Below are 115,343 nucleotides of genomic sequence, written 5' to 3' on the forward strand. Positions count from 1 at the left end.
TTGGTGGTGGTAAGCCAAGATGAGCAATGTGGGTTTAGGATTCAAGATACGGGTAATCCAATTTCTCAGCAGGAAGTGTTGGGTTATAACTCCTTTAATCACAAGTACAGTGGTGAAGAGTGGAGTGCGTTAACCGACACAAGCTTACAGGGCTTACGTCGATACGTTGAATATGGTGGCGGTGAGTGTTTCTTTAGGAAGAAAGACAACAACGCTAACATCATTGACGCCTTTTGGTCGAATGCACCAGTGGAAGAGCTCGACATACCCATTGGAAGAAGATTAAATGCATCAACCAAAGAAGAAATAGTTGTCTCGGAAGAACAAGTTCCGCTTACTGAAGAAGAGCAATGGCTATCAAGAGTCTTTGAGATAGTGGATACTCACTATCACGATCCTGACTTTGGTACAGCACCGATGGCGAAAATGATTTATACATCGGAGCGAAGTTTGCAGCGTAAGTTTAAATCTCAAACAGGAAAGACATTTAAAGAGTATCTTAACGAAATTCGATTAGAGAAAGCCTGTCAGCGGCTAATCGGTGGCGAAAAAGTGTCGGATGTTGCTCATGAGACAGGCTTTAATGACCCTTCCTATTTCAGCCAGCGATTCAAACACCATTACGGTATCTCCCCCTCTAAATTTATTGAAGCTAATCAAGGTGTTTGATGGTGCATTTCCCCGGCTCTTAAAGTTGGGTTTTCTAATCATTTAGTCCCCAATACTAAAGCTACCTATTAGGGCATTATTTTTTGCCCTCAAATTACGTCCATTTCTATTCTCGCGTTTATCTACTCTCACTTAACGTTACAAAGGGCTTCTGTGTTTGCTGAATAAAAGGGGCATCTATACCCAAGTAACCTCAAGATGCTTATTCAGCGAGAATTAACTGGTTTTCAGGCAAGATACCGATATGAAGATCTAGTCGTTCTAAATCAAAAATCGGTAACGCAGGATGAAAGCCAGTTAAACTCGCCCTTGGGAGCTCATATACTGTCTCATTTCTTTGTCAAAGAATTTGGAAAGGACTCGTCATTCCACTGCATTCTTTTCCTTGAACTGAAACAGTATATGAAGCTCTGAATCCTGCATCTTGAGGTCATTTGGGTATATACGCTCATCATGCTTTGCAAGCGTTGTATTGGCTTCAAAGGGGGGAGCTCTGTTACCTATGTCTAGCCCAATCCCTATTCTTTGGTAGAGAAGTCGCTGAACCAAGCACTTTGAGGTTATTCGGGTATAACTAACTGAAATATAAATGAGATAAAGAATAGCTACTATAGGTAAAGCAAAAGTAAAGTCGCGAGAATGCAGTAATTTGATTGCTGATGTTTTTAGGGGAATTGAAAAAGGAAGAAAAAAAATATCGTGGTATAGCCGGGGGGACTATACCACGGGTGTCAATGACACCTTCGCTTGCTGCCGGAGTGATATAGCTAAGCTATATCACCTCTGGAATTCTTATCTAAGGCAGTGCCTTTCGATGGAGTAACTATAGCCTCGCTCCACTTAATTTCTTTATTGAATTAACGACACATTTACATAAGAAATCCGACAACCTATCTAGTTCTTTTTTAAGTGGCTGTAAATTAAGGATATTTATTTTTAGTCTCAGTAGTGAAATATTCATATAGGTTGTTGGGGTGCTTAACTATTAATCAAAGTTTTGGTTTTTTTAACGATATTGACGGAGTGTAAAGTGACGTTTTTGACGTTGTTTTATGGGTGGGAACAGTAAAAACGGTAACATTGATTGAGCGCAACACTTTGTTACATCGCTCAATTATAGTTACTTATAAAAATAATAATGTTTCTCATTCAGAATGATGTCGAGGTTACACTGATGAAGCTTTCCGATATGAATATTGGCGGCACTGCGACGATTGCAGGTCTGGGCGAATTGAGCCAAGAACTCAATAAAAAATTGATGGTTATGGGGATGTTGCCCGAAACCCATATAAAACTGGTTAGAAAAGCTCCGATGGGGGACCCACTTCAGGTAGAAGTTAGAGGGGTTGTTATTGCTATTAGAGATAGTCTCGCACGTCAAATTGAAGTGGAGTCCATCTAATGCAATATAACATCCTAACCGTTGGTAACCCCAATTGCGGAAAAACCACCTTATTCAATGCCCTTACTGGAGCGAAACAGCAGGTAGGCAACTGGGCGGGTGTTACGGTTGAGAAAAAGACTGGGCATTTTACGCATTCTGGCGACGACTTTTCGCTGACCGATCTGCCAGGAATCTATGCGCTAGATAGCGCTCATGACGCAAACAGCATAGACGAATCGATAGCTTCTAGAGCGGCTTTGACGCATCCTACGGATCTTATCATTAATGTTGTCGACGCAACCTGCCTCGAAAGAAGCTTGTACATGACATTGCAACTGCGAGAGCTGGGGAGACCCATGATCGTGGTGGTCAATAAAATGGATGCACTTACTCGCAAGCGACAAACATTAGATATAAAGGGGCTGGAAGAGGGACTTGGGTGCCCTGTTTATGCGCTTTCGTCTAACAACCGACAACAAGTTCAAAGCTTCAAAGAAGATTTACACAAAACCTTAGTGAAAGGGATTCCAGAAGAGCACTTTTCTTTAGAATACAGTCAGGATGTTGAGCAAGAAATCGCCGTTTTACTTCCTCTATGGTCATCGGAGCGTGGAGCACGAGCCAAAGCCATTCGCGCATTGGGCAATGACCCTCTGATCGTAAATAGCCTCACTGAAGAGCAACGTCAGAAATTAACGCACTCAGTGGACGCCATAAATTGTGACATCGACTTACAAGTGGCTAATGTTAAATACTCGTTTTTACATGACATTTGCAAACGTGTTAGGAAAGAGTCTGGAAAGGTAAGCCATAGCACGACCGAAACTATAGATAACCTCGTGCTCAATCGTTGGATTGGTATTCCATTCTTTTTCCTCATCATGTATTTAATGTTTATGTTCTCCATCAATATCGGCAGTGCATTTATCGATTTTTTTGATATCGGTGTTGGTACTGTTTTGGTTGACGGCGGCCATTATCTACTGGATGAACATCTTCCTGTTTGGTTAGTGACGTTATTGGCGGATGGCGTTGGTGGAGGCATTCAAACGGTTGCGACCTTTATTCCCGTAATCGCTTGCCTTTATCTTTTCCTATCTTTACTTGAAAGCTCTGGTTATATGGCGAGAGCAGCATTTGTACTTGATAAAGTCATGCAGAAAATTGGCTTACCAGGGAAAGCATTTGTTCCTTTAGTCCTAGGTTTTGGGTGTAACGTCCCATCTGTTATGGCAACAAGAACGCTCGACCAAGAAAGGGAGAGAAAACTTGCCGCAGCGATGGCGCCATTTATGTCTTGTGGCGCAAGGTTACCTGTTTACGCCTTGTTCGCAGCAGCATTTTTCCCAGAGTCTGGTCAAAACATTGTATTTGCATTGTATTTACTGGGAATACTTGCCGCTGTAGGAACCGGTCTTATCCTAAAGCGCACACTATATTCTGGCTCAAGTGAGCATTTTGTTATGGAAATGCCGAGTTATGAATTTCCTACCTTGCAGAATGTCGTTTTGAAAACATGGCAAAAGCTGAAACGTTTTGTTTTGGGCGCGGGCAAGACGATTGTCATCGTCGTCACCATTTTGAGTTTTTTCAACTCACTAGGAACAGATGGCACATTTGGAAATGAAGACAGTGAACAATCGGTATTGTCGAGTGCTGCTCAAATCGTTACGCCTATTTTTAAGCCTATTGGTGTAAGTGAAGAAAATTGGCCAGCTACTGTTGGGATCATCACAGGAATATTCGCTAAAGAGGCGGTAGTCGGGACATTAAACAACCTGTATTCGTCACCATCGGAAGAAGAACCAAGCGAGTTTGATCTATGGGCGAGTTTGAACGAGGCGGTAATGACGATCCCAGAAAACTTGTTAGGTCTTAGCTTTAGCGATCCGCTGGGTATTGAGGTCGGCGATCTTACCGATGCACAAGCCGTTGCCGAAGAGCAAGAAGTGGACAGCTCCATATTCGGTAACCTAAAAGAGTATTTCGTTACTGGAAATGCGGCTTTCGCCTATTTGATTTTCATTTTGCTGTATACCCCTTGCGTGGCGGCAATGGGTGCTTATGTTCGAGAATTTGGTCATAATTTTGCGCGCTTTATTGCTGCGTGGACCATGTTGCTTGCCTACGGAGGAGCAACGCTATTTTATCAGATCACGCATTTTTCCGATCACCCGGCGAGCAGTACGCTTTGGATTGCATTGGTCATTTCAATATTCGTATTCACTTACCTACTTTTAAAGCGTGCAGGGGATGAACAGCACACGAATACAGAGATGGTGAGCGTATGATTTTGACGGAGATAAGTGAATACATGTCCCAAAATGGCACGGTAAGTCAGTCGAAACTCGCTCGGCATTTTCACATGAGTGAAGACGGTGTTGATGCCATGCTGACGTTTTGGATGAAAAAAGGCAAAGTAACGAAGATATCTGCGAAAGGTGATCACACCGCTAGTTATTGTTGGATCTCTCGACCGGAACAAATTGCCATGAACGTAATTATCGGATAACAGGCATTAACATTAACAATTTTATTGTTTGCTAAAAGAAAGGGGCAATACCAATAACCAAGGTTTTTTCGGTATGCTCCTTTTCTTTTATTACGTTTTTTAATCAGGCACGATGTTTATTTTAACGTAGTGTTTATTCTGAAGCGGTAGAAAAAATGTCTGACTTTGAAAGATAGTTTTGTATCAGGCTAACCATGTCTAGCTGCGATTTCTCATCTCTAAACTCACCAGAAGTATTCCCCCATACTGGTTTTGGCCAAACAGCATCATGTTTGTATCGAGCAATGTGGTGAAGATGCAATTGTGGCACCATATTTCCAAGCGCACCGGTATTGAGTTTATCTGGGGTGAATAGCGCTTCAATCGCCTCGCAAACCAATTGAGATTCAACAAGGTATTGCTGCTGCTTAGGCATAGGTAAATGATGCAACTCGGTTAAATTATCGAATCTAGGAACAAGAATGACCCAAGGCACCGTGGCATCTTTATGTAAAAGGACGCGACATAATGGAAAGTCGCCAAGGTAACTGGTGTCTTTGTCTAGTTGAGGATGCAGTGAAAAAGCCATAGTTATCTGTCGTTTGTTTTGAATTGCCTTTGTTATATCATATCGCGCCTAATCCTAAGATAGATTTAATGGTCGAATGAGCAATAACATCGAAAAACAGTTATATGATCCTAAGTTTCAATGGTCGTTTTTGCATCCGAAATACTGGCCAACGTGGATAGGTATTGGATTTGCTTTATTGCTCGCTTTTGTACCACATCGCCCACGCGATAAATTTGCGGCTTGGTTGTCTCGTTTCTTTTCAAAACGCAATTCAGGTGCACTGCGCCGAGCTAAGAAAAATATAGAGCTCTGCTACCCTGAAAAATCAGCAGATGAAAGACAGCAATTGCTTGAGAAAATGTATGAAGTCGCAGCGCAGTTTTTTCTTGGGTACGCAGAATTGACGGTGCGGAGCAAAAAATACAATCAGAGCCGTGGCGAAGTGTTTGGAGGAGAGTATCTTTTCCCTAGATTAGAGAATGGTGAAAAGATAATCGCACTAGTCCCTCATTGCTGGGCAATTGACTACACTGGAATGTATTTCTCTTCTTATGGGCATGATGTGGTGATTATGATTCGACCGCAAAAAAACCCGATTGGCGACTGGCTTATGAATGTACAACGTATGCGCTACGGAGGTCGAATTGTGCCTCGTGATTCAGGCATAAAACCGTATTTACGTTCCATCAAAGAAGGCTACATGGCCTACTACTTACCCGATGAAGATCACGGTGCCGACAATTCCGTTTTTGTTCCTTTTTTTGGTACGGAAAAAGCAACATTGAAGGGGTTTGGTAAGCTGGCTAAACTGAGCCGCGCTAAGGTTGTGCCGATGATTCCAGCGTACAATGCTGAAAAAGGAAAGTTCGAGCTTTTCATTCTACCAGCGTTGGAAAACTTCCCAACGGGTGACGAAGAGCAAGATGCCAGAATGATGAACCATGCGTTAGAAGAACTTTTGCGTGACCGTCCTGAGCAATACATGTGGATTTTAAACTTACTCCGCACTCGTCCAGATGGAACGGAATTATATTAAATTCTTTGTAAGCTGATTCAGTTTTGATTCGGTTTATGGATACTGAAAAGCCTCGCGATTGCGAGGCTTTTCTTTTTATATTCGTAAGCTACTGGTTCGCTTACATACGCTCTAACGTTTCGATTCCCAGCAGCGATAAGCCTTGCTTGATGGTTTTCGCTGTTAGTGCAGCCAGTTTCAAGCGGCTTTGCTTCACAGCTTCATCTTCAGCCACAAGGATAGGGCACGCTTCATAGAAGCTAGAGAATTGACCCGCTAATTCAAATAAGTAGCTACACATGATGTGAGGCTGACCTTCGCGAGCAACAGACTGAACGGCTTCTTCAAACTGAAGCAACTTAGCAATCAATGCTTTTTCTTTTTCTTCGGTCACTTTGATTTCGCCCTGAAGCGAATCCATCGACACACCTGCTTTTGCGAATACAGACGCGACACGAGTGTAGGCGTATTGCATGTAAGGTGCGGTGTTGCCTTCAAATGCCAACATGTTGTCCCAATCAAACACGTAGTCTGTCGTGCGGTGCTTGGACAAGTCGGCGTATTTCACTGCTGCCATGGCAACTGTATTGGCGATCTTGGTTTTCTCTTCTGGGTCTAACCCTGGGTTTTTGGATTCGATGAGCTTTTCAGCGCGCTGTTCTGCTTCGTCCAGTAAATCGGTGAGTTTCACAGACCCGCCAGCACGAGTTTTGAACGGGCGTCCATCTTTACCCAGCATCATGCCGAATGCGTGGTGCTCTAGTGAGACGTTTTCAGGGATGTAACCCGCTTTACGAATAATCGTCCAAGCTTGCATAAGGTGCTGATGCTGACGCGAATCGATAAAGTAAAGTACGCGATCTGCGCCCAGTTTTTCGTAGCGGTATTTTGCACAGGCAATATCTGTGGTGGTGTATAGGAAGCCGCCATCGCGCTTTTGAACGATAACGCCCATAGGCTCGCCATCTTTATTTTTGTATTCTTCTAGGAATACAACTTGAGCGCCATCATCTTCTTGTGCCAACCCTTTTTCTTTAAGGTCAGCGACAATTTCTGGCAACATGTTGTTGTACATGCTTTCGCCCATCACATCGTTCAGTGATAACGATACATTCAAACGGTCGTAGTTGCGTTGGTTTTGAACCATAGTGATGTCGACAAGCTTTTTCCACATTTCTGCGCAGTACTCATTACCACTTTGCAGCTTAACAACGTAGTTACGTGCTTTTTCTGCGAAGGCTTCATCTTCATCGTATAGCTTTTTCGATTCGCGGTAGAAAGCTTCCAGATCGGAAAGTTCCATCGACACTTCGCCCGATTCCTTTTGAACACGCTCCAGGTTAGCGATAAGCATACCGAATTGCGTTCCCCAGTCACCGATGTGATTGGCGCGAACCACTTTGTGCCCGAGGAATTCAAGTGTACGAGTGACTGCATCGCCAATTACCGTTGAACGAATGTGGTGAACCGCCATTTCTTTTGCAACGTTTGGTGCAGAGTAATCGGTAACGATGGTTTTTTGTTCGTCTTTTGCTACACCCAATCGCTCATCAGCTAACGCTGCATCCGCTTGCTTTGCCAAAAACGCTTCGTTTAGGAAGATGTTGATGAAACCAGGACCTGCAATCTCGGTTTTGCTTGCGATACCGTCTAGGTCTAAAACATCCAACACTTTTTGCGCAAATTCTCTAGGGTTAGTGCCTAGCTTTTTAGCTACACCCATAACACCGTTTGCTTGGTAGTCACCAAACTGTGCCTTTGCAGATTGACGAACGGCAGCAGGGCTTCCTGCGGGTGCGCCAGCGGCTTCTAGAGCCTGAGATACTTTGTCGTTAATAAGTGCTTGGATATTCACACGAGCTTCCTTCAATTCTAAGAATTGTTTTGATGCATTCCCGCTGTATTTGAAGTGGGGGGAATGGATACTTGTTCTAGTTCACAAAATGGCGTTAATCATATCAACTTTCTTCATTGTCTAGTAGTCAGAAAAAAGCGATTTTTACTACTTTTCAGCTCGATCTTGCTAGTATGGCGAGAAAATCAGACTTTTAGTGAGAACACCATGTCGAAAGTGACGTCACACTCCGATCTTCTACCTGAAAATATGCTGCTTCAGCTGCCCGATTTTATGGCAAGAATTCAAACCCTTTCTGAGCTCATTGGAATAGACTTATCGGGTTATCAAGCAGATCATATTGCCTTAAGAGTCAACGATGTAGAGGCGGCAACATTCGCGCACAAAAAATGGTTGGAATGGGGAGACGAGATCTCCAGTGCTCAAATTAATGGTCGACCCATTATTGTATTGGAATTTACTCAACCACTTATGGCAAATGGTTGGTCTCTAGAGTGCTTAGAATTGCCATATCCAGCAGAAGGGAAAAGCTACCCGGTTGAATCATGGGAGCATGTGGAGTTTGTGATCCCATCTGAGGCAAAAACGGCAAATGATTATTTGGCTTTTTTAAACTCGACTTTTCCGAAATTCCAAGAAAAATCCGCTAACTTCGACGAACTGGGTATCAAAGTAAAAGTGTCCAGTCCGAAGGGAGAAGGTGAAAGGTTGCCAAACCCAACGGTAGCATTCAAATATCAGGGAGTTTGCATCAAGCTTCATCCTCACTCTTTGAAAGATGTTGTTGCGTCTGAACAAGGTCATTCCACTGCGTTCTTTTCCTTGAATTGAAACAGAAGATAGAGCTCTGAATCCTGCACCCTGAGGTAGCTTGAGTATAGTGCCTGTCGAAAATAAACGTATTCTGTTAGCAATAAAAAACGGTGAGAGAATGCTCACCGTTTGATTTTTTATTTCGTTTGCTTTTACGTAATTGAGTTTTCGGTCGTCTTACAAAATCACGGTCTTATTGCCATAAACGAACACGTGATCATTGACCACTTTGTTGATCGCTTTGCTAAGTACGTTTTTCTCGACGTCCCGACCTGCTTGTGCCATGTCAGAGGCACTGAAATTGTGATCAACAGGAATAACATCTTGCTTGATGATTGGTCCTTCATCTAAATCATTTGTCACGAAGTGAGCTGTAGCCCCAATGATCTTAACACCACGATCAAACGCTTGCTGATAAGGCTTTGCACCGATAAAGGCAGGCAAAAAGCTATGGTGGATATTGATGATTTTGTGGTGGTATTTTTGAACAAAATCTGGCGTAAGAACGCGCATATACTTGGCAAGGATTAGGTAATCGGCTTCGTAGCTATCAATCACTTCCAGCATCTTTTGCTCATGTTCTTCACGAGTTAAATCGACGTGAGAAACATGGTGGTAAGGAATGTCGAACTTTTCCGTCAAATTCTGCAGAGTGTCATAGTTACCAACAACCGCAGCAATATCGATATTTAAGCTGCCGTCGTAGTTTTTCATCAGAATGTCACCAATACAGTGCGCTTCTTTAGTAACCAGAATCACCACTTTCTTCCGATCTGGCCCGATAAGCCTTCTTTTTGCACCTTCAGGGAGCGCCTGATCCAAATCCAGCAATAGCGTTTCATCATTAAAGTAACCTTCGAGCTCCGTTCGCATGAAAAAATGACCGCTAGAATTATCAACATATTCATTGTTATGAATAATGTTGAGCTGATGCTTATAGCAAATATTAGTGATTTTAGATATCAGTCCGGGAGCGTCGTTGCAGTGTGTAAGTAGCGTTTTTCGTTCCATTATTTGGGTTACTTCCTGTAATATTTTTTTGAATTTCGAATATATACCCAAGTGACCTCAAGATGCTTGGTTCAGCGAGAATTAATTGGCTTTCAGGCAAGGCACCGGCTTGAAGATCTTGAAGTCTAAATCAAGAGTCGGTAACGCAGCATGAAAGCCAATTAAACTCGCCCTTGGGAGCCCATATTCTGTACCACTTCATCGTCAAAGAACTTGGAAAGGACCAGTCATTACGCTGCGTTCTTTTCCTTGAATTGGACCAGAATATGCTGCTCTGAATCCTGCATCTTGAGGCCACTTGGGTATACCATTTTGAGACGAGAGTGGGCTTTATAAAAAAGAATTCGCGGTGTGAGCCTCAATATGTTGTCTATAATTAATCTATTATGGAGGTGGTTTCAACAAAATAAGCACGTTCAGGAGTCTGCTGTGAAACTCGTTGAATTTTACTCCTGCATATCAGAGAGGTATTTGCTATGGATAAAGAGCTGTTGGCCCGTCGATTATATGTAGAACGAGTGACAACCCTTGTTGGCGATAATGATATAGATGAAGATCTTCTTAACCAACTCTGGGAAGAAAAAGCAACACCATCTGAAGCGGCACACGCTCTGCTTTCTGATGACACTTTCCAAGGTCCTGCTTGGTTGGAGCGATACTTACAGCGAAAGTGATAAGAGTTTAATAACTCAGTAACGTTACTTCTTGAAGGCGCAAATTTCATTTCGAGTTTGCGTCTTTGTTTTACTTGCTCATCTCCGACGAAAACTTCTCTTTCGGGAGTCGCATCTTGGGGTTGTTTGAGTATAATTCCTTCTTTGTTTTCATTCCTAGGTCAACAGACCTTAAGAGCCTATGATCGATAAAACCTTTTCCGCTAGTGGTGCGTTAGGCAAAGCCATTAAAGGGTTTCAGCCCCGACAAGCCCAGCTGGATATGGCTCGTGCCGTCGAAAAGTCGATCAAAGACCAATCTCAGCTAGTGGTAGAAGCTGGAACGGGTACGGGTAAAACCTTTGCCTATTTGGTACCTGCACTACTCAGTGGTAAGAAAACCATCATCAGCACGGGTTCAAAAAACCTTCAAGAACAGCTTTTTCATCGTGACTTACCATTAATGGTCGATGCCCTTGGTTATTATGGCAGTGTCGCATTGCTAAAAGGTCGATCCAATTACCTATGTTTGGATAGATTGAGTCGGCAAATGGTTGAAAGCCACAGTGTAGAAGCAGATTCAACGCTTCTGACCCAATTGGTGAAAGTACGCAGTTGGTCTTCCGAGACCAAAAGTGGTGACTTGGGAGAATGTGATGATATCGCAGAAGATAGCCCAATTATCCCCGACATTACATCGACGAACGATAATTGCTTAGGCAAAGAGTGCCCAAGTTATCAAGACTGTTTTGTGCTTAAAGCGCGAAAGAAAGCCATGGATTCCGATGTCGTTGTTGTGAACCACCATTTATTTCTCGCCGACCTCGCGATAAAAGAAACGGGTTTTGGTGAGTTAATTCCCGAAGCAGATGTGTTTGTATTTGATGAAGCGCACCAAATTCCAGACATTGCGAGCCAATACTTCGGTTCATCTATTTCCAGCCGTCAAATTCAGGAATTGTCTAAAGACATAGAGATAGGGTACCGAACCGAAGCCAAAGACATGCGCCAGTTGCAGAAAGTGGCCGATCGTCTGGTTCAGTCTGCGATGGAAATGAGGCTTGTTTTAGGGGACCCAGGTTTTCGCGGAAACTGGCGAGAAGCGATGAAGTCGCCATCAATAGAGCGTGAGATCACACGTTTGCTTGATGTGTTGGAACTCGCCATTGAGGTGCTAAAAGTTGCGTTAGGGCGAAGCGAACTGCTGGATGCGGCTTTTGAGCGAGCGAACGCAATCAAAGCACGAATCGATCGGGTATGCGAAGTCGATATTACTGGCTACTCGTATTGGTTTGAATGTACTCCTCGTCACTTTTCATTACACATTACCCCTTTGTCTGTCGCCGAGAAATTCCGTGAACAAGTGGAGATGAAGCAGGGGGCGTGGATATTCACTTCAGCCACATTAGCGGTACAAGATGACTTTAGCCACTTTACCCATCGCTTAGGTTTAGAGCCGCCACAGCAGTTCTCGCTCCCAAGTCCATTCGATTATCAACAACAAGCGCGGCTGTGTGTTCCCAGATACCTTCCGGAGCCAAACAGCCCCGGAATGTCTGAAAGCTTAGCGAGAATGCTGGGACCTGTAATAGAGAAGAACGGTGGACGATGCTTTTTTCTTTGTACCTCTCACAGTATGATGCGCGACTTAGCAGAACGATTTCGTGAGCAGCTGTCGATACCTGTACTGATGCAAGGTGAAACAACTAAGCAAAAATTACTGGCTGAATATTTAGAGCTGGGCAATGCCTTGCTGGTGGCAACAGGAGCTTTTTGGGAAGGGATCGACGTTAGAGGTGACGCATTGAGCTGTGTTATTATTGACAAACTTCCTTTTACTGCACCTGATGATCCCTTGCTCAAAGCACGTATTGAAGATTGTCGATTGAGTGGGGGAGAACCATTCAATCAGGTTCAAATACCCGATGCAGTGATTACCCTTAAACAGGGGGTCGGGCGTCTGATTCGAGATAAAAAAGACCAAGGTGCACTGATCATCTGTGACAACCGACTGGTCACACGTGATTATGGGGCAGTCTTCTTGCAAAGTTTGCCACCAATACCGAGAACACGGGATTTAGATGTCGTTAACCAATTTTTGAGCCAAGAGACATGTTCTGAATGAAAAGAAGTGTTTTGACTCAGGTTGGATAGGTTTCAACTAAAACCCCAAATAGATAAATGAATAACTGAGGCGTAAATGAGCGCGAAAATCCTAGCTTTAGACACCGCGACAGAAAACTGTTCTGTTGCATTGATTGTGGATGGAAAATTGTACGCACGAAGTGAAGTCGCCCCGCGAGACCACACTAAGAAAGTGCTACCAATGGTCGATGAAGTACTCAGAGAAGCCAATATTACTCTGCAAGATTTGGATGCGTTGGCATTTGGCCGTGGACCGGGAAGCTTCACCGGTGTTCGAATTGGCATCGGTATTGCACAGGGTTTAGCATTTGGTGCGGATTTGCCTATGATTGGTGTATCCACGATGGAAGCCATGGCGCAAGCGTGTTACCGCCTGTATGGTAAAAACCATGTTGCCAGTGCAATTGATGCCCGAATGAGCGAAGTTTACTGGGGGCGCTATGTGCGTCAAGAAAACGGCGAATGGTTGAAGCAAGAACCTGAATGTGTCGTACCTCCAGCGGTATTAGCGGAAAACTTACAGCGGGATGAAAACGTTTGGACTCAAGCCGGAACCGGTTGGGGTGCGTATTCTGAAGGGCTAGAGTCTTTGCCTCTAGATACAGAAGGCAGCGATGTGCTTTACCCAGACGCGCAAGACATGGTGGTATTAGCACAGTTCGAATTCGCAAAAGGCAATACAGTGGCGGTGGAAGATTCCAGCCCAGTATACCTAAGAGACAACGTTACTTGGAAGAAACTACCAGGTAAAGAATAAACGAGAGAGCCTCATAACCAAAAGGTTGTAAGGCTCTGGTCAACGGACCCTAAAAAGGACATCTATGGCTTCCATTAATGGATTACCTCCAGTTGTTGTCCCTAATACCAATAAGACGCAAAAGCAGTCTAAGGTAAAGAAAGAACAGGGAAAACAACCCGTCAGCCAACCGACTAAGGTGGCGAATGCCGTTGCTCAAACCATCAGGCATGTTGATGAGTCGGAGATACACCGCGCCCAGATAGAATATGACTTGCCTGAAGGACGTACTCGCAAGGCGATGGAAGAATACATGGGTGTCATGAATCAAGCGAAAAAGGAGGAACTTGCACAGCTTCTTGGAGTCGATATTTATATCTAATTTTCCTCAATACTACTCGCTTTTGCTTGGTCGTAGGTTCTTATCTTCGAATAGCTAATTGACGTTACTTGGGTGTAACAGTTTGATATAGTTGATATCAGTTCTCATTAACGGAGCATGTTATGTTGGTTCGCCGTTGTCTATTTATTCTTTCCGTATTTCTACTTTCTGCCTGCTCAAGCTTGCCCGAGCAACTTACCGCCCAATCTGAAGAGGTTATTACGGATTACCCAATTTTCGCAGCTCATGAAGGCACCGCCGATGTTCGCCTAGGCGGTATGATCGCCACAGTCACCAATCTAGCCGATAAATCTCGTGTTGAAATAGTCAACCTTCCTATCAACAAAACTGGAAAACCCGATATAAGTACTGACGCAAATGGCCGCTTTGTTGCTTACATCGATGGCTTTATCGACCCTGTGACTTATGCTGAAGGTCGGCTGGTTACTGTTGTTGGAAAATCTCAGCCTACCGAGCAAGGTAAGGTCGGGGAGTTTGACTATACATTCCCTGTTATGAATGCGTATGGCATGCATTTGTGGCGCGTTGAAGAATCTGTGATTGTCCACGACTTTGATTCTTATCTTTACCCTTGTTATAGCATCAACTGTCGGTCAAGCCGAATGGGCTCTAGCCGAGCTAAAGTGATTCAAGAAGTGAAATAATGAAATCTCATCAATATGTGTTAGGCAGTCATTCTACGATTGCCTCGCTAGAATTAGGTGAAGCAAAAACGGCCGCGAAGACGGTCGTTTTTGTTCATGGCTGGATGGATAACTCAGAAAGCTTTACCGGAGTGATGAAAGCACTAAACCGGATTGATCCAACGCTGCATTTAGTGGCGATTGATTTGCCTGGTCATGGATTGTCTACAGATAAAGGAGCGGACAATTTTTATCCGTTTCACGATTATATAGACGATCTTCATGGTGTTTTGCAGAATTTCTCAGCAAAAGAAACCATTTTGATTGGGCATTCTCTTGGTGCATTGATTACAAGTTGCTATAGTGCCGCGTTTCCTGAAAAGGTGACAGCTTTGGTTGAAATTGAGGGATACGGTCCGCTTTCTGAATCTTCTGAAAATTCAACACAACGGTTGCGTACCGGTGTATTAAGTCGGTATAGATATCGAGAAAAGAAACCGAAAGGTTTATCCGATCCGGAAGATGCTGTTCGCATTCGTTCAATTAATACTCAAGTAGCGCAAGCGCTTATTAGACCGATGACCTACCGAGCTTTAGAGCAAAAAAACGGGCAATGGTATTGGCGACATGATGAAAAGCTTAAATGCGATTCTTTGTACCGAATGAGCGAGCAGCAGCGAAACGACATTATCAATAATATTGAATGCCCGCATTTGATCATTTTGGGTGAAAGTGGTTTTGCGTCTTTGAAAGCCCCCTATTTACTAAAGAAGGGGGAAAAAGACGAGAAAGGATCGCAACCTTTTGAAAAATGGGTGTCTATCCCTGGAGGGCACCACTGTCATCTAGAGCATCCAGAAAAGGTCAGCGCGCTGATTATGGATTTGGTTAACAAAATTTAAACAAGTGTTTGATTATTTCGTGTCACAACACGAATGACTGTGCTGTAATAACTCGGCTACAACCATCAGCCAGTCGAATTTGAGGAGTTTATTTGTGGATAAAGTTTGGCTAACACGTTACCCAAGTGATGTACCAGAAACCATTGACCCAGACAACTACCCATCGCTAGTGGAAATGTTTGAGCAATCGGTACATAAGTTTGCCGACCAGCCTGCCTTCATGAACATGGGGTCAGTCATGACGTTCCGAAAGTTAGAGGAACGCAGTCGCGCATTCGCCGCTTATTTACAAAATGAACTTAAATTGAAGAAAGGCGATCGTGTAGCGATCATGATGCCTAACTTGCTGCAATACCCGATAGCCTTATTCGGTATTTTACGAGCGGGCTTAATTGCCGTGAATGTTAACCCGTTATATACCCCACGTGAACTTGAACATCAGCTAAATGATTCTGGCGCGAAAGCCATTGTGATTGTCTCTAACTTTGCGAATACGTTAGAACAAGTCGTTGATAACACGCCAATCAAACACGTTATTTTAACCAGCCTTGGGCAGATGCTTCCTCGCGCGAAGGGGACATTGGTCGATTTCGTGGTCAAATATGTGAAAGGCATGGTACCGAAGTACGATTTGCCCAATGCCATTTCATTCCGTAAAGCGATTCGAAAAGGCCGCCGAGAGCAATATGTGAAGCCATTTATGTCTGGTGATGATATTGCCTTTTTGCAATACACAGGTGGCACAACAGGCGTAGCAAAAGGCGCGGTACTGACTCATCGCAATATGCTCGCAAATGTCATGCAAGCGAAAGGGGCTTATGGTCCTGTGTTAAGTGAAGGTCGTGAGTTAGTTGTAACCGCACTGCCGCTTTACCATATCTTTGCGCTTACCGTGAACTGCCTACTGTTCATTGAGCTGGGTGGAAGAAACCTAATGATCACGAACCCACGTGATATTCCCGGTTTCGTAAAAGAACTTCAAAAATATCCGTTTACCGCGATTACGGGCGTGAATACGTTATTCAATGCTTTAGTGAACAATGAAGATTTTAAAGAGTTGGATTTCAGCCGTATGAGCATTGCCGTCGGTGGTGGAATGGCTGTTCAGCGTGCCGTGGCCGATAAATGGAAAGACATTACCGGTGGATTCCTGCTGGAAGGGTACGGCTTAACAGAATGTGCACCATTAGTTGCCGCAAACCCTCATGATTCAACGGAATATAACGGTGCGATCGGTTTACCTGTTCCTTCTACCGATGTTCGAATTATTGATGATGAAGGCAACGTATTGCCAAATGATCAGGTTGGCGAGCTTCAAGTTCGAGGCCCACAAGTTATGCAGGGCTACTGGCAGCGACCGGAAGCCACTAAAGAAGTGATCGACCATGAAGGCTGGCTATCGACAGGCGATATCGTCAAGTTTGATGAGGAAGGCTTCCTTCATATCGTCGATCGCAAGAAAGACATGATTCTGGTTTCTGGTTTTAACGTGTATCCAAATGAGATTGAAGATGTGGTCTCGTTACACGGAAAAGTACTGGAAGTTGCTGCTATTGGTGAACCACATGAAGTCTCTGGTGAAGTGGTGAAGATCTGCGTTGTTAAACGAGATCCGAGTTTAACGAAAGACGAATTGATCAGCCATTGTCGCGAACATCTTACAGGCTATAAAATCCCTAAGATTATCGAATTCAGGGACGATTTGCCCAAAACGAACGTGGGCAAAATCTTAAGACGTGCGCTTCGTGAAGAAAATAATAAGGCTGAGACTGCATAAATGCGCGGTTTTATGCTGTAAAACTGGTTGAAAGACCAGCATAACTTATCTCGGAATGTTAAAGTGTCGGCAACTGCCGGCATTTTTTATGCTTATTAATTTTTAACATCCTTACTGAAGTTAGCGTGAGCAATGACGCTAGGCTTACAAGGTAATTTGGGTGTCATCCTGAATATAAAACGAATAACAATTAAGAGATTTACGTGAACTATCAGATAGTAGATACAAAAGAAGCACTGGAAGCGGTTTGCCTGTCCGCCCGCGAAGTTGACACCGTTATGCTGGATACGGAATTTGTTAGAACTCGCACCTTCTACCCTCAGTTAGGTCTAATTCAACTCTTCGATGGTACGACACTGTCTTTGATTGATCCTACTGTTATTGACGAAATGGATGCATTCGAAGCGCTTTTAAAAGACACTTCGGTATTAAAAGTCCTGCATGCGTGTGGAGAAGATTTAGAAGTATTTGCTCATGTTTTTGGAGCAATACCAGTCCCAATGATGGACACTCAGATTATGGCTGCGTTTCTTGGACATGGCTTATCCACTGGCTTTGCAGCGTTAGTAAACGAATACTTGGGCGTGGAGCTAGACAAGAGCGAAGCGCGTACAGACTGGCTAGCAAGACCGCTTACTAGCAAGCAGTTGGAATACGCAGCAGCAGATGTACACTACCTTCTTCCTATGTTTGAAAAACTGGAAGCAGCAGTTCGGGAGGCTGGCTGGTGGGAAGCCGCTCAACAGGAATCGGACCTCATTGCTTCTAAGCGTGTGGTTACACACGTTCCAGAAAAGGCTTATCAAGACATCAAAGGCGCTTGGCAGCTTCGTCCTAATCAACTGGCTATTCTTAAAATCCTTGCCCAGTGGCGCTTAGAGGAAGCACTTAAGCGTGACATTGCGTTAAATTTTGTTTTCCGAGAGCAGAACTTGTGGGCAGCAGCGCGATTTGGCATCAAGAGCTTGAAGCGTATGGAGCAAGAGGGGTTTGATCACCGCGAAATTCGACGTCATGGCAACACAGTTATAGCGATGGTAAAAAAAGGCGAGCAGGTACCTGAAGATGAGTACCCTGATGTCGTTGAAAGGCTGATGGACAAACCAGAATACAAACAACTGTTCAAACAGCTTAAAGATGAAGTAAAGAAAGCGTCTCAGAAGAGTGGATTGGCGACGGAATTCCTTGCTTCCAAAAAACAGCTTAATCAACTGATCACTTGGGTATGGAAAAAGGATCGTAATCCTTCCAATATGCCAGATGTTATGACAAGTTGGCGCAAAGAGTTATTTGGTGAACAGCTGGATAAATTGCTCTAGAAGTATTCTATTTTTAATACCTAAGCGCCTTGAGGTTACTTGGGTGTAAAGCACTGAGGCTCAGTATTCACTGAGCCTTTTTCTTTTGTCTTCTCTTGCCTGTGGTCTTCCATTCTATTTTTACGTTTCGTTGTTTTGGCTGTTTAGCAAGGATTCAATTTTGGGTAGCAATGATTTGAGTTGAGCCAACGTATTGAGTAACGGAGGTTTCGCACCCAGCTTGGAATGGTTTTCAATTTCTTGAGTCAGTTTGTACAGCTCGTCTAGCCCTATTGTAGATGCAGAAGATTTCAATTTGTGGGCAATGTTCGCTACAACACTCATTTCAAACTCTTCGCTTTCGACGTCTGCTAAAGCTTGGTATTGGGGGAAGCTCAATTGCATAAAATCATTAACGCTCTGCTTGTAGGCATTCATATCACCGCCAAAGACGGTATCAACAACTTCTAGGTTCATCGCCACTCCAGATCTGGTGGCAGTGTCTGAGCTTGGCATCCAGTCGTGAAGCATCCGTTTGAGTTTTTCCAATTCAATAGGCTTTGGAAGGTAATCATCCATTCCGGCGGTTAAGCATTTCTTAGCTTCACCAATCATTGCATTAGCAGTTACAGCGATGATGGGAATTCTTCGCCCTTTTTCGATTTGTTTTTGGCGAATAGCAGAAGTGAGCTCGTACCCGTCACATTCTGGCATGTGGCAATCGGTTAGCACCAAATCAAAGTCATATTGTTCATAAATGGCTTGTGCCTGTAAGCCTTCGTCTGCAAGTTTGCATTCGTAGCCCAATGCTTTGAGCTGTTTTTTTATGACTTCTTGGTTTACCGGGTTATCTTCTGCTACCAAAATGAGCCCTTTTGATTCCCCACTGCTGAGTTCCTTGATCTCCAATTGTTCTTCGGTATGCGGCGCTATATCGAATGGGCTTTCCATACCTGTCACAACGCGCAATCCGTATCTTAGGTTTGAAAGCTTGAGAGGCTGTGCAGAGATAGAGAAAGTTCGCTCGCTAATTTGTGAAGAAATATTAGCCTGAGGCAATAATTCCAAATACTTAATGGAATCGTGTAATGCTTCTGGTTCCATCGCCACGAGATCTGCAAGGCTGTCCGTAATGATGATGCAATGAGGATCAGTGAGCTTGAGATTTGGGAACAGCTGACGATCCAGTTTTTTCCATGGGACACAAAGCGTTTTCAAGTAGCTTGGAAGATGGCTGTTTAGCCAGTCAGTCGATAAGTCGACGTACACCTGAGTTTCAGCGATATGTACTGGGTTTACGCGATTACTTGGATCTTGAGAGAATGGGAAAGTTAGGTGAATACTGAACGTCGTCCCAATACCAACGGTACTGTTTACAGAGATTTCTCCCCCCATGAGCTCTGTTAAATGTTTCGATATCGATAAGCCCAATCCTGTGCCGCCAAAGCGACGTGTTGTATCTGATTCAGCTTGTGTAAACGGAGTGAAAAGTGTGCTTATTTGGTCTTGATGGATTCCGATTCCATTATCTTTAATATCGAATTGAATGGTGATTTGGTTTACGTCAATAAAGTAGGCATGAACTTCGAGCGATACCTCTCCACGCCTTGAAAGCTTTGACGAGAACTTAATAGCGTTGCCAATAATGTTAAACAATATCTGACGCAATCGAACCGGATCACCCAGTACCTCTTCTGGCAGCTCAGGGTCAATGTAAAGTTGGAAAATAATACCCGCATTTTCTGCGCTTGGAGATAGAGTCGAAACCACGTTTTCCAATGTTTCTCGAAGAGGAAGTGTTGTTTGCTCTACATCGAGTTTACCTGCCTCGATCTTAGAAAAATCGAGAATATCGTTGATGATATTCAGCAGTGAAAATGAGGATTCACGAACGGTTTTAAGCATCCTTTGTTGTTCGCGGTTGACTCTGGTGGTATTGAGCAAGTCAATCATCCCTATAATGCCATTCATTGGGGTACGAATTTCGTGGCTCATCGTGGCCAAGAAGTTGGCTTTTGCCTTCGTTGCAGATTCGGCGTTGTCGCGCGCGATGATCACTTCCTGCTGATATTGATTTCTTTCTATCTGGTTTTGACGGAACGCTTCTAGCATTCGCGCCATTTCCCCAACTTCATCACTGCGATAGCGATAGGGCACTTTGATACTGGTATCGCCTTTTATAAGGCTTTTCATCTGCTGGTTGATGGTGAGAAGCGGTGCACTAATAGAGCGATAAATGTAGATGATCACCACGGCACAAAACACTAGAACAGCAAAGATAGAGCCAAATAAGAAATAGTTGTAATTGTTGGTTAGGTCATCGAGAACAGTGAGTCTTTCTGTCATTTGGCTATCTAGTCGAGCACTTAATAGACCAATAGTATCGGAGAGCTGCTTGTATTCTTGCCCCGTTACTTCTTCTGCAATTTTGAGGACACCTTGCTTATCATTATTATTGTAGCGTTCAAATACTTCAAAACCGCCATTGCGCATAACTCGTAGCTCTGCACGTAGTGTTTCAATGAGCTCATGAGAAGAAGGTTCGTTCAGTATATACTTGAGCCAAGTAAGTAAGAATTCAGCCCTTTGAATAGAAGATGAAAACTCTTCTTTTACACCTTGAGCACCTAAAACATAAACCTTCATTTGCATATTGAGATCGTTAATTAGCTCAAACAGTTCATCGCTTTGAAGAGACAGCTTAGATGCATGAGCATTCGATTCCAGTACTTGAACTTTTTCTGAAAGGTTGAGTAATGATTGCCCTGTTGAATCAACCATGGATGTTACTTGAGCTCTTGCCCAAATTTCGTCATTAGGGTCGTAAAAAGAAAAAATATCGAGCTTAACGCGATTCTCGAATTGGAAAAATAAGCTACTCAGTTCTTGCACTGTATTAATATCGACGGACTCGGACTTTTCAATCACATCTAGATAATGAAAGAACTGTTCTCGGTTTTGATCAAACGATTCAGAACGTGCGGCATCACCAAGAATGTAGTGCAGCATATCGGCATTCATATCTCCAATCACATCTAGCAAATTAATTGAAGCGAGCTCTCCTGGAATGTTCTGCCTGCTAATCGTTGCATTATTTTCCTGAACTTGAGAATAAAGCTGAAAACTAAGGATCGCCTTAGTGACAACTATCGCCGCAATTGCCACCATAGCAATCGTTATCTTGCCGGAGATCATCTGCCATTTGGTAATGAAATAGCCCATAATCGTTCACCACAATTATAAAATGTAACTTTTTGTAACATATTTTGTATGCTAAAGTAAGTCAAATATCAATACAAAATCATTGGAATTTGCCGGAGGCCGTAACCCGAAAATGACAGAGCAATCGTTTGAGCAACTGCATGTTCTGGTAATTGATGATGATCCCTTTATATTGAATATGCTTGAGAGAGCACTGAGCTCTATGGGGATTGTTCAAATTACCTTAACCACTAATTCTGTCGAAGGAGCAGAGGCTATCGCCTGCCAGCTCAATCCAGTCAATGTAGTTATTTCTGATTTGAACATGCCGTCTTTAGATGGTGTCGAGTTAATCCGTCATATGGAAGCACTACACCACAGTGCTTCGCTGATTTTGATCAGTGGTGAAGACGACCGAATTTTGCAAACCGCCGTTAAAATCGCTCAGGAAAGAGGAATCCCTGTACTCGGGGCATTGTCTAAACCTATCAATACTGAAGAGTTGAAACGCATGTTCAGTTCTTCCGGCTTGATGGGGGGCAATCAAGGATATCGAGTGAATCTGACGGCGATTGGCGCTGAGCTAAGGCAAGCCATAGTGAAAGGCGATATTGTTCCTCACTATCAGCCTCAGCTTTGTATTCAAAGTAGAAAAGTTGTCGGGGTGGAAGCGCTTGCTCGTTGGAATCATCCTGAAAGAGGCACCATCCCACCAAACGTATTTATCCCAATTGCCGAGAAATTAGGTTTAATAAATCACTTAACTGAGATGATTTTCAAACAGGGCATCGCCGATTTAGCTCGTTGGAAAGCGAATGGCTGGGACTTGATGTTGTCTGTAAATTTCTCTCATTACTGTCTATCGAATTTGGAGATTCCTAGACAAGTGAAAGAATTGGTGATGGAGCACGACATTCCTGCGCACCATATCGTTATCGAAATTACAGAATCATTACTCAGTAAAGATGCAACAACCAGCTTGGATATTCTGACTCGCTTCCGATTAAAGGGCTTTGGTTTGTCTATTGATGATTTTGGTACTGGGTTTTCCACGATGGAGCAATTACAGCGAGTTCCGTTTACTGAACTTAAATTGGATCGCTCTTTCGTTCATGAAGCTGAAAATAGCAAAGTAAGCAAAGCCATTATTGAAACCAGCTTATCGTTAGCAAAAAAATTGGAAATATCGACAGTGGCAGAAGGTGTTGAGACATTCCGAGAGCTGGAGTTTGTCATGAACAATGGTTGTGATTTGGTGCAAGGGTACTATGTATCCCCACCGATGAAAGTGGAAGATTTTGAGCAATGGTTGAGTGATAACCAAAGCTTTGATCACTTGTTCAAACCACCTGTTTCGGATTAGCTGATTGCTAGCAACAGACCCTAAGAATTTTTAGTAAAAAAACAGCGGCTGAGTTAGCCGCTGTTTTTTATTACTTATCTTCGTCGGGCAGCTTCACATTGAGTTCTAGCACTGACAAATCATCATCATTTTGTTCAAGCGTTACATTGACCATTTCAGGGTCGATGTCGACATATTTACTGATGACTTTTAGAATATCTTCTTTCAGTTGCGGTAAGTAGGTTGGGGCATCGGACCCTTCCTTACGACGCTCTGCAACAATTATCTGCAGGCGCTCTTTAGCAACATTGGCGGATGTTTTCTTTTGTGGTCGGAAAAACTCCAATAAAGACATAATTAGCCTCCAAATAGTCGTTTAAAGATGCCTTTCTTTTGCTCCGTTAAGAAGCGGAACGCTCTTTCATTACCCAGTAAGCGCTCAACTGCATCATCGTAGGCGAGACCAGCATCAGACTCGTCATCAAAAATCACTGGCACACCTTTATTCGATGCATTCAGAACCGCTTGGCTTTCTGGAATCACACCCAATAGAGAAATGTGCAGAATTTCTTCCACGTCTTCGACACTCAACATTTCGCCTAGTGTTACGCGTTCTGGGTTGTAGCGAGTTAACAGCAAGTGCTGTTTTACTGGCTCTAACCCTTCTTCTGCGCGTCGGCTCTTTGAGTCAAGTATTCCTAGAATTCGGTCAGAATCACGCACTGACGAAACTTCAGGGTTCGTCGTAACAATGGCTTCATCTGCAAAGTATAGTGCCATGAGCGCACCTTGCTCGATGCCCGCAGGTGAATCGCAAATGATGAAATCAAAGCCCATTTCATCCAACTCAGTCAAAATTCGCTGTACGCCTTCTTTTGTTAGCGCGTCTTTATCACGAGTTTGTGAAGCAGGAAGAATGAACAAATTTTCAGTGCGCTTGTCCTTAATCATAGCTTGATTAAGTGTGGCTTCACCGTTGATAACATTAACGAAATCGTAAACTACTCGGCGTTCACAACCCATAATCAGGTCGAGGTTACGTAAGCCAATATCAAAGTCGATGACGGCCGTTTTTTTACCTTTGAGAGCGAGCCCAGAGGCGATCGCTGCGCTAGAGGTGGTTTTACCAACGCCACCTTTACCTGATGTAACAACAATGATGCGTGCCATCAAATTTTCCTTTTTAAATCGTGAGGGTGTCGATTGTCAGTTGGTCTTCATGCATGCTGAGCATGATTTTTTTCTGCCAATACGTACTGTCAATTTGGTCACTGAGCCAATAATTCCCTGCAATGGAAATCAGCTCAGCCTGTAAATCGTGGCAAATGATCTTTGCTTCTTTTTGCCCGCTGGCTCCAGCGATGGCTCTGCCTCGCAAAGTGCCATGTATATGAATACTGCCATCGGCAATTACTTCGGCACCGGCACTAACATGGTTCAATATGACCAAGTCACCATCTTTCGCATAGATTTGCTGACCAGAGCGAATAGGAGTACGCACGATTTTAGTTGGTGCCATTTGGGCAGGGGCGGAGGTGGTCTTACTTGAAGACATAACGGCGAACCCTGCTTCTTTTGCTGAAGATTGTGCACGTTTGTCTTTGCAACCAGTCACGCCAACAGGGATCATTCCTGTTGAAAGTACCCCCGCTTTTAACTGCTGAAAATCGACATCACCGGACATTTGTTCGATGTTAAGCACTACTGGCGCATATTGGAAAAATGCAGGGGCTTGTTCGACTTTGTCGTGTAGAAAACGTACACTCTCGCTCACGTCAGTGCCTGACAGGTGAAGGACAGATAACGTAAAACTGCTACCTTTTAAATCCGTGGATGTTGTCATGATTAAATTTCAAACAATTTGGCTTGGGCTCAAACCCTAAAATGGTAGCATGTTATATTTCTACACAATCCTCATCAAGCAACTTATTGTCAAATAGACGCTTTACGTTCAAAATCTCTTAAACTTTACGAAAACTTCACTTTTTAGCGAAGAAAAATACGCAAGAATAGGTCTCATATGTTGTGTTCTATCTACAAAAGCCCTAAAAAAGAAGGGGCATACCTGTACATTCCTAAGAAAGATGATTTTTCTGAGGTTCCGCAGCCTTTAAAAGACATGTTTGGTAAACCTGTCTTTGTTATGGTCATCAAAATGGATGGTCGTAAATTGGCTCAAGTAGACGTAGAAAAAGTAAAAGAATCAATGGAAAGAGAAGGTTACTTCCTTCAGCTTCCACCACCACCAGAAAACTTACTAGAAAAATATAAAGAGCAGAAGGCGAAGCAAAAATAATAACGCTAGCCGCTCAGGGAGAAAGGCTTGAAAAAACTACTCGTTGCTTTGTTAGGTTTGGGCTTGAGCCATGCGGCATTTGCCCAGCCTGACTTTGATGAATATGTCACAGGGCTGAAAGCAGAAGCCTTAGAGAAAGGGATTTCTCAGTCAATTATTGATAAGGCATTTGAAAACGTCACTTATAAACCAAGAGCGGTAAAGGCAGACCGAAACCAACCGGAAAAAAGGCTGACTTTGGATGAATACATACCCAGAGCAGTACCGGACTGGAAGGTAAAGCAGGCTAAAGCCCTTTACAATAAGCACTATACCGAACTGAAACGAATAGGTGATGAGTACGGAGTTCAACCTAGATTTATTGTTGCACTCTGGGGTGTGGAAAGTAATTTCGGTAAGCTCACGGGTGGTTATAGCGTGATTGATGCGCTCACTACTCTGTCTTTTGATGGTCGCCGTGAAGCTTTTTTCCGAAAAGAAACCATGGCAGCGCTCACTATTCTCGATCAAGGGCACATTCTTCCTCATAAAATGAAAGGCTCTTGGGCTGGGGCAATGGGGCAGTGTCAATTTATGCCTAGCTCCTTCCTTGCGTATGCCGCCGACGGCAACAATGATGGGAAGAAAGATATCTGGAATACTAAGTCAGATGTGTTCGCTTCTACAGCCAACTATTTAAGCCAATCTGGATGGGACGACAAGTACACTTGGGGACGTCAGGTCTCGGTACCAGCAGGTTTTGATATGAACCTTGAGGGGCGTCAGAAAGCCAAAGCAAAAACATTGGCAGAGTGGAGCAAGTTGGGTGTGACTCGAATTAACGGTAAAGCGCTTCCTCAGCCTAAAGAAGATATCGATGCCTGGTTAATCATGCCCGATGACGAAAATGGCCGCGCTTATCTGATTTACAATAATTATCAGGTGTTGATGAAGTGGAATCGCTCATACTATTTCGGTATCGCGGTAAGTCATCTAGCCGATAAAATTGTGCAGTAATAGTTATTGAACCGCTAAGAAAAAGCGAAGCATTATTGCTTCGCTTTTTAGTAGGAATAATGGATTACAGATTCAACTCTTTGCTGAAAGCTGAAAACTGAATGTTAGCTGTTGTATTGTTCGCAGGCCAGCATTGTGTTTTCGATAAGGCTTGCAACGGTCATTGGACCAACACCACCAGGTACCGGTGTAATAAAGCTCGCGTTTTCCTTAGCCACATCGTATTCAACATCGCCAACCAATTTACCTGAATCTAAGCGGTTGATACCGACATCAACAACAATTGCCCCTTTCTTAATCCAAGCGCCAGGAACAAAGTTTGGCTTGCCCACGGCCACTACGACAACGTCGGCTTGGCGGACGTGACTTTCTAAATCTTTCGTGAAGCGGTGACATGTCGTTGTGGTGCAACCTGCAAGCAACAACTCAAGCGTCATAGGGCGACCAACAATGTTCGATGCACCCACAACAACGGCGTGCTTTCCACGTAACTCGATATTGTAGCGATCCAGTAAAGTAATGATGCCTTTCGGCGTGCATGAGCGAAGTTTAGGGATACGCTGAGACAAACGACCCACGTTATATGGGTGGAAGCCATCTACGTCTTTATTGGGGGTGATGTGCTCTAAAACCTTGGTGCTATCGATGCCTGCTGGAAGAGGGAGCTGTACAAGAATACCGTCGATTTCACCGTCTTGGTTTAATTCATCGACCAAAGCCAATAGTTCTTCTTCTGAAGTTGTGGCAGGAAGGTCAAAAGACTTAGAAACAAAGCCGACTTCTTCACATGCCTTACGCTTGCTGCCTACGTAAACTTGAGATGCTGGATCTTCGCCAACTAAAACCACGGCAAGGCCTGGTGCGCGTAGCCCTGCATCAGTACGTGCTTTTACACGTGCTGCAACTTCTGAACGAACAGTTTGAGAAATGAGTTTGCCATCAATATTTTGAGCAGACATGGTATTCCTTGAGGTTATGGGGCTTAATTTTTTGCGTATTGTCGCAAAAAAAGATGACAATATCTATTGCGCAAACGATTGCTAATGGGGCTTTCGGTGTGTTTTTCTCCATTCCGGCTTTTTTTTGGTCATTCGAATCAGAATGTTAGATAAATTCGTTGACCTTGTTCAATCATCTCGTATAATCCTTTTCCTGTAGCGCGCCCTTAGCTCAGCTGGATAGAGCACGTCCCTTCTAAGGATGTGGTCGAAGGTTCGAATCCTTCAGGGCGTGCCATTATTCAAAACCCTTGATAACGAAAGTTGTCAGGGGTTTTCTCGTTTTATATGTTGCTTATGAAAACCGTCAGCACGAGATAGGTACCTTTAGCTACGCTCCGTTAATACCCCAGATGTTACTCTTTGCTTAATTTTGTTGAATTAGGGAAGAGTTCATGACATTTCAATCAAATGCTCAAATCCACCAGTTTATATCTGGCGCTTATTTCCACGATACGTTTACAACTTACATTCAAAATCACAACCAATCCGCGATGGATGTGTACATCGAGTTGATGAGTAAATCTCCTCAATGGGTGAACGCGCTTATGGATCTGCGAAATCGAATCGTGGGTGTCTTCGGGTTGAAAAACTTGGGAAAGATGCGAGATCTCCAAAGTGATAAAAAGGCGGCTGACTATCGTGTGGGTGATCGAGTGGGTATCTTCACATTGCACTCTGTGAATCAACAAGAAGTGATTCTAGAAGACAACGACAAACACCTTAACGTAAAAGTCTCTTTCTATCTGGAAGAGCTGGGGGATAAAATCCAAGTCCACGCGACAACGGTTGTCCACGTTCATAACAGTCTTGGTCGTGTGTACATGCTGTTTGTTACGCCAGCGCATAAGATCATAGTGCCGTCATCACTGAAAACGCTTACTTCATAATGGTCGTTTGAATTTTGCACAAACTCCTGCGATTGAATCACAGTGAAGGCGAAACCGCCTAGTCACTAACGTTCTCTTTCACGCCTTCGACGTATTTTTCCATTTTAGCGACGAAGACAGCTTTGGTGAATGGCTTGGGTAAGTAATCATCCATACCAACATCAAAGCATTTTTGAATGTCGTCTTCTAACACGCTCGCTGTTAACGCAATGATGGGGATCGGGTTTAAACTATTTTGGCTTTCGTGAATTCGAATTTCTTTTGTTGCATCAAAGCCATCTTTTACTGGCATCATGCAGTCCATCAAAACCGTTGCAAATTGGTTTGGGTTTGCTTGGTAGGCGTCGACAGCTTCTTGCCCGTTGTTTGCTATAAAAACTCTTAATCCCATTCTCTCCAAATTGATCTGAGCAACTTTTTGGTTTACTGCATTATCTTCAACCAATAGGATTTCAGGCGAAACATTGGTATTGGTTTCCATTGAAAAATCATAGGCAGAAGCCGCATCGGGAGCATGCTGGCTCACACTCTCTTTCAACACGGTAAGAAGGCGCAATCCGAACAATGGATCTGTTAAATAGCCGTCAACTAAATGCTCAAAATTATAATGTTTTTGATGGTTACTTCGGACTAATACAACGGGTAATTCTGGATGCGTTAAGCGAATTTGCGACAGTAAAGTATGGGTTGGTTCTTCTTCTGCCTGATTACAGAGTACAACACTATTTTCGGGTATATCTGGTTCGCTATTGTCCATATCGTACGTTGAATATGAAATACCAAAATGTTTCAGCTCGTCGCAAATAGCCGTGTCTTCTTCGATATTAACGAGATAGACAGCAGGTAGGTTACTAATTGGCACTTGATGCCCCGACTCGATAGGGCAGGTGATTTCAAACTTAAACTCACTGCCTTTTCCTTTTTCGGAAACGAGCGTAAGTTTACCGCCCATCAGTTCGACAATCTTGTCACTGATGGCTAAGCCAAGACCTGTTCCCCCAAACTCTTTAGTGGTATCTGAGTTTTCTTGTTCAAAAGCCTGAAAGATTTTTTTCTGCTGGGAAACATCAATTCCTATACCAGTATCGATCACTTGGAACAGTAAAGTGATGCTTCCAGAATCCATTGTGCGACTGGACAAGATGAGAGAAACAGAGCCTTGTTTGGTGAATTTTATCGCGTTTGAAGCGAGATTCATCATTACCTGACGGAGTTTGTGTTCGTCTAATCTAACGTGCTCAGGAATGGATGTTGAAACATCGACGTTTAATTGAATACCCGACTGATACGATTTAGGGGCAATGAGAGCTGCGGTATCGTAAATGACTTCTCTTACATTCGACGTGTGCGGCGAAATTTGAAGCTTTCCAGATTCAATTTTAGATAAATCCAAAACGTCGTTGATGAGCATTAATAAAGTCTGCGATGAAGAGTCGATAGTTTTGAGGTAATCTTTTTGAATGGCGGAAAGGCGCGTACCTTTTAGGATTTCTGCCATACCGATAATGCCATTCAATGGGGTTCGAATTTCGTGAGACATATTCGCTAAAAACGAACTCTTGGCTCGGTTGGCTTTTTTTGCCTCTTTTACAGAGTATTTGAGCATATCCTCTATCTTTGAAGCGTTAAATATCAGTATCAGTAGCGAAATGACGCTGACAACTAGCATGGCGATGAACAAGAAGAAACGATAGGTTGCGATGCTTGCCTCTGAAGTGTTGATGGCTGTGTCAATACGTTCACTTAACTCGAAAAAGTTGGCTTCGATGGAATGAGCATTTTTACGAAGCTCACCATGTTGGCCAAGTGTTTCATCTAGACCTAACACACGAAGACTAAAGAGTAAGTCATGAATTTGCTCGGATATCTGTTCAAGCAAATTGATTGAATAGATATTTTCCTCGTCGGGTGATAAGTCATTCTTTAGCGCCATTAAGCTATTGATAATCGCTTTCTTTTCGGAAACGTCCTTTTTATAAAGACCTTTCAGGAGTTTGTTTTCGACTTGCAGTAGGAAGGTTTGGTTTGCGCCCATTTCAAGTACAAGGTGTTCCGTTTCTGCAATAAGTTGTTTTACGTTTTGAGGTGATTTGCCCAGCTCTAATCTGAGTTGAGCAAGATTGAGCAGTAATCTATCGACCAACCCAGAGGTTGGTTTGTAGATATGCATATAAGTAACAGAAAGCGAGTTGAACCCGTCTTTATATTGCCCTACGGAAGTGAGCGTTCTTTTAAGATCATCTCGAACATTAATATCGACTTCGGCGCTTAGGAGATAAATTTCATTGAGCGCTTGAGATAATTCTGCGATCTCGGATTCAAACTGCTCGGTGTATTGTTCAGATTTCCTTGCGAGAAAATCTTTTTCATGGCGGCGCAGTTGAAGCAATGAAGTATGTGCCTTGGTGATGTCGTGGCGGATTGTGCTCAAAATGTCTTGCTGTGTATTGAAGTATCCATTGGCAAACACCCACACTAGAAACAAGGCAAAAATCGTCACAATTGAAAATGCGATTTGACCTTTAATTGAATTCGAGAGCACTTTTATGATCATGAGTATGCAACAGAAGTGAAATTATCTACTTAACGTAGAAAGAGTTGAGCCTTTTTTAAAGGAAAACAAGGAAGTAATTGATTGAAGTGTGACCTTTACGTGACAATAAAAAGATGCCTTCAAAAAAGGCACCCTTTTGATACAAACATTGGAAGTGTCGTGTTTACATATTTGCCAACTCTTTTGCTCGCTGATCGAGGTTAGAAGCTGAATGTTCAACTTGCTCAATAGAGTTAGCCACCTTATTAGTGAGGTCGCTAATTTGCGTCAGGCTTTCATTTATCATGTTCGACACTTTTGATTGCTCGTCTGTTGATTGTGCAATCTCTGAGTTCAAACTGAATATGGTACCTGTCGTGTCTTTAATTTTAACGAAGACTTCACCAATTTTATCAATGCTTTCGTGAGCAGTACTCATTAAGGTTGCCGCTTGGTTAATGGTGCCACCCATCGAGTTCGTTTTCTCTTGTAGGCTCGCAATGATCTCTTCAATTTCATTGGTCGAGTCTTGTGTTCTTTGCGCTAACGAGCGAACTTCGTCTGCTACTACTGCAAACCCTCGACCTTGTTCACCCGCACGTGCAGCTTCAATTGCGGCATTGAGCGCCAACAAGTTGGTTTGTTCCGCGATGGATTTGATAACGTCTAGCACACCAGATACTTGAGCACTTTCTGAAATCAAGCCTTCCATTGCTTGCTGAGTATGACCAAATTCACTTTGCAATGTGGTCATTGAGTCCACGGCGAGCTGCATCGACGACTGACCTTCGCTTACGTTCTTGTCGTTTTGAGAAGCTTCATTTTCTGCTGTCACCGTCACTTCCGTTACTCGAGTCAAAGCGGTCGCCATTTCCTCTACCGCAACAAGTACTGAGTTCGTTTCTTGCGTTAAAGTATCGGAGTTCGTTCGGCTTTCAGATACCACTCCATGCGTTTCCGATGCAAGATCTTGCACATGCAAAGAAATACGCGAAGAGGTTTCTTTTGTTTTATGCAAAGACTCCAGCATGCTGTTAATCTGCTTCGCAATTTCACCGATTTCACCCGAACCCACATTTTCAATTCTATGGCTTAAGTTACCACTAGACTCAATGGCACTGAGTTGTTCACTCAACGCTGTGACCGGTTTAGTGACAACACGATTCACCATAATAAAGCCTATGACGGATACCACGAGCATCGCTGCCATCAACGCAAGTGTAATGGTCACAGCGCCTTGGAGCGCACCAAAGTCGTTTTGTAGATATCCCAATGTACGAGCTTCTAATTCAGAGAAGAAACCATCGATGGGCTTCATGATTTTCGCTTTTTCTACATGGTATGTCTTACTGTGAAGCAACTCTGCCGCCATGGATGTGTCGGGGTCACCTTTGACGGTGTACTGACCTGAATTTGGATCAAGGAAGATACCCTTAACCGCGTTCATTGCTTTTACTTCCAGATTCACTAAGGCATCAGAGTTGTTTTGTGCTTCTTTTAGCAGCGAAAATTCTTTATCGGAGAACCCAAGATCTCTCATCCGCTGTTGTATAGATACGGTAATACCATCAGGCTTGGGCTTTTCACCATAATTGATGACCAAATCCCAATATATCTGGTGGTATTTTTCAGGAAGAGGCTTTTCGCCATTACGAATAGCGAGTATGTCCATGTACATACTTTCATAGTCGGCGTTAGCCGTTAGTGCATAGGTTCGAGCAAGTCTTGTTAGATCATCCGAACTTTGTCTGAGCTCGTCAGCCACTTGATAAGAAGCATACCTCGTCTCGGAAGTCTGTTTTAGCTTTCCCGCAGAGCTTAGAATATTAAACCCTAACAAAAAAGTGACGACAGATATGACCGATATGGCGCCGAAAACGTAAGCCATAATTGCTCTGGTTTTCATATAATTTCCCTCTACCCAACACAATTGAAATAAGTGTAGTTCAAGAATGTTGATTACTAGAAATATCTAGGGGAATTTGTTTTTAAGCTCGAAACGAGATGCAGTAAGAAAGTGAGTAAGTATGAACTTACGAGAATATTGGTACTATTTGGCGATTTCTGACGATGAAGTGGTGGCGTTTTTATCGTTAGCTATAGGTGCGATAACCACTTGGTTTCGACCCAACAGTTTTGCTCGATATAAGGCTTCATCTGCCCGTTTCAATGTGTCTGCTACCGAGTCTTCTGGCTGAAATTGTGACACACCAAGGCTGATTGTTATTTCTAATGATTGGCTACTGCTGTATAGCACTGCCATACGGATTTTTTCTGCAATAACTTTGGCATCATCCAATGCAACGGGAAGAACAATCAAAAACTCTTCTCCACCATAGCGTCCAACACATGAGCCTTCGGGTAAAAAATCGGCTTCAAGGGTTCTCGCTAATTCGGAAAGGACGGCATCACCCATAAGGTGTCCGTAGGAGTCATTCAGTTTTTTGAAATGGTCGACATCACATAAGACCAAGCTCGCGTGTTCGGAGACCTCATTCACTTGCCTCGATTTTTCTAAAATCACGCGATGGTTAAAGAGGTTTGTTAGGCTGTCACGCTCTGCTAAGTGTCTCAATTTTTCTGCATAGCTATGGGCACGCATTGCTTCCATACGGTAACGGTATACATGACCCGACATCATTACCATCAGCAGAATCATAACCGCAAAGTAGGAGAATTGCTGGTCAAGAAAACGTGCATGATCAGAGGTATAGTGGATAACCCAATCAGGAAAATACGTTTCGATACTGAACAGTATTGAAGGGAGACACACTGCAAACATAATGAATGGCCACCGCAATAAAGACATCTCGCGCAATACACTTTGGGTATACAAGGCTGTGACTAAACAATATAACGCGGTAGGACCATATGAACCTGAGTTAGAAAACCAAGTTATTGGTATGATAAAAACCATTAAGCAAGTAGCAAATAAAATTGCAACGACTCGATAATGATCTTTGAACCGAGAGTAATACCACATGATTCCCATTAAACAGGCAGCAAAGTAAAGGATGATCGAAAAATGAATGGGTGTGATGTTAGCGACGGTATTAAATACACCTACGATGACTAAAAAGACCGAGGTGAGTAAAAGAAATACGTGGTGAACTCGTTTGAATACGTCTTCACTTTCGCCAGATATCCAACGTGTTACTTGGTTTAATTTTTTCAGCATATTATTCAACAGATTGACTTTCCTGAAATTAACCAATTCGTGTAATACCTACTTCAACGCAGTGGGTGAACTTAGCCTGCGGGCGGTGACACATCGAAACGAGAATGTGCTCAGATTCTAACAAATAATTTATAAAGACCTCAATATATTGAGCACTTTATCGCATAATCTATTAAACCTTCGCCATATAAATGAGATCTGTGTCATACAAATATCCCATCATAATTTTGAATTATAAATTTCTACATTTGCTTGAAATATTTGTAATTTTAACTGCCTATATAACATGATTAAAATCTAATCAACAGAGGAATGTGATTAAATAAAAGCGATAATTCATTCAACGCGGTTGTATTCTGAGCCCTAGAATAAATGGTTGGTTTGAGTATTTCGAATGAATTAGTTAAATGCTTTTTGTTGCTAGTAAATAAGAAATCAAAGCTAGATGCTTGAATTTTATTCACTTAATGTCATTCCCAATTACAAATTTTTGAGTGTATAAGTTCATATTATATTTATATAGGCTGATAACAACTTCAAACTTTGTTGATAAAAATACCAAAGCCTAATTTATCCAAGCTAAAATCATTTTATCTTTGAAAGTGTTGGATTATATCCAATGAGCCTAAGTTAACTCTCGCTGAACCAGCATCTTGAGTTTACTTGGGTATACATTACTTTCTCTCTTAGTAAGGCACTAACGTGTAAAAGGCAAAATATATGCAGGCAAAAACTCATATTCTGGTTGTGGATGACGACAGTGAAATCCGGGAGTTGCTGGAAGAGTATTTGTCTAAAGCTGGCTTTCAGGTATCCAGTGTGGAAGACGGAGAAGCCATGGCTGAATTTTTACAGCAGCAAGGGTATCCGGATTTAATCTTGTTGGACGTAATGCTCCCTGGTGACGATGGATTTACTCTGTGTCAGAAGGTTCGAAAGCAATCCAATGTGCCTATTATCATGTTGACCGCGGTGTCTGACGAAACGGATCAAATCATTGGTTTGGAAATTGGCGCGGATGACTATATTGCGAAGCCGTTCAGCCCTCGTCAATTAATGGCGAGAATTAAAGCGTTGTTAAGACGAATGCATGTTCAAGAAGGTGAGGCCAGCGCATTACCTTCATTATCTCGAAATATCGTGTTTGGTGATTGGCGGTTAGACACGCTCTCTCACCGTGCAATTCATTCGGATACCCATGAGACAATCGAATTCTCGGGCAGTGATTTTGCTTTGTTGATGCTGTTTTTGTCTCACCCCAATGAAATTTTGGATCGCGACACCATTTCTATTGCGACACGCGGAAGAGAGGCCCTCCCAATGGAGCGGGGTATTGACGTACAGCTAAGTCGATTGCGTCAACGCCTTGGTGACAAAGGGAATAAATACATCAAAACCATGCGTGGCAATGGCTATATGTTTACGGCAACAGTTACGTATGAGCGATGACGGCGATCGATAACAGGAATCACGTTTTATGAAGCTAAAATGGCCGAATTCCCTAGTTGCTCGAACTTTACTGTTAACGCTGTTGGCGGTTGTGGTTGCACAAGGGATTGCAACTTCTATTTGGTATTCGCAATCCAAGCAACGTGAATATGAAGGTATACGTTCAGCATCGGAAAGCATGGCGAACATGTTTGCTTCAACAGTCACGTTTTTTCAATCCCTTCCCAGAGAGTACCGCCATATCGTTTTAGATCAGATTCGGAATATGGGAGGGACTCGATTTTTCGTTTCGTTTAATGAAGAACTGTTGTCTATCGATCCGGTGGCGGAATCTCGTTTAAAGCGCATTTCTGTTGATGCCGTAGAACAAGTGCTCGATAACAAGCTTCGGAAAGTGCATCAAATAGACGTAGAGTTTTCACGCCCAGATACGTTGCGAATCTTAAAAAATGACATTCGCCTTAGCGATTTGCCTCGCTCTTGGGCACACCACACCTTAACGCTGGAGCCGCTCAACCCACCTATTCTGGTGGTGCAAATAGAGCTGGACACCAATCAGTGGCTTTATATCGCCGCACTGCTTCCCGCACCATACATCAGTTTGGATGACACGATCATAGGTAGCGATCAGGTGCTTTTTCTGGTTTTTTCAACCACATTGCTGCTGTTGCTAACCTATTTATTGGTTCGTCGTCAGGTTCGCCCGTTGAAAAGACTGGCAAAAGCAGCGAACGACATGAGTATCGACGTGGAGCAGTCTCCGCTGGTGGAAGAGGGGGCGAGTGAATTGGTAACGGCAACCCGAGCATTCAATCGCATGCAATCTAGGATAAACCGCTATATCACCGACAGAGAGCACCTGTTTTCTGCCATTTCACATGATTTAAAAACCCCCATCACACGCCTAAGAATCCGTGCCGAACTACTGGAAAACGATCAAAAGCGGTTTAAGTTTAACCGCGATCTTGATGAACTGGAGATGATGGTGAAGGGAGCGCTCCAGTGTGTACGAGAGACCGATCTACATGAGAATAACGCTCAAGTGGACCTAGCGGATATGTTGGCATCGATTGCGGAAAGTCATAATCAGGAAAGCACCAAAGTTTTCTTACCAGACACGCCTATTCTGCCCATTTGGGGCAAACCACTTGCCATGAAACGGGTACTCACCAATCTCATCGATAATGGGGTCAAATATGGGCATCGCGTACATGTCTATGTCTATGACCACGAGGATCGATTAGAACTCATCATTCTAGATGAAGGGCAGGGCATTCCTGAAAGCAAGCTGGATATGGTATTTGAGCCATATTATCGCCTTGCTAATGACAAAGATGGACACGGTCTAGGGCTAGGGATTAGCCGAAATATCCTCCATGCACATGGTGGAGATCTCATTATTTACAATTCTCTCAAAGGCGGTCTGGAGGCAAAAGTCCTTATCCCACATGACCCTGAGCTCTAATGTAACATCTTCGTTACATTGGGCTTACCCTTTGTTTCAATCTTCTGTTTTTTCCATGTTTAGACTTAGGGCAAATGAGGAAATGCTCGGTAGTATCCTTTTCCCCGTTTTTGCTTAATCCAAGGCTGCAAAGCCAAAATAACATGGACGATAACAATGAAAATGAATAAAACTCTGATTACCCTATCATTGCTAGCTGCGACATCTTACGCACAAGCTGGCGAAGTAGAAGTGCTTCATTGGTGGACCTCTGGTGGTGAAGCAAAATCCGCTGCTGTACTGAAAAGTAAGGTCGAGGAGCAAGGTCACTCTTGGAAAGACTTTGCTGTTGCTGGTGGCGGCGGTGAAAGTGCCATGACAGTCTTAAAGACTCGTGCGGTATCAGGTAATCCTCCTTCAGCCGCTCAAATCAAAGGACACGACATTCAAGAGTGGGGTGACCTTGGGTTTCTAACCAGCTTAGATGACGTGGCAAAAGCGGAAAAATGGGAAAGTAATCTTCCAGAAGTTGTAACAAAAGTCATGAAGCATGAAGGTCGCTTTGTTGCCGTCCCTGTTAACGTTCACCGAGTAAACTGGTTGTGGGCAAACCCAGAAGTATTAAAAGCGGCAGGTGTTTCTGTTCCTAAAACCTTGGATGAGTTTTTTGCTTCCGCAGAAAAAATCAAAGCTGCGGGCTACATTCCACTTGCTCACGGTGGTCAACCTTGGCAAGACGCGACAGTATTTGAAGCCGTAGCCCTTGATGTGCTTGGCAGCGCTGACTACAACAAAGCGTTTGTTGATCTAGACATGGACGTGCTGCAAAGCTCAAAAATGGTTGAGGTATTCGAGAAATTCCACAAGATTCGCGATTACATCGACAGCAACTCCCCAGGTCGAGATTGGAATGTAGCGACATCAATGGTCATTAATGGTGACGCAGCTATGCAAATCATGGGTGACTGGGCAAAAGGTGAATTTGCTGCGGCAGGTAAAATGCCAGGTAAAGATTACATTTGTGCGCCAGCACCGGGTACAGATGGTCAGTTTACGTTCAATATCGACAGTTTTGCCTTCTTTAAGCTGAAAAATGCAGACAATGAAAAAGCGCAAAAAGCACTGGCGAAAACCATTCTTACTAAAGACTTCCAAGAAGTATTTAACCTCAATAAAGGCTCCATCCCTGTTCGTTTGGATATGGACATGACCAAATTCGACTCCTGTGCTCTGGATTCAATGGCAACATTTAAGACCAGTGCAGACAGTGGCGATTTAGTGCCAAGTATGGCGCACGGCTTGTCTACAACCAGTTACGTTCAAGGTGCCATCTACGACGTAGTCACTAATTTCTTTAACGACCCATCAGCAAAAGCGGATGAAGCAGTTAAGAAGTTGGCAAAAGCCGTAAAAGCAGCCATCTAAGAACGGTTCAAAACCGGTAGTTTTTCGACCCACAGCTTCGAGATATCTACTGGTTTTGACATCGGGTTCACCCCGAAAAGAACACCCCCTGAGAGTCGTGCTCAAGATGAGTCCGCACTTTCCTCATGTACCGCCGCTTGCGGCGGTTCTGAGGGGCCCTCTAACAAGGATAAGTTATGGAGCATGTTTTGACAGTGCCTAAAACTAAATCGGCGCCGAAGCGCAGCTTTGCCGATAAATTACAAAACTGGCTGCCAAAAATTGTTCTGGCTCCGACTATGCTCGTCACTGTGGTGTGCATATACGGCTACATTTTTTGGACTGCAGCCTTATCTCTAACCAATTCCCGCTTTTTGCCTAGTTTCAATTTTGCTGGTTTTGCTCAATATGAAAAATTAATGGAGAACGACCGTTGGGTTACCTCGATCACTAATCTAGGTATCTTTGGTTTGCTCTTTATGTTTATCGCTATTGTCTTGGGTGTAGGGCTGGCTATTTTGCTTGACCAAAACATCCGTCAAGAAGGTGCGATACGTACTATTTATCTTTACCCGATGGCGTTGTCGTTCATTGTTACGGGTACCGCATGGAAATGGATTTTAAACCCAGGATTAGGCATCGAAAAGATGGTGCGAGACTGGGGCTTCACCGACTTTGAATTCAATTGGTTAGTAAACTCTGAAATGTCGATTTATACCTTGGTGATTGCAGCCGTATGGCAATCGTCTGGTTTTGTTATGGCGATGTTCTTAGCCGGTCTTCGTGGTATCGATTCGTCTATCATCAAAGCCGCGCAAATCGATGGCGCGAGCTTACCAAGCATTTATTTAAAGATCATTTTGCCATGCTTGAGACCTGTGTTTTTCAGCGCCGTAATCATTACATCCCACATTGCGATAAAGAGCTTCGATTTGGTCACGGCATTAACTGCGGGCGGACCGGGTTACTCGTCTGATTTACCAGCACTGTTTATGTACGCGCATTCATTTACCCGTGGTCAAATTGGCTTGGGTGCTGCCAGTGCAATGATGATGCTAGCGGGTATTTTGGCCATTCTAGTGCCTTATCTTTACTCTGAGTTAAGGGAGAAAAAGTCATGAGTAAGCCATTCAACTTAAGCCGAGCATTCTTATACGCTGCTTTGCTGTTTTTCTGCTTGGTGTACCTCATGCCACTGTTTGTCATGGTGATCACCTCGTTCAAAACCCTGCCAGACATCAAAGCAGGTAACCTGATGTCTTTGCCACAAGAGTGGGTGTTTGATGCCTGGGGTAAAGCTTGGTCCTCAGCGTGTACCGGCGTGGCATGTGAAGGGGTAAGAGGGTATTTCTGGAACTCGTTCCAAATGGTGATTCCAGCGGTTGCGATTTCTACATTACTCGGTGCCTTTAATGGGTATGTAGTGAGCAAATGGAAATTCAGAGGCTCAAACCTGTTTTTCAGCCTGATGCTATTTGGGTGTTTTATTCCATTTCAGGTCATCTTACTTCCGATGGCAGCAACATTAGGCAAGCTTGGCCTCGCCAATACAACGACGGGTCTCGTGATCGTTCACGTTATCTATGGTTTAGCGTTCACCACTCTATTCTTCCGAAACTTTTATATCGGTGTGCCGGATGAATTGGTCAAAGCAGCAAAGCTGGATGGCGCAGGTTTCTTCACCATCTTCTTCAAAATTCTGCTGCCTTTATCGCTCCCCATCATCATGGTGACCGTGATCTGGCAGTTCACTGCAATTTGGAATGATTTCTTATTTGGCGTTGTTTATTCCGGTTCGGATACTCAGCCCATTACCGTTGCCCTTAACAACTTGGTGAATACCAGTACAGGGGTGAAAGAATACAACGTAGATATGGCAGCTGCCATTATCGCCGCACTGCCGACACTGATTGTGTATGTATTGGCAGGTAAATACTTCGTACGTGGTCTCACCGCCGGATCAGTAAAAGGATAAACTCATGGCAACACTACAACTAAACAAGATCCGCAAGACCTATCGCAATGCGGAGCAAGAAACACTAAAAGGCATAAACATCAGTATCGACTCAGGCGAGTTTCTGATTTTGGTTGGTCCCTCTGGCTGTGGTAAATCCACTCTTATGAATACCATCGCTGGGCTGGAAGACATTACCTCCGGTGAAATTGTTATCGATGGTACGGATGTGGCGCAAGTGGAACCGAAAGATCGTGATATTGCGATGGTGTTTCAATCCTATGCGTTATACCCAAACATGACCGTGAGAGGGAATATCGCTTTTGGACTAAAAATCCGCAAAATGCCAACGGACGAAATCGAAGCTGAGGTAAATCGAGTGGCCGAAATGCTGCAAATTGATCACCTGCTTGATCGCAAACCTTCGCAGTTGTCCGGTGGTCAGCGCCAGCGTGTAGCCATGGGACGCGCCTTGGCTCGCAAGCCTAAGCTGTATTTGTTTGATGAACCATTGTCGAACCTAGATGCGAAGTTGCGCGTCGAAATGCGTACTCAAATTAAGCGCCTACATCAGCAACTAAACACCACCATTGTGTATGTGACCCACGATCAGATTGAAGCCATGACATTGGCGGATAGAATCGCCGTCATGAAGGATGGAGAGCTCCAGCAGCTAGGCACACCCAAAGAGATCTACAACAAACCCAACAACATGTTTGTTGCGGGTTTCATGGGGTCGCCTTCGATGAACTTTATCCGAGGTAAAGTGGACTTGAATGAAGTCGAGCATCCTGTACTTAAGGTCACCGATGGTGAAGGCAAAATTCATGGTATTCGCTTACCGGAATCACTGCGACCTCGTGATGGGCAAGAAGTCGTGATTGGCTTGCGACCAGAAAACATCACTGAACAGGTTGAGCTAGGAAGTGTGGCTAGCGAACTGCCTCTGAAGATAGAAGTACTTGAACCAACAGGTCCAGACACAATAGCCATGGTGAAAGTGAATAATCAAGAAGTGGCTTGCCGATTATCTCCCGAGTTTGATGTAAAAGTGGGAGAAGTAACGAATTTGTACTTTGACCTTTCTAAAGCTGTGTTCTTTGATGCGAAAACGGAGATTCGTATCGAACAATAGGTTTAAGTCTTACCTTACAAGGGTTTGAAGCCTTAGCGTTTAGGCTTCATTTTATCTGTGACAACCAAAAGGCCGAGGGACCTTTTGTTGTTTTTGCGCCTTAACTCTAGTTAAGGCGCTTTTTTTTACTGCCAAGTACCCAATGCCATCTCAGTGGTAAAACCGGGTCCAAATGCTGCCATGACACCTTGTTCCCCTGCTTTTCGATGTTCAAAACTTCTTCTGAGTACATCGATAACGGCAGCGCTTGAGGTATTGCCGGTTTCACGCAAGCATGCTCTAGAATGGTCGAGTGCGTCCGGTGTTAGACCTAACGTGCGCTCTACTTCATCTTGAATTCTCCGGCCTCCGGTATGGAAGAGGTAGAAGTCCAGATCTTTAGATCGCTTATCCTGACGAGACTGAACAAATTCATCAATGACGGGAGCAACGCGTTCAATCGAGTACATCACTTCCTTATCTAATGAGAATTTAAAACCCCTCGGCGTCATGTCGTAGCGAATAAACGCTTCACTTTGTTGTAGGAAGTGGCTGGCAGAGTGTGTGAGTTTCATTCCGCTGGTTTGATCGTCTCCACGCATAGCTACCGCTGCACATGCATCGCCAAACAGTGAGTTGGTCACAAAGTCTTGAATACGGTTTGCGTATTTATCAAAGCACAGCGATGAGGTTTCCAGCGTCACAATCAGGGCGTTGTTGTTCGGTGACTGCTGGCAGTGGTCAAATGCTCGATTCACTGCGGCAGCACCTGCTACGCATCCCATTTGAGCCATTGGCAACTGAATGGTTGAATTGTTGAGGTTAAGTGCATTGATTAAATGAGCTGTGAGCGAAGGCATCATAAAACCAGTGCATGAGGTCACAATGACCATGGTGATATCTTTGATCCGAAGATCCGCATTCTTAATTGCTTGAAGGGCGGCTTGTTCAGACATGAATCGAGCCTGTTCATCGTAAATTGCGCTTCGTTCATCAAAATCTTCCAGCGAGACGACTTTCTCGAGTGGGACAATAAGGTGGCGTTTATCAATACTTGAATTTCTGACCATATCAAACGCTTTTTCTGCGTGAGGTTGGTCGCTGTGCAGCGTGCGAAGGCATTCAATAATTTCGTCTTGAGTCACCACGTACTCGGGGAAATAGACGGAAGGCTTACTTAAAACACTCATGACGTTTCTCCTGTTGTTATTTTCTAAATGATCATTTAGGTATTCATAATTTATAAAAACAACAACGGTTGCATAATTATATGAATCCGGTTCCGCATCAAAATGAGAGTTATGGAACAAAACGTTAAGGAGTGCACCAATGTTTCACTTTCCACCCATCTGCTTCTTTTCAATGGGTGGATTTCCGCCCAAATAGATTTCGATTTTTCGGGCGCTCTTGGGGGCAGTTCACTCACAACCTTTATGGTTAAAGGGTTGTTAATAAAATGTATCAAGTTGGTCTGGGTTTTGCTCTTAGTCGAGTACATGGTCTTCAGTGATGACGACTAAGTGTTAAACAAGGAGAATAAAAATGTTAAAGCCTCTTACCCTACTTTCTGCTTCTATCTTGGTGCTTACCAGTTTCCAAGCGGCTGCTAACTGTGACCCTGGCGAGATTGTTATTAAATTCAGCCACGTGACCAATACAGATAAACACCCCAAAGGCATCGCTGCCTCTCTACTTGAGAAGCGTGTGAACGAAGAGATGAACGGCAAAGCCTGTATGCAGGTTTTCCCTAACTCAACGCTTTACGATGACAACAAAGTTCTGGAAGCGCTACTCAATGGTGATGTGCAATTAGCGGCACCATCGCTATCGAAGTTTGAAAAATTCACTAAGAAGTACCGTATTTTCGATTTGCCGTTTCTGTTTGAAGACGTGGACGCTGTCGACCGTTTCCAAAACTCAGAAGCGGGTGACAAGCTAAAAAATGCGATGAAACGTCGTGGATTGAAAGGGTTGTCGTTCTGGCACAACGGAATGAAGCAAATGTCTGCGAGCAAGCCGCTGATGTCTCCTAGCGATGCAGAGGGGCTGAAATTCCGTGTTCAAGCGTCGGACGTATTGGTCGCGCAATTTGAACAGTTAGGTGCAAACCCACAAAAAATGTCGTTCAAAGAAGTGTACGGTGGCCTTCAAACGAAAGTTATCGATGGGCAGGAAAACACGTGGTCGAACATTTACGGCAAGAAATTTTTCGAGGTACAAGATGGCATCACTGAAACCAATCATGGCATTTTGGACTACCTAGTAGTGACGTCGAATACATGGTGGAAGGAATTGCCGAAGGATGTTCGTGAAGAGTTTAACGCGATTCTTGTTGATGTTACCGCTGCACGTAATTCTGCTTCTAGCGAAGTAAATGAAATCAACAAGCAAAACATCATTGCTGCAGGTGGAGTGGTAAGAACGTTGACTCCAGAGCAGCGCCAAGAGTGGGTGACAGCTCTTCAACCTGTATGGAAGAAGTTCGAAAAAGACATCGGTGCAGATTTGATCGAAGCCGCTTTAGCTTCAAATAAATAATAAGAATAGCCCCTAGGCATGACAATTTCTGTCATGCCCATTTCCCTTACATTTTTCCTAATACAGCGGAGTATCTGTATGGAACAGTCCTTATTTACTCGAGTCGGTAAGGTAACGGATCAAATCGAAGAAACACTGATTGCCTTGTTTCTTGGGAGTATGACCCTACTTACCTTTGCTAATGTGGTGTTTCGTTATGTGTTTAACGACAACATCCTTTGGGCACTGGAACTGACCGTTTTTCTCTTTGCCTGGATGGTACTTGTCGGCGCTTCTTATGGCGTAAAAAAACATTTTCACATTGGTGTGGATGTCATTATTAACCTCGCACCGGAGCGGGGAAGAAAGATGTACGCATTAGCTGCTGTTGCGCTGTGCCTGCTTTTTTCCATTTTGTTATTTATTGGTTCTTGGAATTATTGGTTTCCGTTTGTGACTGAGCGCGCATGGTACGAGACCGACGATATTCCTATGCCGGAATTTCTACAATTCCTATCCGACTGGATGAATGAAGGTGAGCGCTACGAAAAAATGCCACGCTTTATCCCTTACGCTGCACTTCCAATTGGTATGGCGTTACTGACCTTTCGCTTTGCGCAATGCGCGTGGCAAATCGCGACAGGAAAAATCGATCGTCTTATTTCCAGCCATGAAGCGGAAGAAGATTTAGAAGCACTGAAATCTGAAAGCAAGGAGAGCTAAGCCATGGACATTTTATTGCTGTTTATTATGGTCATTGGCTTCATGTTAATTGGTGTGCCCATTGCGGTTTCCCTTGGTCTAGCCAGCGTCCTATTTCTGTTGCTTCACTCTGATGCGTCATTGGCTTCTGTTGCCCAAACTTTGTTTAATGCGTTTGCTGGCCATTACACATTATTGGCCATCCCGTTTTTTATACTCGCTTCTAGCTTTATGTCTACGGGGGGCGTTGCTCGTCGAATCATTCGTTTTGCGATTGCGATGGTGGGTTGGTTCCGTGGTGGTTTAGCAATGGCGTCGGTAGTCGCCTGTATGATGTTTGCGGCGTTATCGGGTTCATCTCCTGCAACGGTTGTGGCAATCGGTAGTATTGTTATTGCGGGTATGGTGAAGAACGGATATTCCAAAGAATTCGCTGCTGGTGTTATTTGTAATGCAGGCACATTGGGAATCCTCATCCCGCCATCCATCGTGATGGTTGTATACGCTGCCGCGACAGATGTTTCTGTTGGGCGTATGTTCTTGGGTGGTGTAATTCCAGGCTTGCTTGCTGGGGTGATGTTGATGATTGCCATCTACATTGCGGCAAGAGTCAAAAACCTACCAGCACAGCCCTTTGTGGGTTGGGGCGAAGCCTTTGCGGCTGCAAAAGATGCAAGCTGGGGCTTATTGCTGATCGTGATCATTCTTGGCGGGATTTACGGTGGGGTATTTACGCCAACAGAGGCGGCAGCCGTCGCGGCTGTGTATTCTTTCCTTATTGCAAACTTCATCTACAAAGATATGGGGCCGTTTGCGGATAAAGAAAACACCAAACCATTGTTGGTGAAAGTGTTCCAAACTTTTGTTCACAAAGACACAAAGAACACGTTATTTGATGCGGGTAAGCTGACGATTATGTTGCTGTTCATCATCGCTAATGCGCTGATCTTAAAGCATGTGCTTACAGAAGAACGCATTCCTCAGATGATCACCGAGTCAATGCTATCAGCGGGCTTAGGTCCAATCACCTTCCTTATTGTTGTAAACGTCTTACTGCTTATCGGTGGCCAGTTTATGGAGCCATCGGGTTTATTGATCATCGTTGCTCCTTTGGTTTTCCCTATTGCTATTGCGCTGGGGATCGACCCGATTCACCTTGGCATTATGATGGTGGTGAACATGGAAATTGGGATGATCACTCCGCCTGTCGGGCTCAATTTGTTTGTGACGGCAGGGGTAGCGAAAATGTCGATGATGAATGTAGTCAAAGCAGCGCTACCTTGGGTTGCGGTGATGTTCCTCTTCCTCGTGATTGTCACTTATGTTCCATGGGTGTCGACGTGGTTACCGACCACGCTCATGGGACCAGAAATCATAACAAAATAGAAGCGAAGCGTAGAGACACCCTACACTCAACCGCTATCGCTCAATAAAACGTACTTGCCCTGCTTTCCCCAGCAGGGCTTTTTTATTTTGAACGACTTAGCTTGCTTCTCGTTCTTCTTCCTTGGTTCTAAAGATAGAATCCACGATTTTCTGGGTTACTGGAACAACGAATATGCTTAATGGCAGTGCGACCCAAAATGACATGAACCATGTATTAGGCCAGGTAGAGATAGCTTGTGAAAAATCTACAGTTAGTAGCCCCATTGCTAGTGACATTCCACCGGACATGATCAAAGCCATAATGGCTGAAAATAGATAAAACTCTTTTCGTTCTAAGCTCATTTTGTTTTCTCCCCAGTTGTCGTTGTTTTTGTTGACGGCTTCCAATTTGGTCTAGTGAAAATGTTTTACTTTGCCCAAACCTTGAGAACACTTACTAGCTTGCTGTCCAATTCATGGTTGATTAACACTTGTTTGTCGCTATCAAAGTTGTCATAGAAACTAGGAATGCTAAGTGAACCTACAACGTTACCTCCAAAATGTGGTGCTGCTTCAGTGGCAAGCTTTAGAACATTTTTTGCTCCACTGGGACCTGGCGAGGTTGCTAGAAAAATAACGGGCTTGTCTTGGTAGACATTTCTGTCTATCCGACTTAACCAATCGAACAAGTTTTTGAACGCAACAGTAAAGTTACCGTTATGTTCTGCAAGAGAAATGAGAACTGCATCAGCCTGTTCGATTCGTTTTGCAAACGAGTGTGCTGTTTTCGGAATGCCGTACTCTTCTTCAAGATCAATATTATAGATAGGTAAGTCAAAATCGTTAATGTCGACATAATCAATTTCGGCATTCGCCAGCTTGGCCGCGGCAAACTTTACCAGTTGCTTGTTAATTGAATTACGACTGTTTGTTGCAGCAAAAGTGAGTATTTTCATGTGATCCTCGAATATAGGTTCTGGTTATAAATGCAATTTATGGCGTTCTTGGTGTTAATAATGGTGCTTTCTAGCTACAGCGAACCAAGTTCTCCAGCCTTATAACGAGCGATAACATCTTCAATTTCTTGCTGATTACTCATCGCAAAAGGTCCTTGCTGTACGAAGCTTTCATTAATGATTTCGCCTGACAGTAGAGCAAAGTGGCTTTGAGCTTCGGACGTTCCACGGACTTTTATTTCGACGGGATTTGTTTGACTTATGGTGGTTGACTCCCCCTGGGTAAGCGAATGCCATTTTCCGTCAATTTGGTACTGCAAGTCGCCTTCTACCGCGTACAGCCATGCATTAGAGTTTTCTTTAATATTATGCGTAAACGTTGAATCGTCTGAGGTGTATCCATCCAATATTGAGAAAGGCCAAACGGATGACTCGGAAACACGTTGATCATTGCTTTCGCCCAAAACTAACCTTACGCGATAACCCTGACCTTCAAGAGTGGGCATATTTTTCTTTTTGATATGCAGATAGCTAGGTGGTTGGTGTTTAAGTTTGGCCGGTAAGTTTACGAATATTTGTAAGCCGTGGATTTTAGCGCCTTGGCGTGGAGCTTCATCATGTAAAGCGCCGCTTCCTGCATTCAGCCAGTAAAGGTCTCCAGCTTCTATATCAAAGTCGTTACCCAAAGAGTCGCGGTTGTTAAATTTACCTTCGCTATCTTCAAAAATGACCGATACGGCTGAGATACCAGCATGAGGGTGAGCACCAAATGTCGGTACTGTCATCGTGTAGTGATCCACCATGATGATTGGGTCCATAGTCCCTTCGAATTGAGAGTGTCGAAACCCTATACCAGTAAATCCGCTACCAACGCTCAGAGCGTTGCCCGTTACCTTTACCTGTTGAGTAGCGTTGATGTTTTTTAGAGCAGTCATAATTCTTTTTCGTTCCATTTGTTGGCTTGAAACTAATATATCCATTTGGTTTAACCTAAAAAACCGCTAATATCTGAACTTATCGTTCCAAATTTAGGACAATAAAGTGAAAGTCGATCTAAATGATTACTTCTATTTTGTACACGTTGTAGAGAAAAAAGGGTACACAGCAGCGGCAAGAGATTTAAGTATGCCTAAATCGCGGTTGAGTCGTCATGTCGCGCAGCTAGAAGAGCGTTTAGGGGTAAGACTACTGCAAAGAACCTCACGTAATGTAACGGTGACGGATGAAGGTAAAGGTTTTTATCAGCACGCCCGAAAGTTGGTCGACACCATGGAATTGGCCGAGGCGGCGATGGAAAGCCGGATGGGATTATTGAGTGGGAAGGTTGTTTTAAGTTGCTCAACGGGAGTCGCTCAGTTTGCGCTGATCGATATCATCACTGAATTTGCTAAGCTGTATCCCAAAGTCCTTATTGAGCAACGTGTTTCGAATACAAACGTCGATATGATTGCTGAAGGTATCGATATGGCGATCAGAGGACATAGTGGGGAGCTACCCGATTCAAGCTTGATCCAACGTTTTATCACCAAAGTCGAATGGTCTTTTTATTGCTCACCAAGCTACCTTGAAGAAGTTGGAAAAATTGAAAGCCCTTATGACCTAGCACGATGTCGAGTACTCAAGGTTGGACGAGCTAACGGAAAAGATGCCATCCCACTTCAGCGCAAAGATGGACTGCGCACGCACCAAAATACCAACATCGTCATGTGTTCGGAAGATATGTCGACGCTCAAACAGGCTACAATGGAAGGTGTCGGAGTTATTGCGTTACCTGATTACGTGTGTAAAAAGCCCTTACAGACAGGGAAACTTGTCCGAGTCCTTCCTGATTGGATTTCCCAATCCGCGAGCTTGAGTTTATTGATGCCCTCCAGATTAGGAGTGCCTGCCCACACGAACGCACTTGCTGAGTTCATTCGAGAGAAGTTACCTCTAGCTGTAGATGTCAGCTAATTAGTTCAGGGTCAAATTGCCCATTAAGCATATCTTCTTACTTTCGGAACGAGCATCGTCAACAAGTTTTCAATTCTGATACCTAATTCATGGTGCTAGGAAGCCACAATGAAATTTCCGGTACAAATGTGAGTAGCAGTAACACTGCAATCAACATGGCAAGAAACGGCAGAACTTCTTTAACGAACTCTTTCACCGAAACCTTACTGATGCTGCAAGCTGTGAACATTAACGTGCCCAGAGGTGGGGTAACGCCAGCGAAGGTGAGATTCAGTACCATCACGATGCCAAAGTGAACAGGGTCGATGCCCACTTTGGTGATAATGGGGACCAAGATAGGCGTTAGAATAATCAGAGCTGCGCCTCCCTCGATGAACATGCCAACTGCTACTAACAAAAGATTGATGATGAGCAGCAACAAATAAGGATTATCTGTTATCGCTAGCATGGCATTGGCCACCTGAACCGGTAACCTTTCCCAAGAGAGATAAAAACTGAACGTCGACGCCGCACAGATTATGAACATTACGGTAGACGTCGCGATGACGGTCTCTTTCATAATGTCAGGAAGTGCTTTCACCGAAAACTGTCGGTGAATGTAGCCAACGATTATGGCGTAGATCACCGCAATTGCACCCGCTTCGGTTGGAGTAAAGAAGCCAAATCTTATCCCCCCAATGATTCCGATAGGAACCATTAACGACCACGAGGCATTTCTCAGGGCGATTAAACGGTCAGTCAGCGACGATTTTTGAGGTTGAGAAGGGGCATATTGGCGAATTCTCGATATGCGATGTGCGACGATCATCAAAGCAATACACAGCACAATTCCGGGAATAACACCCGCTAAGAATAGCTTGCCAATCGAAACATCACCCATGTACCCATACAGAATTAGCCCAATCCCCGGAGGAATAATGACGCTAATAATGGAAGAGCAAGCGGTGACTGCTGCCGAGAATGCAGTGTGATAACCCCGCTGATTCATTTGCGGAACCATAATTTTGCTTTGCATGGCGGTATCGGCATTGGCGCTGCCGGACATGCCGCCCATCAGTGTGCTGAGCAAAATGTTCACTTGTGCTAACCCGCCAACTCTATGCCCTGTCAGGCTATCCGCTAGCTTCATAAGCCTGTCTGTAATGCCAGAATGGTTCATGATGACACCTGTCATGATGAAAAAAGGGATAGCCAAAAGAGGGAAAGAGTGAGTAACGGCTACAAAGCGCTGGATGAAGATTTGGTGCTGAATGCCATTAGTCATCATGAAAAACGATAGCCCAGCAATCGCCAAAGCGAAGGCCACAGGTACATTGGCGGCAAACAACAGAAACAAGATGAAAACAGGGAGTAAATCCATTATTTCGCCTCTATTTTATTGTCAGAATCAGTCTCTTCAGGTTTGATGAAAATATGACAGACAGCGTGGATAAACATGAAAAGAAAAGACAAGCACGTCGCGAGATAAACAAACGAAAATGGGAGACGTAATACCGGAGACGGGCGATTCCATGACTGGAAAGCCAGTACTGAAGCGAGATAAAAACTGTACGCCAGAAACACCATAATTAGCGCAGTTGTGACAAAGCCTAATCTTCTGCGAATGTTTTGCGGTAGTGCATCGACAAAAACGGGAACACCAATGTGCAACGTTTTTCGGTAGCAAACGGATGCCCCCATAAAGACCAGCCAGGTAAAGGCGATGCCTGACAATTCGGTCGTCCATGTTGCGGGTTGCTCTGTGATGTATCGAGTGACCACGCCCCAAACAACCGAACCTAAGACTAGGCTCATGGCAATCAAAGCGAGTGTGGTTTCAATGTTACCAAGTACCTTTGATACTCTTTTTGCTGCCATGAATTGTCTCCTTACAATCCAGAACCTATATTCAGTTCAAAACCTAGATCTTCATATCGTTTAAGCAAATCCTAGTTATCCAAAATTTCTCGAACTTTGGCATGAAGCCCTTCCGACCATTTAGGGAACTTACCGTATACCGGTGCTGTGGCTTTTTGGAATGCTTTAGCATCCACATTTTTATGGACGGTTACACCTTCAGAGCGCAGCTTATCGAGCAGAGTTTCCGTTGTGCCGATGGACAGTTCTGTCATGTAATCACCTGCTTTGATGGCTTCTTCTGCAAGAATGGTTTGAATATCTTGAGGTAAGTTAGCGAAGTAATCTGCATTAATAACAAGCCCAATGAAGGCTTTAAAGTGGCTGGTTAGCGAAACGTGTTTTTTGCTTTCATATAACTTAGCGGCGTACAACGACCCTAATGGTGCTTCGGCTGCATCTACAACGCCTGAAGAGAGCCCCGTGTACACTTCAGACCAAGCCAATTGCGTGGCACGAGCACCCATGGCTTTTACGGTTTCAATCCACATTACGTTAGGCGGAACTCGCATGGACACTCCTTTCAAATCGGAAGGAGAAAGAATCGCTTTGTTTGAGATGATGTGTCTTTCGCCGAACAACCAATTCATGGCGAGAACTTCAAAATTACCGTTCTTCTTAACCGTATTCTTCATAGATTGGTACAGCGATGAATCGAGTAGCTTTTTAAAATCTTTTGGATCTTCCAGCAAATACGGACCATTCAGCACACCAAAATCTGGCGCGTAGTCGGATAGATAACCGGGATCGGCAGTTTGGATGACAGGAAGACCTAATTTGACCTGTTCGTACACTTCTAAGTTAGTACCCAGTTCACCATTAGGGTGAATGGTGATTTTGATTTTACCGCCAGAACGTTTTTCAACGTTAGCAGCATAGTATTCCAATGCTTGATGCAGCGGCTCTTGGTTAGAGGTGACGTGAGCGAGCTTAAGCTCGTAATCGGCAGAGAATACTGATGTAGAGATCAGCATCATCAAAGCCGTCATTGATCTGAGAAAACGTTCCATGTGTTACTCCTAATTGTTCAATAAAACTGAAATTGCATAGCGGAAGAACCCGCGTGGTGTCGCGTAGACACTGCATAAGGTACAGCTTGAGCAGTTATCGGCACTGGCTTGCCCCGGTACTTCACTGTTTCCGAGTGGACGGCTTCTCTGGTCTCAGAAGGAACAAGATAGAATTTCAGTTATGTGCTTAGAATTGAATCCATATATAAAAGTAAATTTCATATATGGATTTACGTTATCGTTTGTATGGTTAAAAAACAACCAGTCGTGGGGAGGCAATGGTAAAAGTGTGATGATTGGCAGTGAAACTGTGAATTGAATAAGTGACTTGTTTTATATTTAAAGCCCACTTATAGAATTAGTGGGCTCAATAGGGCTTGAAAGGGCAACGAATCCTAACTCTTGAAGCTGTCTTTGTTAATGCCAAATTTTTGCATCTTGTCGTACAGGGTTTTTCTTGGGAGGTTTAGCGCAGACATGGTGTCTTTAATGCTGCCGTCATGGGAAGACAAGGCTTGTTCTATCAGGGCTTTTTCAAAATCAGCCACTTGCTCTGCCAGCCCTAACTGCGATTTTGGCTTTGTAGCTTCTCCAAGTTGGTTTAATTTCCCAAGCAAAACGAACCGTTCCGCAGCATTTCTCAGCTCTCGAACATTCCCTGGCCAGTCATGAGCGAGCAATGCCTGTAAATCAGTAGATGGCAATGAGGTCGCCGCTTTGCCGTAGCGAGCAGCAGCAACAAGCAGGAAATGATGGAATAGGGCAGGGATGTCCTCTTTTCTCTCTCTAAGAGGCGGTAAATCCAGAGTCACGACGTTTAAACGGTAGTAGAGATCTTGCCGAAAGGTGCCTTGTGATGCCGCGTCTTTCAAGTCGGTTTTGGTCGCGGCAATAACGCGAATGTCTAACCCAATACTCTGGTTGGAACCGATCCTTTCGATCTGTCTTTCTTGTAGTACGCGCAATAGTCGAATTTGGGCTTGCATTGGCATGGATTCAATTTCATCCAAAAAGAGCGTACCACCTTGAGCGTATTCAAATTTACCGACTCGAAGACTATCGGCACCCGTATATGCGCCTTTTTCATGACCATAGAGCTCACTTTCAATCAGGTTCTCTGGCACAGCTCCACAGTTAACCGCAACGAAGTTTTGTTCTCTACGGCTGCTTTGTTCATGAAGTGAACGTGCAACCAGCTCTTTTCCTGTACCCGTTTCTCCAAACAGGAGAATATCGGCGTTGGTATCTGCGATATGAGTAATGGTGTCGCGAAGGTCTTGAATACTGTTGGTATTACCGATAATTCTCGGGCCAAGAGTTTGGTTGGCTTTTAATGCACGTTTGAGTTTCTGGTTTTCCAAGGTGAGTTTTCTGCGTTCAATGGCACGTTTGACCGTATCGATAAGCCTATCGTTCGAAAACGGTTTTTCGATGAAATCGTACGCACCATCATGCATCGATTGTACTGCCATTGATATATCACCGTGCCCCGTAATTAAAATCACTGGCAGGTCTTCATCTCTCACTTTGATGGAGTTCAATAACTGTTGCCCATTAATGCCGGGTAAGCGGATATCGGTGACAACAACATAAGGTGGGTCGTCATCATCGAACGCGAGCAATGCAGATTCCGCATCTGGAAACCCAGTAGCTTGAATTTCAGCAAGTTCGAAAGCTTGTTCCATTGCTATTCGGAGATCTTCTTCATCATCGACAAAATGTATATGAGACATACTCGTTCCTAAATTTTGGGCAGCAGAAGCCGGAACTTGGCACCCGAGTGTTCGGTATTACTCGCTTGCAGTTCACCATCCATGCTTTGCATGATTTGCTGAGATATAGATAAGCCTAATCCCAAGCCATTTTGCTTCGTGGTATAAAAAGGCTCAAACAGTTGATTGAGCGTATCGTTTGCAAAACCGGGTCCCGTATCTTCAATATCTATGATGACGTGATCTGGCGTTGCATGCAGCGCAAGTTGTATGTGTTTTTGTGGCTGCATCTCCATCGCTTGAATGGCATTGGTAAATAAATTCACTAGCACTTGTTCAAGCTGAATGGGGTTAATTTTCGCACTGATAGTTTGCTCTAGCCCACTGCACTCCAATTGGGTATGCGTGTCTTTTAACTGTGGTTTGAGCAATTCCCGAGCGGCAATAACGACGGGGGATATCTGAGTAACAACCCGATCACTGGCATCACTTTTTTTAGCAAATGCTTTGAGCTGTTGGCTGATCTTCGCCATGCGTTCGGTTAACGCAGAAATTCTATGAAGATTCTGGTCAACCTTATCGTGTCGGGACTTTTCCAAAAATAGCAGGGCGTTATCGGCATAGCTGCGAATCGCTGCTAATGGGTTATTGAGTTCATGGCTGATGCTGGTGGACATTTGTCCTAACACAGCCAACTTCGCTGCTTGAATCAATTCTTCTTGAGTTTGCCTAAGTGCTGATTCGGTTTCTGCTCGGACTTTTATTTCCTCTTGAAGCTCTGCGGTGCGCACCATAACTTGAAACTCAAGTTTCTGCTTAGATTCCACCTGAATCCGCTCGATTTGTCGCTGTTTAGATTTTTGTTGGCGAATGATGAAACTCGCCAAATACAATAAAATGAAAACCAAGGTATTAAGGGCAATTAACGCTGAAACTTTCCAAACTAGGTTTAGTTTTGGACTCAATACGCGAACCGTTAATGAGCTCCCTTTAAGTGGACGCACCACACTTAGGTATTGGTTAAAACTGATGTATTGATTGAAGAAGGCATTGGTTCCCTGTAATTGGAGTTCGGTTTCTTGTGCCTCGAAATCCCCCACAAATGAAAGCGCAAAAATATCTCGTTCTAAATAGCGGCGGCTTTTTCTGATTTCCGCAATCTTGTCTTGTTCCAAAGGATAAAGGCTGTGATACCACCAATTGACGCGATTGGACATAAAGACAATGTCGTCAGCATCGGTCACAACGAAAAAACTGTTTTGGCTTGTCCAGTCTTCTTCTATGGTCGACAAATCTTTCTTCACCACTAAAACACCCACATTACTGCCTGCATGTTTAACTGGATAAGAATAGAAGTAACCGCGCCTGCCAGAGGTGCTGCCTAGAGCAAAGTATTCGCCTCGTTTTCCATTGATGGCTTGTTGGAAGTAAGGACGAAATGCGAAGTTTCTTCCAATAAACGTTTTTTTATTTTGCCAATTGCTCGCAGCAATCGTTGTGCCGTTACGGTTGAGCAAATACGTGTCTGCAGCGCCGACCACACTGTTAACTTCATCTAGGTAGCGATTTGTGATGTCGAGTTGCGCACTATTGGTAGGCGAAAGAAGCGCATCAACTAATTCATTGTCTTTGGACATTAGCTGGGGAATATAGGCGTATTTTTCGAGTTGAGTGGCTAAGTGATTGCTAAGTTGATCTGCGTGCAAATTTGCTTGATCAAATTGGTTTTGATAACCCAGTCGCCAGCCCCACAAACCCAAGATTAAGCTAGAGACTGCGTAGGAGAACATCAAAATAATTGGAATACGCCGCAGAATCATAGAGATAAACTTCTTCAACAACTGATAACGTAAAAGTAACAAAAAAGAGAAATCTTTGGTGTGTTAAAACAAGACTCGGATCTCTTTTTTATCTTTTCATGAAAAAAACAGATTATTTCCCTTGAAAAGCCATGTATCGTCCCCATTTCTCAGAAAACTTTTGCCAAATATTCGAGAAATCAGGACTTGGCTCGACAGTCGTCACGCATATCGCTAGAATGTCGCGTCTAAAATTTCTGTCCTGAGGCTAATTGGAGACGTTCTTTCTGCGAAGTCAGCATGGAAGAGGTCACTGAATAGTTCATGAGCTACGAATTGAATGGTTTGTGGGTCTCCGAATTTCATTTTATGCATTCAGACAGAATGCAACTTAAGGATGAAGTCACCGCTAAGGCGCTGGCTCCTAAGCTCAGGTAACACTGAGCCAGTTTTGAGGTTTATTTATAATGCAAGCTACTGTTGAAACTCTAGAAGGCCTAGAGCGCCGTCTTACTATTACCGTTCCTGCTGCAAACATCGAAGACGCAGTAACAGCTGAACTACGCAATATCGCTAAAAACCGTCGTTTCGATGGTTTCCGTAAAGGCAAAGTGCCTTTGAAGATGGTTGCGCAAATGTACGGCAAAGCAGTACGTCAAGATGTGATGGGTGAGGTTATGCAACGTCACTTCATCGAAGCGATCGTGAAAGAAAAAATCAACCCAGCAGGCGCACCTACTTTCGCTCCAGTGGAAACTGAAGAAGGTAAAGACCTAGTATTCAACGCAACTTTTGAAGTATACCCAGAAGTTGAACTGAAAGGTCTAGACAACATCACTGTTGAAAAGCCAGCAGTTGAAGTGAAAGAAGACGACGTTGCTGAGATGATCGAAACTCTTCGCAAGCAGCAAGCAACTTGGAAAGAAGTTGAAGGCGCAGCGTCAGAAAACTCTCGTGCAACAATCGACTTCGTTGGTTCTATCGACGGCGAAGAGTTTGAAGGCGGTAAAGCTGAGAACTTCCCACTAGAAATGGGCGCAGGTCGTATGATCCCTGGTTTCGAAGACGGCATCGTAGGTAAATCTGCGGGCATGGAATTCGAAATCGACGTAAACTTCCCAGAAGATTACCACGCTGAAAACCTGAAAGGTAAAGAAGCGAAGTTCGCTATCAAAGTGAACAAAGTTGAAGAGCGTGAGCTTCCTGAACTAGACGAAGAATTCGTTTCTAAGTTTGGTGCTGAAGGCGGTATCGACGGTCTTAAGACTGAAGTTCGCAAGAACATGGAACGCGAACTTAAGCAAGCTGTTAAGAACCGTATCAAAGAGCAAGCGCTTGACGGTCTAGTTAACGAAAACGACATTGACGTGCCAGCTGCACTTATCGATCAAGAAATCGGTACTCTACGTCAGCAAGCTGCACAGCGTTTCGGTGGCAACCCTGAAGCGGCTGAGCAACTTCCACGTGAGTTGTTTGAAGAGCAAGCAAAACGTCGCGTAGTTGTTGGTCTTCTACTAGGCGAAGTTATCAAATCTGAAGAATTAAAAGCTGACGACGAGAAAGTTAAGGCTATTATTGAAGAGATGGCTACTGCTTACGAAGATCCAGCGGAAGTTATTGCTTACTACGAGCAAAACGAACAAATGATGAACAACATGCGCAATGTTGCGTTAGAAGAGCAAGCGATCGACGCTATCATCGCTAAAGCAAAAGTTTCTGACAAAGAAGTAAGCTTCAACGAGCTTATGAATGCACAACAACCTGCATAAAATCAGGTTTCAGTGCGTAGAAAGTTGACTTTGTTTTAACTCTTCTGCTAACAATGGTCCGTATGAGTCTATCATCCGGGCCATTTTATTTAGGGATATAAGAATATGAGCTACCAAGAAAAAAATGCAATGTCTCCAATCATTGATGCACTAGTACCCATGGTGGTAGAACAAACTTCCCGTGGTGAACGTTCTTACGATATCTATTCTCGTCTGCTTAAAGAGCGTATCATTTTTCTTACTGGTCAAGTCGAAGACCAAATGGCGAACCTAGTGGTTGCGCAATTGCTGTTTCTTGAATCAGAAAACCCAGACAAAGACATCTTCCTATACATCAACTCTCCAGGCGGCAGTGTTACAGCAGGCATGTCTATCTATGACACGATGCAGTACATCAAACCGAACGTGAGTACAGTATGTATGGGTCAAGCGTGTTCAATGGGGGCATTCCTGTTGGCAGGTGGTGCAGAAGGTAAGCGTCACGTATTACCAAACTCTCGTGTAATGATTCACCAGCCTCTTGGCGGTTTCCAAGGTCAGGCATCTGACATTCAAATTCACGCTCAAGAAATCCTGACGATTAAATCGAAGCTAAACAAGTTGCTTTCAGAGCACACTGGTCAGCCTCTTGAAGTTATTGAAGGTGATACGGATCGCGACAACTTTATGTCGGCAGATCAAGCAGTAGAATACGGTTTGGTTGATTCAGTTTTGACGCACCATAAAGCGTAATTGCGCTTCGCCGAAAGATGCAGGCGAAATTTGGTGAAAATTGATATAAACTCAAAACAAGACAGTTAAGGCTAAGAGGTTAGCGAATGACAGATAAAAGCAAAGAGGGCGGTAGCGGTAAGTTACTTTATTGCTCTTTCTGCGGCAAAAGCCAGCACGAAGTTCGCAAGCTAATCGCAGGCCCATCAGTGTACATTTGTGACGAATGCGTCGACTTATGTAACGATATTATTCGTGAGGAAATCAAGGATGTGCTCCCTAAGAAAGAGTCGAGCGCGCTTCCTACTCCTCGCGAAATTCGCGAACACCTTGATGATTATGTGATTGGCCAAGATTACGCAAAGAAAGTGCTAGCGGTTGCAGTATACAACCACTACAAGCGTCTGCGTAATGGCGACACAACGAGCGAAGGCGTTGAACTGGGCAAGAGTAACATTTTGCTGATCGGTCCAACAGGTAGTGGTAAAACACTGCTGGCTGAAACCCTGGCTCGTTTCCTTGATGTTCCTTTCACTATGGCTGATGCAACCACATTGACGGAAGCTGGCTATGTAGGTGAAGACGTTGAGAACATTATTCAGAAGCTTCTGCAGAAATGTGATTACGATGTAGCAAAAGCAGAGCGCGGCATTGTCTATATCGATGAAATCGACAAGATTTCTCGCAAGGCAGAGAACCCTTCAATTACTCGCGATGTTTCGGGTGAAGGTGTTCAGCAAGCGTTATTGAAGCTGGTTGAAGGTACCGTCGCTTCTGTTCCGCCTCAAGGTGGAAGAAAGCACCCTCAACAAGAGTTTTTGCAGGTAGACACTTCTAAGATTCTGTTTATCTGTGGTGGTGCGTTTGCCGGTTTAGATAAAGTCATCGAGCAACGTACCGCGACAGGTACAGGTATCGGCTTTGGTGCAGAGATTCGTTCTAAAGACGAAACTCGCACAGTGGGCGAACTGTTCATGCAAGTCGAACCAGAAGATCTCGTTAAATACGGTTTGATTCCAGAATTCATTGGTCGTCTACCGGTTACTACGACTCTGACAGAACTTGATGAAGAAGCGCTTATTCAGATTCTTTGTGAACCAAAGAATGCGTTGACCAAGCAGTATGCTGCTTTGTTCGACATAGAAGATGTAGAGCTGGAATTCCGTGAAGATGCACTAAGAGCCATTGCTAAGAAAGCGATGGATCGTAAGACTGGTGCTCGTGGTCTTCGCTCTATTCTTGAAGCTGTTCTTCTCGAAACAATGTACGAATTGCCATCATCAGAAGATGTAAGCAAAGTCGTTATAGATGAAGCAGTTATCCAAGGCGAATCTGAACCATTGTTGATTTATGAAGGCAATGACAATCAGGCCGCTGGCGCGGAATAAAAAACTTTTAAATACTAAAGGAGGCTTTTGCCTCCTTTTTTTTATTATCTCGTTGAATCTAAGCCATTTGCCCCCATATACTGCAAATAAGCAGAAACGGAAGAGAGAATAGTATGAACTTGGAACGTTCCGAGCGTATCGAGATCCCCGTATTACCCTTGAGAGATGTAGTGGTATATCCACACATGGTTATCCCTTTGTTTGTTGGCCGAGAGAAATCAATCCGTTGCCTGGAATCTGCGATGGACACCAGCAAACAAGTTCTACTTGTTGCACAAAAGCAAGCAGACACAGATGAGCCGTCTATCGATGACCTGTTTTCCATTGGTACCGTAGCCACAATCCTACAATTGTTGAAATTGCCAGATGGCACTGTGAAGGTGTTGGTTGAAGGCCAACAGCGCGCTCAAATTCATCAGTTTAAAGAAAATGACTTTTTCCTAGCAGACGCCGAATACTTGCCGACTCCAGAGTTGGATGAGCGTGAGCAAGAAGTCGTTGTTCGCAGCGCTATCAATCAGTTTGAAGGTTTCATCAAACTGAACAAAAAAATTCCGCCTGAAGTTTTAACTTCTTTGAACGGAATTGATGAAGCTGCACGCCTAGCTGATACCATCGCAGCTCACATGCCTTTAAAGCTTAATGACAAGCAGCAAGTTCTTGAAATTATAGATGTCAATGAACGTCTAGAATTCCTGATGGGGCAAATGGAATCAGAAATCGATTTGCTTCAAGTCGAAAAACGTATCCGTGGTCGCGTTAAGAAGCAAATGGAAAAATCTCAGCGCGAGTACTACCTGAATGAGCAAATGAAAGCCATTCAGAAAGAGCTTGGTGAGATGGACGATGCACCAGACGAATTCGAAACTCTGAAGATTAAGATCGAAGAGTCGAAGATGCCTAAAGAAGCGCGTGAGAAGACTGAACAAGAGCTGCAAAAGCTTAAGATGATGTCTCCAATGTCAGCCGAAGCAACGGTTGTGCGCAGCTACATCGACTGGATGGTTGGTGTTCCTTGGGCTAAGCGCTCTAAAGTGAAGAAGAATCTTTCTAAAGCCGAAGAAGTGCTAAACGAAGACCACTACGGTCTAGAGCGCGTTAAAGAGCGCATTCTGGAGTACTTGGCAGTACAAAACCGTATCAACAAGCTTAAAGGTCCTATCCTTTGCTTGGTTGGTCCTCCGGGCGTAGGTAAAACCTCTCTTGGTCGTTCTATTGCGGCGGCTACCGGTCGTAAATATGTTCGTATGGCTTTGGGCGGCGTACGTGATGAAGCGGAAATCCGCGGTCACCGACGCACTTACATTGGCTCAATGCCGGGTAAGTTGATTCAAAAAATGTCGAAAGTGGAAGTGAAAAACCCACTGTTCTTGTTGGATGAAATCGACAAGATGTCTTCTGACATGCGTGGCGATCCAGCATCAGCATTACTTGAAGTGCTTGATCCAGAGCAAAACAACTCATTCAATGACCACTACCTTGAAGTGGACTACGATTTGTCTGACGTCATGTTTGTTGCAACGTCTAACTCAATGAACATTCCAGGTCCATTGCTTGACCGAATGGAAGTGATTCGTCTGTCTGGTTACACAGAAGATGAAAAGCTGAACATTGCTAAACGTCACTTGGTTAGCAAGCAAATCAAACGTAATGGCTTGAAAGAACACGAAATCGAAATCGAAGATTCTGCCATCATCGGTATTATTCGTTACTACACGCGTGAAGCGGGTGTACGTAGCCTAGAGCGTGAGATTTCGAAGATCTGTCGTAAAGCAGTTAAGAATATCCTGCTTGATTCTAACCTTAAGAAAGTAGGCGTAAACATCGAAAATCTTAAAGATTTCCTTGGTGTACAACGTCATGACTTTGGTAAAGCGGACGACAGTAACCGTATTGGACAAGTTGTTGGCTTGGCTTGGACGGAAGTTGGCGGCGATCTGTTGACGATTGAAACCGAATCTATGCCAGGTAAAGGCAAACTATCGCAAACGGGTTCTCTTGGTGATGTGATGCAAGAGTCTATCCAAGCTGCGATGACTGTTGTTCGCTCTCGTGCGGAAAGATTGGGTATCAACTCAGACTTTTACGAAAAACGTGATATTCACGTGCACGTTCCAGAAGGGGCAACACCAAAAGATGGCCCTAGTGCCGGTATCGCGATGTGCACAGCGCTAGTTTCTAGCTTAACAGGGAATCCTGTGAAAGCGGATGTAGCAATGACAGGTGAAATTACTCTACGTGGCGAAGTGCTTCCAATCGGTGGATTGAAAGAAAAACTGCTTGCTGCTCACCGTGGTGGCATTAAAACGGTTGTCATTCCTAAAGACAATGAACGTGATCTGGAAGAGATTCCTGACAATGTTATTGCAGATCTGGTGGTTAAACCGGTTCAGTGGATTGACGACGTGTTAACGATTGCATTAGAAAAAGACCCGTCTGGAGTCACTCTAGAGTCTGTAAAATAGTGACGTGCAGCAAAAATAACTAAACAAAACACGCTGACTTGCTTGAAAAGGCTTGTCAGCGTTTTTTTTGGACGCTAAGTTTATCCACCAAGGACAACGCCTTTATCCATAAGGTGCGGTTTAAAAATAACTAAATTTTTTAACGGAACGAATACTGCCATTTTGGAATCGGTAGTACTAAAGGGGAACATCACGTGAATAAAACACAACTAGTAGAAAAAATCGCAGAGAACGCTGACATTTCTAAAGCATCAGCGGGTCGTGCCCTAGACGCATTCATTGAAGCAGTGAGTGATACTCTACAGTCTGACGACCAAGTAGCATTGGTAGGCTTTGGTACATTCAGCGTACGTACTCGTGCAGCGCGCACAGGTCGTAACCCTAAGACTGGTGAAGAGATCCAAATCGCGGAAGCAAAAGTACCAGCATTTAAAGCAGGTAAAGCGCTTAAAGACGCGTGTAACTAAATTTGAATTGACCTGCTAAAGGTTAATTACTGGGAATGGCGCTCAAAAACGCCAAAAAGTCCTGAAATATGCGCATCAATGTGGTGCGCATTTCTTTTTCTGATATCATCTTCACCATTCAGCGCTATAGAGCGAAATGCCTGCTCCCTTCTGAGTAAGTGGCGGTCTAGAAAATTGAAAATGTACTCATTTCTTTAATGAACTTTTTTGTGGACTGCAGATCTAAATCACACATATTTATCAGTGAGCTGGATAATTAGATTCGCTACTGTGTAGATTTAAGTGCTTAGTCAGAGCTCAGGCTCAATTTTGGAGAGTTGTTACATTATGATGGAACGATTGCGCGAAGGCGTAAACAGCATCGCAGTTAAAATTATTCTGGGACTTATTATTCTGTCCTTTGTCTTCACTGGTGTCAGTGGCTATATCGGTAGTGGTAGCAACGTTGCTGCTAAAGTCGATGGTGTTGAGATTAGCCGCGGAGCTTTTGAGCAAGCGTATCAAAATGAACGCAACATGCTTCAAGCGCAATATGGTGAGCAATACGCTAACCTTCTTTCAGACCCCGATTTCGTTCAAAGACAGCGTCAGTCAGTTTTAGATAAAATGGTGAATGAAATCCTGCTTGAGAATCACGCAAAGTCACTTGGTCTGCGAATCAGCGATGAACAAGTACTTGGTATGATCCTGCAAATGCCAGAATTCCAATTGGAAGGCAAATTCAATCAGGACATCTATGAGACTTCTCTTCGCCGTGCTGGCTATACTCCAGAATCATTTGGTGAAGTAATGCGTCGCAGTGAAGTACGCAATCAGCTTCTTCAAGCGGTAAGCGCAAGTGAGTTTAGTCTTCCAGGTGAAGTTGCTGATCAATCTAAACTGATCACTCAGACTCGTGATATTCGTACGCTTGAGCTAAACGTTGAAGAGTTTGCAAAATCTGCAAATCTTTCAGATGAAGAGCTTCAAGAATACTACTCATCGAATGCTTCTCAGTTCACACGTCCAGAGCAAGTTAAGGTGTCATACGTAGAGCTTTCGGGTAATGCATTGAAAGCGAATGTAGATGTTACTGAAGAAGACATCGAAGCCTACTACCAAGAGAGCATTGATCAATACTCTACAGCAGAGCAGCGCAGCGTGAGCCATATTCTGGTTCAAGGTGATGAAGAAGCTAAAGCACAAGCTATTTTGGATGAGTTGAGTGCGGGTGCTGACTTCTCTGAGCTAGCAAAATCTCGTTCGGAAGATATCGGTAGTGCTGAAACTGGCGGTTCTTTAGGTTGGATTGAGCGTGATGTGATGGATCCAGCATTTGAAGAAGCAGCGTTTGCTCTTGCTGCAGTTGGTGATACAACTGGTCTGGTTAAATCTGATTTTGGTTACCACATCATCAAATTAGATGACTTGAAAGCTTCTGAAACTAAACCGCTAAGTGAAGTTAAAGACGAGATCAAGCAAGACATCGTTAACCAAAAAGCCGCTGACCGCTTCCATGATCTATACAATGACCTAGAGCGCATTGCATTTGAAGCACCTAACTCGCTAGAACCATCAGCAGAGTTGATTGAGAGTACAGTGCAAACTACGGACTTTGTTTCTCGATTTAATGCGCCAGAGATTCTAAGCAGCCCTGAAGTTCAAGAAGCTATCTACAGTGTAGAAGTGAAAGAAAATGGTGAAAACTCAATTCCTGTAGAGATTGCACCTGAACATGTTGTAGTGGTTCGTGTTGATGACGTTCGCGAAGAAACGGTATTGCCGTTCGAAGAAGTGAAAGATCAAGTTATGCAGCAGTTGTCTGTTGTCAAAGGTGAGCAAAAAGCCGTTGAACTTGCTGACCAGCTTATCGAAACTCTATCTAACGATGACACGAGTGTTCTTGAGCAAGAAGGCTTAGCGTTTGGCGAGCAAGAAACCATAAACCGTGGTAATCCACTTGCGAACACGGTATATGCTCTGACTAAGCCAGAAGAAGGCAAGAAAGTTTACGGACAGTCTAAAGACTTCTCAGGCAATATCGTTGTTGTTGAGCTAGCTGGTGTTGCTGCTGAAGAGCAACCAGCGTTTGCTGCACAAATCGGTATGCAGTTAGTGCGTTCTAACGGTGAACAAGATGTTATTGCATTGAGCAAAGCACTGCGTGAAAGCGCGGATGTCGAGTTCTACGTAATTGAGAGTACTCAGCCGTAAAAGTATGTAACTAATTTGTTTATCATACAGGCCGCACTATGCGGCCTGTTCTATTTCTAGTATTGACTGTTTTCTAATCATTTCCGTCTGTTCAGAATACGTTTTTTTATACAAGGAACGTAAAATGAAGTTCATCAAACTGGCTCTTATTGCATCTCTTTCTTTATGTGTGTCTCTTCCGGCTTTCTCAGAGAGCACCTCTTCGCCATCTAAAAGCACTCAAAAAGCGGATAAGTATGAAGGTATAGAAATTACTGTAAACATTAATACAGCGACTGCTGAGGAGCTAGAAACGTTATTGATTGGCATTGGTGAGAAGAAAGCCAAGGATATTATTCAATTTCGTCAAGAAAATGGTTTGTTTGAGAAGGCTGAAGATTTGATAAAAATTAAGGGAATAGGTAAATCTACCGTTGAAAAAAATAAAGAACGTATACTGCTTTAGATGATGTATTCCTGCGAGTTGGGGTGTTTATTCCTTAACTCGCTCCTACCGCTTTTATCCATCCCTTTGGTTGCAGGCTACCGAGAATTAACCCGATGATAGTTCCGGCAATGTGGGCTTCTGTCGCCACTTTCGCCTCAATGAGTGCTTCTGTGTCTGCCGAAGGGCCAACCCAGGTTTCCCACCCAACTTTTATTAAGATACCTAAAACCAGCAAGCCGCTGTGTTTTCTTCCCTGAATCGTTTCCGTAATGGCATAGAACGCAAAAATGCCATGTAGTACACCAGAAAAACCTGCATATTGGTACATATCGCTGGCTAACAGTCCAATTCCGATCAGTATGGATATAAGGGTGACAACAATGATAAGAGAAAGCCATGAAGCGGTATATCGGAAGAAAAAAGCGATGACCGCAAAGCTTGCAGCATTAAGCATGAGATGATTGAGATTGGTGTGTGTGAAGTTTCCTGTTACGATTCGCCACCACTGACCATTCAGTATTAAGTCAGCATTCCAAGGTAGCCAAGGTTGGAAAGCAGGGTACTCTGCAATTACCATGGCGATGAGGAATACGGTAACAACGGGAACGAGCTCTGCTTTATGTCTGATCATCAATCTGCTTCTACATACCGATATTGCCAAGATTGTGGCAAGGCAAAGAAAATGTGTATCTGCCATACCATACAAAACCTCCATTCTGAGGTAGAACTCATTATTCTTCAACATCCTGATGAAGTACATCGCGCGATGGGTACCGCAAGGATTTTGAACTTATCTCTAGATTCATGCCGTATTTTCGTCGGGGAAAACTTTTCAGAACACACAGAGCTTAACGATCTACTTCAAGATGACAGCTATAATCACTCGGTGCTGTTCCCAAGTGAAGAAAGTGTTCCAGTGTCTCACTTGGACAATGATGAAATCAGAAAACACCGTGTGCTGCTAATAGATGGGACGTGGAAAAAAGCGTATAAAATATGGCGGCTTAGTGAAAATTTGCACTCCTTAACGAGTGTCGCTTTACCTGTTGACCTTGAAGGTAATTACAGGATTCGAAAGGCACCTTCAAGTAATAGCCTGTCTACAGTTGAAGCAGGTTTTCATTTGCTGAATATTTTAGACGAATCGCAAGATTTTACTCCGCTGATAGAAAGCTTTAATCAAATGGTGGATATGCAGTTTAAACATATACCACCACATATCCGAGCTCAAAATTATTAGGGTATGTTGATCTTTCGAGATGAGCGCGCTTTCCACTGAATTAAGAGCAAAATAGTTGCTGATGCAACCTCTGAGCAGAGCCATCAGTTAATGATGAAATATAGTCAGTTATAACACGCATTCCACCATCGTGAGATTCTGTTGCTCTAATCCAGTCTTGGCGAATTATTTCCGGTAAGAGTCTTTTAGGATCGCCACTAAGCGCTTCAAAAATATCAATTATAATTTGTTGCCCTTTGTATTCAACAACCTGAACCTCTGGGATCTGGATAACATATCGACTCACGAATTGCTTGAAGATTTCCAGTGCTTTTTCGGCAGGTTCTTCTAACTTGGCGTTCCACCTCAATAGAGGCTCATCGAACCTTGTTTCGGTAAACTCTTTGACGCTAATACTGGTCAGCAGTGCGTTGACTATTCCGCCAATGGCGTCTTTTCTTTGGTAATGGACACCAGAAAATAGTTTTTCACTGATCTGTTGAATGTTCTCTTCAAACCATTTGTCGCCACATTCTGCCAGTTGGCTTGCCGCCACTTCCTGCCATTCTGAGCGATGAATCAAGCCCAATACAATCGCATCTTCTAGATCGTGAATCCCATAAGCAATATCGTCGGCAAGCTCCATAATGGAGCAGTCCAAAGACTTGTACTGTGTCTTTTTATGTTCAAATGGTGTGTATTCACGATCTCTCAGCGCCGAGAAGCGATCTTTATCGTTGTCGCTTAAAGGCTCTAAGACCCAATCAAACAAAGATTTGTCATCGTTATATATCCCTTTCGCAGGGTGCCAGTCGCTGGCTTTGAGTTTGCGCTGATTGGACACCGATTCTGGAACGGATGATGAACGCAGTTCGCTGATGAGAGCTGGGTATTTGATGAGCCCCAGTAGAGCTCTGCGAGTCAGGTTCATACCGTGGTGTTCAGTGTAAGGTTCAAGCTGGGTGACGATTCTAAAAGTTTGCGCATTACCTTCGAATCCACCGTGCTCACGCATCATATAATTCAACGCAATTTCACCGCCGTGCCCAAACGGTGGGTGGCCGATATCATGAGCCAAACATAAAGCTTCCATCAGGCTAGAGGTGGGGAGCAAGTTGGCGAGGTTGGGTTGTTTACGTTTAACCTGAGCGCGTATCCCTGAACCAAGCTGAGCTGCTTCTAGCGAATGGGTTAAGCGTGTTCGGTGAAAATCATTGACGCCAGTACCGTGGACTTGGGTTTTGGCTTGCAGTCGACGGAAGGCAGCTGAATGGAGGATTCGAGCGCGATCTCGTTGAAACGGGTCTCGATGATCGTCTCTGCGCATCTTTTGCTCTGCATTCATTCGAGTTTGCCATGCATTATGATCAGTTTCTGTCATTGAGTCCTCGCTCGTTTACTTCTTCTTGTACAGTAAGCCAAGTAACCTTATTTAGTGCTTGGTTAGCTTATTTCATCAAGAGACAATTCAAAGCTCTCCGCAAACGTTTCTAGAAAATAAGTCATCTCTGGGGATTCTTTTTCTTTTAACGTTTTATCGAGTCTTTTTTTCGCTTGCGCGTATTCGTGGTTACCCGCGGACAATTCTTCTAAGCACTTTAAGTATGCACACAAGCTGTCGGCTTGTTTGACGATATTTTGATCATCCTTATGCGCATTTTTTGAAATTAAGAAAGGTGCAAAATCCTCCCGAAATTCTTCTGGCAACATAGAGACAAGCTTTTCTTCTGCCGCCGCTTCTATTTTTTTGTATTCCTTGGCGATGTCAGGATTATAGTACTTTACAGGTGTAGGTAAATCGCCAGTTAGGACTTCGCTGGTATCATGGTACATACCCAACAGAGCGATTCGTTCTGGGTTAACATTGCCGCCAAATTTCTTATTTTTTATTATGGCCAGAGCATGCGCAACAAAGGCGACTTGCAGGCTGTGTTCAGAAATATTTTCTGTAGAAACAGAACGCATCAAAGGCCAACGCTGGATAAGTTTCATTCGGGCCAAATGAGCGAAGAAATGACTGCGTGCCATGAATGGCTCCTTTATTTAGGATGGGTGTGATACTCGAATAATTTCAAAGTGCTAGCTTGAGTATAGCGAGTAAGAGATTGAGCTGAAAGGTACAACTAGCTGAACAAAAAACGCCCCAATCAATATTGAGGCGTCGTTAAGATAAAAATTTACTGTTTGTAAGTGGTTAGGAAGCGTTCAAGCCGACCTATGGCGGTTTCCAAATCTTCGATATGCGGCAAGGTAACGATTCTGAAATGATCGGGCTCTGGCCAATTAAAACCGGATCCTTGCACTAGAAGTACTTTTTCCTGAATTAAAAAATCCTGAACAAATTTTTGGTCATTGGTTATGTTGAATTTTTTCACGTCAATTTTGGGGAATAAATACATGGCCCCTTTGGGCTTAACACAGGTGATTCCCGGAATTTGAGTAATCAAATCATAAGCTCGATCACGCTGTTCCAATAAGCGTCCACCGGGCAAAAGCAATTCATTGATGCTTTGATAGCCACCCAACGCGGTTTGAATGGCGTGTTGCATGGGAACATTGGCGCACAAACGCATTGATGAAAGCATATCTAAACCATCGACGTAGCCCTTGGCAATACCTTTAGGCCCGGTCAAAAACATCCAGCCACCGCGAAAGCCACAAACACGATACGCTTTAGATAAACCATTAAACGTGACCATTAAAACGTCGTCTGCCAGTGTCGAAATAGAAGTATGCGTAGCACCGTCATACAAGACTTTGTCGTAGATTTCGTCGGCAAAAATAATCAACTTATGCTGCCTAGCAACTTCAATCACTTCCAGAAGAAAGTCGCGACTGTATACCGCGCCTGTCGGGTTATTTGGGTTAATCAGCACCAAGCCACGTGTTTTTGGCGTGATTTTCGCCTTCATATCTTCAAGATCAGGATACCAATCGGATTCTTCATCACATCGATAATGAACCGCATTTCCACCCGATAAAGAGACGGCGGCAGTCCACAATGGGTAATCGGGGGCAGGGACCAGCATTTCATCGCCGTTGTCGAGTAGAGCTTGCATTGCCATAACGATAAGTTCGGATACACCGTTGCCGATGTAAACATCTTCTACATCAAGATTTAAAAGACCTTTACGCTGATAATGTTGAACCACCGCTTTTCTCGCGGAGTAGATGCCTTTTGAATCACAATACCCTTGAGAAGTGGGTAGGTTGCGGATTACATCAACAAGAATTTCATCTGGGGCGTCAAAACCGAATGGGGCAGGGTTGCCTATATTCAATTTTAGTATTTTATGCCCTTCTTCTTCCATGCGCTTAGCATGTTTGAGTACAGGACCTCGAATGTCGTAGCAGACATTGTCGAGTTTTGATGACATCCCGATATTTTGCATTGAGTAAATCCCGATTTATTTTATTTTAATTTCTAAAAGTACACTATTTAAATTCTTAATAGAATAAAAATCTGTTTGAAATTTCAGGTTTTTATATTGTTCTGACATACAGGGTCAAATTACTTGAATCATGCACCTCAGGTAACTTGAATATCAATTTTTGTGTAGCCCGAATTTTTCCCTAAATCCGCTCATATTTGTTTAACATCAACAAATAGAATAGCCGACCTAAGATAAGATGATCTCAGTTTGAAGCAGAGTGAGATTGCCTTGTTGCCACTACAAGCAAAAATTAACGAACTAATTGAATGTGTCTACCAAGGAAAGGAACACCAACATCGAATCAGTTTACCTATTGAACTTGATTCAAGTTTTTCTTTGCTTGATTGGTTAGAACATCAGCCTCATTCCCCTAAGCTGTACTGGAAATCGAGAGGCGGAAATATTGAAGCTGCCACACTAGGGCAAGTCTCCCAATTCCGATCGACTATTGATGCGCAAGTCGGGCTTAAGCCGAAGCAAAACATCTGGGTCGTTTCGAACTTTGCAGAGCACGAACGGTATAGTGTCAATACTAAAACCAATACCAACATAAAACCCGAATCTTATTGCTTTCTTCCTCAAATAGAATTGATTCGAAATGACAACGATTGGACGCTAAGCGTTAATCTCTCCAGCGATATAAGTAGTACTCTGAACGCGTTAGCTTCTTTGAGTGCCGGTTGCTCTAGCGTTTCCCGCCAGGTTCCTTTGCCTGAGCTCACCTTTGTTGAACATCAACCTACAGCAAAGATATGGGATGAATTGGTCGTTCGAGCGTTAACCCAATTTCAAAGCAGTGCATTGAAAAAGGTAGTTCTTGCTCGTCAAACAACATTTGAACAAACCCACACATTTTCTCCTTTTGCTTTTGTTCATTTGAGCCAGATAAAGAACGAGGGAAGTTATCACTTTGCATTTGCCATCGATGAAGAGATTGCATTTGTGGGCTCGACACCTGAGCGGCTATACAAACGTGTTGGATTGGAGTTAGAAACGGAAGCCTTGGCAGGAACGGTAGGAAGAGGGAGCAGCTCTGAACAAGACTTGTCGCTTTCGACTTGGCTGCTTAACGATCCAAAGAATCAGCGAGAGAATCAGCTCGTTGTTGAAGACATCGTTGGGCGTTTGGCGCCTCTTTGCAGTCAAATTCAAATTCAGCAATCTCCTAGCATCAAAAAGTTGTCCAAGGTTCAGCATTTACGCAGGGTGATTAAGGCAGAAATATCGAAAAAAACGAGCGGTGAATCCATCCTATCTGTACTTCAACCAACCGCCGCTATTGCGGGGCGCCCAAGAGAAGAAGCACTCGATTTTATTCAAAAATACGAGCCCATTAACCGAGAATGGTATAGCGGCAATGTTGGTTTTTTTAATCGAGAAGAAGCCGAATTCTGTGTGGCCATCCGAAGTGCAAAAATTACCGCTAAACACATTCATTTTTATGCCGGAGCGGGAATTGTTCCGGGATCAGAATCAGACAGAGAGTGGCAGGAATTAGACAAGAAAATGTCAACGCTGCTGAGTCTATTTAGCACGCTGCCAGAAGTGGAGGTAGCATCATGATTGAACAAGCGAGTTTGAATCGTGTTTGGGCAACGCTGATCTTAGAAGAGTTAACCCGATTTGGCGTCGAAGATATTTGCATCGCACCAGGTTCGCGATCAACACCGTTAACCTTAGAAGCTGATGCCAATTTGTCATTAAACCTTCATTGCCACTTTGATGAACGTGGCTTAGCATTTTACGCGTTAGGTTTGGCAAAAGCTTCTCATAATCCCGTCGCTATTGTGGTGACATCTGGGACGGCGGTAGCTAATTTACTGCCCGCAATATGTGAAGCCAACCTGACGGGAGAGAAACTTGTTGTACTCACCGCAGATCGCCCTGTGGAACTTATCGATTGTGGTGCAAATCAAGCCATCGACCAAATGGGAATTTTTTCCTCACATGTAAGCAAAGCCGTCAATCTTCCAAGTCCAAATACACGAATCCCTCCTAATTGGCTGCTATCCACTGTTGATGAGGCAATGCATTTTCAATCCGAGCATGGCGGTGTCGTTCATTTCAATTGCCCATATCCTGAGCCGCTTTATGATGGAAATGAAGCAAATTTCGATGATCCTTATCTTCTGAAAGTAAAGCCTTGGTATGAATCTCGCTCTCTCTTAACCGGAGTGTCTCACTTTCATTCTCAATCCAACCTTTCACCTGGCTCATTTAGCCAAGTCCACTCAATAGAAAGCAAAAAAGGCGTCGTGATTCTTGGCTCATTGAATTTATCTGAATCTCAAAAGGCGCTAGAGCTTGCGAAGTGCTTAGGTTGGCCTGTGTTCTGCGACCCGCAAAGTGGGGTGAGCAGCGAGTTTGCGCATTACGATCTCTGGCTAAGAAGCCCCGAGGCCAGTAAAGCGTTAGACGACTGCAATTTGATTCTTCAGTTTGGGGCGAGGCTCGTTTCAAAACGCCTATTAAATTGGATAGAAACACTCGGTGACCATTGTGATTATCAAATCGTTCAGCCTTATCAGCAACGACTGAACCCAAGCCATAGAGTGCAGCATAGAGTTATTGCGGATGTCGGTTCTTGGTGTGAAAACGCGTTGACCGAAATAAGTCCTTCAGACGTTCAATATCACGGTTGGGGAGATGCTTTAAAAAAAGTATCAGAAATCACTCAAAAGATTATTCGTTCTCACGAATTTGTAGCCTGTTCTGAAGCGGATTTAGTCATGCGTTTATTCGACTATACCTTGGATGAACCTACGGTATTCCTTGGTAATAGTTTGCTGGTTCGATTGGTGGATATGCTGGCGAAAACACCTGAACTCGAAATCTATTCAAACCGTGGAGCGTCAGGGATTGATGGTTTGGTTGCAACGGCAGCAGGTGTGCACTCAGCCAGTAAAAATAAGTCTTTAGTTATGATTGGGGACACCTCTTTATTGCATGATCTCAACTCTTTATCTCTCTGGACTCATGCCAATACTCACCCCTCAGTTATATTGGTTTCCAATAATGATGGCGGTGCTATTTTCGATTTATTACCCGTGCCCAAAGAGAGAAAAAGAGCGCTCTATCAAATGCCGCATGGGTATCAATTCAAGCACGCAGCCATGCAATTCGGTTTGAGTTTCGCGGCACCAAGTGATACTTCAAGTTGCATACAAGAAATCGTAAGCCACTTAGCGTCGGGAAATGGCACTTTGTTGGTTGAACTGATTACCCCTTCGGAGCAAACATCCTGCGAGCTAAAACCCATTACGGAACAGGTCTGTAATGACTTAGGGAGCCAGTATGCATTTAGGTAGTCAATGGTTGGCTTACCATGAAGCAAATGTAAACCAGCCTGTAGTGGTGTTTCTCCATGGTTTTTTAGGCAGTGCCTTTGATTGGCAAACCACTTCTAAGTATTTGAATGAATTTAACTGCTTAGGCATTGATTTAGCCGGGCATGGTAGAAGTGCCGCTGTTACGGCTGCGAATTTTTCTGAAGCGTGCGAACAAGTAAAGCGCACTCTGAAGAGGAGGCTGTCGCAAAATACCCCCGTTATTTTGGTTGGGTACTCTCTGGGCGCACGGATTGCGATGTCTGGCTTAGCGAATGGTCATTGGGATCGAGCCAATATTGTAAAAGTCGTATTAGAAGGTGGCCATTTTGGATTACAAAGTGAATTGGAAAAAGATGCCCGATGGAAAAACGACATTAAATGGGCGAAACGCTTTGCCAATGAAGATATAGAGCAGGTTTTGCAAAGCTGGTATCAACAACCAGTGTTTAACTCATTAAATCATGAGCAAAGACAAAGTGTTATCAACCAAAGACGAAATAATAATACGGTCGGCTTATCGAGAATGTTATGTGCTACGTCATTAGCGAAACAACCCTATTTGCTGGACGAAATATTAAGGCACGATTGCGTTCAATACGTTTGTGGCGACAAAGATGAAAAATTCAAAACGTTAGCGGAATCAAGTGGGTTGACGTTCAGTTTAGTTAAAAATGCTGGGCACAATGTGCATCAGGAGCAACCTGCAGCATTTGCTCAAATCATTAATCAATGTGTGACTGAGTACAAACTTCAGTCATAACTTCCGGAGAAAACTATGGCAAGAACGGTCGGTATTACAGAAGAGGAGCTTTATGCTCCGGTTGAGTGGGTGAGCTCAAGTAATCGTTATGAAGATATTCATTACCATAAATCATCCGATGGCATCGCCAAAATTACCATCGCACGCCCCCAAGTGCGAAACGCGTTTCGACCACAAACGGTGAATGAGATGATTCACGCTCTTGCTGATGCTCGATACGACAATAAGGTCGGGGCGATCATCCTAACAGGGCTAGGTGAAGACGCTTTCTGCAGTGGTGGTGATCAGAAAATCCGTGGCGATTATGGTGGATATCAAGATGATGACGGCACACATCATTTGAATGTACTAGACTTCCAGCGTCAGATTAGAACATGCCCAAAACCCGTGATCGCCGCAGTGGCAGGCTACGCGGTAGGTGGTGGTCATGTTCTTCATATGATGTGTGACCTGACCATTGCCGCCGAGAATGCTCAGTTTGGTCAAACTGGACCGAAAGTTGGATCGTTTGATGGCGGTTGGGGTGCATCTTACATGGCGCGAATTGTCGGGCAGAAAAAGGCTCGTGAGATATGGTTTTTGTGCCGATTCTACGATGCACAAGAAGCACTGGATATGGGGCTGGTGAATACCGTTGTACCGATTGAAGATCTCGAAAAGGAAACAGTACGCTGGTGCCGAGAAACATTACAACATAGCCCTATGGCACTGCGTTGTTTGAAAGCGGCATTAAATGCGGATTGTGATGGTCAGGCTGGGCTTCAAGAGCTCGCAGGTAATGCGACCATGATGTTCTATATGACGGATGAAGGGCAAGAAGGTAGGAATGCATTCAATGAAAAACGCCGCCCTGACTTTGATAAATTCCCTCGCAATCCCTAATTGGTTACTTAGGTAGCTTGAGTATATAACAACGTCATTGGCAAATTATGTCTAATAAAATCAATTGACGTGAAAGTAATTTGCCACTCAGTTAGGTAGGAAAAGGATAGTTCTATGCGAAATGTAAAGCTCTATAGGTATCAGCTGGCTATGGATAGCGGGGTGATATTACGTGATCAAAAACTTCCTCAACGAGAAGGTTGGATTGTTGAACTTACCGATAAGGGGAAAACCGGATACGGTGAAGTTGCACCTCTTCCAGGTTTTAGCCAAGAAAGTTTCGATGAAGCAGGAGAGCAATTACAACAAGCACTCGCATTATGGGCAAGTGAGGGGGCATTGAAATTAGATGACTTATTTCCATCGGTTGCATTCGGGTTATCTATTGCTCAAATGGAATTGGCGGGTGGGCTGCCTGAAAACGGCAACTACAATGTTGCTCCACTTTGTACTGGTGATCCAGACGAGCTACTGCCTATCCTTAGCCACATTCAGGGAGAGAAGGTAGCCAAAATCAAAGTTGGTCTCTATGAGCCTATTCGTGATGGAATGTTGGTGAATCTGTTTCTTGAATCCATCCCTGATTTGTCCCTTCGTCTTGATGCCAATCGATCTTGGTCGCCAGAAGAAGCACGCAAGTTCGCGAGTCATGTTAATCCTTCATACCGACAACGAATCGCCTTCTTAGAAGAACCCTGTAAAAGACCAGGTGAAAGCCTAGCGTTTGCTATCGATACTGGCATTGCTATCGCTTGGGATGAAACGCTTCAACATGCAGTTAAAGAAGAGGGCTTCAAATTATCGGAACTTACCGGAGTGAAAAGCTTGGTGATTAAGCCGAGTTTGATTGGGTCGATTGAACGTTGTGCCGCGTTGGTCAAACAAGCGGAAAAACTGGGTATATCCAGTGTGATTAGTTCTTCGTTGGAGTCCAGTTTGGGGCTAAATCAACTTGCCCGCTTGGCGCATTGGCTTACACCGAGCAGTATACCGGGGCTTGATACCCTGAGCTTATTTGCTTCACAACTTGAAGTCCCTTGGCCGGGTTCATCCTTACCCATCACATCGCTGGACTCCCAAGAGCTCGTGTTTCAGTGCTAAAAACACATAGTGGTTAAAAAGTACGTCAACCCACAGGACATGCCATTGCCAAATAACACGCTATTGCCAGAGGTGCCTTTACCGCAAAAAGCCCCTTTACCACAAAAAGACTCTTTACTGCGTAAATGGGCGAAAGCTCGTTCAAACGAAATCGCGCTAGTGAATGAAGATGAACATGTAACGTGGGAAGTGTTACTTAATAAGGTGATTGCCCGTAGCGAGTCTTTGAATGAAATGGGCGTCGCTGCTGGGGACGTGGTTGCGTGTGTTGGAAAAAACGATGACTTTCTTGTAAAGATCGCACTGAGTTGCCAAGAAATTGGGGCGATCTTTGCCCCAATTGCGTTTTCACCGAGAGAGATCATCAAGAAAAAGTTGGAGTCCATCACCCCTAAATTGGTGTTTGAGCAGCAACCGTCAGGTGAGTGGGAGTGCCAAAAGCAGGATCGGTTTGTTTCTCCAGAGTTACAGTTAGCGATTTCGAGTTTAATTTTCACGTCTGGGAGCACGGGCGATCCGAAAGCGGTTGCTCACACGGAGTCCAATCATATTACTTCCGCAACAGGGCTGTTGAGTGAATTTGAATTTAAATGGGGTGACTCGTGGTTATTAAGTCTACCTCTTTATCACGTATCAGGGCTTGCCATATTCTGGCGGTGGTTGGTATCAGGTGCGGCGATGTCTATTCCTACGACAAAAGGGTGGCTCCATGATTTGAGGTTTGTTACTCACGCGTCACTGGTTTCTACTCAGTTAAAGCGGCTTCTCGAGAGTGACGATATAGGCTTGCTGAAAAGAGTGTTGCTTGGCGGTAGTCACATTCCAAATACTCTTATTGACGGTGCCCAAAACCGAGGTATCGATACTTGGATGGGGTATGGGCTTACTGAAGCCGCATCGACTGTGACAGCAAAGCGCACCAATCAAAAACCTTCCTCGGGTAAGGTTCTACCATGCAGAGAAATACAATGCGTTGAGGGAGAGATTAGGCTTAGAGGGGATACGTTATCCAGTGGGTATTACCGTCAAGGGCAGATTAAACCGCTACAAGATGAAGATGGTTGGTTTTCAACGGGAGATTTGGGTTACCTAGAAGAAGGCGAGTTGATTGTCGTTGGCCGCAAAGATAACCGGTTTATTTCGGGTGGCGAAAACGTCCATTGCGAAGAAATTGAAGCGACGCTCAGTGCTCTCATTGATGTTCGTGTCGCCATAGTCATTCCAGTTAAGGATGAAGTCTATGGTTTCAGACCAATTGCGTTTCTTGATACGGATTCGCTACAGCCTAAAAAAGTGTATGAACGTACTCTGGCGAGTAAGCTAGAAAAGTTCAAGTGGCCGATTGAATATCATTTAATGCCAAGCGATCCCCAAAAACACGGAGGAGTTAAGATCTCTAGGAAATGGCTGGAAACGTGGCTTAGTGAACGAGCCTGAAAGCGATCAAGCTTAGAGTTAGAACTAATCCAAACCAAAAGAGCGTGTTAGCCGCTCTTTTGGTTTTTTTGAGTATAGTTTTGGTCGAAAAAGTAATATTGGTTAGCGCCAGTCGCCACGAAGTTCAGATACTTTTTCAAACATGTATTCTGTTGTGGCATCTTTTGGCTGAACAGGTTGGCCTGCTTCAATCTCCACTTTGGACCAAAAGCGTCGTGGGAAACCATGGCAAGCTCTACCATCTTTTGAACGGCTAAAGTAACTGCCCCAAAGCCCTTTGAGTGCCATTGGAATGACAGGGACTGGGGAACGCCTAAGGATCAAATCCATACCGCGCATGAACGAATTCATGTTGCCGTCATTGGTCAATCGACCCTCTGGGAAAATGCAAACAACGTCGCCATTATTGAGTGCTTTTTTTACCTCATTAAATGCTTGGCGAACAGAGCGACTATTAGTTCCGTCAATCGCGATAACGCCACCGTTCTCCAATAGTGTTTTAATCGGAGGGAAATGAGCGTATTCCTCTTCCATGACAAAACGTATTTGGCGTTTGCAAGCACCAATCATAAGTAGGGCGTCCATATAGCTGACGTGATTGCAGACAATCAAAGCCCCACCTTCTTTTGGTATGTTGGTCAGGTTCTTGTGCTTAACTCGATACATGGTGTGGGTGAACATCCACAACACCAATCGAGATAAGAACATAGGCACTTGCCAATACACGTAAGTGGCAACAAATATATTCAATACGGCAAGCAGTAAAAAGAGGGTTGGAATAGCCAGTTCGAGCACGCTAAGGCACACAATGCCCAACACCGCGCTACCCACCATGTAAATGGAGTTATAAATGTTGTTGGCAGCAATGATTTGGGCTCGTTCATTTTCACGCGCTTGTGTTTGCATCAATGTATAGAGTGGAACAATAAACAAACCGCCAGATGCGCCCAACATGAGCAAGCTAAAGAACACAGGCCAAAGATCAGGGTAGGTAAGGAAGCTCGTAAAATCGCTGAACACCGGTAAAGAGTCAGGAGTGAGCGTTGCCATCATGACACCAAAAACGCTGATACCAAAGCTACCGACAGGTACGATACCGGGTTCCAACTTATGTTTGGATATACGGTCACACGCCATTGAACCAATGGCAATTCCAACTGAAAACAGCGCAAGCAGAAAAGAGACAGCGCTTTCATTGCCATTTAAGTGCAGCTTTGTGTAATTTGGGAACTGAGTGAGGTAGCTCGCACCAAGGAACCAGAACCAACTGATGGCCATAATGGCTTGTAAAACGACACGGTCACGTTTCGCTATCGCCAACGTGTTTTTCGTTTGTGAAATTGGACGCCACTTAAATTCGACATCTGGAGCGGTAGGCGCTGCCTCTGGGATAGAACGACTTGCTACGTAACCACAACAAGCAAACCCGACAACGCACAGTGCGGCGACAGTGGGCGCATTATCGACCGATGCAATGACACCAGCACCAAGGGTGCCTAGCAAAATAGCAAGGAAAGTCCCCGTTTCTACCAATGCATTTCCTGGAACAAGCTCATCGCGCTTTAAATGTTGAGGAAGCAAAGCGTATTTAACCGGGCCGAAAAACGCAGATTGTGTTCCCATCAAGAAGAGCAGAATCAGCAATATCAAGTAGCTTTCGGTCACGAAACCGATAGCACCCAATGTCATGATGGCAATTTCCGCTAACTTCACTTTCCGTATATAGGCGCTCTTTTCGTATTTGTCTGCTAAGACGCCAGCGGAAGCCGAAAACAAAAAGAAAGGCAGAATAAACAAACCGGCCGCGAGATTTATAAATAGATTACTTGATACAGGAAGGGCTTCAGCTCCGGCGAAAGCAACAAATAACAACAAGACATTTTTAAAGATATTGTCGTTAAATGCGCCAAAAAATTGTGTAATAAAGTACGGGAGAAAGCGCTTTTGTGTCATTAAAGACGGGTGCTGGTTAGGCATTCAAATTCCTTATGCTTGCCAGTTAGCTAAATAGTTGGACAGTAAGTTGTCGATTAAAATTTTGCCATCGATTGGCGACGCAGAAAAGAATTTATCGTCTACGCTAAGCAAGGTAATTCCATGTACACCTGCCCAAAGAACTCGACTGGCTTCGACTACGTTCTGATCAGATCCTTCAGGGGTGATCATTTGAATTAGGCTCTCAAGCATGCCAGTCATTTTGTCTATTCGCTCTGACTGCCAAGTTGGTAACTCTTCCCCGTTCATCGTGTGCTGAAAAATCAGCTGCCAGCGATGCGGGTGTGCCAAAGCAAAATCGTGGTAACAATACGCCAGCTTATGTAGGGCATCAATGGGGTGCTGAGCATCCTCAACGGCTTTTTCTGCTTGCTGCGATAGCTCATCCAAAGTTTGTGCAACGGCTTGTAATAGCAATAAATTATAATTGCCAAATACATTTACAAGAGTGCTAGGGACGTAACCAATCATGTTGGCAATCTTTCTGAGGCTGAGCTCGTGGTGAGGTTTTTCTTCAAGGAAAGATTTCACGTTATCAAGGGTAAGTGCTATCAATTCTTCACGTGTATGATCGTTACGTCTGGCCATGGTTGAATGTATTAAAATGAACAATGTTCATTATTTTAAGTGTCGCTTATATAGGGGTCAAGACGAGAAACACTTGTGAGCTCAAATTACTGAAATCTGAGCTGTACGGAAGCGTATCTACGTACAGTTTTTTCATTTTTCAATGAATTGCAGAACTTAATGATGATTCTATTAGCAATATCCTGAAACACACATTTGTGTTGCACGTATTTTAATGTTAACAACTTGAGGCTATGATTCTTAAAGTACTTGTGTCGCCTTGTTTTTCGCTTGGGTTGCCCATATGTACGTACTGTTAAAATCAGAATTAAGAGAAAATAACGATGAAACGATTATTTGCGTTTGTCGCTTTATTGATGATTTCCGTCACCGCTGCACCGATTGCTGAAGCAAAGAAATTCGGTGGTGGTAAATCATTTGGTAAAAGCCACAAAACTGCGCCTGCTCCAAAACAGCAACAACAAAACACTAATACTGTCGGCAAAGATCAAGGTAAACAAACCAGTGGCAAAAAAGGCTTAATGGGTGGTTTGCTAGGCGGTTTACTTGCGGGCGGACTACTAGCAGCATTCTTTGGCGGTGCGTTTGAAGGTATCCAGTTTATGGATATTCTGATCATGGGATTGATTGCCTTTGTTATCTTTAAGTTGATGAAAGGTATGCTTGCCTCTAAGCAAGGCAGTATGAATCAACAACAACCGGCTTACTCTGGTGCAAACCGCAATACGTTTGAACCACAACAGCAGCCAAATGTTCATAACTTCGAGCAGACTCAGCCGTTATCTGGCGGATTTGGAGCTGCAGGTACAAGTGACGTTCCACACAATTACCCACCGGGTTTTGATCATGCTGCATTTGTTAATGGTTCTCGTGAGCACTACCGCAAATTGCAAGGAGCTTGGAATCACAACGAACTAGAAACGATTCGTGAGTACGTTTCTCCAGGTTTGTTTGATGACCTATCTGCAGAACGTGCAAAGCTAGAAGGCGAGCAACACACTGACGTTATGTACGTGGACGCTGAAATTGTTCGTGCGGATCACAATGCAACGTCTGCACAGCTTAGCCTTCAATTTAGTGGTCGTTACCGCGATGCAGCAGAAGGTGTAGAAGAAGACATCACAGACGTTTGGCATTTAGAGCGTGATTTAACACAACCTAATGCGCCATGGCTGATTGTTGGTATTCAAGCGTAACGTTTAATTTGGTTACCCTATAGACATAACCCCCTTCCTCTTCGAGGAAGGGGGTTTCTTATTTGTGAAAGGTCGACTTTGTGAATGGTCGATTTATCAAAAGCTTTAAAATCAATTTGAACAGGCACAAAAAAACCGCCAACAGGCGGTTTTTTTAATTATCTCACAGAATTAAGCTTCGGCTTCTTCTGCTTGTTTTGCCTGAATGGCAGTCAGTGCAATAGTGTAAACAATGTCGTCAACCAAAGCGCCACGAGACAAATCGTTAACTGGTTTACGCATGCCCTGAAGCATTGGACCAATTGAAACAAGATCCGCACTACGCTGAACCGCTTTGTACGTTGTGTTACCTGTGTTTAGGTCAGGGAATACAAATACAGTCGCTTTACCCGCTACCGGAGAGTTAGGTGCTTTAGAAGCAGCTACGTTTTCCATGATTGCAGCATCGTATTGAAGTGGACCATCAATAACCAAGTCAGGACGCTTTTCTTGAGCAATTTTGGTTGCTTCACGTACTTTTTCAACGTCTGCACCCTGACCGGATGTTCCTGTCGAGTATGAGATCATTGCAACGCGTGGATCGATACCAAATGCAGCTGCAGAATCTGCCGACTGAATCGCAATTTCTGCTAGTTGTTCCGCGTTTGGATCTGGGTTGATAGCACAGTCACCGTAAACCAAAACTTGATCAGGCAGAAGCATAAAGAACACAGACGAAACAAGAGAAGCGCTAGGCGCCGTCTTGATAAGCTGAAGTGGTGGACGAATGGTGTTAGCTGTTGTGTGAACCGCTCCAGAAACCAAGCCATCAACTTCTTCGCGCTCTAGCATCATTGTGCCAAGAACCACTGTGTCTTCTAACTGCTCACGTGCAACGACTTCCGTCATGCCTTTGTTCTTACGCAACTCAACCAAGCGAGCAATGTATTTTTCGCGAACGACTGCTGGGTCGATGATCTCAACGCCACTGCCTAAAACAACACCTTGCTGTTCTGCTACACGCTTAATCTCTTCTGGGTTACCTAAAAGTACACACTCCGCAATACCGCGTTCTGCACAGATAGCTGCAGCTTTCACGGTACGTGGCTCATCGCCTTCAGGAAGTACAATACGTTTTGCAGCGCGACGAGCAAATTCAGTTAGCTGGTAACGGAATGCTGGTGGGCTTAGACGACGAACTGCAGCAGAGCCTTCAGTTAGGGTGTCAATCCAAGGGCCATCAATGTGGCTGGCAACGTGGTCGTTAACGAACTCAATTCGCTCACGGTCATCTGCGGGTACTTCTAGGCTAAAGCTTTGTAGGTTCAAAGACGTCTGCCAAGTGTTACCTTGTGCCTTGAAGATCGGCAATCCTGTTTCAAAAGCAGGTTTACATAGGTCAACGATTTCTCTTGGGATATCGTAGCCACCTGTCAGTAAAATCGCACCAATTTCAACGCCATTCATTGAAGCCAAAGCAGCTGCCACAATAACGTCTGGACGATCGGCTGATGTAACAAGCAGAGAGCCAGGTCGGAAGTGCTCAATCATATTTGGAAGCGAACGTGCACAGAACGTTATGCTCTTGATACGACGGCTCGCAATATCGCCTTCATTAATGATATCTGCGTTCAAGTGCTTTGCCATATCGATAGCACGAGTAGCAATCAGGTCGATGCTCCAAGGCACGCAACCTAGCACGCGAATTGGACTAGAGTTGAATATTTGCATCACTTCTAGGTTCGCTTGGTGCGCACTGTCTGCATCATCAAAGATTTCAGACAGGTCAGGACGAGTACGACCAGCATCATCAACAGGGGCGTTCAACTTGTTAATGATAACGCCAGAAATGCTCTTATTTTTTGTTCCACCAAAGTTAGAACAAGCAACTTCGATTCGCTCTTTTAACTGAGTTGGATTGTCAGTGCCTGGTGTCGCAACAAATACGATTTCAGCACCCAACGTTTTCGCAATCTCGGCATTTACTTGGTTAGCAAATGGGTGCTTACGAGTCGGAACCAAACCTTCGATAAGTGTTACATCGGAATCTTTGTTAATTCGGTTGTAACGCTCAACTACAGTTTCAAGCAGCTCATCCATTTTTTCAGCACCAATAAGTGCTTCAGCTTGGGTCATCGGTGTAGGATCGCCAATTTTCATGTCGCTATTGAAACTAACAATAGTTGACGTCAGATCAGGTTGGTCACCGCCGCTGCGTGGCTGTGCGATTGGCTTGTAGAATGAAACTTTAACGCCTTTACGCTCCATAGCGCGTAAAACGCCCATGCTAACACTGGTAAGACCAACACCTGCGCTAGTAGGGATAAGCATAATAGTACGTGACATAGGGGATTCCTATCACTATCAGGTAAATGCTTTGCGAAGCTAGAATGTTCCCAAAGCTGAAAATAAGAACTGGCTAAACGCACTCATCGGCACGTTAGCCAGTAAAAGTCAGTTTATTATAGACCTGCTAAACGCGCAGTGTCTTCAGCAATAACAAGCTCTTCATTTGTTGATACAACCATTGCAGGGATACGGCTTTCTGCTTTAGTAATGGTGCCTTCTTTACCAAAACGTGCTTTTAGGTTTGCTGCTTCATCAACTTCGATGCCGAATACGCCAAGACGGTTTAGAACCATTTCACGGATTGGGCCAGAGTTTTCACCGATACCGCCAGTAAATACGATAGCATCTAGACGACCTTCAAGTGTTGCTGTGTAACCTGCAACGTATTTCGCTAGACGGTGACAGAATACATCCATTGCACGTGTCGCTTCTTCTTTTTCACCGTAGTTGTCTTCAACAAAACGGCAATCTGAAGTGACTTCTGTCAGACCAGCAAGACCAGACTCTTTTGTTAGCATGGTGTTGATTTGCTCTACTGAGTAACCAAGTGCATCGTGAAGGTGGAAGATGATGGCTGGGTCGATATCACCACAACGAGTACCCATCACTAAGCCTTCAAGCGGAGTCAGACCCATTGAAGTATCAACAGACTTACCGTTCTTGATTGCACAAACTGATGCACCGTTACCTAGGTGGCAGTTAATGATGTTCAATTCGTCTGCTGGTTTACCCAAACGCTCAGCTGTTTCACGAGCGATAAATAGGTGAGAAGTACCGTGCATGCCGTAACGGCGGATACCGTGCTCTTTGTACAAGTTGTACGGAAGTGCGTATAGGTAAGCTTCTTCTGGCATAGTTTGGTGGAATGCGGTATCGAATACAGCGGTCATTGGTAGGCTTGGGAAGGCTTTTTGTGCAGCCTTGATGCCGATGATTGCTGCTGGGTTGTGAAGAGGTGCTAATGCTGCACAATCTTCAATACCTTTAAGAACGGCATCATCAATCAATGCAGATTGAGTAAATTGCTCGCCGCCGTGCACTACACGGTGACCAATTGCTTTCATTTGATCTGCAAGCTCAGGTTTTGAAGCAAGAATAGTTTCAACAATGAAAGACAACGCTTCATCGTGCGCAGCACCATTACCTAGTTGTGCTTCGTGCTTTCCATCAAGTTTCCACTTGATGCGAGCTTCTGGAAGATGAAGACATTCAGCAAGACCTGTAAGGTGCTCGTCGCCGTTTGCTGCATCAACAATTGCAAACTTAAGTGAAGAACTACCGCAGTTTAAAACTAAAACTAGCTTAGACATGAGTGACTACCTGTTATTCGTCTGATAAAAGAATCAGTTAAGGATGAAAATCAATCGCAAGCATAAATGTCTTTTTGAAAAGACAAATTACGCTTGGTCAAAAAATACTTGAAATTCCGTATCGTTGGACGCATTGATACTTTAATCAACGCGAATACGCTTCCTTGCAAATAACACTCACGGTTGCCTAAATTGTAAATAACAGCAACAATGAGATTGAGGGTTTGCTAAGGATAGCGATAATGACCCAAGATAACAAAAAAATTTGAGTGCATTTTAACTAGAATCAATTTTTTTGCAGCTTTTTTTTAAAGATTGTCAATTTATTTTAGTGAGAGGTTGGTGTGAACAATAAAGTCGGGCTCATCCATAGTTTGAAAGATGGTCAAAAATACATGGATACTTGGCCTGTGCGAAAGGAGCTGACCCCTCTTTTTCCAGAACAACGCATCATTAAGGCAACAAAATTTGGTGTCAAAGTGATGCCAGCTGTCGCTGCGATCAGCGTGCTGATGCAAATGGTGTTTGAAAACCAGCAAGCGATGCCTCAAGCCATTGTGATGGCTTTATTTGCGATTAGCCTTCCTCTACAGGGTATGTGGTGGTTGGGTAACCGTTCTAATACACAGCTTCCGCCCGCACTTGCAAGCTGGTACCGAGAAATTCATCAGAAAATTATTGAAGCCGGCGGCGCGCTCGAGCCAATAAAAAGCAAACCACGATACAAAGAACTGGCCGTAACCCTCAATCGTGCGTTTAGGCAGCTTGATAAATCTGCGTTGGAGCGCTGGTTTTAAAATCAGATAGATTTTTGATAGGTCGGTTTCTTACCAGTAGACCCTAAAGTAAATTCCTGAAAGGAGGCTAGGGTCGTTTGATTCCAGCCTCCTTTTTTTGTTGTCTTATTAACGATCTGTAATCATGTCCCACGTACGCTTGTCCCAATTCAGCATGTAAAACTGCACGGCTTCTTTCATTTCTATTTATAAAAGTCAATTTCATTAGCTAAGATTTATTTTGAGTTATTGATTAAAAATACATCGTCTGTTTTTTATTCAAATGATAAGAATATTACTTTGCTCACTCTTAAATATCGTGGTTTTGTGTGCTGGTTAACGCAAATTTCACGTTTTGTTACTTTGTTGTTAATCCTCTCTTCCCTTTACTGAGCCTTACTGGTAAAAATGTGTACATATGCGTAAATAAGCGCGTACAAAATATAGAAACTATAATTAGTAGCTGTTTGTTTCAGATTTCCTAGACTTATGAGTAGGTCACCACACCACAGGTGCACCATTTAGAGTACTTAGAATCAAAGAAATAAAACAAGTAAGCCGCCAGGAGATTGGCAGCCACAACATCACAACAACTTTACTGCTGAATCAAGGAGTCAAGATGAAAGCAAGTCAAATCATTGCTACCGCGTGTATTGCCGGTGCAGCGTTACTTTCCTCTACAGGTGTTATTGCTAAAACGGCGAAAGTTGCCGTATCACAAATCGTAGAGCATCCCGCTCTGGACGCGACACGTCAGGGTTTGCTCGATGGTCTTAAAGAAAAGGGTTATGTGGAAGGGAAAAACCTAGAATTTGAATATCGTACAGCACAAGGTAATCCGGCGATCGCGGTACAGATAGCACGCCAGTTTGTTGGTGAAAACCCAGACGTATTGGTTGGTATTGCTACGCCAACTGCACAAGCCTTGGTTTCTTCAACTCGCTCTATTCCGGTTGTATTCACTGCGGTAACCGACCCTGTTGGCGCTAAGCTGGTAGGCAGCATGAAAAAGCCAGGCAAAAACGTCACAGGCTTATCTGATTTATCGCCTGTTGCTCAACACGTTGACTTAATCCAAGAGATTTTACCAAACGCTAAATCTATCGGTGTGGTGTATAACCCAGGTGAAGCGAATGCGGTTACTCTTGTAGAGCTTTTGAAAGAAGCAGCGGATGCAAAAGGTCTCAAAGTTGTTGAAGCGACGGCTCTAAAAAGTGCGGATGTTCAATCGGCAACTCAAGCCATTTCCGCTAAATCTGATGTAATTTATGCCCCTACAGATAACACCGTTGCGAGTGCCATTGAAGGCATGATCGTCGCGGCGAATCAAGCGAAAACACCAGTTCTCGGCGGCGCTACCTCTTATGTTGAGAAGGGAGCAGTGGCAAGCTTAGGTTTTGATTACTACCAAGTCGGTGTACAAACGGCTGATTATGTAGCCGCTATTTTAGAAGGTGCGGAACCGGGTAGCCTAGATGTGAACGTGGCAAAAGGTTCTGACCTTGTTGTGAACAAAACTGCTGCTGAAAAGATTGGTCTTACCATTCCTAATTCCGTTCTGGATCGTGCAACTAGCGTAAAATAATAACACTAAGCCCGAATAGTGCTCGCTATTCGGGCTTTTTATATCAAGCAGAAAGGGAGTTGTTATGTCTGCTTTTGCATTTTTTGGAGCCCTTGAAATTGGGCTCGTTTATGGATTGGTCGCACTGGGTGTTTACTTAACGTTTAGAGTTCTAGATTTTCCGGATTTGAGTGTAGATGGTAGCTTCCCGATGGGGGCTGCTGTTGCTGCTACTGCTATTGTGGCAGGAATTGACCCGTGGGTTGCAACAGGCATGGCAATTATTGCAGGTGCAGCAACGGGATGGGTTACGGCGTTCTTAGCCGTGAAATGCGGAATACTGCATCTTTTAGCCTCAATATTAACCATGATCGCCGCGTTTTCTATCAATATCCGTATTATGGGTCGACCGAATATGGCGTTGATAGGCGAAAATACAATCCTTACGCCATTTGAAGCCTTAGGCGATTCAATGTACGTGCGTCCAATTGTTGTTGGGGTATTGGTTTTACTGTCGGCAATTTTTGTTGTACGTCTTCTAAATAGTGATTTTGGGTTAGGTCTTAGAGCGACAGGTGTTAATGCAAGAATGGTGGCATCGCAAGGTGCGAGCACGGCATTTTATACCTATTTCGGCTTAGCGTTATCAAATGGCTTCGTTGGATTTTCTGGGGCATTGTTTGCTCAAACAAACAGCTTTGCAGATGTCACTTCGGGGGTGGGTACCATAGTTGTTGGTTTAGCGGCAGTTATACTTGGGCAGACGCTAATCCCTGGCCGCAAAATTTGGGTGGCGGTTTTAGCCGTTATCGTTGGTTCGGTACTCTATAGGCTTGCAGTGGCATTTGCATTAAGTACAGGTATGTTTGGGCTGCAAGCTTCAGACTTGAACCTTGTCACTGCAGTGTTGGTTGCTTTGGCTCTGATTGCGCCAAAACTGAAAGGAAACCTTAACGCAAAAAAGGGCGGTAAGCCTGCAAAGGCTGAATCTAAGGAGGTAGCATGATCCAGCTCGACAATATTCAAGTTACCTTTAATGCAGGTACTATTTTAGAAAACAGAGCCTTAAGAGGTGTCTCTCTTACTGTTCCTGAACATGAATTCCTTACCGTTATTGGTTCCAATGGTGCGGGTAAATCTACCTTGCTTGGGGCCGTAACTGGTGAAACACCAATGGCGGGTGGCAGTGTCATCATTGATAACGTTGACGTGACTCGCCAAACCGTTGACCAACGCGCGAGCCAATGTGCACGAGTGTTTCAAGACCCGCTGGCTGGTACATGTGGCGATCTCACCATTGAAGAAAATATGGCGTTAGCCTATATGCGTGGTAAACGTCGCGGGTGGAGCTTTTCTTTATCATCAAAACGAAGAAAACTGTTCCAAGAGCGCATCAGTATTCTGGGTTTAGGCTTAGAGGACAGGTTAGGGGATAACATTGGTTTGTTATCGGGTGGGCAGCGTCAAGCTGTTAGTCTCGTTATGGCAACGTTATCCGAGAGTAAACTTCTACTTTTAGATGAACACACCGCTGCACTGGATCCTCGTATGGCGGCATTCATTATCGATTTGACGAAGCGAATTGTGAATGAATTCAACTTAACGGTAATGATGGTTACTCACTCTATGAAAGACGCGTTAGCGTGTGGTGATAGAACGGTCATGCTCCACCAAGGTGAGGTTGTGTTGGATGTTGCCGGAGATGAACGAGCAAACATGTCTGTCCCTGACTTACTCGAAATGTTCTCTAAAGTACGTGGTGAGGAACTTGCTGATGATAGCTTATTGCTAAATTAATTCTTTTCTTAAGAGATAAGTCACTCAACGTAAACGTAAACCCTCTTTAGCATAAAGAGGGTTTTTTCTTTTATTAAGATGCTGTTAATATTGCGCTTTCGTTCAAAATTGGCGCGTTATTTTAGTATGTGTTTTAAAACACTTTATTTTTGTCTGGGGTTCATATGATGTCGACCCAGCACATGAGTTTAAGATATGTATTTCTCATCCCAGCAATATTTGCTATTGGCATGTTGTTGATGGTGGCTATAAATTACTTCGAACGAAATGAAAAAAGGGTAGAGCGCGAATATAAACGGGTTGAAAACGCCATTCATCGTTCGGTGAAAATTCTGACTTCGCTTGATTACACTCTTTCTACTCACTATCAGAACGAAAACTTTCCTCACTTTCAGCATAACTCTCAAGTCAATAATGGTGTCTGCCATGTTTGGCCAATCGAAGCGCTGGTTCTAGCACAGGATAAAAACCTAAACATCCCTGCGGTGGATATTAGTTATATGATCTCGGGCGACCAATCAATGTGTCGTCGAGGTTCTGCATTAAATAGACACGCAGTAGAAATGATGGATTTAGCGCCGATGCTGTCATTCCTACACGATCTTGACGAACATATATTGGGTATTTATTACGTTGCGGAAGAGGGGCTAGTTATTTCTTCCCCTGATACTTTAGCGAAAAATATTGATCGATCTTCAATTGAGCATTTTAAATCTCAACCATTCTGGTATTTGACCAGCCGCAATTCAGATTCGATAACCGTTACAGGTCCAGTTGAAAACGCAAATGAGCTAGAAAGGGTGCTCACGTTGTCTTTGCCCGTTAGTCAGGGAGAGGATTTTAAAGGTGTAGTGTCGCTAGAGATAAAAACCGATCTACTTTTGAGTTCGGGGTCTTCACTGAGTGAAAGATTGCACTTGGTGCACAACGAGCAGCTTCACACCGTACGTGATAGAAACTTTGTGTACCCGTTATCTATTCAAGGGGTGGCGTTTGAGCATACGCTGTTTTATGAGTCAGATTTTGCCGATGAGTTATTGTCTTTACTCCATGAAGAACGGAATGCTGTCTTCATCATTGCGATTATCTACATTTTAACCGTGATCAGCCTGTTTTATTTGAATTTGAACTTCGAGCGCCGTTACTTTCAAAATTTAGCTGAAAAAGATTCAATGACAGGGCTACTTAATCGGAGAGGACTGGAAATTGAATTTAAAAAGCCGTGTCGTTATCAGTTTGAAGGTATTGCAGTATTTGATATTGATAACTTCAAGAAGATAAACGACACATATGGTCATGAAAAAGGAGACGAAGTGATCTGCTTTGTCGCCGATCAGATGCGTGCTGTATTAAGGGAAATGGATGCAGTGTCTCGATTTGGGGGGGAGGAGTTTGTCGTATACATAAGAGCGAATAGCCCGCAGCTTATTGTCGACATTGCTCATCGAATTCAAAAGCAAGTCGCCAGTCAATCCCATGAGCTTCTTGAGTGCGGTTTTTCTTTATCTGGCGGCGTGTGTGTCGAAGATCATCGAGAGCAGGCAAGCTTGAAAGATTTGGTTAAGTCTGCAGATAAAAAGCTCTACCATGCAAAAGAGTCTGGAAAAAATCAGGTGATCTTTTGAGGACGCTTTAGTACCTTAAATGGAAAATAGTGAGAGTGGCTTTCCTTTCGCTATTTTTCATTTTGCAGAGTATATGTCGTGATCAAATTGTACTCACACTCTGTATTGTATCTCGGTATCGCTGTATGTGATCTACAATCGGAGCCGCTTTATTAAAGGTGCGGATGTCACGGAACAAGGCCGCAGCTTCAGGGTACTCTTGTCTCAGATAAGAAAACCACTGTTTTACTCGGTTAGGGTAGTACAGCCCTTTGTCACCTTGGATTTCATATTCTGAATACTGAAGTAGCAGGTCAACGACGTCGTGCCACGGCATAGGTTGGTGATTGTGCTTTACTACATTTCCAAGGTTAGGCACGTTGAAGGCACCTCGACAAACCATAAGTGAGTCGATTCCCGACATTTCAATACAGCGTTGCCCATCTGCGTAATTCCATATCTCACCATTTGCGATCAAAGGGATACGGGCTTTCTGTTTTAGCTTCGCTAAGTATTCCCATTTGATTTCACTGGCTTTGTAACCCCCTGATTTCGTTCTAGCATGTACCGTGATCTCGTTAGCACCGGCTTGTGTAATGGCATCGACGATTTCAAAGCAATCATTCGGGTCTTCCCATCCTAACCGAATTTTTGCTGTGACTGGGACGATTGGATCTATGGCCTCTCGGCACGCTTTAACCACTTGATAAATCAGCTCAGGATGCTGCAACAAAGCGGCACCCCCCTTACTTTTGTTAACCATTTTAGCTGGGCAGCCAAAGTTAAGGTCAATTCCATCGGAACCGAGGTTTACGGCTCTAACGGCATTTTCAGCCATCCAGTTGGGTTCTTGACCAAGTAATTGTGTACGAACAGGCGTACCCGATTTGGTTTTACTTCCGGTATTGATTTCTGGGCAGATACGGGTAAAAACGTGGTCTGGTAATAGCTGATCAATCACACGCACGAATTCTGTAACGCACAGGTCGTAATCGTTTATGTTGGTCAGAATTTCACGCATTAGATGATCTAATACGCCTTCCATTGGTCCAAGTATTACACGCATAATTTTTACCTTGTTTTAGGGCTGCGCGATTGTATGCGAGAAGCTTATTGAATGCAAAACTGGTGGTGATTAGACAAGTAAAACAGCGGTATCTGGTTTCTTCATATGACTTGGGTATAATCCCCACCAACATACAGAAACAAGATAAACAAAATGTACCAACTGATTTCTCTGCCGAATGGTTACGATGGTGAAAATGCCTATTTTTACGAGGGTGCAGTGCTGGCTGCTAACTTCGCGACTCAACCGCTGGAGCCCAAAAAATGGTTACCTGAAATACAAGCTGAAGAGATAGAGAAGCAGATAGTTGATCAAATAAACAACCAGTATGCGTCTATAAAGTCTAGTGAATATAGACCGTCTGAATGGGCGAATGACAAAGAAGCGTTTGCCGATTTCTCTGAAGGCTTCATGTCGGTGTGGCCCATCATTGAAGAACAATGGCTTGAATCACAAGTTTCTGACGGTACTGCGCGGATGTTACAAGCCCTGCTTACCACATTTATGTTGGGGATTGACGAAGAGCAAACCCGTGAGCAAATGAAACAGGCAGGGGTAGATAATCCCCCTCGATTAGAAGATCTGTTACCGCAGTTGGATATTATGATTTCAGAAGTGGCGATGGCGGCTGATGAGCTAATGACTGGCGCTAAATCACAAAGCGTGAATCCATATAAGACCGTTGGAAGAAATGACGTGTGTCCTTGTGAAAGTGGCAAGAAATTTAAGAAATGTTGCGGTCGTTAGTTTAATCGTTATCCTCTAGCTTCCCCTATAAAAGATAAAGCGCCTATGCGGCGCTTTATCTTCCTATACTCAAGCATTTTTATAAATCGAAGGCTTGTAGTATCTATTCTTAAAATAACGTTCTTGGCTTTCTAGCGAATTGAGAAATAACCACAACCGCCAACGCAACCAACATACCAGCAAAAATAACGACTAACCATTGAGGCATAGACAGTGTTAGGAATTGCCACACAACCTTACTGCAATCGCCATATGCGTTGAATACCGATGGCATCCACTCATGAAGTGGTGCCCACTCAGGGAAAGAGACGAAAATATCGCATGTAGCAAAAGGGGAAGGGTTAAATTGATAATCGACATGCTGTAGCGAAAGCATTAAGCCTTTATAAGCGCTGGCTCCCCATCCAAAAAATCCGAGCCAACGAACGATGACGTTTTTAGGATTTAGCATACCCAAAATAGCCGCGAAGCCCACTCCCATCATAGCAACGCGCTCGTAAATACACATTACACATGGAGCCAACATCATAACGTGCTGAAAGTACAAAGCCGTAGCTTCCAGTGCCACGATAGAAATCAGCAGAATAAGCCATGACAGGCGACTCTCTGAAAATTGTTTGATTGCATATAAAGCGTTCAAGGTAATGTATCCTTATAAAAAAGCTCTGATAACTCAGAGCTTTTTATCTTGAATAAGTTCTCTATTCAACAAAAAAATTAATGTCCCTGTGACGAACTTACCGCTTCGCCTACATGATGAGATATCCACCCCATCTCATAGAAACTTGCTGTAAATGGCTCAAGCAGGAATGCGATACCGAACAAACCCACAATAGCAAGAACAAAGGTGTACGGCAGTGCCATAATAACCATGCGACCGTAAGACAAACGAATAAGCGGTGCTAACGCTGAAGTCAGCAAGAACAAGAATGCAGCTTGGCCGTTTGGTGTCGCGACAGAAGGAAGGTTAGTTCCCGTATTGATCGCAACAGCTAGTAAGTCGAATTGATCACGAGTAATTATGCCTTCAACAAGAGCGGATTTAACTTCGTTGATGTAAACCGTGCCGACAAATACATTGTCAGACACCATAGAAAGCAAGCCATTCGCGATATAGAACATGATCATTTGCTGGCCACCTTCCAAGGCGAGTACAGCATCGATTACTGGCTTAAACAGCTCTTGGTCGATGATGACAGCAACAACAGCAAAGAAAACAGCGAGAAGGGCGGTAAACGGCAGCGCTTCTTCAAATGCTTTACCTAGAGAGTGCTCTTCAATAACCCCTGTGAATGCTGTAGCTAGAATGATGACACTTAAGCCGATTAATCCGACTTCCGCTAAGTGGAACATCAGACCAACGATAAGCCATAGTGCAATTAAGCCTTGGATAACAAGTTTCGCAATATCTTGTTTATTTCGGCGCTTACGTTGCTCGTTATCGAAGTCCACTAGAATTTTTCTAACGCTTGCAGGTAAATCCGTGCCGTAGCCACATACTTTAAACTTCTCAACTAAAGCACAGGTAATCAGTCCGCAGAAGAATACGGGTAGAGTCACAGGCAACATGCGAATCATGAACTCACCAAACTGCCAACTTGCTTGGTCTGCAATGATCAGGTTTTGAGGCTCACCTACCATCGTCATTACTCCACCCAGAGCCGTACCGACGCCGGCATGCATAAGTAGAGAGCGTAAAAATGAACGGTAGTTTTCTAAGTCATCACGAGTAACTTCACACAAGTGGTCATCACTAGTGTGGTCGTGGTTAGCTTGAGAGCCCTTACCTGAGGCTACTTTGTGATATATCGAATAGAAGCCAACGGCCACAGAAATTACAACGGCGATAACCGTTAGAGCATCAAGAAATGCTGAAAGGAAGGCAGAAACAAAGCAGAACGCTACAGATAGCATAACCTTAGAGCGCACACCAAGCAGTATCTTCGTAAAGATGAAGAGCAAAAGCTCCTTCATGAAGTAGATACCCGCAACCATGAACACTAACAAAAGAAGAACCGGAAGGTTCGCTTCTAATTCATGATAAACCTGATTTGGGCTGGTCATCCCAATCGCAACCGCTTGAATAGCTAAAAGACCACCAGGCTGAAGTGGGTAGCATTTTAAAGCCATAGCCAATGTAAAGATAAACTCGATGATGAGCATCCAACCGGCAATGAACGGATCTACAAAGTAAAATACAATTGGGTTAATAATAAGAAAGGCAATAATGGCAAGCTTGTACCAATCAGGTGCTTTGCCAAGAAAGTTCTTAATGAACGCGTTTCCGAGTGACATCGGCATGATAAGACTCTTTTATTGTAAATTCGACACTGAGAGTGTGTCTCGATCCCTGACTATGAAATGCGGAATTTCATAAAAAATCATATCTTAAACAGTGACTTAGGAAAACAACTTCGATGGAAACCTCTGTAGCCTTGCCAAGTCACTCCTTGAGAAAGACAAGCACTCCTATACTTTCGACCGCAACTCTACTCCTACGTAATATTTAGTCAACCTAAAAATGTTTAAAATAGTTAAATTGACAGGCTTTTTTATCAAGAACTAGCGACATCGATTCATAGAATAGTACGAACTTTAACTTCTGCTTACACTTTTACCCTTGCCTGACTTAACCATCAAAATAAAGCACTTTAGCGGTAAACTGCAGGTGTTTTTGCCGAAATTAGGGTAAATTTCCATGTAAAATTAAGTCATTTTCATGCTTCGGGTAAGTATTTTATTTCGTTGCTTGATTGTTAAAATTGTTGAAAAATGAGATTTGACTCACAATGAGTGCGCTAATCTATCTCAGAATAAAAAAATCTAACGCGTAATCTCACAAACAAAGCAGGAATACACAGGGTTATTTTCTGAATTGTGCAAGTAGTGGTATGATGAGTGCAATTTTACGTTATAAATGCACCGGAAACCCGAATTCATGGTTATAAAGGCAAAAAGCCCAGCAGGTTTTGCTGAGAAGTACATTATTGAAAGTATTTGGAAGGGGCGCTTCCCTCCTGGCTCTATCCTACCGGCAGAGCGCGAGCTTTCTGAATTGATTGGCGTAACAAGAACGACGTTAAGAGAAGTATTGCAGCGTCTTGCTCGTGATGGGTGGCTAACCATTCAGCATGGTAAACCGACCAAAGTTAACCAATTTATGGAAACCTCGGGTCTGCATATTCTAGATACGCTAATGACCTTGGATGCGGATAACGCAACCAGTATTGTTGAAGATCTTCTTGCTGCACGTACCAATATCAGCCCAATCTTTATGCGTTATGCCTTTAAAGCTAATAAAGAAACGTCGTTAAAGACAATTCAAGGTGTGATTGATTCGTGTGAACAGCTATTAGAATCGGATAATTGGGATACGTTTGTTGAAGCGTCGCCTTACGCCGATAAAATTCGTGCTAACGTAAAAGATGACAACGAAAAAGATGAAGAAAAGCGTCAAGCTATTTTGATTGCCAAAACGTTCAACTTTTACGATTACATGTTGTTCCAACGCCTTGCCTTCCATTCCGGAAACCAGATCTACGGGCTTATCTTTAATGGTCTGAAGAAGTTGTATGATCGCGTCGGTAGCTATTACTTCTCTAACCCTGAAGCACGAGATCTTGCATTGAACTTCTACAAACAATTGCATGAAGTATGCGAGTCAGGTTCTCGTGAACAATTACCGATTGTTATTCGTCATTACGGGCTTGAAAGTGCACAAATCTGGAATAAGATGAAGGTGACACTACCGACGAACTTTACCGAAGACGACAGTTAAAGCGTTGTCGCTTAAAGCAATTGTCGTTTAGAGAAATAGATATTCATAACCCGCTTTTGGCGGGTTTTTTCATTCTCGGGCATATGGCTGTTCATCGGCTCTAAAGGGAAGCTTGTGAATGACGAGCATTGAGGTGGTTTAAAGGTAATATTTCCGGTAACGGCTCATAGAGTTCTTCGCAGATAGAGCTGATAACGTAGTCGTAAGCACTAAACAAGAATGCTGATATCCCATTGGTGAGTTTGTATAGGCTTTCCGTATCGATGAATTCATGGTCGCTAGATTCTTCTGTAAGAGCGCTTAATACATCGTTTAGTTTTAGTTGGACATCGGATGAAACAGGAACGGCACAACTCAAGCCTATTTGGGTTAGCCGCCTTTGAATTAAATGTCCGTAATGCAGGTAACGTCGTTTTCCTGCTTCTGTTTCAATCCCCTGAATACATACCCTCAGTTGCGTTAGACATTCCATAGCTTCGCAAATCAACTGCCAGTCATGGTGATACTGATCTGTCATGTCGTCACGATAAGCTTCAATCATCCAAGTGATGATGGACTCGTCCATTAGGTAGAGGCATTGGCGGATGACTTTACCGTGTGATACTTGGTTACGATTGACGCTATGGGTTCTCCACTCTTTACACATCAAAGTTAGGTTGATTAGTAGCACGCGATATTTTGCTTTATTTGAGTTCTCGCTGATTTTTTTAGCTTGTACGGCGAGTGATTTGATTTGTTCTTTTAACTTGAATAAGGACTTTAACGTTGCGTGTGATGCTTGATTACCTTCGGTAAGTACTTGATGTGTCAATGTACGATGTGCTCGGCATAATTGAATAATTTGACGCAATAGGTGCAGACCGTCGAGGTGGCGTTGGTCATTTTCTGCCTTTGCTTGGCTGCGTAGAAACAACGCTACGATACAAACGGATATAACCGTTAAGCTGATTAGTATAAACATGCACACCTCCCCAAGATGATTAGTCTATAGAGTGCATACTCAGTGCCAAATTTTTATTTATTTAAAATCAAAGAATTAGATTTATTCGTTTTTCAGGTCATGTCTAGGAGTAGTGCAATTGCACCAATTGGGGGAGTGGTTTTACGTGAAGTCGGTCTTTGAAAAAATTACGATGATTAGGTGATTAGGTGAATGGATATAAAAAAACCGCCTGCAAAGTAGGCGGTTTTAAATTTAGTGTGCAGTTACTTGCAAGGTGCAGTTACTTGCAAGGTGCAGTTACTTACAAGGTAAGGTGTAGTCACTTACATCACTCGCATGCCAGGTTTAGCACCTTCATGCGGCTCAAGTAACCATAAATCACTGCCTCCAGGACCCGCTGCGAGAACCATTCCTTCAGACATACCGAATTTCATCTTGCGAGGTTTTAGGTTTGCAACCATAACCGTGTACTTACCAACAAGGTCTTCCGGCTTGTAGGCTGACTTGATACCTGAGAATACTTGACGAGTTTCGCCACCAATGTCGAGTGTCAGCTTAAGCAATTTATTTGCTTTTGGCACTTCTTCGCACTCAACGATTTTCGCAATGCGTAAGTCCACTTTAGCAAAATCATCAAATTCGATTTCATCTGCAATTGGGTCTTTGCTCAGCTCAGTTTCTGTTTGCGCTTCTTGAGATTTTTCAGCAACGGCTTTTTCCGCTGCCGCAACTTCTTTAGACGCTTCAACCATCGCTTCTACTTTCTTAGGATCGATTCGGTTGAATAGTGCTTTGAACTTCGTGATTTCATGGCTCGTTAATGGCTGTGCAATGCCTTCCCACGTTAGCTCATCATTCAAGAAGCCTTCAGTGCGATCGGCAAGTGCTGGCATTACCGGCTTTAGGTAAATCATCAGAACTCGGAACAAGTTAATACCGACGGAGCAGATGTCTTGAAGTTCTTTGTCTTTGCCTTCTTCTTTAGCGACAACCCAAGGTGCCTTTTCATCGACGTATTGGTTTGCTTTATCAGCAAGTGCCGTCACTTCACGAATTGCACGGCTAAATTCACGTGATTCATACAGCTCTGCGATGCGATCTGCTGCTGATACGAACTCACTGTAGAGTTCTGGTTCAGCGAAATCATCTGAAAGTTTGCCTTCAAAACGTTTCGTAATAAAGCCAGCGTTACGAGAAGCAAGGTTTACAATCTTGTTCACGACGTCAGCGTTAACACGTTGAGTGAAGTCTTCAAGGTTGAGATCTAAGTCGTCTATGCGGCTGTTTAGCTTCGCAGCGTAGTAGTAGCGCAGGCATTCTGGATCTAGGTGATCTAGGTAAGTACTCGCTTTGACAAACGTCCCCTTCGACTTGGACATCTTCGCACCGTTCACCGTAACGTAACCATGTACGAATACGTTGTTTGGTTTGCGGAATCCAGAACCTTCTAGCATTGCTGGCCAGAATAGGCTGTGGAAGTAAACGATGTCTTTTCCGATGAAGTGGTAAAGCTCTGCGTTGCTGTCTTTCTTCCAGTATTCGTCGAAATCCAAATCATCACGCTTGTCACATAGGTTTTTGAACGAACCCATGTAGCCGATAGGGGCGTCTAGCCAAACGTAGAAGAATTTGTTTTTCTCACCTGGAATTTCAAAGCCGAAATACGGCGCATCGCGAGAGATATCCCACTGCTGCAAACCGGATTCGAACCATTCCTGCATTTTGTTGGCAGTTTCAGATTGCAGCGAACCAGAGCGAGTCCATTCTTTTAACATGCTCTCAAATTGAGGCAGGTCGAAGAAGAAGTGTTCAGAGTCTTTCATAATGGGGGTCGACCCCGATACAGCAGACTTCGGATCAATAAGCTCTGTTGGGCTGTAGGTTTCACCACAGTTGTCGCAGTTATCACCGTATTGATCATCAGACTTACATTTCGGGCACGTGCCTTTTACGAAACGGTCTGGTAAGAACATTTCCTTCTCTGGATCAAACAACTGAGAAATTGTACGGCTGGAAATGAAACCATTTTTCTTGAGCTGCAGGTAAATGTGAGAAGCCAGCTCACGGTTCTCTTCAGAATGCGTGCTGTGGTAGTTGTCAAAGCTGATATCAAATCCAGCGAAATCTTTTTGGTGCTCTTCACTTACAGCAGCGATCATCTCTTCTGGCGTAATACCCATCTGTTGTGCTTTAAGCATAATTGGCGTGCCGTGAGCATCGTCTGCACAGATGAAATTAACAGTGTTGCCACGAAGGCGCTGATAACGAACCCAGATATCCGCTTGGATATGCTCAAGCATATGTCCAAGGTGGATAGAACCGTTTGCATACGGTAGGGCACAAGTTACCAGTATTTTCCTTGTAGTAAGGTTTTTTGGATCGGTTGCCATACTTGTTATTCGCTTTAGATAGGTATTAATGTGATAGCCGCTAATAGTACCTTAAGCAGCAGCTTACTCCAACCCGCAGACTAGGCGTATATCCTAGTTTTTTCAGGGTTCTTTGCTAAAGAATGAAGTGTTAGGATGGACAAAAATAATTGGAGGTAATATGGAACAATTTCAATCAAAAGAAGCCCTGTGCCAGTGGCTAGGACAATACCGACATCCAATGCTGATCGATGGATGGAGCCAGACTCCTGGAATTGTGTCTGTTTTGGCGAGTGGTGTGATTAAGATTGAGATTCCATTTATCAATAAAGCGCTGCAGCAAAGCCTGAAAAATTGGATCGAAGATCAAATTAAATCCAGTTCTATACCTGCTTTTGAATACAACATCGTAGGTAATGTAAAATCGATGCAAACCACGGTGTTAGCTGAAGTAAAAGGTGTTAAGAATATCATCGCAGTTACGTCTGCAAAAGGAGGCGTAGGTAAGTCAACGACAGCTGTGAACTTGGCGATGGCGCTCAGTGTTTCTGGCGCGAAGGTTGGAATGTTGGATGCGGATATCTATGGTCCTTCCGTTCCTATTATGCTGGGCACTCAAGGGAAAAAGCCGGATGTCCGAGACAATAAATGGATGCAGCCCGTACAGGCACATGGGGTTTATACCAACTCAATTGGCTATCTTGTCGATGATTCCGATGCCGCCATTTGGCGTGGTCCCATGGCTTCTAAAGCGTTAGCCCAACTGCTTAACGAAACAGAATGGCCGGATTTGGATTATCTTGTTATCGATATGCCGCCAGGAACAGGTGATATTCAGCTTACGCTGTCGCAACAGATTCCAGTGACAGGTTCTTTGATAGTGACAACTCCGCAAGATCTTGCGTTAGCCGATACACGTAAAGGGGCGGCTATGTTTGAAAAGGTCGATGTACCTGTATTAGGCATGGTTGAAAATATGAGTTACCACATATGCAGCCATTGTGGTGAGAAAGAACATATATTTGGCGATGGTGGCGCAAGTCAAATGGCTCAAGAGTTTGGTTTGGCACTGCTGGCACAAATTCCACTGCATATTTCCGTTAGAGAAGATCTGGACAATGGTGCACCGACTGTCGTATCTCGCCCTGAATCACCTCATTCCGATATTTACCGCTCGCTAGCTGAAACCGTTGTAAGCCGTTTGTATTGGCAAGGTAAAGCCAAGCCAGATGCAATAAGCTTTGTTGCAGTGTAATAAAGCGACATCTTCATTAAAGTGAATTTGTAATAATTTCTCTAATCTTGTCTAAAAATGAAACGTTAGCCGAAGAGTTTAAAGTACTTTGGTTAACGATTCTTAGTTATGCAATCAGTGCAATATTTTTTCCTCCAAAAACATACCTTCGAATACTCTGCTTGAAAACCAAACAACAATGCATGTTATTGCTTATTACCAATAGATATTAATGATAATTTCGACACTCTATACTGGTATTAAGTATTGTATCTCCCTATAATCGGGCGGTTTAACCCAACTCAGCTACCAAATTAGTATCAGGTGCTATACATGTCTAATAACAATCAATGCGTCATCGTGGGAATTGCTGGCGCTTCTGCCTCAGGAAAGAGCTTAATCGCGAGTACAATCTACAACGAACTTCGTGCGAAAGTCGGTGACGATCATATTGGTGTGATTACGGAAGATTGCTACTACAAAGATCAAAGTCATCTGAGCATGGAAGAGCGTGAAAAAACCAATTATGACCACCCAAATGCGCTTGATCACGATTTGCTTTGTAAGCACCTAGAGCAATTGATTCAAGGGAATGCGGTAGAAGTACCCGAGTACAGTTACCCAGAACATACACGCACAGCGACTACAACGTCGTTAACGCCTAAAAAAGTGATCATCTTGGAAGGTATTCTTCTTCTTACGGATCCACGTTTACGCGATTTAATGCACGCGACAGTCTTCATGGATACACCATTAGATATCTGTTTACTTCGCCGCGTAAAACGCGATGTAGAAGACCGTGGTCGCTCTATGGAATCTGTGCTTAAGCAATACCAAGACACGGTTCGTCCTATGTTCATGCAATTCATTGAGCCTTCTAAGCAATATGCCGACATCATTGTTCCTCGTGGTGGCAAAAACAGAATTGCGATTGACGTTTTGAAAGCACATATCGCCAAACTACTAAAAAGCTAAGCGGTGCGGTGACTCAGGATTGTCAAAGTTCTGATAAATCGGAAAAAATTCATAACAAAAAGTGGCGCATTATGCGCCACTTTTGTATGTTTGAGGTAATTTAAATATATCTCCGGTCGCAGATTCAAGGAATCCAGGATGAAGAAGCTACTTCTTTTCATTGCAGTACCAATCACTTTGATTGTTGTTGCTCTACTTGCCCTCATTATTTTTGTTAACCCCAATCAATTTAAACCCATGATTGTCGAACAGGTTCAGAAGAACACTGGAATGACACTAGTGATTGAAGGGGATATTGGTTGGCAACTTTTTCCTAGCTTGGGGTTTAGTGTTGGTCAAACAGAATTAAGAAATCCAGAAGGCTTTTCATCACCCAATTTGTTAAAAGTCGAGCAAGTGGGCTTGGCCATTGAAGTGACACCGCTACTAAGCAATCAACTTGTTATTGGTAATGTGATTCTTGATGGTGCGGAAGTGGCGCTAGAAACACTAAAAGATGGGCGTTCTAATCTGGATGCTCTTACTCAATCTGGTCAAAGTGACCCTGTCAAAGTTGAAAACCAGCCAGAAACAGCTCCAACTTCCCAAAGCCCAGAGACGAGCACTGAACCTTCAGCACTTGAGCAATGGCAAGTATCTGTTGCTGGCATTACCATTTCCAATGCAAAAGTGACGGTATCAGATAAGCAGGTAGGAAGCTTGTTAACACTCAGTGATGCCAATGCTTCGTTGTCAGAATTTGAATTTGGCCAGTGGAGTAAGCTGACATTTGATGTAACAGGAGCACAGAATCAACAGAGTTTCTCTGCTGAAGGGCAAGTGGAATTCAAACTCTCTCAAGATCTTAAACAGTATGAATTGCGAAACGTCGATCTGGATGCAGGAGTGGAAGATAAATCTTTAGGGCTAAACGCTAAGGCAACACTTTCTCTGCCCGCTTTTGCTCTTGGAGAGTGGAATAGTATTGAATTTGATGTGAGTGGACAAAACCAACAACAGAATTTCGCCGCTAAAGGTGGAACCGAATTCTTCCTTTCAGAAGACTTTCAAGACTACCAACTGCGTAAGTTAGGCGTTGATGCTTCGTTTAGTGATCCAACAAACAAGGTCGAACAATTTCGCTTGGATTTAGCGACGTTTGCTTTTGATAAATCTAACGATCTTTCTTACCAACTTGCTGGCGATTTGGCAGGATTGAAAGTGGATTCAGAGGGCACATTGAGTGTAGTTGTCGACAAAGCTATTTCTAAGATTAAAGTGCAGAAAATTAAGTTATCAAACAACTTAGAAGGAGATGCACTTCCTCAATCACCAATGAAAGTAGACTTAGATGCAGGTGTGACATTTGACGTTAAGAAAAGTCATTTAGCATTGGCGTTAACCAAACTGACAGCAAATGACATTCAACTTGACGGTGACGCCAGTGTAACTTTGTCTGCGATCCCTCAAGTCAATTTCAATTTGCATAGCCCGAATATCGACTTGGACGCATTCCTTGGCTTGAATACACAACCGAAAGAGTCCGGTGCTGGTGGATCCCCAGAGGGTAATGATACATCTGCGGGTAAAGAAGCGCCTAAAGCGCCAGAAGTTGAACCTGATTTAAGTGCTTTGAAACTAGTTAATGCTAAAGGAAAGCTGGTTATTGATAAGTTCAAAGCGAACAATGCGAAATTGCAAAAGGTTACGACTCAGTTCACGTTGAAAAATGGTGTTCTCGATCTTTCACGTTTTAGTGCCAACTTATACGAAGGAAGTATCTCGACCAAAGCAAGGTTGGATGCAAGAAAATCCACTCCTTCTTATAGTATTAATGGTGGAGTGAAAGGGGTAAAAGTACAGCCTCTGATGATCGATGTTATCGATAACAATTTGTTAGAAGGTACGGGCAATATTGATCTGGCGTTAAATGGTCAAAGCTTGAAGCCTACAGCGCTGCAAGAAAACCTAAAAGGTACGGTAAAAATCAACTTTGCGGACGGTGCTGTGTATGGTGTCAACTTGCCTCACCTTATTCGCACGAATTATGCGAAGTTTAAAGGGCAGGATGTATCCACAGTAGAAAATGTGGAGAAAACCGATTTTTCCGCAATGACAGCCACGTTGAAGCTGAATAAAGGCGTCGTATCTACAGATAATCTCAATATGCAATCCCCGCTGCTGCGTATTACAGGTAAAGGAAACGCCAACTATATCAAGCAAAATGTAGATATGCTGATTCGCACATCGATCGTTGGGTCTTTAAAAGGGCAAGGCGGGGAAACTATCGATGACTTGAAAGATGTTACGATCCCTGTGCAGATAACAGGAGCGTGGGATGATCCTAAATTCAAATTGGTTTTCGACGATGTCCTGAAACAAAAAGCGAAGAAAGAAGCGGAGCGCGGAATCAAAAAATTGTTAGGGGATAAGGTTAAACCTGATCAATCTAAAGATATCGCAGATAAGCTGCTTAAAGGCTTATTCAATTAAAAGACAAATAGTTTTATAAAAAGCGCACTGTCTCGCAAGACAGTGCGCTTTTTTATTGCAATAAAATCCTATCCTTTGGAGCGTGATTCTCATCACAAGCGATATGAAAATTTGTGTTTATGATAAGTTTAATAATGCGACAAAGGTATGAACTGTATGGTAAAAAAAATCATTCTAGATACCGATCCTGGTATCGATGATTCCATGGCTTTGCTATTTGCAGAGGCACACTCCGACATTAATTTGATTGGTATTACGACTGTTTTTGGCAATGCTACTATCGAGAACAGCACTCGTAATGCCCAGTTTTTAAAGAACACATTTCAATTTACTTGCGATATTGCAAAAGGTGCAGAGGGACCGTTAGAAAGGAAACCTGCTGGTCCGTCTTCGCATGTACACGGTGAAAGTGGCTTTGGTGATGTCGATGTTTCTGGAGTGGACATCGGAGGAATCATTAACAAGCCCGCTTATCGCTACATTATCGATACGCTTAAAGAAAACCCCGGTGAAATAACGCTTGTTGCGGTTGGACCATTAACAAACCTTGCACTTGCTCTGGAAGAGGACGAAAGCATCACGTCCTTAGTCAAAGAGGTGGTGATTATGGGCGGTGCATTTGGGTTAAACAACCATCGAGGCAATGTTACTCCTCACGCTGAAGCCAATATTCATGATGATCCTCATGCCGCTCAAAGAGTGTTTTCTGCCTCATGGCCTATTTCAATAATCGGGCTAGATGTTACAGAGTCCAGTGTATTTGATGACGATTATTTCAGGTCATTAAAAGAAGACGCAGGGCAAGTGGGTGAGTTTATATGGGATGTAAGCCGATTCTATCTGAAGTTTTATGCGTCAGTTGTCGGTTTTAATGGCTGCCATGTGCATGATCCTTCAGCGGTCGCCTGCGTTGTTCAGCCAGATTTATTCGAGTTTGAAATGGGCTCGATAGAGGTAACAACAGATGGAGAAAAGCAGGGGATGACAACCCTTATAAAAGGGGAATCAAGCGATGGTCGAGCAGTGCAGAAGGTAGCGTCTAAAGTGAATACGAACGCCCTGTTAGCAATGTATAGAGAGAAGGTTGTGAAATTCGGACAGAATTTTTGAGTTTCCAAATGAATAAGTGCTTCCCATGAGGTTGTGGGGAGCACTTATAGAGAGTGGAGCCTATTCACTCGTGAAACAGAGGTGATTACCAATCAACCCCTTTCAATGCTTTAACACCGTTTTCAAACGCATGCTTAACATTGCGGACTTCGGATACAGTATCGGCAAGCTCAATGAGCTCTCTGTGAGCACCGCGGCCAGTGATAACTACCGATTGCATGAAAGGACGATTTTTCAATGCTTCCAAGACTTCTTCTAATTCGATGTAACCGTAGGTCACCATGTAAGTAATTTCATCGAATAGCACCACATCGATGGAATCATCTTGGAGCATTCGCTTACATTCTTGCCATATTATCTGAGCCGCTTTAATGTCTTTGTCGCGGCTCTGTGTTTCCCATGTAAAACCAGTACCCATTACCTGAAAGTCTACGCCAAGCTTTTCTAACAAATTGCGCTCGCCATTATCCCAAGTGCCTTTAATAAATTGGGCTACAGAGCAAGTCAGACCGTGCCCAACTGCTCGACAGATGGTGCCAAATCCAGAGGTTGATTTCCCCTTACCATTTCCTGTGATAACAAGCAAAATGCCTTTAACATCTTGTGCAGCAGCAATGCGCTCATCAACTTTTTCTTTAACTCGTTGCTGACGTGCTTTATGTCTTTCTTCTTTTCTGTCTTCTGCCGACATGGTTTTCCCTTTCTTACTGGATCTGAATGCGAGTATCATAACGTAACAAACGCTAGGTAAAAACCATAAGGAAAGCTGATGACAAACAAGATTTCAAAAGTACTCGTTGTTTGTTTGGGGAACATTTGCCGTTCTCCAACCGGAGAAGCTGTTTTAAAGGCGAAATCGAGCCAGAAAGGGCTGGATTTGATCGTAGATTCTGTAGGAACGGAAGCCTATCACAGTGGTGAGAAACCAGACCAACGTTCTATGCAAGCTGGGGAGAGAAGGGGCTATTCCTTTAAAGGGATGACCTCAAGAAAAATTCGGTTAGATGACTTCGAGCACTTTGACTTGATCCTAGCTGCTGACCGCTCAAACCTTTCCGATCTTCAACAGCAGTGCCCGTTAGAATATCAGCATAAATTGAAGCTGTTTTTAAGCTTTGGGGACAATCAATACGATGAAATACCAGACCCATATTATGGTGGTGAGAATGGTTTTGAAGTGGTTATTGATTTAATCGAAGACGCCAGCGACAACCTTATCCAACGGCTTTTAGAGTAGATCTGCATAACTGACAAAAATAAGTGTCATTGATTGAGATAATTGTAGGGTTTGACTCTCATTTTGCTTTTCGTTATCACAGCAAGTAGTTGTACTAAGGTAGTCTTAAAAAAACGGGTTAAACAACGGTTTGATAATGCCAAATAAGATAAAACTTTGTTCCTTAATCTCTCTTATGATCGTTAGCTTCGGAGCCCACTCTACTTCAACATCCCCTAGTGGATTGGTTGATGCGGCAATGGAGCGCACTGAGCACTTTGTGATATACGATGGTAGCTATGTCAGTATCCCTTATCCAAACGGTGATGTGGCGGCAAATAAAGGCGTTTGTACTGATGTAATCATACGAAGTTATAGAACTTTGGGAATAGACCTTCAAAAGCAAGTGCATGAAGATATGAAAGCCAATTTTGATAACTACCCCTCGAAGCGAATATGGGGGTTATCAAGACCAGATAAAAACATTGATCATCGTCGGGTGCCTAACCTTAAAGCGTTCTTTAAGCGTAACGGGCAAAGCTTAGCGATATCCAATGAAGGCAATAACTTTCTTCCGGGTGATGTGGTTACTTGGATGCTACCTGGAAACCTACCTCATATAGGCATTGTTGTTGAAGAGAAATCAGATGACGGAAAAAGACCTCTGATTGTTCACAATATTGGTTGGGGACCGAAAATGGATGACATGCTGTTTGATTATAAAATAACAGGGCACTATCGCTATTTTCCTTGAAGTAACTTTTCCTTAAAGTAATTCTCCCCTAACGCGCTTTCTTAGCCAGTTATAAACGAAAACCGACGCATTAGCGTCGGTTTAGTTATGTCGTTTTACGTCTAGCGAGAAGTGATTAAGCCAGAATATCGGTCGCTACTTTGTAGCTTGGATCTTCTTTTACGTTAATCTCAACAAGGCTGCCAGCTTTATCTAATAGTGCTCGACAATCTTGGCTTAGATGGCGTAAGTGAAGGGTTTTACCCGCTGCGGAATACCGCTCTGCTAACGTTTCAATAGCTTCGATTGCTGAGTGGTCGGCAACACGAGAATCAGCGAAATCAACAATAACGTCTTCTGGATCATTTGGCGCATCAAATAACTCTAGGAAGTTTGCAGCTGAACCAAAGAAGATAGGGCCATTAATGTGGTATTCCTTTGAGCCTTCGTCATTAATTTTGCTAGTGGCATAAATGTGCTTGGCATGTTCCCAAGCAAACATCAATGCAGATGCAATCACACCAACTGCTACTGCAACGGCAAGGTCGGTAAGTACAGTCACTACCGTTACGAGTACGATAACAAAGAAGTCTTGTTTTGGTACACGTCGTGCGAGTTTGAATGTTGCCCACTCAAACGTACCGATAACAACCATGAACATCACACCAACCAATGCGGCTAATGGAATCATTTCGATAAGGTTGGATGCGAATAGGATGAAGAAGAGTAATGCTAATGCAGCAACAATACCTGAAAGTCGACCACGACCACCCGAGTTTACGTTGATCATAGATTGACCAATCATTGCACAGCCGCCCATTGCACCGAACATGGAACAGGTCACATTCGCCATACCCTGACCAACACATTCACGGTTAGATTGACCGCGCGTGTTCGTCATCTCATCAAGTACTGTTAGTGTTAGCAGAGACTCAATCAGACCAATTGCGGCCAAAATGATGGCATAAGGAAGTATGATTTGCAGTGTTTCAAAAGAAACTGGGACGCTTGGGATAGAGAACGTTGGTAGTGATCCAGCTAATGTCGCGGCTTCGTCGCCACTCATTGTTCTCAGGAAGTCAACCACAGTACGTGTTTCTAAATCCAAGCCTACGACTAAGCCAGTAACGGTAACGATCGCGACAAGCGAGGAAGGAACAGCTGTGGTGAACTTTGGTAAAAAGTGAATGATAGCCATGGTTAATGCGACCAAACCGAGCATTAACATCATTTGATCACCAGGTAGCCAAGTTAGCGCACCTTCAAGGTCAGGGGCTTTGAACTGGCCAAGCTGTGCCAAGAAGATAACAATGGCCAAACCATTAACGAAACCTATCATTACTGGATGTGGCACCATACGGATAAATTTACCGAGCTTAAATATGCCTGCCGCTATCTGTAAGATACCAGCGAGTAATATGGCAGCAAATAGGTATTGAACACCGTGAGTGATAACCAGACTTGTCATCACAACTGCCATAGCACCAGTAGCACCAGAGATCATACCCGGGCGGCCACCAAACACAGATGTGATTAAACCTACGATAAATGCAGCATACAGACCAACCATTGGGTCTACGCCTGCTACGAAAGCGAATGCGACGGCTTCAGGAACCAATGCAAGGGCAACGGTTAAGCCAGAAAGCACATCATTTTTTACAGAGTGCTTTGAAAATTGCGGAAATTCGAACATGTTAGCTCAGTCAATTAGCTTGATAATACGTAATTTCGACTATTGGGGCTGAGTAACAGGTTGTTTAAAAGAGCAGCTCAATAATCGACTGTTGAGTCGGCGAATCCTACCGAAAAGCGTGATGAAGTTCAATATTGATACCTAATTAATCAATAGTTACTCATTATGAACGCTTAAATTCTTATTATTTCAATAGATACTGTTTCAATTGGTATCGCTCTAATTGATGCAGTTTCAAATGATAGTGACAGATTGATTTTTACCTTTCTGTCGTTTTACTTTTTTGGCTAAAAAACTTGTTTTTAAATACAAAAAAGCAGGTCGCATCAGCGACCTGCTTTTAGTGTAGCACTAAGCTAGTAGTTGCCAGTTTTAGCCATACCAGCAGACGCTCGGTTTTTAGCAGCAATACTGCCTGCACCAATCGGCTGGAATCTCTCTGCTCTTAGAGGAGCTGCGACAACTTGTATTTCTTTTAGCTCATCACTGCCAGGCGCTTTTGCTGTTGGCGCAGAAACATGTGATTTCACTTGGTGAGAAACTTTTACCTTAATAGGCTCAGGTGATTCTTTAGCTTGAACAGCTTCAGCTACAACTTGTGTCGCTGGAGCGGTTTCTTGAGCTTTAGCTACTTGAACCTTGGCTACTGCAGTTTCTGCCACTGGAGTAGGAACTGGATCTGCAGATACTTGTTTCTCAGGTACTTCTGCTTTACGCGTTTCTACTTTAGGCTCTTCAACCTTAGGTGTTTCAACTGCCGGAGTGTTGTTTGTAGTGATTGATACAGCTGGTTTTACTGTCTCTTCTACCGCCGGCTGAGTTTCTGCAACAATCGAGTCTTGACGACGAATGATCACTTTGCCCATTGCCATTTCTGGGAATGAGTATCCACCATGAGCAGGTGCATGAATTTCAACGCGTTTCTCGACAGTTTCTTCTTTACGACGTTTTGGTTTTGCTAAGTCGTAGCGAGGCATGACTTTACCCATCGCCATTTCTGGTGAAGCAACACCACCTTTACGTAAACGGAAAGGATTCGGTCTACGATCACGGCCACGACGACGGCGCTGACCACTCGCACGAAGATGACGAGGTGAACGACGGTTACGACGCTGTTTTGTTTCCTCTTCTTCACCTTTTGCTTCTGGTTTCTTAGCTTCAACAGCAGCAGATTTTTTCAGCTGTTGTTCTGTATTAGCTTCTTCAGCGGCTTCGACTTTTTTGTTCTGGTCTTTCACTCGAACATTTTTCTTGAGTTGTCGACGTTGTCGGCGCTCTTTAACTTGTTCGGCTTTTTTCTCTTTTTTCTCTGGTTTTGAAGCCTGAGCTTCTGCGGCCAGTTCTTGACCTTGTTGCGCTAGCTTATCGTTTTTATTTTCGTCTTTAACACGTTTGTCTTGACGAGGTTTACGATTCTGCTTGCGTGAATCAGCGGCTTTCTTGGTATCAGTTTCAGATACTTCAACCTCTTGATCACGGTCTCTGTCGCGGCGGCGATTGCGTGATTTATTATCGCGTGAATTACGGCGACGGTTATCACGTTGGTCTTTACGATCACGACGCTGGCGGTTTCCACCATGGCGTTTCTCGTTTTTCTCTTCTTGTTTCTTCTCTTCTTCTTTCTTGGTTTCGGTTTCTTCACCAGAACCAAATAAGAAGCTACCTAGCGCTTTAAATACTCGACCGAAGAAACTTGGTTGGCTTTCTTTATCTTTCTTAGCTTCTGGCTTGCTCGTTGAAGTTGGTGCTGGTTTTGGAGCTGGCGCAGATTGCGCTGGTGCTGCAAAACCTTTAAGTGCCGGTTCTTCAAGCTTCTTAGGTTTAAGATCAGGTTCAGCAACCTCTTTGGCTTCTGCTTCTTTCATTGCTTCTAATTTCTTAGGAACAAGGTAAGAAAGAAGATCTTGCTCTTCGCCATCGCGAATACGGATGACTTCGAAGTGCGGTGTTTCCATATCAGAATTAGGAACAACCGTGATTTTTACTTCTTGGTGTTTTTCAATATGGTTAACAGAGCGACGCTTTTCATTAAGAAGGTAAGATGCAATAGCAACAGGAACTACTGCCAATACTTGTGACGTATTGTCTTTGAGTGCTTCTTCCTCGATTAAACGAAGAACAGAAAGAGCGAGTGATTCATTATCACGCACAACACCTGTACCCGTACAGCGAGGACAAATGTGATGGCTTGCTTCTGCAAGAGAAGGGCTCAAACGCTGTCGAGACATCTCCAACAGGCCAAATCGTGATATACGACCAATCTGAACACGAGCACGATCTAAGCGTACAGCTTCACGCAGTCGGTTCTCTACTTCACGCTGGTGGCGAACAGGGGTCATATCGATGAAGTCGATAACGACCAAGCCACCTAGATCACGCAAACGCAGTTGACGCGCAATTTCATCAGCGGCTTCTAGGTTCGTGTTGAGCGCGGTTTCTTCGATATCGCCGCCTTTTGTAGCACGAGCAGAGTTGATATCGATGGATGTTAGTGCTTCGGTTGGATCGATAACTATTGAACCACCAGAAGGAAGGCGAACTTCACGTTGGAAAGCAGATTCTATCTGGCTTTCGATTTGGTAATGGCTAAATAGTGGAACTTCACCATCGTACTTTTTCACTCTGCTTATAAAATCAGGGCGAATTAATTGAATGTGCTGTTTTGCACGCTCGTAGATGGTGTTGCTATCGATAAGGATTTCGCCAATATCACGACGCAAGTAGTCACGGATAGCACGAACAATCACGTTACTTTCTTGGTGAATTAGGAAAGGAGCCTCATTTGCATTAGATGCTTCTTTAATGGCGTTCCAGTGGTTAAGTAGGACATTTAAGTCCCATTCTAGCTCTTCTGCACTCTTACCTACACCTGCGGTGCGGACGATAAGGCCCATACCTTGAGGTAATTCTAAAGTACTCAGTGCTGCTTTTAGTTGGGTGCGCTCATCACCTTCGATACGGCGTGAAATACCGCCAGCTCGAGGGTTGTTAGGCATAAGAACAAGGTAACTACCAGCAAGAGAAATAAAAGTAGTAAGAGCAGCGCCTTTGCTGCCTCGCTCTTCTTTCTCTACTTGAACAATAACTTCTTGACCTTCCTGAAGCACCTCTTTGATGCTAGGACGACCTTGGTAAGTGTAACCGTCAGGGAAGTAATCTTTGGCAATTTCTTTGAGTGGAAGGAAACCGTGTCTCTCTGCACCATAGTCTACAAATGCAGCTTCTAGGCTTGGTTCAATTCGAGTGATACGTCCTTTGTATATGTTCGCTTTTTTTGATTCATGACCAGGACTTTCGATATCTAAATCAAAAAGTCGCTGTCCGTCGACCAAGGCGACACGCAACTCTTCTTTTTGAGTTGCGTTGATTAACATTCTTTTCATTGTTAAAAAATCTCGTTGTCTTTTTCTTTGTTTTGATTATTCAACTTGTCGCTTCGCACTTTTCTTATGGTGTCTGATCCCGTGGTTTATCGTTGCAACCTCACGGCTGGAAGGGATGCTCTAGGACACTTCAGTTGCCACACAATCATAAAAAAACGTGTGACCTGCCTGTTTTGGCAGTCATAACTCAACACAAGTAAAGAGAGTAGAACGACAAGTGATACTTCTGTCTCTATGTCTGACGCCCATTGCTGCATAAAGATTGAGAAGCGATCTACTCTTGTTGCTGATTGCTCATGGATTCTGCGACCAAGTGAAATAAGAGACGTTTCATTATTGCGATATGAAAATATCCAACTAAGCAGAAGAAGTTGATTCCGGATATGCCGGTAAAGACATCTTTCAAGCTCAAAATGGAAAAGTATCTGCGCAACTGACTTTGCATCGTCTTATTTGTTGGTATGAGTACGAAATGTAATCAATTTGACCATTGCAGCACTGAACTATAGCAGTGCGGAGAAAAGTGGGCAATCAGCTTTCTATTAATGTGTTAAAAAAATGAGAGATGATAAATTCAAAGCCTTTGTAATTAACTGTTATTAATGACTTAATTAGATATAACTCTCACCTTGTACAATTATTCACCCACTAGTTATGCACAACTTTTTTCACCGATAGAAATAAAAAGTTTTGATCTTTTCATGAAACTGCCATTTTCGTTGGGCTGACAGTGCATTTTGACTGGTGAAGTGGAACGAAAATGTTAGAATGCGCGACATGAACGAAATCAAAACAACCGTACAGTTTGTCGATATTGACGAAGATATGGCTGGGCAAAGAATTGATAACTTTTTGCGCAACCAACTTAAAAATATCCCTAAAAGCATGATTTATCGTATTTTGCGTAAAGGCGAAGTACGAGTGAATAAAAAAAGAATCAAAGCGGAGTACAAGCTTCAGCCTGGGGATACCGTGCGTATACCCCCAGTCAAAATAACCGCCGAGCCTGAAGCGGCACCAGTAAGTACCAAGCTAAACAAAGTGGCAGAGCTGGAAAAGCATATCATCTTCGAAGATGATCATATGCTGATTCTTAACAAGCCTTCTGGCATTGCAGTACATGGTGGGAGCGGTCTTAAGTTTGGTGCGATAGAAGCACTGCGCGCGCTTCGACCTGATGCGAGGTTTTTGGAACTTGTCCACCGAATCGATCGTGACACCTCAGGCATCTTGCTAGTAGCGAAGAAGCGTTCGGCATTGAGGCATTTACAAGCTCAGTTTCGTGAAAAAACGGTACAAAAATACTATTTTGCGTTGGTGATGGGGCAGTGGAAAAATAGCTGTAAAGTGGTTAACACGCCTCTACTTAAAAATGAAGTGAATAGCATTGTAAGAGTAAATCCAAAAGGTAAGCCTTCTGAAACTCGATTTAAAGTTTTAGAGAGATTCGAGCAAGCCACATTGGTACAAGCCAGCCCAATTACTGGAAGAACTCATCAGATTCGAGTTCATATGCAGTATACCGGACACCCTATAGGTTGGGATGATCGTTATGGTGATCCGCGATTTGATGCGTACACGTCTAAAGTGGGCTTAAATAGATTGTTCTTACACGCGGCGAACATTAAATTTGAGCACCCCGGTTCGAGCGAGAAGGTCGATATTTCTGCTCCAATGGGTGATAAATTGGAAAAAGTACTCAAAGGTCTTAGAGAACTTGCGGAATAACTTGGCATTTCGATAGTTCTCGTGATCCAACCATAACCATTCTGTCCGCCTCTGATGTATTTACACAGATATAAAGAGACCGCACGAAAATGCGGTCTTTATTGAAAGTTAGCTCATTTCTTAGGTAGGTCGCCAAAGCTAGCTTGAGTATATATCTCTATAAAACTAATACGCTGGTAAATTTAAATCGCTCGCATACCTTGTTTTTCTAACATTGCGATTAATGTAATCAATGGCAGCCCAACCAGCGTATTCGGGTCTTTTCCTTCTAGCTTCTCAAAAAGCGCGATACCAAGCCCTTCACTCTTAAAACTGCCAGCGCAAAAATAGGGCTCTTCTTTGTCAACGTAACTTTCAATCATGCCGTCGGTTAATTGGCGAAAATGAACAATAAACGTATCTAATTCCACATCACAATGGTCACTTTCTGTATTGTATAGAGCGACCCCAGTATAAAAGGTGATGCTTTTACCACTCTGAGCTTGAAGCTGTTGAATCGCTTTTGCTCGCGTATGAGGCTTTCCAACGATTTTTCCGTCGATAACGCATATTTGGTCAGAGCCAATAATCAGCGCAGGTGAAGATACTGAACATGATCGAGCTTTGAGTTCTGCCAGTCTCAAAACCAGAGCTTGTGGTGTTTCGCCTTCACGAACGGTTTCTTCACAATTTGGAGAGGCGACAGAAAAGGGCAGGCTTAACTTTTCTAAGATGGTGCGTCTAAATGGAGAAGTCGATGCTAAAATCAGTTTCGGAGTCGTATTCATTTTGGTCAGGATTATTACGGGTTTGAGGAAGAATAAACTAAGTTTTATTGGTTATCCTCGAAATAAGGAAAAAAACGCATTTTTTTGTCCTTTTTCTTTGACTCATGAAGATTTGAACGATAATATTCGCGCCCTATGCAAAAGGTAAAAATACCGCGAACGGTTGACCCAGCGAAAGCTGCTCAAAAAAGATTGGATTACGATGGCATCATCCAAACTAGTCTTTTCAAGCGCTTAGCAGACACAGCCGAGGGCGTAAAACGTGACGCAAAAGTCTCATTGTCCTTTGGGCACGATGAACAGCGATTAGTCGTTATCTCTGGTAAAGCTGACGTCGAAATCGATTTAGAATGTCAACGTTGTAATGAAGTTTTCACACAAGCGTGTGAAGTCCAATTTATTTATACTCCCTTCTATAGTGAGAAAAGTGAAGAGGATGCACCGGAAGAGTACGATTTGGTAGATCTGAACGAGTACGGTGAAGTCGACTTAATACAACTTGTTGAAGATGAGTTCATCTTATCCTTGCCTCAAGTAGCAATGCACGACGATGCGGATTGTAGCGTTAATTCAGACAATTTGGTGTTTGGCGAAATCCCCGAAGAAGTGGTGGACGAAAAACCGAACCCATTTGATGTTTTAAAAGACTTAAAACGTTAATTTTTAAGTAATAACATAGGAGTAGGGTCAATGGCCGTACAAAAGAGTAAGAAATCACGTTCAATGCGTGGCATGCGTCGTTCACACGATGCACTAACTTCTAGTGCACTTTCTGTAGACGCAACTTCAGGTGAAACTCACCTACGTCACAACGTGACTGCTGACGGTTACTACCGTGGCAAAAAGGTTATCAACAAGTAAGGTTAACCTTTGCAAACTATTACCGTTGCACTCGATGCAATGGGCGGGGATTTCGGTCCTCGCGTAACAGTGCCTGCCGCCGTGCAGGCATTGTCGCATTTCCCAGAGCTAAAAGTGATCTTAATTGGTGATCGCGATCTGATCACGTCTCAACTTTCCCGAATAGGGTATATTCCAAATTCTCGCTTAAGCGTTAGGCACAGTGAACGAACCATTTCCAACACAGAACGTCCTTCTCAAGCTTTAAGAAATAGCAACGGCAGTTCAATGAAACTGTGTATCGATAGCGTTGAAGAAAAGACAGCTGATGCGTGTGTAAGCGGCGGAAATACTGGCGCTTTAATGGCACTATCACGATTTAGGTTAAAACTGTTACCTGGAATAGAAAGACCCGCTTTGGTCTCAGCGCTACCAACTGCCAATGGAAACAAAACGTGGATGTTGGATCTTGGTGCGAACGTATCCTGTGATGC

97 protein-coding genes and 1 tRNA gene (2 of these 98 only partly in view) are annotated in these 115,343 nt (G+C 43.7%); 61 read left to right on the plus strand and 37 right to left on the minus strand.

Annotated features, from left to right (window positions below; translation table 11 throughout):
- The 4 genes from CW749_RS17370 to CW749_RS17385 form a co-directional block, all read left to right on the plus strand.
- A protein-coding gene (locus tag CW749_RS17370; protein WP_145997860.1) for an AraC family transcriptional regulator crosses the window boundary here: on the plus strand, positions 1-669 show its 3' portion. It extends 2,736 nt beyond the left edge of the window; only the last 669 of its 3,405 coding nucleotides appear in the window; its start codon lies beyond the left edge, outside the window; its stop codon occupies positions 667-669.
- Positions 670-1,843: 1,174 nt separating this feature from the next.
- On the plus strand, positions 1,844-2,071 hold the full coding sequence (locus CW749_RS17375; RefSeq protein ID WP_101113536.1) for a FeoA family protein: 228 nt from the start codon (positions 1,844-1,846) through the stop codon (positions 2,069-2,071).
- On the plus strand, positions 2,071-4,344 hold the full coding sequence (feoB, locus tag CW749_RS17380; RefSeq protein WP_101113537.1) for a Fe(2+) transporter permease subunit FeoB: 2,274 nt from the start codon (positions 2,071-2,073) through the stop codon (positions 4,342-4,344). The genes CW749_RS17375 and feoB overlap by 1 nt, the downstream gene beginning before the upstream one ends.
- Positions 4,341-4,565, plus strand: a complete 225-nt coding sequence (locus CW749_RS17385) for a FeoC-like transcriptional regulator (protein WP_101113538.1) — start codon at positions 4,341-4,343, stop codon at positions 4,563-4,565. The genes feoB and CW749_RS17385 overlap by 4 nt, the downstream gene beginning before the upstream one ends.
- A 133-nt stretch (positions 4,566-4,698) precedes the next feature.
- Here CW749_RS17385 and CW749_RS17390 read toward each other — a convergent pair whose 3' ends face one another.
- Positions 4,699-5,133 carry an HIT domain-containing protein gene (locus tag CW749_RS17390; RefSeq protein ID WP_101113539.1) on the minus strand — a complete coding sequence of 145 codons (435 nt, stop codon included), beginning with the start codon at positions 5,131-5,133 and terminating at the stop codon, positions 4,699-4,701.
- Between the two features lie 76 nt (positions 5,134-5,209).
- On the opposite strand from CW749_RS17390, the gene lpxM reads away from it, so the two are divergent.
- Positions 5,210-6,151 carry a lauroyl-Kdo(2)-lipid IV(A) myristoyltransferase gene (gene lpxM, locus CW749_RS17395; protein ID WP_101113540.1) on the plus strand — a complete coding sequence of 314 codons (942 nt, stop codon included), beginning with the start codon at positions 5,210-5,212 and terminating at the stop codon, positions 6,149-6,151.
- Between the two features lie 100 nt (positions 6,152-6,251).
- Here lpxM and argS read toward each other — a convergent pair whose 3' ends face one another.
- Positions 6,252-7,985 (minus strand): arginine--tRNA ligase, encoded by a 1,734-nt coding sequence (gene argS, locus CW749_RS17400; protein ID WP_101113541.1) that lies wholly within the window; start codon positions 7,983-7,985, stop codon positions 6,252-6,254.
- Between the two features lie 207 nt (positions 7,986-8,192).
- Here argS and CW749_RS17405 point away from each other — a divergent pair, with 207 nt between their 5' ends.
- A complete protein-coding gene (locus CW749_RS17405) occupies positions 8,193-8,816 on the plus strand; it encodes a VOC family protein (protein WP_101113542.1) in 624 nt (207 codons plus the stop codon).
- A 159-nt stretch (positions 8,817-8,975) separates the two neighbouring features.
- Here CW749_RS17405 and purU read toward each other — a convergent pair whose 3' ends face one another.
- Positions 8,976-9,809, minus strand: a complete 834-nt coding sequence (gene purU, locus CW749_RS17410; RefSeq protein ID WP_101113543.1) for a formyltetrahydrofolate deformylase — start codon at positions 9,807-9,809, stop codon at positions 8,976-8,978.
- Between the two features lie 476 nt (positions 9,810-10,285).
- On the opposite strand from purU, the gene CW749_RS17415 reads away from it, so the two are divergent.
- From CW749_RS17415 to rnd, 8 genes are all read left to right on the plus strand, one after another.
- A complete protein-coding gene (locus CW749_RS17415) occupies positions 10,286-10,483 on the plus strand; it encodes a hypothetical protein (RefSeq protein ID WP_101113544.1) in 198 nt (65 codons plus the stop codon).
- Positions 10,484-10,664: 181 nt separating this feature from the next.
- Entirely contained in the window at positions 10,665-12,587 is a 1,923-nt protein-coding gene (locus CW749_RS17420; RefSeq protein WP_101113545.1) for an ATP-dependent DNA helicase, read from the plus strand.
- Positions 12,588-12,662: 75 nt separating this feature from the next.
- Entirely contained in the window at positions 12,663-13,364 is a 702-nt protein-coding gene (tsaB, locus tag CW749_RS17425) for a tRNA (adenosine(37)-N6)-threonylcarbamoyltransferase complex dimerization subunit type 1 TsaB (protein ID WP_101113546.1), read from the plus strand.
- A gap of 64 nt (positions 13,365-13,428) precedes the next feature.
- Positions 13,429-13,725 (plus strand): chromosome partitioning protein ParA, encoded by a 297-nt coding sequence (locus CW749_RS17430; protein ID WP_101113547.1) that lies wholly within the window; start codon positions 13,429-13,431, stop codon positions 13,723-13,725.
- A gap of 122 nt (positions 13,726-13,847) precedes the next feature.
- A complete protein-coding gene (locus CW749_RS17435; protein ID WP_101113548.1) occupies positions 13,848-14,390 on the plus strand; it encodes a Slp family lipoprotein in 543 nt (180 codons plus the stop codon).
- Complete coding sequence (locus CW749_RS17440; RefSeq protein WP_101113549.1) at positions 14,390-15,271, plus strand: alpha/beta hydrolase; 882 nt, start codon at positions 14,390-14,392, stop codon at positions 15,269-15,271. Before CW749_RS17435 ends, CW749_RS17440 begins: the two co-directional genes overlap by 1 nt.
- Positions 15,272-15,365: 94 nt before the next feature.
- Entirely contained in the window at positions 15,366-17,048 is a 1,683-nt protein-coding gene (fadD, locus tag CW749_RS17445; protein WP_101113550.1) for a long-chain-fatty-acid--CoA ligase FadD, read from the plus strand.
- Positions 17,049-17,251: 203 nt separating this feature from the next.
- Entirely contained in the window at positions 17,252-18,367 is a 1,116-nt protein-coding gene (gene rnd, locus CW749_RS17450) for a ribonuclease D (RefSeq protein WP_101113551.1), read from the plus strand.
- A gap of 120 nt (positions 18,368-18,487) precedes the next feature.
- On the opposite strand, the gene CW749_RS17455 is transcribed toward rnd, so the two are convergent.
- Positions 18,488-21,568, minus strand: coding sequence for an ATP-binding protein (locus CW749_RS17455; RefSeq protein ID WP_101113552.1), 3,081 nt, complete (start codon positions 21,566-21,568; stop codon positions 18,488-18,490).
- A 112-nt stretch (positions 21,569-21,680) separates the two neighbouring features.
- On the opposite strand from CW749_RS17455, the gene CW749_RS17460 reads away from it, so the two are divergent.
- Positions 21,681-22,910: an EAL domain-containing response regulator gene (locus CW749_RS17460; RefSeq protein ID WP_101113553.1), complete on the plus strand. Its 1,230-nt coding sequence runs from the start codon at positions 21,681-21,683 to the stop codon at positions 22,908-22,910.
- 70 nt (positions 22,911-22,980) lie between these two features.
- Here the strand turns inward: CW749_RS17460 and minE are convergent, their stop codons facing one another.
- Genes minE through minC form a run of 3 tightly spaced genes read right to left on the minus strand, consistent with a single transcriptional unit; the run spans position 22,981 to position 24,732 of the window.
- A complete protein-coding gene (gene minE, locus CW749_RS17465) occupies positions 22,981-23,244 on the minus strand; it encodes a cell division topological specificity factor MinE (RefSeq protein ID WP_101113554.1) in 264 nt (87 codons plus the stop codon).
- Positions 23,245-23,246: 2 nt separating this feature from the next.
- Positions 23,247-24,059, minus strand: coding sequence for a septum site-determining protein MinD (minD, locus tag CW749_RS17470; RefSeq protein WP_101113555.1), 813 nt, complete (start codon positions 24,057-24,059; stop codon positions 23,247-23,249).
- Between the two features lie 13 nt (positions 24,060-24,072).
- Complete coding sequence (gene minC / locus CW749_RS17475) at positions 24,073-24,732, minus strand: septum site-determining protein MinC (RefSeq protein ID WP_101113556.1); 660 nt, start codon at positions 24,730-24,732, stop codon at positions 24,073-24,075.
- Positions 24,733-24,909: 177 nt separating this feature from the next.
- Here minC and CW749_RS17480 point away from each other — a divergent pair, with 177 nt between their 5' ends.
- Positions 24,910-25,185 carry a YcgL domain-containing protein gene (locus CW749_RS17480; protein WP_101113557.1) on the plus strand — a complete coding sequence of 92 codons (276 nt, stop codon included), beginning with the start codon at positions 24,910-24,912 and terminating at the stop codon, positions 25,183-25,185.
- A gap of 27 nt (positions 25,186-25,212) precedes the next feature.
- Positions 25,213-26,181 (plus strand): lytic murein transglycosylase, encoded by a 969-nt coding sequence (locus CW749_RS17485; protein ID WP_101113558.1) that lies wholly within the window; start codon positions 25,213-25,215, stop codon positions 26,179-26,181.
- Between the two features lie 104 nt (positions 26,182-26,285).
- Here the strand turns inward: CW749_RS17485 and folD are convergent, their stop codons facing one another.
- Positions 26,286-27,140, minus strand: a complete 855-nt coding sequence (gene folD, locus CW749_RS17490) for a bifunctional methylenetetrahydrofolate dehydrogenase/methenyltetrahydrofolate cyclohydrolase FolD (RefSeq protein WP_101113559.1) — start codon at positions 27,138-27,140, stop codon at positions 26,286-26,288.
- A 200-nt stretch (positions 27,141-27,340) separates the two neighbouring features.
- Here folD and CW749_RS17495 point away from each other — a divergent pair.
- Together CW749_RS17495 and CW749_RS17500 are read left to right on the plus strand one after the other, a co-directional pair.
- Positions 27,341-27,417 (plus strand) — tRNA-Arg (locus CW749_RS17495).
- Positions 27,418-27,574: 157 nt separating this feature from the next.
- Positions 27,575-28,069 carry a DUF2867 domain-containing protein gene (locus tag CW749_RS17500; protein WP_101113560.1) on the plus strand — a complete coding sequence of 165 codons (495 nt, stop codon included), beginning with the start codon at positions 27,575-27,577 and terminating at the stop codon, positions 28,067-28,069.
- 58 nt (positions 28,070-28,127) lie between these two features.
- Here the strand turns inward: CW749_RS17500 and CW749_RS17505 are convergent, their stop codons facing one another.
- The 3 genes from CW749_RS17505 to CW749_RS17515 form a co-directional block, all read right to left on the minus strand.
- Positions 28,128-30,623, minus strand: a complete 2,496-nt coding sequence (locus tag CW749_RS17505; RefSeq protein ID WP_101113561.1) for an ATP-binding protein — start codon at positions 30,621-30,623, stop codon at positions 28,128-28,130.
- Between the two features lie 163 nt (positions 30,624-30,786).
- Entirely contained in the window at positions 30,787-32,508 is a 1,722-nt protein-coding gene (locus CW749_RS17510) for a methyl-accepting chemotaxis protein (RefSeq protein ID WP_101113562.1), read from the minus strand.
- A gap of 144 nt (positions 32,509-32,652) precedes the next feature.
- Positions 32,653-33,780: a GGDEF domain-containing protein gene (locus CW749_RS17515; RefSeq protein WP_101113563.1), complete on the minus strand. Its 1,128-nt coding sequence runs from the start codon at positions 33,778-33,780 to the stop codon at positions 32,653-32,655.
- 720 nt (positions 33,781-34,500) lie between these two features.
- Between CW749_RS17515 and CW749_RS17520 the strand changes: the two genes are divergently transcribed.
- The 6 genes from CW749_RS17520 (at position 34,501) to ugpC (ending at position 41,166) form a co-directional block, all read left to right on the plus strand.
- On the plus strand, positions 34,501-35,229 hold the full coding sequence (locus CW749_RS17520) for a response regulator (protein WP_101113564.1): 729 nt from the start codon (positions 34,501-34,503) through the stop codon (positions 35,227-35,229).
- A 28-nt stretch (positions 35,230-35,257) separates the two neighbouring features.
- On the plus strand, positions 35,258-36,694 hold the full coding sequence (locus CW749_RS17525) for an ATP-binding protein (RefSeq protein ID WP_101113565.1): 1,437 nt from the start codon (positions 35,258-35,260) through the stop codon (positions 36,692-36,694).
- A gap of 156 nt (positions 36,695-36,850) precedes the next feature.
- On the plus strand, positions 36,851-38,098 hold the full coding sequence (locus tag CW749_RS17530; RefSeq protein ID WP_101113566.1) for an ABC transporter substrate-binding protein: 1,248 nt from the start codon (positions 36,851-36,853) through the stop codon (positions 38,096-38,098).
- Positions 38,099-38,274: 176 nt separating this feature from the next.
- Positions 38,275-39,198 carry a sugar ABC transporter permease gene (locus CW749_RS17535; RefSeq protein ID WP_101113567.1) on the plus strand — a complete coding sequence of 308 codons (924 nt, stop codon included), beginning with the start codon at positions 38,275-38,277 and terminating at the stop codon, positions 39,196-39,198.
- Positions 39,195-40,052, plus strand: coding sequence for a carbohydrate ABC transporter permease (locus CW749_RS17540; protein WP_101113568.1), 858 nt, complete (start codon positions 39,195-39,197; stop codon positions 40,050-40,052). The genes CW749_RS17535 and CW749_RS17540 overlap by 4 nt, the downstream gene beginning before the upstream one ends.
- A gap of 4 nt (positions 40,053-40,056) precedes the next feature.
- Positions 40,057-41,166 carry a sn-glycerol-3-phosphate ABC transporter ATP-binding protein UgpC gene (gene ugpC, locus CW749_RS17545; RefSeq protein ID WP_101113569.1) on the plus strand — a complete coding sequence of 370 codons (1,110 nt, stop codon included), beginning with the start codon at positions 40,057-40,059 and terminating at the stop codon, positions 41,164-41,166.
- Positions 41,167-41,291: 125 nt separating this feature from the next.
- Here ugpC and CW749_RS17550 read toward each other — a convergent pair whose 3' ends face one another.
- Positions 41,292-42,335, minus strand: a complete 1,044-nt coding sequence (locus tag CW749_RS17550; RefSeq protein ID WP_101113570.1) for a type III polyketide synthase — start codon at positions 42,333-42,335, stop codon at positions 41,292-41,294.
- Positions 42,336-42,687: 352 nt separating this feature from the next.
- Between CW749_RS17550 and CW749_RS17560 the strand changes: the two genes are divergently transcribed.
- From CW749_RS17560 to CW749_RS17570, 3 genes are all read left to right on the plus strand, one after another.
- Complete coding sequence (locus tag CW749_RS17560) at positions 42,688-43,683, plus strand: TRAP transporter substrate-binding protein (RefSeq protein WP_101113572.1); 996 nt, start codon at positions 42,688-42,690, stop codon at positions 43,681-43,683.
- 78 nt (positions 43,684-43,761) lie between these two features.
- A complete protein-coding gene (locus CW749_RS17565) occupies positions 43,762-44,385 on the plus strand; it encodes a TRAP transporter small permease (RefSeq protein WP_101113573.1) in 624 nt (207 codons plus the stop codon).
- 3 nt (positions 44,386-44,388) lie between these two features.
- Positions 44,389-45,750 carry a TRAP transporter large permease gene (locus CW749_RS17570; protein WP_101113574.1) on the plus strand — a complete coding sequence of 454 codons (1,362 nt, stop codon included), beginning with the start codon at positions 44,389-44,391 and terminating at the stop codon, positions 45,748-45,750.
- Between the two features lie 96 nt (positions 45,751-45,846).
- Here the strand turns inward: CW749_RS17570 and CW749_RS17575 are convergent, their stop codons facing one another.
- The 3 genes from CW749_RS17575 to CW749_RS17585 form a co-directional block, all read right to left on the minus strand.
- The gene (locus CW749_RS17575) at positions 45,847-46,092 is read right to left on the minus strand and encodes a DUF2798 domain-containing protein (RefSeq protein ID WP_145997861.1); all 246 of its coding nucleotides are present in this window, start codon (positions 46,090-46,092) and stop codon (positions 45,847-45,849) included.
- 65 nt (positions 46,093-46,157) lie between these two features.
- Positions 46,158-46,685, minus strand: coding sequence for an NAD(P)H-dependent oxidoreductase (locus CW749_RS17580; protein WP_101113576.1), 528 nt, complete (start codon positions 46,683-46,685; stop codon positions 46,158-46,160).
- Between the two features lie 74 nt (positions 46,686-46,759).
- The gene (locus CW749_RS17585) at positions 46,760-47,665 is read right to left on the minus strand and encodes a pirin family protein (protein WP_237322479.1); all 906 of its coding nucleotides are present in this window, start codon (positions 47,663-47,665) and stop codon (positions 46,760-46,762) included.
- A 61-nt stretch (positions 47,666-47,726) separates the two neighbouring features.
- Here CW749_RS17585 and CW749_RS17590 point away from each other — a divergent pair, with 61 nt between their 5' ends.
- On the plus strand, positions 47,727-48,638 hold the full coding sequence (locus tag CW749_RS17590; RefSeq protein ID WP_101113577.1) for a LysR substrate-binding domain-containing protein: 912 nt from the start codon (positions 47,727-47,729) through the stop codon (positions 48,636-48,638).
- A gap of 82 nt (positions 48,639-48,720) precedes the next feature.
- On the opposite strand, the gene CW749_RS17595 is transcribed toward CW749_RS17590, so the two are convergent.
- The 5 genes from CW749_RS17595 to CW749_RS17615 form a co-directional block, all read right to left on the minus strand.
- Positions 48,721-50,001 carry a TRAP transporter large permease gene (locus tag CW749_RS17595; RefSeq protein ID WP_201797012.1) on the minus strand — a complete coding sequence of 427 codons (1,281 nt, stop codon included), beginning with the start codon at positions 49,999-50,001 and terminating at the stop codon, positions 48,721-48,723.
- Positions 49,998-50,495, minus strand: a complete 498-nt coding sequence (locus CW749_RS17600) for a TRAP transporter small permease (RefSeq protein ID WP_101113579.1) — start codon at positions 50,493-50,495, stop codon at positions 49,998-50,000. The genes CW749_RS17595 and CW749_RS17600 overlap by 4 nt, the downstream gene beginning before the upstream one ends.
- 71 nt (positions 50,496-50,566) lie before the next feature.
- A complete protein-coding gene (locus tag CW749_RS17605; protein ID WP_101113580.1) occupies positions 50,567-51,544 on the minus strand; it encodes a C4-dicarboxylate TRAP transporter substrate-binding protein in 978 nt (325 codons plus the stop codon).
- A 395-nt stretch (positions 51,545-51,939) separates the two neighbouring features.
- Positions 51,940-53,277: a sigma-54 dependent transcriptional regulator gene (locus CW749_RS17610; RefSeq protein ID WP_101113581.1), complete on the minus strand. Its 1,338-nt coding sequence runs from the start codon at positions 53,275-53,277 to the stop codon at positions 51,940-51,942.
- Positions 53,278-53,285: 8 nt separating this feature from the next.
- Positions 53,286-55,076 (minus strand): ATP-binding protein, encoded by a 1,791-nt coding sequence (locus tag CW749_RS17615; RefSeq protein ID WP_101113582.1) that lies wholly within the window; start codon positions 55,074-55,076, stop codon positions 53,286-53,288.
- Positions 55,077-55,522: 446 nt separating this feature from the next.
- On the opposite strand from CW749_RS17615, the gene tig reads away from it, so the two are divergent.
- The 7 genes from tig (at position 55,523) to CW749_RS17650 (ending at position 64,493) form a co-directional block, all read left to right on the plus strand.
- Positions 55,523-56,824 (plus strand): trigger factor, encoded by a 1,302-nt coding sequence (gene tig, locus CW749_RS17620; protein WP_101113583.1) that lies wholly within the window; start codon positions 55,523-55,525, stop codon positions 56,822-56,824.
- 105 nt (positions 56,825-56,929) lie between these two features.
- Positions 56,930-57,556, plus strand: a complete 627-nt coding sequence (clpP, locus tag CW749_RS17625) for an ATP-dependent Clp endopeptidase proteolytic subunit ClpP (protein WP_101113584.1) — start codon at positions 56,930-56,932, stop codon at positions 57,554-57,556.
- An 86-nt stretch (positions 57,557-57,642) separates the two neighbouring features.
- Positions 57,643-58,923 carry an ATP-dependent protease ATP-binding subunit ClpX gene (gene clpX, locus CW749_RS17630; protein ID WP_101113585.1) on the plus strand — a complete coding sequence of 427 codons (1,281 nt, stop codon included), beginning with the start codon at positions 57,643-57,645 and terminating at the stop codon, positions 58,921-58,923.
- A gap of 113 nt (positions 58,924-59,036) precedes the next feature.
- Positions 59,037-61,388, plus strand: a complete 2,352-nt coding sequence (gene lon / locus CW749_RS17635) for an endopeptidase La (RefSeq protein WP_101113586.1) — start codon at positions 59,037-59,039, stop codon at positions 61,386-61,388.
- Between the two features lie 194 nt (positions 61,389-61,582).
- Positions 61,583-61,855, plus strand: a complete 273-nt coding sequence (locus CW749_RS17640) for an HU family DNA-binding protein (protein WP_101113587.1) — start codon at positions 61,583-61,585, stop codon at positions 61,853-61,855.
- Between the two features lie 327 nt (positions 61,856-62,182).
- On the plus strand, positions 62,183-64,048 hold the full coding sequence (ppiD, locus tag CW749_RS17645; RefSeq protein ID WP_101113588.1) for a peptidylprolyl isomerase: 1,866 nt from the start codon (positions 62,183-62,185) through the stop codon (positions 64,046-64,048).
- Positions 64,049-64,172: 124 nt separating this feature from the next.
- On the plus strand, positions 64,173-64,493 hold the full coding sequence (locus tag CW749_RS17650; RefSeq protein WP_101113589.1) for a helix-hairpin-helix domain-containing protein: 321 nt from the start codon (positions 64,173-64,175) through the stop codon (positions 64,491-64,493).
- 34 nt (positions 64,494-64,527) lie between these two features.
- On the opposite strand, the gene rrtA is transcribed toward CW749_RS17650, so the two are convergent.
- Positions 64,528-65,106 carry a rhombosortase gene (rrtA, locus tag CW749_RS17655; protein ID WP_101113590.1) on the minus strand — a complete coding sequence of 193 codons (579 nt, stop codon included), beginning with the start codon at positions 65,104-65,106 and terminating at the stop codon, positions 64,528-64,530.
- Here rrtA and CW749_RS17660 point away from each other — a divergent pair.
- Positions 65,095-65,715: a tRNA-uridine aminocarboxypropyltransferase gene (locus CW749_RS17660; RefSeq protein ID WP_101113644.1), complete on the plus strand. Its 621-nt coding sequence runs from the start codon at positions 65,095-65,097 to the stop codon at positions 65,713-65,715. The two genes, rrtA and CW749_RS17660, sit on opposite strands and share 12 nt — an antisense overlap.
- A 40-nt stretch (positions 65,716-65,755) precedes the next feature.
- On the opposite strand, the gene CW749_RS17665 is transcribed toward CW749_RS17660, so the two are convergent.
- The 3 genes from CW749_RS17665 to CW749_RS17675 form a co-directional block, all read right to left on the minus strand.
- The gene (locus CW749_RS17665; RefSeq protein WP_101113591.1) at positions 65,756-67,075 is read right to left on the minus strand and encodes an anti-phage deoxyguanosine triphosphatase; all 1,320 of its coding nucleotides are present in this window, start codon (positions 67,073-67,075) and stop codon (positions 65,756-65,758) included.
- Positions 67,076-67,137: 62 nt separating this feature from the next.
- On the minus strand, positions 67,138-67,722 hold the full coding sequence (gene yfbR, locus CW749_RS17670) for a 5'-deoxynucleotidase (protein WP_101113592.1): 585 nt from the start codon (positions 67,720-67,722) through the stop codon (positions 67,138-67,140).
- Positions 67,723-67,871: 149 nt separating this feature from the next.
- Positions 67,872-69,086 carry a pyridoxal phosphate-dependent aminotransferase gene (locus CW749_RS17675; protein ID WP_101113593.1) on the minus strand — a complete coding sequence of 405 codons (1,215 nt, stop codon included), beginning with the start codon at positions 69,084-69,086 and terminating at the stop codon, positions 67,872-67,874.
- 249 nt (positions 69,087-69,335) lie between these two features.
- Between CW749_RS17675 and CW749_RS17680 the strand changes: the two genes are divergently transcribed.
- From CW749_RS17680 to menE, 6 genes are all read left to right on the plus strand, one after another.
- Entirely contained in the window at positions 69,336-70,691 is a 1,356-nt protein-coding gene (locus tag CW749_RS17680) for an isochorismate synthase (protein WP_101113594.1), read from the plus strand.
- The gene (gene menD / locus CW749_RS17685) at positions 70,688-72,436 is read left to right on the plus strand and encodes a 2-succinyl-5-enolpyruvyl-6-hydroxy-3-cyclohexene-1-carboxylic-acid synthase (protein WP_237322481.1); all 1,749 of its coding nucleotides are present in this window, start codon (positions 70,688-70,690) and stop codon (positions 72,434-72,436) included. Before CW749_RS17680 ends, menD begins: the two co-directional genes overlap by 4 nt.
- Positions 72,423-73,217, plus strand: coding sequence for a 2-succinyl-6-hydroxy-2,4-cyclohexadiene-1-carboxylate synthase (gene menH, locus CW749_RS17690; protein ID WP_101113596.1), 795 nt, complete (start codon positions 72,423-72,425; stop codon positions 73,215-73,217). Before menD ends, menH begins: the two co-directional genes overlap by 14 nt.
- A gap of 15 nt (positions 73,218-73,232) precedes the next feature.
- The gene (menB, locus tag CW749_RS17695) at positions 73,233-74,099 is read left to right on the plus strand and encodes a 1,4-dihydroxy-2-naphthoyl-CoA synthase (protein ID WP_101113597.1); all 867 of its coding nucleotides are present in this window, start codon (positions 73,233-73,235) and stop codon (positions 74,097-74,099) included.
- A 114-nt stretch (positions 74,100-74,213) separates the two neighbouring features.
- Positions 74,214-75,200 (plus strand): o-succinylbenzoate synthase, encoded by a 987-nt coding sequence (gene menC / locus CW749_RS17700; protein WP_101113598.1) that lies wholly within the window; start codon positions 74,214-74,216, stop codon positions 75,198-75,200.
- A 45-nt stretch (positions 75,201-75,245) separates the two neighbouring features.
- Complete coding sequence (gene menE / locus CW749_RS17705; RefSeq protein ID WP_343232634.1) at positions 75,246-76,637, plus strand: o-succinylbenzoate--CoA ligase; 1,392 nt, start codon at positions 75,246-75,248, stop codon at positions 76,635-76,637.
- 102 nt (positions 76,638-76,739) lie between these two features.
- Here menE and CW749_RS17710 read toward each other — a convergent pair whose 3' ends face one another.
- Positions 76,740-78,614 carry an MFS transporter gene (locus CW749_RS17710; RefSeq protein ID WP_101113600.1) on the minus strand — a complete coding sequence of 625 codons (1,875 nt, stop codon included), beginning with the start codon at positions 78,612-78,614 and terminating at the stop codon, positions 76,740-76,742.
- Between the two features lie 9 nt (positions 78,615-78,623).
- Positions 78,624-79,220, minus strand: a complete 597-nt coding sequence (locus CW749_RS17715; RefSeq protein WP_101113601.1) for a TetR-like C-terminal domain-containing protein — start codon at positions 79,218-79,220, stop codon at positions 78,624-78,626.
- A 323-nt stretch (positions 79,221-79,543) separates the two neighbouring features.
- Between CW749_RS17715 and CW749_RS17720 the strand changes: the two genes are divergently transcribed.
- Complete coding sequence (locus CW749_RS17720; protein ID WP_101113602.1) at positions 79,544-80,416, plus strand: Tim44 domain-containing protein; 873 nt, start codon at positions 79,544-79,546, stop codon at positions 80,414-80,416.
- A 171-nt stretch (positions 80,417-80,587) separates the two neighbouring features.
- Here the strand turns inward: CW749_RS17720 and pta are convergent, their stop codons facing one another.
- Together pta and CW749_RS17730 are read right to left on the minus strand one after the other, a co-directional pair.
- On the minus strand, positions 80,588-82,741 hold the full coding sequence (gene pta, locus CW749_RS17725; protein WP_101113603.1) for a phosphate acetyltransferase: 2,154 nt from the start codon (positions 82,739-82,741) through the stop codon (positions 80,588-80,590).
- Positions 82,742-82,857: 116 nt separating this feature from the next.
- Complete coding sequence (locus tag CW749_RS17730; protein ID WP_101113604.1) at positions 82,858-84,054, minus strand: acetate kinase; 1,197 nt, start codon at positions 84,052-84,054, stop codon at positions 82,858-82,860.
- Positions 84,055-84,398: 344 nt separating this feature from the next.
- Between CW749_RS17730 and yfbV the strand changes: the two genes are divergently transcribed.
- From yfbV to CW749_RS17755, 5 genes are all read left to right on the plus strand, one after another.
- Complete coding sequence (gene yfbV / locus CW749_RS17735) at positions 84,399-84,851, plus strand: terminus macrodomain insulation protein YfbV (protein WP_101113605.1); 453 nt, start codon at positions 84,399-84,401, stop codon at positions 84,849-84,851.
- Positions 84,852-85,449: 598 nt separating this feature from the next.
- The gene (locus CW749_RS17740; RefSeq protein WP_101113606.1) at positions 85,450-86,415 is read left to right on the plus strand and encodes an ABC transporter substrate-binding protein; all 966 of its coding nucleotides are present in this window, start codon (positions 85,450-85,452) and stop codon (positions 86,413-86,415) included.
- A 64-nt stretch (positions 86,416-86,479) separates the two neighbouring features.
- Entirely contained in the window at positions 86,480-87,400 is a 921-nt protein-coding gene (locus CW749_RS17745) for an ABC transporter permease (protein WP_101113607.1), read from the plus strand.
- A complete protein-coding gene (locus CW749_RS17750) occupies positions 87,397-88,191 on the plus strand; it encodes an ABC transporter ATP-binding protein (RefSeq protein ID WP_101113608.1) in 795 nt (264 codons plus the stop codon). The genes CW749_RS17745 and CW749_RS17750 overlap by 4 nt, the downstream gene beginning before the upstream one ends.
- Before the next feature lie 164 nt (positions 88,192-88,355).
- Positions 88,356-89,816, plus strand: a complete 1,461-nt coding sequence (locus CW749_RS17755; protein WP_101113609.1) for a sensor domain-containing diguanylate cyclase — start codon at positions 88,356-88,358, stop codon at positions 89,814-89,816.
- 82 nt (positions 89,817-89,898) lie between these two features.
- On the opposite strand, the gene dusC is transcribed toward CW749_RS17755, so the two are convergent.
- Positions 89,899-90,861, minus strand: coding sequence for a tRNA dihydrouridine(16) synthase DusC (dusC, locus tag CW749_RS17760; RefSeq protein ID WP_101113610.1), 963 nt, complete (start codon positions 90,859-90,861; stop codon positions 89,899-89,901).
- Between the two features lie 153 nt (positions 90,862-91,014).
- Between dusC and CW749_RS17765 the strand changes: the two genes are divergently transcribed.
- Positions 91,015-91,608, plus strand: a complete 594-nt coding sequence (locus CW749_RS17765; RefSeq protein ID WP_101113611.1) for an SEC-C metal-binding domain-containing protein — start codon at positions 91,015-91,017, stop codon at positions 91,606-91,608.
- 109 nt (positions 91,609-91,717) lie between these two features.
- Here CW749_RS17765 and dsbB read toward each other — a convergent pair whose 3' ends face one another.
- Complete coding sequence (gene dsbB / locus CW749_RS17770; RefSeq protein ID WP_101113612.1) at positions 91,718-92,248, minus strand: disulfide bond formation protein DsbB; 531 nt, start codon at positions 92,246-92,248, stop codon at positions 91,718-91,720.
- A gap of 77 nt (positions 92,249-92,325) precedes the next feature.
- Positions 92,326-93,909: a Na(+)/H(+) antiporter NhaB gene (gene nhaB / locus CW749_RS17775; RefSeq protein WP_101113613.1), complete on the minus strand. Its 1,584-nt coding sequence runs from the start codon at positions 93,907-93,909 to the stop codon at positions 92,326-92,328.
- A gap of 637 nt (positions 93,910-94,546) precedes the next feature.
- Here nhaB and fadR point away from each other — a divergent pair.
- On the plus strand, positions 94,547-95,386 hold the full coding sequence (gene fadR, locus CW749_RS17780) for a fatty acid metabolism transcriptional regulator FadR (protein ID WP_101113614.1): 840 nt from the start codon (positions 94,547-94,549) through the stop codon (positions 95,384-95,386).
- 100 nt (positions 95,387-95,486) lie between these two features.
- Here fadR and CW749_RS17785 read toward each other — a convergent pair whose 3' ends face one another.
- Together CW749_RS17785 and metG are read right to left on the minus strand one after the other, a co-directional pair.
- Positions 95,487-96,347, minus strand: coding sequence for a hypothetical protein (locus CW749_RS17785; protein ID WP_101113615.1), 861 nt, complete (start codon positions 96,345-96,347; stop codon positions 95,487-95,489).
- 305 nt (positions 96,348-96,652) lie between these two features.
- Positions 96,653-98,719 carry a methionine--tRNA ligase gene (gene metG, locus CW749_RS17790; protein ID WP_101113616.1) on the minus strand — a complete coding sequence of 689 codons (2,067 nt, stop codon included), beginning with the start codon at positions 98,717-98,719 and terminating at the stop codon, positions 96,653-96,655.
- Between the two features lie 160 nt (positions 98,720-98,879).
- Here metG and apbC point away from each other — a divergent pair, with 160 nt between their 5' ends.
- From apbC to CW749_RS17810, 4 genes are all read left to right on the plus strand, one after another.
- Positions 98,880-99,953: an iron-sulfur cluster carrier protein ApbC gene (gene apbC, locus CW749_RS17795; protein WP_101113617.1), complete on the plus strand. Its 1,074-nt coding sequence runs from the start codon at positions 98,880-98,882 to the stop codon at positions 99,951-99,953.
- A gap of 312 nt (positions 99,954-100,265) precedes the next feature.
- The gene (gene udk, locus CW749_RS17800; protein WP_101113618.1) at positions 100,266-100,907 is read left to right on the plus strand and encodes a uridine kinase; all 642 of its coding nucleotides are present in this window, start codon (positions 100,266-100,268) and stop codon (positions 100,905-100,907) included.
- Between the two features lie 138 nt (positions 100,908-101,045).
- A complete protein-coding gene (locus CW749_RS17805) occupies positions 101,046-103,379 on the plus strand; it encodes an AsmA family protein (RefSeq protein ID WP_101113619.1) in 2,334 nt (777 codons plus the stop codon).
- Positions 103,380-103,535: 156 nt separating this feature from the next.
- Positions 103,536-104,489, plus strand: a complete 954-nt coding sequence (locus tag CW749_RS17810; RefSeq protein WP_101113620.1) for a nucleoside hydrolase — start codon at positions 103,536-103,538, stop codon at positions 104,487-104,489.
- Between the two features lie 85 nt (positions 104,490-104,574).
- On the opposite strand, the gene cobO is transcribed toward CW749_RS17810, so the two are convergent.
- A complete protein-coding gene (cobO, locus tag CW749_RS17815) occupies positions 104,575-105,180 on the minus strand; it encodes a cob(I)yrinic acid a,c-diamide adenosyltransferase (protein ID WP_101113621.1) in 606 nt (201 codons plus the stop codon).
- A 90-nt stretch (positions 105,181-105,270) separates the two neighbouring features.
- Here cobO and CW749_RS17820 point away from each other — a divergent pair, with 90 nt between their 5' ends.
- Positions 105,271-105,726, plus strand: coding sequence for a low molecular weight protein-tyrosine-phosphatase (locus tag CW749_RS17820; protein ID WP_101113645.1), 456 nt, complete (start codon positions 105,271-105,273; stop codon positions 105,724-105,726).
- Between the two features lie 136 nt (positions 105,727-105,862).
- Positions 105,863-106,459: a DUF1287 domain-containing protein gene (locus CW749_RS17825; protein ID WP_180958434.1), complete on the plus strand. Its 597-nt coding sequence runs from the start codon at positions 105,863-105,865 to the stop codon at positions 106,457-106,459.
- A 115-nt stretch (positions 106,460-106,574) separates the two neighbouring features.
- Here CW749_RS17825 and CW749_RS17830 read toward each other — a convergent pair whose 3' ends face one another.
- Positions 106,575-108,131: a SulP family inorganic anion transporter gene (locus CW749_RS17830; protein ID WP_101113622.1), complete on the minus strand. Its 1,557-nt coding sequence runs from the start codon at positions 108,129-108,131 to the stop codon at positions 106,575-106,577.
- A gap of 356 nt (positions 108,132-108,487) precedes the next feature.
- Entirely contained in the window at positions 108,488-111,514 is a 3,027-nt protein-coding gene (gene rne / locus CW749_RS17835) for a ribonuclease E (RefSeq protein WP_101113623.1), read from the minus strand.
- Between the two features lie 777 nt (positions 111,515-112,291).
- Between rne and rluC the strand changes: the two genes are divergently transcribed.
- Positions 112,292-113,242: a 23S rRNA pseudouridine(955/2504/2580) synthase RluC gene (gene rluC, locus CW749_RS17840; RefSeq protein ID WP_101113647.1), complete on the plus strand. Its 951-nt coding sequence runs from the start codon at positions 112,292-112,294 to the stop codon at positions 113,240-113,242.
- 182 nt (positions 113,243-113,424) lie between these two features.
- Here rluC and CW749_RS17845 read toward each other — a convergent pair whose 3' ends face one another.
- A complete protein-coding gene (locus CW749_RS17845) occupies positions 113,425-114,009 on the minus strand; it encodes a nucleoside triphosphate pyrophosphatase (RefSeq protein ID WP_101113624.1) in 585 nt (194 codons plus the stop codon).
- Positions 114,010-114,144: 135 nt separating this feature from the next.
- Between CW749_RS17845 and yceD the strand changes: the two genes are divergently transcribed.
- The 3 genes in view from yceD to plsX are tightly spaced (at most 30 nt apart) and all read left to right on the plus strand, a layout consistent with a single transcriptional unit that may run on beyond the window.
- On the plus strand, positions 114,145-114,669 hold the full coding sequence (gene yceD, locus CW749_RS17850) for a 23S rRNA accumulation protein YceD (RefSeq protein WP_101113625.1): 525 nt from the start codon (positions 114,145-114,147) through the stop codon (positions 114,667-114,669).
- Positions 114,670-114,699: 30 nt separating this feature from the next.
- A complete protein-coding gene (rpmF, locus tag CW749_RS17855; RefSeq protein ID WP_004406120.1) occupies positions 114,700-114,870 on the plus strand; it encodes a 50S ribosomal protein L32 in 171 nt (56 codons plus the stop codon).
- Positions 114,871-114,879: 9 nt separating this feature from the next.
- Positions 114,880-115,343, plus strand: the beginning of a protein-coding gene (gene plsX / locus CW749_RS17860; RefSeq protein ID WP_101113626.1) for a phosphate acyltransferase PlsX. Its footprint extends 562 nt past the window's final position; 464 of the gene's 1,026 nt are visible here — the first part of the coding sequence; it begins with the start codon at positions 114,880-114,882; its stop codon lies off the right edge, out of view.

Source organism: Vibrio sp. vnigr-6D03 (genome assembly GCF_002835515.1).
Taxonomy (GTDB): Bacteria; Pseudomonadota; Gammaproteobacteria; order Enterobacterales; family Vibrionaceae; genus Vibrio; species Vibrio penaeicida.

Bases quoted from the DNA above. Each gene is read 5' to 3' on its own strand.
- CW749_RS17650 (WP_101113589.1), top strand. From the start codon at position 64,173: ATGAAGTTCATCAAACTGGCTCTTATTGCATCTCTTTCTTTATGTGTG.
- CW749_RS17520 (WP_101113564.1), top strand. From the start codon at position 34,501: ATGCAGGCAAAAACTCATATTCTGGTTGTGGATGACGACAGTGAAATC.
- clpP (WP_101113584.1), top strand. From the start codon at position 56,930: ATGAGCTACCAAGAAAAAAATGCAATGTCTCCAATCATTGATGCACTA.
- lon (WP_101113586.1), top strand. From the start codon at position 59,037: ATGAACTTGGAACGTTCCGAGCGTATCGAGATCCCCGTATTACCCTTG.
- CW749_RS17385 (WP_101113538.1), top strand. From the start codon at position 4,341: ATGATTTTGACGGAGATAAGTGAATACATGTCCCAAAATGGCACGGTA.
- CW749_RS17510 (WP_101113562.1), bottom strand. From the start codon at position 32,508: ATGAAAACCAGAGCAATTATGGCTTACGTTTTCGGCGCCATATCGGTC.
- menB (WP_101113597.1), top strand. From the start codon at position 73,233: ATGGCAAGAACGGTCGGTATTACAGAAGAGGAGCTTTATGCTCCGGTT.
- CW749_RS17805 (WP_101113619.1), top strand. From the start codon at position 101,046: ATGAAGAAGCTACTTCTTTTCATTGCAGTACCAATCACTTTGATTGTT.
- CW749_RS17570 (WP_101113574.1), top strand. From the start codon at position 44,389: ATGGACATTTTATTGCTGTTTATTATGGTCATTGGCTTCATGTTAATT.
- CW749_RS17535 (WP_101113567.1), top strand. From the start codon at position 38,275: ATGGAGCATGTTTTGACAGTGCCTAAAACTAAATCGGCGCCGAAGCGC.
- feoB (WP_101113537.1), top strand. From the start codon at position 2,071: ATGCAATATAACATCCTAACCGTTGGTAACCCCAATTGCGGAAAAACC.
- CW749_RS17830 (WP_101113622.1), bottom strand. From the start codon at position 108,131: ATGTTCGAATTTCCGCAATTTTCAAAGCACTCTGTAAAAAATGATGTG.
- CW749_RS17435 (WP_101113548.1), top strand. From the start codon at position 13,848: ATGTTGGTTCGCCGTTGTCTATTTATTCTTTCCGTATTTCTACTTTCT.
- CW749_RS17540 (WP_101113568.1), top strand. From the start codon at position 39,195: ATGAGTAAGCCATTCAACTTAAGCCGAGCATTCTTATACGCTGCTTTG.
- metG (WP_101113616.1), bottom strand. From the start codon at position 98,719: ATGGCAACCGATCCAAAAAACCTTACTACAAGGAAAATACTGGTAACT.
- CW749_RS17585 (WP_237322479.1), bottom strand. From the start codon at position 47,665: ATGGATATATTAGTTTCAAGCCAACAAATGGAACGAAAAAGAATTATG.
- lpxM (WP_101113540.1), top strand. From the start codon at position 5,210: ATGAGCAATAACATCGAAAAACAGTTATATGATCCTAAGTTTCAATGG.
- CW749_RS17480 (WP_101113557.1), top strand. From the start codon at position 24,910: ATGTTGTGTTCTATCTACAAAAGCCCTAAAAAAGAAGGGGCATACCTG.
- CW749_RS17565 (WP_101113573.1), top strand. From the start codon at position 43,762: ATGGAACAGTCCTTATTTACTCGAGTCGGTAAGGTAACGGATCAAATC.
- CW749_RS17810 (WP_101113620.1), top strand. From the start codon at position 103,536: ATGGTAAAAAAAATCATTCTAGATACCGATCCTGGTATCGATGATTCC.
- CW749_RS17740 (WP_101113606.1), top strand. From the start codon at position 85,450: ATGAAAGCAAGTCAAATCATTGCTACCGCGTGTATTGCCGGTGCAGCG.
- minC (WP_101113556.1), bottom strand. From the start codon at position 24,732: ATGACAACATCCACGGATTTAAAAGGTAGCAGTTTTACGTTATCTGTC.
- yfbR (WP_101113592.1), bottom strand. From the start codon at position 67,722: ATGGCACGCAGTCATTTCTTCGCTCATTTGGCCCGAATGAAACTTATC.
- tsaB (WP_101113546.1), top strand. From the start codon at position 12,663: ATGAGCGCGAAAATCCTAGCTTTAGACACCGCGACAGAAAACTGTTCT.
- CW749_RS17430 (WP_101113547.1), top strand. From the start codon at position 13,429: ATGGCTTCCATTAATGGATTACCTCCAGTTGTTGTCCCTAATACCAAT.
- CW749_RS17845 (WP_101113624.1), bottom strand. From the start codon at position 114,009: ATGAATACGACTCCGAAACTGATTTTAGCATCGACTTCTCCATTTAGA.
- CW749_RS17675 (WP_101113593.1), bottom strand. From the start codon at position 69,086: ATGCAAAATATCGGGATGTCATCAAAACTCGACAATGTCTGCTACGAC.
- CW749_RS17460 (WP_101113553.1), top strand. From the start codon at position 21,681: ATGACAGAGCAATCGTTTGAGCAACTGCATGTTCTGGTAATTGATGAT.
- menH (WP_101113596.1), top strand. From the start codon at position 72,423: ATGCATTTAGGTAGTCAATGGTTGGCTTACCATGAAGCAAATGTAAAC.
- ppiD (WP_101113588.1), top strand. From the start codon at position 62,183: ATGATGGAACGATTGCGCGAAGGCGTAAACAGCATCGCAGTTAAAATT.
- dusC (WP_101113610.1), bottom strand. From the start codon at position 90,861: ATGCGTGTAATACTTGGACCAATGGAAGGCGTATTAGATCATCTAATG.
- CW749_RS17405 (WP_101113542.1), top strand. From the start codon at position 8,193: ATGTCGAAAGTGACGTCACACTCCGATCTTCTACCTGAAAATATGCTG.
- rrtA (WP_101113590.1), bottom strand. From the start codon at position 65,106: ATGATCAGACATAAAGCAGAGCTCGTTCCCGTTGTTACCGTATTCCTC.
- udk (WP_101113618.1), top strand. From the start codon at position 100,266: ATGTCTAATAACAATCAATGCGTCATCGTGGGAATTGCTGGCGCTTCT.
- CW749_RS17375 (WP_101113536.1), top strand. From the start codon at position 1,844: ATGAAGCTTTCCGATATGAATATTGGCGGCACTGCGACGATTGCAGGT.
- purU (WP_101113543.1), bottom strand. From the start codon at position 9,809: ATGGAACGAAAAACGCTACTTACACACTGCAACGACGCTCCCGGACTG.
- CW749_RS17665 (WP_101113591.1), bottom strand. From the start codon at position 67,075: ATGACAGAAACTGATCATAATGCATGGCAAACTCGAATGAATGCAGAG.
- CW749_RS17525 (WP_101113565.1), top strand. From the start codon at position 35,258: ATGAAGCTAAAATGGCCGAATTCCCTAGTTGCTCGAACTTTACTGTTA.
- CW749_RS17745 (WP_101113607.1), top strand. From the start codon at position 86,480: ATGTCTGCTTTTGCATTTTTTGGAGCCCTTGAAATTGGGCTCGTTTAT.
- minD (WP_101113555.1), bottom strand. From the start codon at position 24,059: ATGGCACGCATCATTGTTGTTACATCAGGTAAAGGTGGCGTTGGTAAA.
- CW749_RS17415 (WP_101113544.1), top strand. From the start codon at position 10,286: ATGGATAAAGAGCTGTTGGCCCGTCGATTATATGTAGAACGAGTGACA.
- CW749_RS17660 (WP_101113644.1), top strand. From the start codon at position 65,095: ATGTCTGATCATCAATCTGCTTCTACATACCGATATTGCCAAGATTGT.
- rpmF (WP_004406120.1), top strand. From the start codon at position 114,700: ATGGCCGTACAAAAGAGTAAGAAATCACGTTCAATGCGTGGCATGCGT.
- CW749_RS17710 (WP_101113600.1), bottom strand. From the start codon at position 78,614: ATGCCTAACCAGCACCCGTCTTTAATGACACAAAAGCGCTTTCTCCCG.
- CW749_RS17500 (WP_101113560.1), top strand. From the start codon at position 27,575: ATGACATTTCAATCAAATGCTCAAATCCACCAGTTTATATCTGGCGCT.
- CW749_RS17825 (WP_180958434.1), top strand. From the start codon at position 105,863: ATGCCAAATAAGATAAAACTTTGTTCCTTAATCTCTCTTATGATCGTT.
- menC (WP_101113598.1), top strand. From the start codon at position 74,214: ATGCGAAATGTAAAGCTCTATAGGTATCAGCTGGCTATGGATAGCGGG.
- CW749_RS17720 (WP_101113602.1), top strand. From the start codon at position 79,544: ATGAAACGATTATTTGCGTTTGTCGCTTTATTGATGATTTCCGTCACC.
- rne (WP_101113623.1), bottom strand. From the start codon at position 111,514: ATGAAAAGAATGTTAATCAACGCAACTCAAAAAGAAGAGTTGCGTGTC.
- ugpC (WP_101113569.1), top strand. From the start codon at position 40,057: ATGGCAACACTACAACTAAACAAGATCCGCAAGACCTATCGCAATGCG.
- menD (WP_237322481.1), top strand. From the start codon at position 70,688: ATGATTGAACAAGCGAGTTTGAATCGTGTTTGGGCAACGCTGATCTTA.
- CW749_RS17580 (WP_101113576.1), bottom strand. From the start codon at position 46,685: ATGAAAATACTCACTTTTGCTGCAACAAACAGTCGTAATTCAATTAAC.
- CW749_RS17530 (WP_101113566.1), top strand. From the start codon at position 36,851: ATGAAAATGAATAAAACTCTGATTACCCTATCATTGCTAGCTGCGACA.
- CW749_RS17615 (WP_101113582.1), bottom strand. From the start codon at position 55,076: ATGATTCTGCGGCGTATTCCAATTATTTTGATGTTCTCCTACGCAGTC.
- fadR (WP_101113614.1), top strand. From the start codon at position 94,547: ATGGTTATAAAGGCAAAAAGCCCAGCAGGTTTTGCTGAGAAGTACATT.
- CW749_RS17515 (WP_101113563.1), bottom strand. From the start codon at position 33,780: ATGCTGAAAAAATTAAACCAAGTAACACGTTGGATATCTGGCGAAAGT.
- CW749_RS17505 (WP_101113561.1), bottom strand. From the start codon at position 30,623: ATGATCATAAAAGTGCTCTCGAATTCAATTAAAGGTCAAATCGCATTT.
- CW749_RS17420 (WP_101113545.1), top strand. From the start codon at position 10,665: ATGATCGATAAAACCTTTTCCGCTAGTGGTGCGTTAGGCAAAGCCATT.
- CW749_RS17550 (WP_101113570.1), bottom strand. From the start codon at position 42,335: ATGAGTGTTTTAAGTAAGCCTTCCGTCTATTTCCCCGAGTACGTGGTG.
- tig (WP_101113583.1), top strand. From the start codon at position 55,523: ATGCAAGCTACTGTTGAAACTCTAGAAGGCCTAGAGCGCCGTCTTACT.
- CW749_RS17440 (WP_101113549.1), top strand. From the start codon at position 14,390: ATGAAATCTCATCAATATGTGTTAGGCAGTCATTCTACGATTGCCTCG.
- pta (WP_101113603.1), bottom strand. From the start codon at position 82,741: ATGTCACGTACTATTATGCTTATCCCTACTAGCGCAGGTGTTGGTCTT.
- CW749_RS17785 (WP_101113615.1), bottom strand. From the start codon at position 96,347: ATGTTTATACTAATCAGCTTAACGGTTATATCCGTTTGTATCGTAGCG.
- CW749_RS17755 (WP_101113609.1), top strand. From the start codon at position 88,356: ATGATGTCGACCCAGCACATGAGTTTAAGATATGTATTTCTCATCCCA.
- apbC (WP_101113617.1), top strand. From the start codon at position 98,880: ATGGAACAATTTCAATCAAAAGAAGCCCTGTGCCAGTGGCTAGGACAA.
- cobO (WP_101113621.1), bottom strand. From the start codon at position 105,180: ATGTCGGCAGAAGACAGAAAAGAAGAAAGACATAAAGCACGTCAGCAA.
- CW749_RS17390 (WP_101113539.1), bottom strand. From the start codon at position 5,133: ATGGCTTTTTCACTGCATCCTCAACTAGACAAAGACACCAGTTACCTT.
- CW749_RS17600 (WP_101113579.1), bottom strand. From the start codon at position 50,495: ATGGCAGCAAAAAGAGTATCAAAGGTACTTGGTAACATTGAAACCACA.
- yceD (WP_101113625.1), top strand. From the start codon at position 114,145: ATGCAAAAGGTAAAAATACCGCGAACGGTTGACCCAGCGAAAGCTGCT.
- nhaB (WP_101113613.1), bottom strand. From the start codon at position 93,909: ATGCCGATGTCACTCGGAAACGCGTTCATTAAGAACTTTCTTGGCAAA.
- CW749_RS17575 (WP_145997861.1), bottom strand. From the start codon at position 46,092: ATGAGCTTAGAACGAAAAGAGTTTTATCTATTTTCAGCCATTATGGCT.
- CW749_RS17750 (WP_101113608.1), top strand. From the start codon at position 87,397: ATGATCCAGCTCGACAATATTCAAGTTACCTTTAATGCAGGTACTATT.
- folD (WP_101113559.1), bottom strand. From the start codon at position 27,140: ATGTCTGCTCAAAATATTGATGGCAAACTCATTTCTCAAACTGTTCGT.
- rluC (WP_101113647.1), top strand. From the start codon at position 112,292: ATGAACGAAATCAAAACAACCGTACAGTTTGTCGATATTGACGAAGAT.
- CW749_RS17610 (WP_101113581.1), bottom strand. From the start codon at position 53,277: ATGTCTCATATACATTTTGTCGATGATGAAGAAGATCTCCGAATAGCA.
- minE (WP_101113554.1), bottom strand. From the start codon at position 23,244: ATGTCTTTATTGGAGTTTTTCCGACCACAAAAGAAAACATCCGCCAAT.
- CW749_RS17730 (WP_101113604.1), bottom strand. From the start codon at position 84,054: ATGTCTAAGCTAGTTTTAGTTTTAAACTGCGGTAGTTCTTCACTTAAG.
- CW749_RS17560 (WP_101113572.1), top strand. From the start codon at position 42,688: ATGTTAAAGCCTCTTACCCTACTTTCTGCTTCTATCTTGGTGCTTACC.
- CW749_RS17455 (WP_101113552.1), bottom strand. From the start codon at position 21,568: ATGGGCTATTTCATTACCAAATGGCAGATGATCTCCGGCAAGATAACG.
- CW749_RS17605 (WP_101113580.1), bottom strand. From the start codon at position 51,544: ATGGAACGTTTTCTCAGATCAATGACGGCTTTGATGATGCTGATCTCT.
- CW749_RS17765 (WP_101113611.1), top strand. From the start codon at position 91,015: ATGTACCAACTGATTTCTCTGCCGAATGGTTACGATGGTGAAAATGCC.
- clpX (WP_101113585.1), top strand. From the start codon at position 57,643: ATGACAGATAAAAGCAAAGAGGGCGGTAGCGGTAAGTTACTTTATTGC.
- CW749_RS17715 (WP_101113601.1), bottom strand. From the start codon at position 79,220: ATGGCCAGACGTAACGATCATACACGTGAAGAATTGATAGCACTTACC.